General features: G+C 71.2%; 96 protein-coding genes and 2 pseudogenes (1 of these 98 running past the window's edge). 50 read left to right on the top strand and 48 right to left on the bottom strand.

The window, feature by feature from the left end; translation table 11 throughout:
* Both IPI43_30570 and IPI43_30565 read left to right on the top strand, forming a co-directional pair.
* On the top strand, positions 1–476 hold the 3' portion of the coding sequence (locus IPI43_30570) for a hypothetical protein (GenBank protein ID MBK7778405.1). The gene continues 163 nt to the left of window position 1, outside the view; the window shows 476 of its 639 coding nt (coding positions 164–639); its start codon lies off the left edge, out of view; its stop codon occupies positions 474–476.
* Positions 473–946: a hypothetical protein gene (locus IPI43_30565; protein MBK7778404.1), complete on the top strand. Its 474-nt coding sequence runs from the start codon at positions 473–475 to the stop codon at positions 944–946. Before IPI43_30570 ends, IPI43_30565 begins: the two co-directional genes overlap by 4 nt.
* A gap of 230 nt (positions 947–1,176) precedes the next feature.
* On the opposite strand, the gene IPI43_30560 is transcribed toward IPI43_30565, so the two are convergent.
* Entirely contained in the window at positions 1,177–2,688 is a 1,512-nt protein-coding gene (locus IPI43_30560; GenBank protein ID MBK7778403.1) for an MFS transporter, read from the bottom strand.
* A 133-nt stretch (positions 2,689–2,821) separates the two neighbouring features.
* Between IPI43_30560 and IPI43_30555 the strand changes: the two genes are divergently transcribed.
* The 3 genes from IPI43_30555 (at position 2,822) to IPI43_30545 (ending at position 6,903) form a co-directional block, all read left to right on the top strand.
* On the top strand, positions 2,822–3,721 hold the full coding sequence (locus IPI43_30555; protein MBK7778402.1) for a LysR family transcriptional regulator: 900 nt from the start codon (positions 2,822–2,824) through the stop codon (positions 3,719–3,721).
* Positions 3,718–5,052: an MATE family efflux transporter gene (locus IPI43_30550; protein MBK7778401.1), complete on the top strand. Its 1,335-nt coding sequence runs from the start codon at positions 3,718–3,720 to the stop codon at positions 5,050–5,052. Before IPI43_30555 ends, IPI43_30550 begins: the two co-directional genes overlap by 4 nt.
* Positions 5,053–6,027: 975 nt before the next feature.
* Positions 6,028–6,903, top strand: a complete 876-nt coding sequence (locus IPI43_30545; GenBank protein ID MBK7778400.1) for a formylglycine-generating enzyme family protein — start codon at positions 6,028–6,030, stop codon at positions 6,901–6,903.
* Here the strand turns inward: IPI43_30545 and IPI43_30540 are convergent.
* From IPI43_30540 to IPI43_30505, 8 genes are read right to left on the bottom strand one after another with little or no spacing between them, the layout of a single operon-like run.
* A complete protein-coding gene (locus tag IPI43_30540) occupies positions 6,860–8,485 on the bottom strand; it encodes a hypothetical protein (protein MBK7778399.1) in 1,626 nt (541 codons plus the stop codon). The genes IPI43_30545 and IPI43_30540 overlap by 44 nt on opposite strands.
* A gap of 42 nt (positions 8,486–8,527) precedes the next feature.
* Positions 8,528–9,268, bottom strand: coding sequence for a hypothetical protein (locus tag IPI43_30535; protein MBK7778398.1), 741 nt, complete (start codon positions 9,266–9,268; stop codon positions 8,528–8,530).
* 34 nt (positions 9,269–9,302) lie between these two features.
* The gene (locus tag IPI43_30530; protein ID MBK7778397.1) at positions 9,303–11,159 is read right to left on the bottom strand and encodes an MFS transporter; all 1,857 of its coding nucleotides are present in this window, start codon (positions 11,157–11,159) and stop codon (positions 9,303–9,305) included.
* Positions 11,156–11,923, bottom strand: coding sequence for an HAD family hydrolase (locus IPI43_30525; GenBank protein ID MBK7778396.1), 768 nt, complete (start codon positions 11,921–11,923; stop codon positions 11,156–11,158). The genes IPI43_30530 and IPI43_30525 overlap by 4 nt, the downstream gene beginning before the upstream one ends.
* A gap of 48 nt (positions 11,924–11,971) precedes the next feature.
* Positions 11,972–12,610: a cob(I)yrinic acid a,c-diamide adenosyltransferase gene (cobO, locus tag IPI43_30520; GenBank protein ID MBK7778395.1), complete on the bottom strand. Its 639-nt coding sequence runs from the start codon at positions 12,608–12,610 to the stop codon at positions 11,972–11,974.
* Positions 12,607–14,085, bottom strand: a complete 1,479-nt coding sequence (locus IPI43_30515; protein MBK7778394.1) for a cobyric acid synthase — start codon at positions 14,083–14,085, stop codon at positions 12,607–12,609. Before IPI43_30515 ends, cobO begins: the two co-directional genes overlap by 4 nt.
* Before the next feature lie 33 nt (positions 14,086–14,118).
* Positions 14,119–14,625 (bottom strand): hypothetical protein, encoded by a 507-nt coding sequence (locus IPI43_30510; protein MBK7778393.1) that lies wholly within the window; start codon positions 14,623–14,625, stop codon positions 14,119–14,121.
* A gap of 40 nt (positions 14,626–14,665) precedes the next feature.
* Positions 14,666–15,139, bottom strand: a complete 474-nt coding sequence (locus IPI43_30505; GenBank protein ID MBK7778392.1) for a hypothetical protein — start codon at positions 15,137–15,139, stop codon at positions 14,666–14,668.
* A gap of 50 nt (positions 15,140–15,189) precedes the next feature.
* On the opposite strand from IPI43_30505, the gene IPI43_30500 reads away from it, so the two are divergent.
* Both IPI43_30500 and IPI43_30495 read left to right on the top strand, forming a co-directional pair.
* Positions 15,190–15,396 (top strand): hypothetical protein, encoded by a 207-nt coding sequence (locus IPI43_30500; protein ID MBK7778391.1) that lies wholly within the window; start codon positions 15,190–15,192, stop codon positions 15,394–15,396.
* Between the two features lie 57 nt (positions 15,397–15,453).
* Positions 15,454–18,150: a hypothetical protein gene (locus tag IPI43_30495; GenBank protein MBK7778390.1), complete on the top strand. Its 2,697-nt coding sequence runs from the start codon at positions 15,454–15,456 to the stop codon at positions 18,148–18,150.
* Between the two features lie 26 nt (positions 18,151–18,176).
* Here IPI43_30495 and IPI43_30490 read toward each other — a convergent pair whose 3' ends face one another.
* The 5 genes from IPI43_30490 to IPI43_30470 form a co-directional block, all read right to left on the bottom strand.
* Positions 18,177–18,647: a hypothetical protein gene (locus IPI43_30490; GenBank protein MBK7778389.1), complete on the bottom strand. Its 471-nt coding sequence runs from the start codon at positions 18,645–18,647 to the stop codon at positions 18,177–18,179.
* A 16-nt stretch (positions 18,648–18,663) separates the two neighbouring features.
* The gene (locus tag IPI43_30485) at positions 18,664–19,710 is read right to left on the bottom strand and encodes a collagen-like protein (protein ID MBK7778388.1); all 1,047 of its coding nucleotides are present in this window, start codon (positions 19,708–19,710) and stop codon (positions 18,664–18,666) included.
* Positions 19,707–20,108, bottom strand: coding sequence for a hypothetical protein (locus IPI43_30480; protein ID MBK7778387.1), 402 nt, complete (start codon positions 20,106–20,108; stop codon positions 19,707–19,709). The genes IPI43_30485 and IPI43_30480 overlap by 4 nt, the downstream gene beginning before the upstream one ends.
* A gap of 92 nt (positions 20,109–20,200) precedes the next feature.
* Positions 20,201–21,601, bottom strand: a complete 1,401-nt coding sequence (locus tag IPI43_30475) for a collagen-like protein (protein ID MBK7778386.1) — start codon at positions 21,599–21,601, stop codon at positions 20,201–20,203.
* Positions 21,602–22,091: 490 nt separating this feature from the next.
* The gene (locus tag IPI43_30470; GenBank protein MBK7778385.1) at positions 22,092–22,973 is read right to left on the bottom strand and encodes a hypothetical protein; all 882 of its coding nucleotides are present in this window, start codon (positions 22,971–22,973) and stop codon (positions 22,092–22,094) included.
* 343 nt (positions 22,974–23,316) lie between these two features.
* On the opposite strand from IPI43_30470, the gene murA reads away from it, so the two are divergent.
* The 13 genes from murA to IPI43_30405 all read left to right on the top strand — a co-directional run bounded on the left by murA (position 23,317) and on the right by IPI43_30405 (position 40,894).
* Positions 23,317–24,582 (top strand): UDP-N-acetylglucosamine 1-carboxyvinyltransferase, encoded by a 1,266-nt coding sequence (gene murA, locus IPI43_30465; protein MBK7778384.1) that lies wholly within the window; start codon positions 23,317–23,319, stop codon positions 24,580–24,582.
* 1 nt (position 24,583) lies between these two features.
* Positions 24,584–25,240, top strand: a complete 657-nt coding sequence (locus IPI43_30460; GenBank protein MBK7778383.1) for an ATP phosphoribosyltransferase — start codon at positions 24,584–24,586, stop codon at positions 25,238–25,240.
* The gene (locus IPI43_30455) at positions 25,240–25,809 is read left to right on the top strand and encodes a cytochrome c (protein ID MBK7778382.1); all 570 of its coding nucleotides are present in this window, start codon (positions 25,240–25,242) and stop codon (positions 25,807–25,809) included. Before IPI43_30460 ends, IPI43_30455 begins: the two co-directional genes overlap by 1 nt.
* A 54-nt stretch (positions 25,810–25,863) precedes the next feature.
* Positions 25,864–27,594 (top strand): hypothetical protein, encoded by a 1,731-nt coding sequence (locus IPI43_30450; protein MBK7778381.1) that lies wholly within the window; start codon positions 25,864–25,866, stop codon positions 27,592–27,594.
* Entirely contained in the window at positions 27,591–28,616 is a 1,026-nt protein-coding gene (locus IPI43_30445) for an AAA family ATPase (GenBank protein ID MBK7778380.1), read from the top strand. The genes IPI43_30450 and IPI43_30445 overlap by 4 nt, the downstream gene beginning before the upstream one ends.
* Positions 28,613–30,628 (top strand): hypothetical protein, encoded by a 2,016-nt coding sequence (locus IPI43_30440; GenBank protein ID MBK7778379.1) that lies wholly within the window; start codon positions 28,613–28,615, stop codon positions 30,626–30,628. Before IPI43_30445 ends, IPI43_30440 begins: the two co-directional genes overlap by 4 nt.
* Positions 30,625–31,581 carry an ABC transporter ATP-binding protein gene (locus IPI43_30435; GenBank protein MBK7778378.1) on the top strand — a complete coding sequence of 319 codons (957 nt, stop codon included), beginning with the start codon at positions 30,625–30,627 and terminating at the stop codon, positions 31,579–31,581. Before IPI43_30440 ends, IPI43_30435 begins: the two co-directional genes overlap by 4 nt.
* Positions 31,578–33,251 (top strand): ABC transporter permease subunit, encoded by a 1,674-nt coding sequence (locus IPI43_30430; GenBank protein ID MBK7778377.1) that lies wholly within the window; start codon positions 31,578–31,580, stop codon positions 33,249–33,251. The genes IPI43_30435 and IPI43_30430 overlap by 4 nt, the downstream gene beginning before the upstream one ends.
* Positions 33,248–34,126, top strand: a complete 879-nt coding sequence (locus IPI43_30425) for a DUF58 domain-containing protein (GenBank protein ID MBK7778376.1) — start codon at positions 33,248–33,250, stop codon at positions 34,124–34,126. Before IPI43_30430 ends, IPI43_30425 begins: the two co-directional genes overlap by 4 nt.
* A complete protein-coding gene (locus tag IPI43_30420) occupies positions 34,123–36,123 on the top strand; it encodes a VWA domain-containing protein (GenBank protein MBK7778375.1) in 2,001 nt (666 codons plus the stop codon). The genes IPI43_30425 and IPI43_30420 overlap by 4 nt, the downstream gene beginning before the upstream one ends.
* Positions 36,124–36,686: 563 nt before the next feature.
* Entirely contained in the window at positions 36,687–39,017 is a 2,331-nt protein-coding gene (locus IPI43_30415) for a VWA domain-containing protein (protein MBK7778374.1), read from the top strand.
* Positions 39,018–39,194: 177 nt separating this feature from the next.
* Complete coding sequence (locus IPI43_30410) at positions 39,195–40,238, top strand: serine/threonine protein kinase (GenBank protein ID MBK7778373.1); 1,044 nt, start codon at positions 39,195–39,197, stop codon at positions 40,236–40,238.
* Positions 40,239–40,459: 221 nt separating this feature from the next.
* Positions 40,460–40,894: a DUF4399 domain-containing protein gene (locus IPI43_30405; protein MBK7778372.1), complete on the top strand. Its 435-nt coding sequence runs from the start codon at positions 40,460–40,462 to the stop codon at positions 40,892–40,894.
* 423 nt (positions 40,895–41,317) lie between these two features.
* On the opposite strand, the gene pyk is transcribed toward IPI43_30405, so the two are convergent.
* Complete coding sequence (gene pyk, locus IPI43_30400; GenBank protein MBK7778371.1) at positions 41,318–42,745, bottom strand: pyruvate kinase; 1,428 nt, start codon at positions 42,743–42,745, stop codon at positions 41,318–41,320.
* Positions 42,746–42,783: 38 nt separating this feature from the next.
* A complete protein-coding gene (locus tag IPI43_30395) occupies positions 42,784–43,380 on the bottom strand; it encodes a TetR/AcrR family transcriptional regulator (protein MBK7778370.1) in 597 nt (198 codons plus the stop codon).
* 126 nt (positions 43,381–43,506) lie between these two features.
* Between IPI43_30395 and IPI43_30390 the strand changes: the two genes are divergently transcribed.
* From IPI43_30390 to IPI43_30375, 4 genes are all read left to right on the top strand, one after another.
* Positions 43,507–44,517 (top strand): SDR family NAD(P)-dependent oxidoreductase, encoded by a 1,011-nt coding sequence (locus tag IPI43_30390; GenBank protein ID MBK7778369.1) that lies wholly within the window; start codon positions 43,507–43,509, stop codon positions 44,515–44,517.
* Entirely contained in the window at positions 44,517–45,389 is an 873-nt protein-coding gene (locus IPI43_30385) for a TIGR03619 family F420-dependent LLM class oxidoreductase (protein MBK7778368.1), read from the top strand. Before IPI43_30390 ends, IPI43_30385 begins: the two co-directional genes overlap by 1 nt.
* A 2,407-nt stretch (positions 45,390–47,796) precedes the next feature.
* Positions 47,797–48,777 (top strand): hypothetical protein, encoded by a 981-nt coding sequence (locus tag IPI43_30380; GenBank protein ID MBK7778367.1) that lies wholly within the window; start codon positions 47,797–47,799, stop codon positions 48,775–48,777.
* The gene (locus IPI43_30375; GenBank protein ID MBK7778366.1) at positions 48,774–49,178 is read left to right on the top strand and encodes a hypothetical protein; all 405 of its coding nucleotides are present in this window, start codon (positions 48,774–48,776) and stop codon (positions 49,176–49,178) included. The genes IPI43_30380 and IPI43_30375 overlap by 4 nt, the downstream gene beginning before the upstream one ends.
* A gap of 25 nt (positions 49,179–49,203) precedes the next feature.
* On the opposite strand, the gene IPI43_30370 is transcribed toward IPI43_30375, so the two are convergent.
* From IPI43_30370 to IPI43_30350, 5 genes are all read right to left on the bottom strand, one after another.
* Positions 49,204–49,527, bottom strand: a complete 324-nt coding sequence (locus IPI43_30370) for a hypothetical protein (GenBank protein ID MBK7778365.1) — start codon at positions 49,525–49,527, stop codon at positions 49,204–49,206.
* A 241-nt stretch (positions 49,528–49,768) separates the two neighbouring features.
* Positions 49,769–50,368 carry a hypothetical protein gene (locus IPI43_30365; protein ID MBK7778364.1) on the bottom strand — a complete coding sequence of 200 codons (600 nt, stop codon included), beginning with the start codon at positions 50,366–50,368 and terminating at the stop codon, positions 49,769–49,771.
* Between the two features lie 298 nt (positions 50,369–50,666).
* Positions 50,667–51,152 carry a hypothetical protein gene (locus IPI43_30360; protein ID MBK7778363.1) on the bottom strand — a complete coding sequence of 162 codons (486 nt, stop codon included), beginning with the start codon at positions 51,150–51,152 and terminating at the stop codon, positions 50,667–50,669.
* A gap of 82 nt (positions 51,153–51,234) precedes the next feature.
* On the bottom strand, positions 51,235–51,678 hold the full coding sequence (locus IPI43_30355) for an HAD family hydrolase (protein ID MBK7778362.1): 444 nt from the start codon (positions 51,676–51,678) through the stop codon (positions 51,235–51,237).
* A gap of 1,414 nt (positions 51,679–53,092) precedes the next feature.
* Complete coding sequence (locus IPI43_30350; protein MBK7778361.1) at positions 53,093–53,794, bottom strand: dual specificity protein phosphatase family protein; 702 nt, start codon at positions 53,792–53,794, stop codon at positions 53,093–53,095.
* A 487-nt stretch (positions 53,795–54,281) separates the two neighbouring features.
* On the opposite strand from IPI43_30350, the gene IPI43_30345 reads away from it, so the two are divergent.
* Positions 54,282–55,223, top strand: coding sequence for a DUF1990 family protein (locus IPI43_30345; protein MBK7778360.1), 942 nt, complete (start codon positions 54,282–54,284; stop codon positions 55,221–55,223).
* A gap of 2 nt (positions 55,224–55,225) precedes the next feature.
* Here the strand turns inward: IPI43_30345 and IPI43_30340 are convergent, their stop codons facing one another.
* A complete protein-coding gene (locus IPI43_30340; protein MBK7778359.1) occupies positions 55,226–56,086 on the bottom strand; it encodes an SMI1/KNR4 family protein in 861 nt (286 codons plus the stop codon).
* Positions 56,087–56,496: 410 nt separating this feature from the next.
* On the opposite strand from IPI43_30340, the gene IPI43_30335 reads away from it, so the two are divergent.
* Complete coding sequence (locus IPI43_30335) at positions 56,497–57,321, top strand: thioesterase family protein (protein MBK7778358.1); 825 nt, start codon at positions 56,497–56,499, stop codon at positions 57,319–57,321.
* Between the two features lie 52 nt (positions 57,322–57,373).
* Here IPI43_30335 and IPI43_30330 read toward each other — a convergent pair whose 3' ends face one another.
* The 6 genes and pseudogenes from IPI43_30330 to IPI43_30305 all read right to left on the bottom strand — a co-directional run bounded on the left by IPI43_30330 (position 57,374) and on the right by IPI43_30305 (position 62,757).
* Positions 57,374–58,492, bottom strand: a complete 1,119-nt coding sequence (locus IPI43_30330; GenBank protein MBK7778357.1) for a cytochrome P450 — start codon at positions 58,490–58,492, stop codon at positions 57,374–57,376.
* Positions 58,493–58,660: 168 nt separating this feature from the next.
* Positions 58,661–58,912 carry a helix-turn-helix transcriptional regulator gene (locus IPI43_30325; GenBank protein ID MBK7778356.1) on the bottom strand — a complete coding sequence of 84 codons (252 nt, stop codon included), beginning with the start codon at positions 58,910–58,912 and terminating at the stop codon, positions 58,661–58,663.
* A gap of 263 nt (positions 58,913–59,175) precedes the next feature.
* Positions 59,176–59,811, bottom strand: a pseudogene (locus IPI43_30320) (AraC family transcriptional regulator ligand-binding domain-containing protein).
* A 317-nt stretch (positions 59,812–60,128) separates the two neighbouring features.
* Positions 60,129–60,409, bottom strand: a pseudogene (locus IPI43_30315) (pyrimidine/purine nucleoside phosphorylase).
* A gap of 42 nt (positions 60,410–60,451) precedes the next feature.
* Entirely contained in the window at positions 60,452–61,219 is a 768-nt protein-coding gene (locus IPI43_30310) for a DUF2914 domain-containing protein (protein MBK7778355.1), read from the bottom strand.
* Positions 61,216–62,757 carry an ABC transporter permease gene (locus IPI43_30305; GenBank protein MBK7778354.1) on the bottom strand — a complete coding sequence of 514 codons (1,542 nt, stop codon included), beginning with the start codon at positions 62,755–62,757 and terminating at the stop codon, positions 61,216–61,218. The genes IPI43_30310 and IPI43_30305 overlap by 4 nt, the downstream gene beginning before the upstream one ends.
* 110 nt (positions 62,758–62,867) lie before the next feature.
* Here IPI43_30305 and IPI43_30300 point away from each other — a divergent pair, with 110 nt between their 5' ends.
* Together IPI43_30300 and IPI43_30295 are read left to right on the top strand one after the other, a co-directional pair.
* Positions 62,868–64,475: a hypothetical protein gene (locus IPI43_30300; GenBank protein ID MBK7778353.1), complete on the top strand. Its 1,608-nt coding sequence runs from the start codon at positions 62,868–62,870 to the stop codon at positions 64,473–64,475.
* The gene (locus tag IPI43_30295) at positions 64,472–64,951 is read left to right on the top strand and encodes a hypothetical protein (GenBank protein MBK7778352.1); all 480 of its coding nucleotides are present in this window, start codon (positions 64,472–64,474) and stop codon (positions 64,949–64,951) included. The genes IPI43_30300 and IPI43_30295 overlap by 4 nt, the downstream gene beginning before the upstream one ends.
* Here IPI43_30295 and IPI43_30290 read toward each other — a convergent pair.
* From IPI43_30290 to IPI43_30260, 7 genes are all read right to left on the bottom strand, one after another.
* Positions 64,935–66,359, bottom strand: coding sequence for a protein kinase (locus tag IPI43_30290; protein ID MBK7778351.1), 1,425 nt, complete (start codon positions 66,357–66,359; stop codon positions 64,935–64,937). The genes IPI43_30295 and IPI43_30290 overlap by 17 nt on opposite strands.
* 219 nt (positions 66,360–66,578) lie before the next feature.
* Positions 66,579–68,099: a cryptochrome/photolyase family protein gene (locus IPI43_30285; protein ID MBK7778350.1), complete on the bottom strand. Its 1,521-nt coding sequence runs from the start codon at positions 68,097–68,099 to the stop codon at positions 66,579–66,581.
* Between the two features lie 115 nt (positions 68,100–68,214).
* Complete coding sequence (locus IPI43_30280) at positions 68,215–70,173, bottom strand: hypothetical protein (protein MBK7778349.1); 1,959 nt, start codon at positions 70,171–70,173, stop codon at positions 68,215–68,217.
* Positions 70,174–70,349: 176 nt separating this feature from the next.
* Positions 70,350–71,501 (bottom strand): sigma-70 family RNA polymerase sigma factor, encoded by a 1,152-nt coding sequence (locus tag IPI43_30275; protein MBK7778348.1) that lies wholly within the window; start codon positions 71,499–71,501, stop codon positions 70,350–70,352.
* Positions 71,502–71,506: 5 nt separating this feature from the next.
* Positions 71,507–72,811, bottom strand: a complete 1,305-nt coding sequence (locus IPI43_30270; protein ID MBK7778347.1) for a hypothetical protein — start codon at positions 72,809–72,811, stop codon at positions 71,507–71,509.
* Between the two features lie 13 nt (positions 72,812–72,824).
* A complete protein-coding gene (locus IPI43_30265) occupies positions 72,825–72,962 on the bottom strand; it encodes a hypothetical protein (protein MBK7778346.1) in 138 nt (45 codons plus the stop codon).
* A gap of 65 nt (positions 72,963–73,027) precedes the next feature.
* Positions 73,028–73,420, bottom strand: a complete 393-nt coding sequence (locus IPI43_30260) for a hypothetical protein (GenBank protein ID MBK7778345.1) — start codon at positions 73,418–73,420, stop codon at positions 73,028–73,030.
* A 750-nt stretch (positions 73,421–74,170) separates the two neighbouring features.
* Between IPI43_30260 and IPI43_30255 the strand changes: the two genes are divergently transcribed.
* From IPI43_30255 to IPI43_30240, 4 genes are all read left to right on the top strand, one after another.
* Positions 74,171–74,524, top strand: coding sequence for a YtxH domain-containing protein (locus IPI43_30255; GenBank protein MBK7778344.1), 354 nt, complete (start codon positions 74,171–74,173; stop codon positions 74,522–74,524).
* 98 nt (positions 74,525–74,622) lie between these two features.
* A complete protein-coding gene (locus IPI43_30250; protein ID MBK7778343.1) occupies positions 74,623–75,897 on the top strand; it encodes a hypothetical protein in 1,275 nt (424 codons plus the stop codon).
* A gap of 68 nt (positions 75,898–75,965) precedes the next feature.
* A complete protein-coding gene (locus tag IPI43_30245; GenBank protein MBK7778342.1) occupies positions 75,966–77,696 on the top strand; it encodes an alkaline phosphatase family protein in 1,731 nt (576 codons plus the stop codon).
* A 43-nt stretch (positions 77,697–77,739) separates the two neighbouring features.
* Entirely contained in the window at positions 77,740–78,882 is a 1,143-nt protein-coding gene (locus IPI43_30240; GenBank protein ID MBK7778341.1) for a glycosyltransferase family 4 protein, read from the top strand.
* Between the two features lie 18 nt (positions 78,883–78,900).
* Here IPI43_30240 and IPI43_30235 read toward each other — a convergent pair whose 3' ends face one another.
* The 8 genes from IPI43_30235 to IPI43_30200 form a co-directional block, all read right to left on the bottom strand.
* Complete coding sequence (locus tag IPI43_30235) at positions 78,901–79,116, bottom strand: hypothetical protein (GenBank protein MBK7778340.1); 216 nt, start codon at positions 79,114–79,116, stop codon at positions 78,901–78,903.
* Positions 79,103–81,064, bottom strand: coding sequence for a TonB-dependent receptor (locus tag IPI43_30230; protein MBK7778339.1), 1,962 nt, complete (start codon positions 81,062–81,064; stop codon positions 79,103–79,105). Before IPI43_30230 ends, IPI43_30235 begins: the two co-directional genes overlap by 14 nt.
* Before the next feature lie 297 nt (positions 81,065–81,361).
* Entirely contained in the window at positions 81,362–81,931 is a 570-nt protein-coding gene (locus IPI43_30225) for a YfiR family protein (protein ID MBK7778338.1), read from the bottom strand.
* A 147-nt stretch (positions 81,932–82,078) separates the two neighbouring features.
* A complete protein-coding gene (locus IPI43_30220) occupies positions 82,079–82,633 on the bottom strand; it encodes a hypothetical protein (protein MBK7778337.1) in 555 nt (184 codons plus the stop codon).
* Positions 82,634–82,682: 49 nt separating this feature from the next.
* A complete protein-coding gene (locus IPI43_30215) occupies positions 82,683–84,959 on the bottom strand; it encodes a PQQ-binding-like beta-propeller repeat protein (GenBank protein ID MBK7778336.1) in 2,277 nt (758 codons plus the stop codon).
* Positions 84,960–85,076: 117 nt separating this feature from the next.
* Positions 85,077–85,943, bottom strand: coding sequence for a carbon-nitrogen hydrolase family protein (locus IPI43_30210; protein ID MBK7778335.1), 867 nt, complete (start codon positions 85,941–85,943; stop codon positions 85,077–85,079).
* Positions 85,940–87,478 carry a mechanosensitive ion channel family protein gene (locus IPI43_30205; protein MBK7778334.1) on the bottom strand — a complete coding sequence of 513 codons (1,539 nt, stop codon included), beginning with the start codon at positions 87,476–87,478 and terminating at the stop codon, positions 85,940–85,942. The genes IPI43_30210 and IPI43_30205 overlap by 4 nt, the downstream gene beginning before the upstream one ends.
* Before the next feature lie 42 nt (positions 87,479–87,520).
* Positions 87,521–88,021: a hypothetical protein gene (locus IPI43_30200; GenBank protein ID MBK7778333.1), complete on the bottom strand. Its 501-nt coding sequence runs from the start codon at positions 88,019–88,021 to the stop codon at positions 87,521–87,523.
* Positions 88,022–88,085: 64 nt separating this feature from the next.
* Here IPI43_30200 and nadA point away from each other — a divergent pair, with 64 nt between their 5' ends.
* Both nadA and dnaJ read left to right on the top strand, forming a co-directional pair.
* The gene (nadA, locus tag IPI43_30195) at positions 88,086–89,549 is read left to right on the top strand and encodes a quinolinate synthase NadA (GenBank protein ID MBK7778332.1); all 1,464 of its coding nucleotides are present in this window, start codon (positions 88,086–88,088) and stop codon (positions 89,547–89,549) included.
* Between the two features lie 36 nt (positions 89,550–89,585).
* Complete coding sequence (gene dnaJ / locus IPI43_30190; GenBank protein MBK7778331.1) at positions 89,586–90,656, top strand: molecular chaperone DnaJ; 1,071 nt, start codon at positions 89,586–89,588, stop codon at positions 90,654–90,656.
* Between the two features lie 374 nt (positions 90,657–91,030).
* On the opposite strand, the gene IPI43_30185 is transcribed toward dnaJ, so the two are convergent.
* Entirely contained in the window at positions 91,031–93,271 is a 2,241-nt protein-coding gene (locus IPI43_30185; protein ID MBK7778330.1) for a transglycosylase SLT domain-containing protein, read from the bottom strand.
* A gap of 205 nt (positions 93,272–93,476) precedes the next feature.
* Between IPI43_30185 and IPI43_30180 the strand changes: the two genes are divergently transcribed.
* The 7 genes from IPI43_30180 to IPI43_30150 are packed head-to-tail and all read left to right on the top strand — an operon-like array spanning position 93,477 to position 99,618.
* A complete protein-coding gene (locus tag IPI43_30180) occupies positions 93,477–94,508 on the top strand; it encodes a hypothetical protein (protein ID MBK7778329.1) in 1,032 nt (343 codons plus the stop codon).
* Positions 94,505–96,841 carry a hypothetical protein gene (locus tag IPI43_30175; GenBank protein MBK7778328.1) on the top strand — a complete coding sequence of 779 codons (2,337 nt, stop codon included), beginning with the start codon at positions 94,505–94,507 and terminating at the stop codon, positions 96,839–96,841. Before IPI43_30180 ends, IPI43_30175 begins: the two co-directional genes overlap by 4 nt.
* Positions 96,838–97,272 (top strand): DUF192 domain-containing protein, encoded by a 435-nt coding sequence (locus IPI43_30170; protein MBK7778327.1) that lies wholly within the window; start codon positions 96,838–96,840, stop codon positions 97,270–97,272. Before IPI43_30175 ends, IPI43_30170 begins: the two co-directional genes overlap by 4 nt.
* On the top strand, positions 97,269–97,778 hold the full coding sequence (locus tag IPI43_30165; GenBank protein MBK7778326.1) for a hypothetical protein: 510 nt from the start codon (positions 97,269–97,271) through the stop codon (positions 97,776–97,778). Before IPI43_30170 ends, IPI43_30165 begins: the two co-directional genes overlap by 4 nt.
* A 6-nt stretch (positions 97,779–97,784) precedes the next feature.
* A complete protein-coding gene (locus IPI43_30160; protein ID MBK7778325.1) occupies positions 97,785–98,831 on the top strand; it encodes a hypothetical protein in 1,047 nt (348 codons plus the stop codon).
* Positions 98,832–98,839: 8 nt separating this feature from the next.
* Positions 98,840–99,439 (top strand): hypothetical protein, encoded by a 600-nt coding sequence (locus IPI43_30155; protein ID MBK7778324.1) that lies wholly within the window; start codon positions 98,840–98,842, stop codon positions 99,437–99,439.
* 2 nt (positions 99,440–99,441) lie between these two features.
* A complete protein-coding gene (locus IPI43_30150; protein MBK7778323.1) occupies positions 99,442–99,618 on the top strand; it encodes a hypothetical protein in 177 nt (58 codons plus the stop codon).
* Positions 99,619–99,658: 40 nt separating this feature from the next.
* Here IPI43_30150 and IPI43_30145 read toward each other — a convergent pair whose 3' ends face one another.
* The 4 genes from IPI43_30145 to IPI43_30130 form a co-directional block, all read right to left on the bottom strand.
* Entirely contained in the window at positions 99,659–101,953 is a 2,295-nt protein-coding gene (locus IPI43_30145; protein ID MBK7778322.1) for a protein kinase, read from the bottom strand.
* The gene (locus tag IPI43_30140; protein ID MBK7778321.1) at positions 101,842–102,864 is read right to left on the bottom strand and encodes a hypothetical protein; all 1,023 of its coding nucleotides are present in this window, start codon (positions 102,862–102,864) and stop codon (positions 101,842–101,844) included. The genes IPI43_30145 and IPI43_30140 overlap by 112 nt, the downstream gene beginning before the upstream one ends.
* A gap of 423 nt (positions 102,865–103,287) precedes the next feature.
* Entirely contained in the window at positions 103,288–104,487 is a 1,200-nt protein-coding gene (locus IPI43_30135; GenBank protein ID MBK7778320.1) for a radical SAM protein, read from the bottom strand.
* A gap of 61 nt (positions 104,488–104,548) precedes the next feature.
* The gene (locus tag IPI43_30130; GenBank protein ID MBK7778319.1) at positions 104,549–105,871 is read right to left on the bottom strand and encodes a hypothetical protein; all 1,323 of its coding nucleotides are present in this window, start codon (positions 105,869–105,871) and stop codon (positions 104,549–104,551) included.
* 665 nt (positions 105,872–106,536) lie between these two features.
* Between IPI43_30130 and IPI43_30125 the strand changes: the two genes are divergently transcribed.
* The 9 genes from IPI43_30125 (at position 106,537) to IPI43_30085 (ending at position 115,227) form a co-directional block, all read left to right on the top strand.
* Entirely contained in the window at positions 106,537–107,034 is a 498-nt protein-coding gene (locus IPI43_30125; protein MBK7778318.1) for a hypothetical protein, read from the top strand.
* Positions 107,031–107,468, top strand: a complete 438-nt coding sequence (gene hxsD / locus IPI43_30120; GenBank protein MBK7778317.1) for a His-Xaa-Ser system protein HxsD — start codon at positions 107,031–107,033, stop codon at positions 107,466–107,468. Before IPI43_30125 ends, hxsD begins: the two co-directional genes overlap by 4 nt.
* Complete coding sequence (locus IPI43_30115) at positions 107,458–107,700, top strand: hypothetical protein (protein ID MBK7778316.1); 243 nt, start codon at positions 107,458–107,460, stop codon at positions 107,698–107,700. The genes hxsD and IPI43_30115 overlap by 11 nt, the downstream gene beginning before the upstream one ends.
* Before the next feature lie 9 nt (positions 107,701–107,709).
* Entirely contained in the window at positions 107,710–109,212 is a 1,503-nt protein-coding gene (gene hxsB / locus IPI43_30110) for a His-Xaa-Ser system radical SAM maturase HxsB (GenBank protein MBK7778315.1), read from the top strand.
* Between the two features lie 8 nt (positions 109,213–109,220).
* Positions 109,221–109,556 carry a hypothetical protein gene (locus tag IPI43_30105; GenBank protein MBK7778314.1) on the top strand — a complete coding sequence of 112 codons (336 nt, stop codon included), beginning with the start codon at positions 109,221–109,223 and terminating at the stop codon, positions 109,554–109,556.
* Positions 109,553–110,527, top strand: coding sequence for a radical SAM protein (locus IPI43_30100; protein MBK7778313.1), 975 nt, complete (start codon positions 109,553–109,555; stop codon positions 110,525–110,527). The genes IPI43_30105 and IPI43_30100 overlap by 4 nt, the downstream gene beginning before the upstream one ends.
* A 9-nt stretch (positions 110,528–110,536) precedes the next feature.
* Positions 110,537–111,568 carry a radical SAM protein gene (locus tag IPI43_30095; protein MBK7778312.1) on the top strand — a complete coding sequence of 344 codons (1,032 nt, stop codon included), beginning with the start codon at positions 110,537–110,539 and terminating at the stop codon, positions 111,566–111,568.
* Entirely contained in the window at positions 111,565–112,746 is a 1,182-nt protein-coding gene (locus tag IPI43_30090) for a radical SAM protein (protein ID MBK7778311.1), read from the top strand. The genes IPI43_30095 and IPI43_30090 overlap by 4 nt, the downstream gene beginning before the upstream one ends.
* 129 nt (positions 112,747–112,875) lie before the next feature.
* Positions 112,876–115,227, top strand: coding sequence for a L,D-transpeptidase (locus tag IPI43_30085; GenBank protein ID MBK7778310.1), 2,352 nt, complete (start codon positions 112,876–112,878; stop codon positions 115,225–115,227).
* Positions 115,228–115,343 lie beyond the last annotated feature (116 nt).

The raw sequence follows: 115,343 nt of genomic DNA, 5'->3' as shown, positions 1-115,343 counted from the left end.
CCGAGACGCCCGACGACATGGGGGCGGACGCCGGGACGCCCGACGACGTGGGCGTGGACGCGGGGCCCGAGACCGACCAGGGCTTCGACGCGGGCCTCGCTCCGCTGGGGGCGTCGTGCTCCGATGGCGGCGAGTGCGACAGCGGCTTCTGCGCGGACGGCGTGTGCTGTGACGGAGCCTGCGACGGCGGGTGCGAGCGGTGCAGCGTGAGCGGCGCCTGCTTCATCGAGGGCGGAGGCAGCGGGGTGGTGGAGTGCCGCGCGAGCGCGGGGGTGTGCGACGTGGCCGAGTTCTGCGACGGCACGGACCCCGAGTGCCCTCCCGATGAGTTCACCGTGGAGGGACCATGTGCCTGCCCTTCGCCTGCTCCGGCGCGGGACCGGCGTGTCCCACCAGCTGCAGCAGCCAGGCGGAGTGCGGCAGCGGTACCACCTGCGTGGGTGGGAGCTGCATCGACGCGCGCGTCGTCTTCGTGAGCAGCGTGGCGACCAACGGCAACCTGGGTGGCATCGCGGGTGCTGACGCGTTCTGTCAGGGGCTGGCCGACAACGCGGGGCTCGGCCGCACGTTCCGCGCGTGGATCTCGCTGACCACCAACGCGGCCTCGTCGCGCATCACGCCCGCCACGGTTCCCTACGTGATGCTGGTGGCGGGACAGCCCGCCGTGGTGGTGGCCGACAACTGGGCCGACTTCACGGACGGAACGCTGGACACCGCCATCGTTCGCACCGAGACCGGCGACTTCGTGACGCAGGACTTCGCTTGGACCAACACCCTCACCGCTGGAAATGCGCCGCACGACGTGGCCACCTGCGAGGGGTGGACGGCGAGCGACAGCGGCGAGATCGGCATCGTGGGTATGACCACGGGCGTCGACAGCACCTGGTCGTTCGCGCTGAACCGCGCCTGCGACTCGCAGTACTCGGTCTACTGCGTGGAGGAGTAGACTCGCGGGCTCACGATGCAGCCCACACCCAACAAGCTCCCGCTCACGCCCACCGCTCGCACGGCGGTCATGTTCCTGGCTCTCGGCTTGTTCGTGGGCTGCTGCAGCTGCCTGGGGCGGGGGTTCACGATCTTCAACTGGCTGACCTGGCCGCACATGCAGGCGGTCTACGTGGGCAGCGCGGGGACCAGCTCCAGCCGCTCGGGCGGGGCCGTCAGCTGCGAGCGCCGCTACCAGCAGCTCGGCGCCACGGACGGACGCACGTGGTCGCAGAGCGCGCCGTGCTTCGTGCTCATCGGTCCGCGGGCCGATGAAGGGGAGGTGGTCTCTCTCGCCATCCAGCCCAACGGTGGGCCGCAATGCGTGTCCGCCACCGAGGCCTTCGGGATGGGCTTCCTCGACCTGTTCGGGGTGCTGCTGCTCCTGGCCCTCCGAACAGGCCCAGCGGTGCTGCTCACGCTGCTGCGCCGCGGGACGCTGCGCGGGCCGCCGTCCTCATAGCGCGACGGTGAGGCCTGGCTGCGCGCCAACAGCGCCACACCGATGGCGCCCAGCACGGCCGCCAGCGCGAACGTGACGTGCATGCCCCGGGCAACGGCCTCTGGGGAGGCTGAGGTCACGTCGCTCGCGCCGGTGGCGGCCGCGAACACGGCGCCCATGGCGGACGCGCCCGTGATCAGGCCGAGGTTGCGCGACAGGCCGAGGGCTCCCGAGATGACACCCCGCTGCTGCGGTGCGGCGTCCCGCATGATCGCGGCGTTGTTCGCGGCCTGGAAGAGCGCGTAGTGCGCGGTGATGACGGCGATGGGCACCACGTAGCCCAGCACGTGCAGCGCAGCGGGCAGCACGGCCAGCGCGAGCGCTCCCGCGGTGACACCCATGAGGCCGGCTGCCGCGCTGCGCTGCGCCCCATAGCGGTCCACCCAGCGCCCCGCAGGCACACCCGTGAGCGCGGCCACGGCGGGCCCCACCGACATCACCAGCCCCACGTCCCGCGTGCCGAGCGCGAGCGCGATGGACAGGTAGAACGGCCCCACGATCATGGTGGCCATCAGCACCGCAGAGACCAGCAGGTTGGCTACCAGACTGGCGCGGAGGCGCGGGTCGCGGAACGAGGCCAGCATCCCCAGCACGTTGAATCGCACGCGCGCCTCGCTGGGCCTGGTCGGGTCCACCGGCAAGTAGCGCTGCACCAGCAGCAGGGCGGCCGCGCCGAGCGGGAGGTTCAGCAAGAAGATGGCGCGCCAGCCGGCCAGGTCGATGAGCAGGCCGCCGAGCGATGGGCCGAGCGCGGTCCCGATGGCCGAGGTGGTGCCGAGCCAGCCCATGGCGCGCCCCGTCTCGGTCTTGGGGACGAGCTCGGTCACGAACGCGACCGTCAGCGCCATCATGACGGCGGCCCCGAGGCCCTGCAGCACGCGCGCCGCGACGAGGACCGCGAGGGTGGGCGCGAGCCCGGCCAGCACCGACGCGGCCGTGAACAGCAGGAGGCCTGCGCGCAGGAGCCGCTTGCGGCCCAGCATGTCGCCCAGCCGCCCGGCCACCAGCAGCGAGCCGGTGATGGCGAACAGGTAGGCGAGCACCACCCACTGCACGGCGCCGAACGACGACGCGAGCTCCTGCACCAGCGTGGGCAGCGCCACGTTGGCGATGCTGGTGCCCAACGACGACAGCAACATGGAGAGCGCGAGGCCCAGCAGGGCGAAGCGGTTGGGGGTGGGCGAGGGGGGTGGTGTTGGCATGGTCTTCGGCGCCTCTCGGGGGGTGATGAGAGAAACCTAGACCCCCGCATGGCATGGCGGAACGCGCACGGGATGCACTCGACACGTGCGTTTGACGCCATGTCACCACTGCGCGGTGTGGTAGCCTCCGGGGGTGTCGCGACCGGATCTCAACCTGCTCACCACGCTCGACGTCCTGCTCACCGAGGGCAGCGTGGCGCGCGCGGCGGCGCGGCTGCAGCTCAGCCCGTCGGCCATGAGTCGCACGCTGGCGCGGCTGCGCGAGACCACCGGTGACCCGCTCTTGGTGCGCGCAGGTCGAGGCCTGGTGCCCACGCCGCGTGCGCGTGAGCTGCGCGAGCAGGTGGGCGCGGTGGTGCAGGCCGCCGAGGCGCTGCTGGTTCCGGCCGAGGCCATCCAGCCCGCGCAGCTTGACCGCATGTTCACGCTGCGCAGCGCCGAGGGCTTCGTGGAGACGTTTGGTCCCAGGCTCATCGAGCGCGTGGGCAGGGAGGCCCCGCGTGTGCGGCTGTGCTTTCTGCAGAAGCCGGACAAGGACAGCACCCCGCTGCGCAACGAGGCGGTGGATCTCGAGACGGGCGTGGTGGTCAAGACGACCGGGCCCGAGGTGCGCGCCCAGGCGCTGTTCCGCGACCGCTTCATCGGCGTGGTGCGCGCCGGGCACCCGCTGGCCAAGGGCAGGGTGACCGCGTCTCGCTACACACGCGGCCGGCACGTGGCGGTGTCACGCCAGGGCAGGGCAACGGGCATCGTGGACGACGCGCTGCTCGCACACGGGCTCGAGCGCGACTCCGTGGCCATCGTGGGCGGCTTCGCCACGGCCATCGCCTTGGCGCGGTCGTCGGACCTGATCGCCACGGTGCCCGAGCGCCACACCGAGGGCCTGCGCGTGGGCATGCACGCCTTCCGGCTGCCCTTTCCCATGGCCGACATCACGGTCTCGCTGCTGTGGCACCCGCGCATGGACGCGGACCCGGGGCATCGCTGGCTGCGCGGCATCGTTCGGGACGTCTGCGGCGCGCGCCTGCCATGAGCGCCGACCTGCCGACCCGTCGAGACGTCCTCGCGCTCGCGTGGCCCGTGGTGCTGGCCAACATCGCCTCGCCGCTCCTGGGGCTGGTGGACACGGCGGTCATCGGGAACACCGGGGCGGTGCACGCGCTCGGCGCCATCGCGCTCGGGGCGCTGCTCTTCAACTTCGTGTTCTGGAGCTTTGGCTTCCTGCGCATGGGCACCACCGGGTTCACGGCACAGGCGCTCGGCGCGGGAGACCACGCGGAGGTGCGCGCGGCGTTGGCTCGGGCGCTGGCGCTCGCGGTGGTCCTCGGCGTTGCGCTGCTGGCGCTGCAGTGGCCCATCGGCCAGCTCGCGTGGCGCCTGTTCGACGCCAGCCCCCAGGTGGAGGCGTCCGCGGCGCAGTACTTCGCGGTGCGCATCTGGGGGGCCCCGGCGGCGCTCTCGCTCTTCGCGGTGATGGGGCACCTGATCGGCAGCGGGCAGACGCGCACGCTGCTCGCGCTCCAGGTGCTCATGAACGGGGTCAACGCGGGGCTGAGCGTGCTCTTCGCAGGGGCGCTGGGCTGGGGCGTGGCCGGCATCGCGCTCGGCACGGTGCTGGCCGAGTGGGTGACCCTCGGCGTGGCCCTCACGGTGGTGTTGAGGCGGCTCGCCCGCGAGCGGGTGGATGGCGAGGCTTTCTTGCCCATGGCGCGCGTGACCGACCGGCGCCGCTTGGCCGAGACGCTGCGCGCCAACGGCGACATCTTGATCCGGACGTTCACGCTTCTGCTGGGGTTCGCGTGGTTCACCAACCAGGGCGCTGCGTTCGGCGACACCACGCTCGCGGCCAACCACATTCTGCTGCAGCTCATCAGCTTCAGCGCGTTCTTCCTGGACGGCTTCGCGTTCGTGGCCGAGTCCTTCGTGGGGCGCGCCATCGGCAGTGCTCGGCGCGACCTGTTCGTTCACGCGGTCCGCCGCACCAGTGAGCTGGCGCTCGTCACGGCGCTGGGGCTCGCCATCGCGGTCGCCTTCGGGGGCGGTCACGTGATCCGTGCGCTGACGGACTTGCCCAGCGTGCGTGAGCAGGCGCAGGTCTTCCTGCCGTGGTGCGTGGCCTACGTGCTGCTCTCGGTGGCGGCCTTCCAGCTGGACGGTGTGTTCATCGGGGCCACCGCCACGCGCGACATGCGCAACGCCGCGCTGGTGTCGGCTGCGGCGTTCATCGCGGGGGGAACCGTGCTGGTGCACCTCTTGGGCAACCACGGCCTGTGGCTGGCCTTCGTGGGCTACGTGGTGGTGCGCGCGCTCACGCTGCTGGTGCGGTACCCGGCGGTGCGTCGCCGGGCAGCGCTCGCCGGTTGAGGCGGATGCCAGAAGGGACCAAGAGGAAGGAAAGGCCGCCCCCCCCCCCAAAACCCAACAACCCCCCCCCCCCCCCCCCCCCCCCCCCCCCCCCCCCCCGGCAACCACCAACACCCGGCCCCCGCCCCCCCGCCCCCCCCCCCCGCGCCCGCAAAACCCCCCCCCCCCCGGCGCCGCCCCCCCCCCCCCCCCCCCCCCGGCCCCCCGCCCCCCCCCCCCCCCCCCCCCCGCCCCGCCGCCAACCCCGCGCGAGCCCTTCGTGGGGGCCCGGGGGCCCGCCGGGTGCGGGGGCCCGGCCGGCGGCGCCGAGGGGCCCCGAGGGCCGACCAGCAGCCCGGGAGCCGGTCCGGCCCGGGGAAGCCTCCGTCCGCGCGCCTTTTGCCCGTGTTTGCTCCCACCCGGGGCAAAAGCCGGCAGGCCGGGGGGAGGGAGGAGGGGGGGGGCCCCCCCCCCCTGCCCCCCCCCCTCGACGGGAAGGCGGCGGCCCGCCCCGCCCCCGGGGCGTGCGGGAGACCGCCGCCGCCCGGAGGAGCAGCCGCCGGTGCCTTGCCTGGGGCCCGCCCCCCCCCCCCCCCCCCCCCCCCCCCGCGGCCCCGGGCCGCCGGGGCCGCCGGGCCGGCCGCCCGGCCCGGCGGCCCGGCCGGCCGGGGCCGCCGCCGGGGCCCCCCCCGGCTCCCCCCTGCGGAGCCGCTTCTTTGGGGTTGTTTCTCCCGCGACGCGGGGTTGGCCTCTGGGGGCCCCGGGCGGGCCGGCCCCGCGGCGGCGGCCCCGCCCCCCGCCGCCCCCCAGCCCGCACCCCCCCACCGGGTCCCGCCACCCCCACCAGCCCCCTCCTGGGTCCGCCGCCGTTGCTTAAAAGGACGGCCGCGCTGCCGAGGTTCGGGGCGCGACAGACGGCCCGCCTCAGCTATGGTGTGCCCCGTCATGCTCCACCGCCGCGCTCCCTCTCGCTCGCGTCTCTGGCTAGCTTTTCGTGTGGGCGTCTGCCTCACGGTGCTGGCCGTCATCGGCTCGGCGCTGGCCCCCGAGACGCGCGGACAAGCAGCATTCACTCCGCGCCCTTGCGCCAGCGCTCCCGCCGGCATGTCTTGCGTCACCGGCGCGTCGTTCGTGATGGGCGTGGACACCGACGACCACGTCTGCGATCAGCCGGGCAACTCGGACCGCGCGCCTACCACCACGCCGGCGCATCGCGTGGAGGTGAGCACGTTCTTCATGGACACCACCGAGGTGACCAACGGCGCCTACCAAGCGTGCGTGCGCGCTGGTGACTGCCCGCGGGACGGCCCCCGCTACCGCGACTTCTCGGCGCCCACGCAGGCCATCACGGGGGTGAGCTGGTTCAGCGCGCGGGCGTTCTGTGCGGCGCAGGGCAAGCGCCTGCCCACCGAGGCGGAGTGGGAGCTGGCGGCGCGCGGCCCGCAGAGCGAGACGCACCCGTGGGGCAACCAAGAGGCCGACTGCACGCTGGCCATCATCCGTGACGGGACGGGCCGCTCTTGCGGGCGCCGTCAGCGCAGCAGCCGCCCCACGTCGGGCCGCGTAAACGAAGTGGGCGCGCGCCCCGCCGGCCGCTACGGCCTCTACGACATGGCGGGCAACGCCGAAGAGTGGGTGGCCGACTGGTGGTCACCCACATACGCGGCGTGCGGCGCCGCGTGCCAGGGCCGCGACCCGAAGGGCCCGTGCGCCGGCGCCGACGAGTGCCCCGGCCACAACCGCCGCGTGGTGCGCGGAGGCTCGTGGTACTGGCCGGCGTCGCACGCCACGGGCTACCACCGGCGCCGTCACATGCCGGACAACCGGCTCATTCATCACTTCGGGTTTCGCTGCGCCAAGGACCTGCCCTGAGGGAGTCGCGCCTACCAGGGAGGTCCTGCGGGCGCGGGACACGCGCACGATCGGCCCGCCCTCCCCCCCCCCCCCCCCCCCCCCCCCCCCCCCCCCCCCCCCCGCCCCCCCCGGCCCCCCGCCCCCCCCCCCCCCCCCCCCCCCCCCCCCCCCCGGGCCGCCCCCCCCCCCCCCCCCCGGCCGCCCCCCGCCGCGGGGCCCGCCCCGCGCCCGGGGGCCGCGAGCCTGGGCCCATTCGCCCCCGCCGCGGCGCCCCCCCGCTCCCCCCGACCCCCGCCCGGGCCGTGGCTGCCACTGCGGGTGCAGCCACGGGCGCTGCGGGCGGGGTCCACAGCGCGGCCAGCGGGTGGCCCTCGGGCACTGGTGCGATGGTGGGCGTGGGGCCGCTCGGCTCGCCGATGATCTCGGACAGGCCGAAGAGGTTGGTGGCGCTGCGCTCACGCACCAGCAGGGTGCGCACGCTGTCGATGGACGAGCGCTGCATCATGCGGATGGCGTGCGGCCCGCTCTCGATGCTGTAGTGGTAGTTGGGCTCGCCGTCGGGGTGCGGCAGGTTCGAGTGGAACGTGCGCAGCAGCACCGAGCGGTCGTCGAACGGCTGCGCCATGATGTTGCGGCGGTAGGTGGGCCCGAACTCGAAGTAGGTCTCGGCGTTGGACACGTAGAGCAGGCGCACGGGCAGGTTGGCGCGGCGCGCGGCCAGCGCCAGGTCCAGCATGGCCAGGTCGGCGGTGAGGTCGCCGCGAATGGGGAACACGCGCCCCTCGGCCACCAAGCCGCGCACGAACTCGTACTGCGCCGCGTCGGTGATGTAGGTGGGCACGCCGCGCTCGGTGTAGCGCCGCCGAATCATGCGCATGGACTCGAACAGGTGGCGCCCCGCGTTGCGGGCCGTGCGGGCCAGCGAGTCCACGTCGGGCGAGCTCGCGTAGTGCGCGCGCACCAGCGCCTCCAGCGCGTCCACGTTCGCCTCGTCGAAGGCAGCCATGAAGGCCTCGGGCGTGGCGTGCGCCAGGAACACGGCGGCCACCACGCGGTGTGTCGCGGTGATCTCGCCGTCGAAGTCGAGCGGCACCAGGATCTCGGGGCGCGCCCAGCCGGCCAGCAGGTAGAGCTGGTCGCTGCCCACGCCGGACATCACGCCGCCCAGGTTGGCCACGCGCTCACGGTAGACCCAGTGGGAGAGCTCGTTGGTGCGGTAGTAGTGGCTCGAGCGAATGATGGCGCGCGGGGCCGGGTCCGGGCGCATGGCCTCGAAGTGGGCGCGCACCTCGGGCGCGAGCGGACCGTGCGCGCGGGCCACAGCGGGGGCGGCGGGGGCCTCGGCGGCGGCGGCGCCACCATCGACCGCTTCGGCGGCGGGCTCCACGGCAGCGGCGGCAGGCGCGGGGTCAGCCGCGGTGGGGTCCGGGGTGTCGGCTCCCTCGGCGACGGCTGGCACGCTCGGCGTGCTGGGGACTGCCCCTCCGCTCGGGCCCTCGGGGCTGCCGGCTTCGGACGAGCCGCAGGCTTGTGCCAAGGGCGAAAACGAGATCAGGAGGAGGCTGAGGAGAGCCCGCCGAAGGCCCTGCGCGGTGAACATGGGCGGGAGTGTAGCTATCCGGCCGAGAGAGGACAGTCGGCGCTAGGCCTCGCCCTCGCGTGCCTCCCGTGCAGGCGCTTCATGCCCCCTCTCCGCCGACTCGGCCGCCGTGTCGCTCGCGGCCTCCACCTCCACGCGCACGCGCGAGCCGCTCGTCGCCTCCAGCCGGTGCTGCGCCGCCACGTCCAGGAGCGCCGCGAACGTGCCGCTGTGCTTGGCGCGACCCTCGCGCGCGCGCTTGGCGGTGAGCTTGCGCATCCCGAGGCCCGCGCCGAGCATGAGCGTGGGCACCACCCACAGCGCGTGCAGCGGCGAGCCGATGCCGTTGTGCGCCATGTCCAGGATGATGCCGATGGCCGGCAGCCCACCGAAGAGCCCGCCCAGCCACGCCCCCGACAGCGTACTGGCGCGCAGCATGGTGAGGTCCGTGCTCAGCTTCAGGTGGGTCGTGTCGCCCTCGCACGTGAGCGAGAACGTGGGGCCCACGCCCGCGCGCACCGTGCCTTTGAGCGTGCTGCCCACCTGCGCAACGTCCACCGCCAGCCGCTCCTTCAGCAGCGCGGCGACGGCCTCGTAGCCCTGCTCGGTCAGCCGGTACGGGAGCACGTGCTCCTCCTCGAACACCAGCGGCTCGCCCACCAGCTTGTCGGGCCCAGCCGCTCCCGCTGCGCTCCCGGGCGCCTCGCCGCGCAGCCGCGCCACCTGCTCGTTGGCCGTGGCCAGCTCGCCTTCCAGCTTCTCCACCTGCGCGCGCAGCGTCTCGGTCTCGTCGCGGTACGTCACGGGGGGATTGGTACCACGAACCGCTAGTGCCCGGTCAGACTTGTGGTTGGATGGAGTCTGAGGGCGCAGCGGCGCGCGCGCCCGGCTTGGCGTTCCAGATGCGCAGGCACAGCACGAAGCCCAGCACCGCGAACGGCAGCAGGAACCACGGCCAGTAGGACCAGCTCTCGCTCGTGAGGTAGCCGAGGCACACCGACTGCAGCGCGGTGCCCAGGTACACGAAGCCGTCGATGACGCCCACCGCCGTGGCCGCGCCCTTGCGCCCGCCGAAGTCCATGGTGGCCGTGCCGGACAAGAGGCCGTGCGTGCCGATCACGCAGAGGCTCATCATGAACACTAGGCCGCCCAGCCAGAAGGGGCTCATGGGCAGCTCGGGGCGCGCGCTCAAGAGGCGGAGGTCACCGGCGCGCTGCGCGGGGCGCGGGTCCGGCAGCTGCAGCGAGAGCTCGGCACCGTCACGCAGCACGCGCGCGGGGATGGGGCGCTCGGCCGCGAGCGAGGCGTTGGGCACGCCGCCGCTGGTGCGGCACTCGCAGCGCTCGGCGTCCCACGCGCTGTCGCGGCACACGGGCTCCCAGCAGGCCACCGCCGCGCGCACGTCGGACCATGCTTGCAGCTCGCTCACGCCGGCGATGGCCAGCACGCGGTCTCCCGCGCGCAGCCCCGAGTCTTCGTCCGCGCTGGCCACGAGCGTGTCCGGCACCGCGAGCGCGAAGGCCATGGCCAGCGTGAGCAGCGCGAGCAGGGCGTACAGCCCCGCGGCGGCCGGCCCGCGTCGGCTCTGGAAGAACAGGTCCGACACCCAGCCCGCCACGTTGCCGCCCAGCACGCCGGCGATCATCAAGAGCCCGCCCCAGCCCGCCTGCACGAAGGGCGCCAAGAACGCGAGCCCCGCCAGGGTGGCGTACATGCCGCGCCGGCCGCTCGCCGCGCGCGCCGCGAGGGCACCCGAGATGGCCGCGGCCACGAAGCAGGCCAGCACCCAGCGCAGGTCGGTCCACTCGCCGAAGCGCAGCGTGTGCGTGGGCGGCAGCACCCAGATCTCGCCCACGTAGATGGGGAACCAGTGCATCACGCCGTTGCGCACCACGCCCGTGCACAGCTCGATGAAGGCCACCGTCAGCAAGATGGGGTTGGTGAGGATGCGGCGGAAGAGCTGCATGGTGGGCACGGGCAGGTCGTCGTCGCCGCTCGAGGCGTCGCCCGTGTCGAAGTCCGCGTGGCCCGCTTGGCCCGGGCGGTCGCGCAGCAGGAACAGCTCACCCAAGAAGGCGAGGGCCAGCAGCACGCCCGGCACCGCGAAGACCACCCACGCGCGCTCGGCCGTGGTGGACCCGGGCTGCGCCACCTCCACCAGGTCCAGCAGCCAGCCGTTCACGGTGAACGCCAGGAAGATGCCGCTCGAGATCATGGTCCCGAAGATGCCCGAGAAGCCGCCGCGCTCGCTCACGTGGAACCAGTGCGCGTTGACCTTCACGATGGAGACCGCGCCGTAGCTCTGGAAGTACATGTTCACGGCGTAGAGCGCGCTGAACACCAGCCGCAGCGGGGCCTCGGTGGGCGCCGCGCTGCTGAGCACGTGGTGCAGGTAGAGCCCCATCGCTGCGTTGGACACGCACGATCCGGCGAGCCCGATCAGCATGCCGCGCCGGCCTCCCACGCGGTCCACCAGCGGCCCGTTCACCAGGAACGCGAACGCGTAGGTCACGGTGCCTGCGCCGAAGATGAGCCCGAAGTCCTCCTTGGTCATGAGCTGACCGAGGTTGGTCTTGGCCACCGTCAGGTTGTAGCGGCCCATGTAGAGCAGCGCGTAGGCGAGGCCCAGCGGGAACCAGTTGAAGAAGCGCCGGCGCCGGAACGCCGCGCTGTGCACCGGCGGCGCGTGGCTCACACGAAGCCCTCGAAGTGCCGCACCATGCTCACGCCGGGCAGCAGCGGCGGCGGGTTGGGGACGCACTGCGTGTCCAGCCACACCACGTCGGCCTCGGGCAGCAGCTGCGCCGCCGTGTTGCAGTTGGCCGGCTCGTTGTCGAAGAACGCCACGGGCGTGCCCAGGCGCGCGAGCGAGGGCAGCACCCCGCGTTTGAACTCCTCGTCGCCCATCTTCACGTGCGGCTTCAGGATCACCTGCGTGCCCGCCACCGCGATGGGGAAGCGCTCGTCGCGCAGCTTCTTCACCGTGCCGCTCAGCATGCCCGGCAGGTCGCGCCCGGTGAGGTACACCAGGTTCGCGCCTGCGTCGTAGCAAGCCTGCGCATAGGCCACGGCGCCCGGCGAGGGCACGTCGTGGCGGATGTAGCGGTCCTTGAAGAAGCGCGCCCACCAGAACGAGCTGATGCGCTTGACCGCGCGCGGGTCCACCACGCCCACGCGCTCCACCGCGTCGGACACCAGGTAGCGCATGTCGTCCAGCTGCAGCTTGGTGAGGGCGTCGCGCAGCGGCTGCTCCGCGTCGGGCAGGCTCTCCGTGAACTCCCGCAGGATGGCCAGCGTGCGCGGCCGGTTGTCGAACAGGGTGGCGTCGAGGTCGAACACCACCACGGGAGCACCGGGGCCGGTGTGTTGCCGAACGCGCTCGAGCACGCGCTGCAGCGGCGCGGGGTCGTGCGGCAGGCTGGGGGGCTCGCTGTCGGGGCTGGTCCTGGGCGCGCTCACAGCGGCTTGTCTACCACAGCCCGCGTGACGTCCGGGTGAAATGCCGTTTCAGAACTCGATGCCGCGCATGGCCTTCACGCCCGCGTCGTAGGCGTGCTTCACCTTCACGAACTCGGTCACCGTGTCGGCCACCTCGATGAGCTCGGCCTTGGCGTCGCGCCCCGTGATGCACAGGTGCAGGTCGCGCGGCTTGTTGCGCACGGCTTCCACCACGGGCTCGATGGGCAGGTAGTCGTAGCGCAGGATGATGTTCAGCTCGTCCATGACGATGAGGTGGTACTTGGGGTCGGGCCCGCGGCTGGCCTCGATGGCGTCCACGCACACCTGCCAGCCCGCCTTGGCGGAGGCCACGTCCGCTGCGCGGTCCTGCGTGTTCCAGGTGAAGCCATCGCCCACGATGAAGTGGTCCACGCCCGGCAGGGTCTTGAGCAGCGCGCCCTCGCCCGTCTTCCACGAGCCCTTGGTGAACTGCACCACGCACACCCGGAAGCCGTTGCCCGCCGCGCGCAGGGCGAGGCCGAAGGCCGCCGTGCTCTTGCCCTTGCCGTCGCCCGTGTGCACCAGCGTGAGCCCGCGGCGCTCGGTCTTGCTGGCCACCTCGGCGTCTTGCTTGCGCTTCAGCTCGGCCATCTTCGCGTTGTGCTCGGCGTTGCGCTCTTCTTCGGTCTTCTCGGTGGTGTCGCTCATGGCCTCGGCACCATCGCACGCACGCGGTCCATGTCGAGCGCGGCGCTCACGTGGTCGGCCAGCGCGTCGTACATGGCCTCGCGAGGCGTGTTCGGTGGCGCTCCCGACACCGTCGCCGCTTGCCACGGCCCGCCCGGACGCAGCCACCGCAGCAGCGCGTGGCGTGTGCCCGCGTGGTCCAACAGCCCGTGCACCATGCTGCCCAGCACGCTGCCCGCCTGCGCCCCGTCGGGCTCGCCACCGTCCAGCACCAGCGCGGGCAGCACGCCCTCACGCGCCGGCCGCACGCGCCCGTGGTGCATCAGGTAGCCCCCGAGCGGGCCCGCCCCCAGCAGCGGGTGACGGCCCACCCCGGACACCCGCGAAACGCGCTTCTCGTGCTCGAAGTGCACCGTGATGGGCAAGAGCCCGAGCCCTGGCGTGACGCCCGGCGCGCCCTCCACGCCCTGCTCGTCATGGATGCTCTCGGCCAGCGCCTGACAGCCACCGCACAGTCCCAGAATGGGCTCGCCGCGCGCCGCGCGCTCGCGCAGCGCCGCGTCGAAGCCGTGCTCGCGCAGCCATGCGAGATCCGAGCGTGTGGCGCGGCTGCCCGCCAGGATCACCAGGTCGGCGCCGTGCACCTCGCGCGCGTTGTCGATGTAGCGCAGCACCACGCCCGGCTCGTCGGCCAGCGCCCGCAGCTCGTCGAAGTTGGACAACGCGGGCGTGCGCGGCACCGCGATCTCGACCTGATGCCGCCCCGCGCGTGGCACGCTCCCCGCCTGCCCCAGGCTCGCGCCGTCTTCTTCGGGCAGCCCGTGCCCGGCCAGGAATGGCACCACGCCCAGCAGCGGCAGCCCGCTGCGCTGCGTGAGCTCTGCGTTCGCGGGCGCGAGGCCGGCCGGGTCACCGCGAAACTTGTTGATGACGAAGCCACGCACGAAGCGCCGGTCGCTCTCGGACAGCACGCCCACGGTTCCGAGGAGCGACGCGTACACGCCGCCCCGGTCGATGTCGCCCACCAGCAGCACCGCCGCGTCGCACAGCTCGGCCACGTGCATGTTGGCCAGGTCCCACGCGCGCAGGTTGATCTCCGCGCAGCTGCCCGCGCCCTCTGCGATCACCAGGTCGTGCTCGCTGCGGAGCGTGCGGAGCGATTCGGCAATCAGCGCTGCGTGCGCCTCGTGCTCGCCGCGCACGCGCCGGTAGTCGTAGCGCCCCGCCGCGTGCCCGCCCACGATGAGCTGCGCCTCGCCCCCCGGCATGGGCTTCACCAGCAGCGGGTTCATCAACGCGGTGGGCACCACACCGGCGGCCTCCGCCTGAAAGCCCTGCGCCGAGCCGATCTCCTCGCCGGCCGGCGTGACGTAGGCGTTGAGCGACATGTTCTGCGCCTTGAACGGGGCCACGCGCCGCCCCTCCCGCGCGAAGGCACGGCACAGGGCCGTGACCAGCAGGCTCTTGCCCACGTCGGAGGCGGTCCCTTGGAGCATCAACACGGGGGCGAGGCGCGGCACGGCGGCAGCCTACAACGCGCGCGCCCGGTCTCGCACCCACACGGCCAGCGCCGCCACGAGGAGGAGCGCTGCGACCAGCCGCCAGTTCGCCAGCATGGCGCGGTGCCCTTGCTGGTGAACGCGAGGGAAGGGCTCGAACACCATGAACGTCACGAACTGCTCGGCGGAGTTGGCCGGGTACGAGACATGGAGGACGGGCGTTGCGTCGCGCAGCAGCACCGTCTCGCCGCTCGGGGTCTCGTACGTGGCCGCAATGTCGATGAGCGTGCCCTGGTTGTCGCCCTCGTGCACCGGCGTGGCGTCCACGCGCGTCCCGAACAGCAACAGCAACGCGAAGCTCCCCACCAGCGCGCTCAGCCCCAGCAGCGTGAGCCCCGACGCGACCGTCACGCGGCGCGCGCGTGCTCGGCGATGGATCCACACCGTGAGCGCGGTCCACGCGACCAGCAGCACCAACACCGCCGGGGCAGCCACCCACTTGGGCACGGGATCCACCAGCCACGCAGAGAAGGGCACGGACGCAGCGTACACGGCGCAGCCCGCGCACGACGGCGCATCACGGGCGCGGCGCGGACCAGGCCTCGATGGCGCCCGCCAGCCCACGTGCCCACGCGTCGTCCCGGTTCGAGCGCTTGGCCAGGATCTGCGCCCCACCCAGGATGTCGTTGGCGAACTCGCGCTGACGGCGCAGCGGCGAGAGCAGCATGAGGCCCGCCACGAACGCGCGCGCGGCGCTCACCCAGAAGCCCTCGCCGGGCAGCACCACCACGGCGCCCAGCAGGTGGTCCTCCACCGACTTGGTGGCCTCGCTGGCCTTCTTCTGGAACGCGCGGTCGGGCAGCGAGAGCATGGGCACCGCCAGATTGAACGCCCAGATGCCCGCGGGGTGGCGCAGCTTCAGCGTCGCGTTGGCGGCCATGGTCGCGTCCAGCGCCGCCACGTCCACTGGGCCGTGGAAGAACATCACGTGCACGTCATCGATGACGCACTGCCGCAAGCTGGGCGATGACTGGAGTTCTTGGACCACCACACGGGAAACGTACCACAGTATTGCAATCCCTCCTTATATGTATCCCAGGCGTGACGAGCGCCGTGAACAAGGGGCACGCTTCCTCCATGCGAGCGCGGCCGAGTCTGCGGGTGCGGTTGGGTGTCCTCTTCGCGCTGTGCTTCGGGTGCGCGAGCAGCACCCCGTCCGGGCCAGCCACCGCGGCTGCCCTGGTGCCGCTCGGCGCGGCCGCGAGTATGACGGACCCGCAGCTGCTGCAGCGCTTCTTCGGGCTCTGAGCGCAGGGCGTTGGCTGCGCTGGACGCGGACTCCGGATCGCGCGCACGCTTGCGCCCATGCGACAGCGTCCGAGCGTGTGGGTGGGTTGGGGTGTCCTCTTTGCGCTGCACGGTGCTGGGTGCGCGAGCAGCACGCCGCCACCGGCCGTGCCGGATCCGCAGCAGGAGGCTCAGGCCCCCGGGAGCTACTTGGTGAGCCAGGAGCTGCCCGCGCCCCAGCAGCGCGCGGCCGGCCCGGAGTCACCGGGCACGCCCGTCTTCTTGGCGGGGCACGACGCGTACCTCTTGCCGCCCGACATCTCGCCCGACGGGCAGCGCGTGCTCGTGGCCAGCAACGACGGCGCCGTGAGCGTGCTGGACTTGGCCAACGGAACCACGCGTGCCTCCCGGCGCGTGTGGGCCAGCCCTGCGCGCGGAGGCATCATGGATGCGCGCTTCGACGCTACGGGCACGCGCGTGCTGCTCACCGGCGACGGCCCGCCCTATGCGGACACGCTGTTCGTGTGGGACCTGCTGACCGACACGCTGGTGCCTGGGCAGGCGATGGGCACGCGCAGTGTCTCGCGGGCCACCTTCACGAGCGATGGCGCGTTCGTGGTGGCCACCGCGGGCGGGCTGTTGGAAGTACGCGACGCCGGCACGTTGGTCACGCGGCGCTCGTTGCTGCCGCGCGACGCGGGTGGGCAGCCGCTGCTGCCGGACTACGTGTGGGTGAGCCCCACCAGCACGCGCATGATCGCGGTGCGCGGCGTGTCCCTCGACTTCGACCGCGACCGGGCCGGCCGGGCGCTGCGCAACCCGCTCCGCTCGCTGCATCTGTACGACGCCGAGGGGGCGCTGGTGGCCGAGCTGCGCCCGGACGAGAGCGCACCGCCCGAAGACGAGCAAGTGGAGGAGGAGACGGAGCGCCGCGCGCCCGGGTTTCGCAGCTTCGGCTTTCGGCCCGGTGGCGGCCAGCTCGCCACGGTCACCGCTGCGGGCGTGCTTCAACTGCGGCACCCCGAGACCGGAACGCCGCTGCACGACGTGGCGCTGCCCGGCCGCGCGGTGGAGGCCTTCTGGACGCGCGGGGGCGAGCTCTTGTTGGTGCTCGATGGCGAGAATGACAACCACGTGCACTTCGTGGATCCCGCCAGCGGCGCGCGCGTGGCCAGCGTCACCATGAGCACCCCGCAGGCGTGGCCGTTCGACTCCATGCGGCAGGCCGATGGTAGCCTGCTCGTGTTCAGCGAGCGCGAGCTGGACGCGTTCTCGGGCACCGGCGAGCCGCAGCCGCACCCGCTCACGCCCTTCCGGGACATCACCGACGGCGGCGGCTGGACCGTGCGCGTCAGCGCGAATGGCGCGCGTGCGGTGGTGGTGCAGGAGCCCGTGATCCACACGCTGGACCTCGAGCGCGGCGTGACGCTGGCGCGGCGCGCGGTGACCACGGGGCCGCGCAGCGTGTGGGGCGCTGTGTTCGTGCCGGGCGGGGTGCTCATGACCACGCGCGAGAGCGGCGTGCTCTTCCGCGCCAACAGCGCCACGCGGGTGTACTGCGCCAGCGCGGGGGCCCGGCTTCGGGGGGAGGGCGCGAGCCTGCGCGTGGTGGGCGCGCGGGGCGTGTGTGGCCTCGATGACGCCGCCGCTCCCGCCACGGCGGAGGCCGAGCTCGGCTTGCGCATGTTGGTGCTGGCCGAGAGCGCCGATCGCACTACCCGCGTGGTGCTTGGCGATGCCGAGGTCACGGTGCAGGACGTTCGCACAGGGCGTGTGCGCATGCGTGTGCCCGCCGCCGATCGGTCCACGCCCGAGTGTCCCGAGTGCAACGTGCAGTACACGCTGTCGCCCGATGGCGCGCTCCTCGCGGTCTTCGACACCAGCGTGCCGCTCGCGGTCTTCGACACCCGCACGGGGCGACGCCTGGCGCGCCTCGAGAAGCCCGGACGCAGCGCGTCGTGGGTGGAGTGGAGCGCGGAGGGCAACGCGTTCGCGGTGCAGTGGAACCCCCTCTACGACGCCCAGGCTGCGGCCAATGGCGAGTCCCCCACCGCCGCGTTGGCGGCCTACGACCGCCGCGGGCGCGAGCTGCTCATGCTGCAGGGCAACCCCGAAGACCACACCGGCGGCATGGGTGCGGTGTTCACGTCCACTCATGCGGCGCTCTTCATCGGGTCACGCGCAAGCGTGGTGGAGCTGCGCCGCCGCACCGTCACCGCGCTCACGCTGTCTGGCGAGGGGCTCGTGGCCGACTGGCTGGGCACCACCCTGCGCCTCACCGTGACCACGGAGGAGGGCACCGAGCAGCTGCTCTTCGCCCCGGGCGCCACCACGCCCCACTTCCAGCACGAAGGCGCCGGTACCTTCACCGCCGACGCTCGCTTTGTGTTCCGCTGCCGTGAAGGCGAGCTCGAGCGCCTGAGCGTTGCAGACCTGACCCGCACCTCGTTCGGCCCGTGCATCGACACCGCGCTCTTCCCCAGCGACGACGCGCGCTTCGTGGCCATGCCCCAGGGCGACCACCTGCGCGTGGTGCGCGACGACGGAGTGTCCATCCGCTTGGCCGCGCTGAGTGACGACACCACCGTGACCGCCTTCGCCGTTGAGGAGGCCACCGGCCGCTTCACCACGCTCGGGACGCCCCTCGAGAACGAGCGCTACCGCTACCGGCAAGCCGGCCCGGCGATCAGCGCGCCGTTGGTGCGCGCGAGCGCAGCAGCAGGGCAGGTGGACGCGCAGCTGCTCGAGCGGTTCTTTGGAGCGGCGGCGCGCTGAGCGGGGTGCGCGTTGGATGGCGCGGCTCAGGGAAACGTCATCGCGATGTCCGCGCTGACCGCGACACCCGGCGGAGGGATCTGGACGGGCGCTGTCTCGCGCTGCAGGCAGTCGGCGATTTCGGTGCGGGTTTCACCGGGCGTGTCGATGATGGACCGAATGACCTGCCGACCGCGGGGATCCACCGTGACGTCGTACCGAAAGACGGCAGGACTCGGGTCCATGCCAGCGCGCACCGGCTCATCCCAACACCGGCGCTGCACGGCGGGCTTCTGGGCGGCGAAGAACGCCGCAATCTCAGCACGCCCCGCCGCGCGGGCCAGCTGGGGGTCGGGACGTTCCGCTGCCGGCTCCGGCAACGCGCCAGCCGTGGCCGGCGCCTCGAGCTCCGCCGCGCGCGGAGGAACAGGAGCGTCGCGCAGGCCCATGTAGAGCCCTGTCCCGATGAACAGTCCGGCCAACGCTATCCACGGGCCGAGGCGGGAGTTCTGGGGCACGGGTGACTCCAGCCAGTCAGTTGTGCACCATCACCCACCCGTGGACGCGAGTCGCATAGATGCCTGCCCCCACGGTGCGTGCGCACAAACCAACCGAGTACGTGCCGGCCGGGAGTGCGCCCGAGGCTGTCGCCACGTCATAGCTCACCGTCACATGGCTCCCCGTGGTGGTGGTGAGGCTTTCGGAGTTGTCGAGCGACGTGACGTCGGTTGACCCCTGCGGGCGGTAGCAAATCGAGTAGTGGAATGTGGTCCCCTCGGTAAGAAGGACGGCTGTGGACATGGACGCGGTCAGTCTCTGACCGCTCGCGATGGTGACGCTTGCTGCCGACGGCCAGAGATAGAGACTGTCGCTGAAGTATAGGCCCGACCACGCGCTCACGCCGATCCTGGCGACCGCCACGATGCCGTCTTCGCCTTGCGGTCCCTGCGCACCAGGCGGGCCCTCAGCGCCAGGAGCACCGCTGGCACCGGGCGGGCCCTGAGCGCCAGGCGCCCCATTGGCACCAGGCTGGCCCGGAGCGCCGGGAGCACCGGGAGCACCGGGAGCACCGGGTGGGCCCTGAGCGCCAGGTGGGCCCACCAGCCCGGTCGCGTCGCCCACCCAAAGTCCGTTCTCGTCGATCACCAGGGCCCCGTTGACCGAGATCGAAGTGGGGTGGATGTCGCCCACCGCGTCTTCGGCGGTCCCCGCGTGCAGCGCATAGGGCACGCTGACCAGGGTCTCGCGGGGGGTCATCTCGGAGTCGCTACCGACGCGCACGCCCAGGTACATGGGGCCACCGTCGAAGAGGGCGGCGGGGTCGATGGGGGAGAGCTCCCCCAACACGACGGAGAAGACACCCTGGTCGGGCGTGACGGTGTGGGTCTCGCTCCACACGGCGTTGGTGTCGGTGGGCGTGGCGTAGAGCGAGAACACCATCGGTACGGCGGTGTTCACCGGGTCGCCGTTGGCGTCGAACAGCACGCCCTGCTCCATGAGCAGCGCAGGCGCTTGAGCGTCTACCGCGCGCGGCACAAGGGTGGCAGCAGCCAGCAGCAGGGTGGCGAGTACGTTCCTCATGGGCGAGATCCTCCAGTGACGTGTGTGCCGCGCGAGTAACTCGGCGAAGAACCCTGGCTGCCGCGTCCGTTCATCCGGACCATGCGGAAGCTCTCACTGCGCGAGACCGTGGCGCCCGCGGTGTTCTGGTGAGTGACGCGGAACCCGAGCAAGCCCTGGTCGGCCACGTCCTGGTCCGTCGCGCCCTGATCCGTGGCGCCCAGGTCGGCGCCTTGGTCGCTGGGGCGTCCCTGGTCGGGACTGACACCAAGGTCCACGCCGTGGTCGATGCCCGCATCCACACGCGTGTTCCCGGACGAGCCACAGCCGCATGCGGTCACCGCGAGCGCGAGGCTCACGAACGAGACCGCTCCGTTTGTTCCGCGGTTTTCTCCGCGCCGTCCCGTCCACCTGCTCATGATGCGCACTCTAAGCATGGAACCCGATGTGGGGCAATCGGGTTCGCCGGGCTCACGGCGTCGCGGAGGGTGGCACAGCCCGGCCGACCCGATCAGTTGTGAAGCATCACCCACCCGTTCGCGCGATACCCCGTGACTCCGGGTCCCGAGGTGTTACCGCAGAGGCCCACCGAGTAGGTCCCAGCGGCGAGTTCGCCCAGTGCAGAAGTCCCGGCGAAGCTCAGCGTCACGTGATAGTTTCCCGGGAACTGTATGTAGGTGTCTGAGCTTCCGAGTTGGGCAATCACGCCAGAGGGCTCGGCGCGGTAGCAGACCGAGTAGTACATCCATCCACCGCCCTGCGTGAAGGCGGCAGTCGAGACCGAGGCGGTGAGTCGCTGACCACTTGCGATCGAAACGGAGACCGTCGGTCCCCAAAACGCGAGAGTCGTGCTGGTGAAGGGGACCGACCACAAGTTGCCAGCGATGCGGGCGACTGCGACGATGCCATCATCGCCTTGTGGGCCCTGCATACCGGGGAGGCCCTGCGCGCCCGGAGCCCCGTCAGCACCAGGCGGGCCCAGCGCGCCAGGCGCACCGCTGGCACCGGGCGGGCCTTGAACGCCAGGAGCACCGTTGGCACCGGGCAGGCCTTGAACGCCGGGAGCTCCGTTGGCGCCAGGAGCCCCGTCAGCGCCGGGCGGGCCCTGCGCGCCGGGCGGGCCCTGCGCGCCGGGCGGGCCCTGAGCGCCGGGAGCTCCGTTGGCACCAGGAGCCCCGTCAGCCCCAGGAGGGCCCTGCGCACCTGGAGCTCCGTTCGCACCCGGAGGGCCCTGCGCGCCGGGTGCCCCGTCAGCACCGGGGGGGCCCTGCGCGCCGGGGGGGCCCTGAGCGCCCGGAGAACCGTCAGCGCCTGGAGCGCCCTGAATGCCTGGCGCCCCATCGGCACCGGGGGGGCCCTGAGCACCAGGAGCCCCGTCAGCACCTGGAGCGCCCTGCATGCCTGGCGCCCCATCGGCACCGGGCGGTCCGACGAGCCCGGTGGAGTCGCCCACCCAGCGTCCGGTCGCGTCGATGACCAGCGCTCCGTTCACCGAGACCGAAGTGGGGTGAATGTCGCCGACCACGTCTTCGGCGGTGCCGGCGTGCAGCGCATAGGGCACGCTGACGAGGGTCTCGCGCGGGGTCATCTCGGAGTCGCTACCGACACGCACGCCCAGGTACATGGGGCCACCGTCGAAGAGGGCGGCGGGGTCGATGGGGGAGAGCTCTCCTAGCACGACGGAGAAGACGCCCTGGTCGGGCGTGACGGTGTGGGTCTCGCTCCACACGGCGTTGGTGTCGGTGGGCGTGGCGTAGAGCGAGAACACCATGGGCACGGCGGTGGTCACTGGGTCGCCGTTGGCGTCGAACAGCACGCCCTGCTCCACCAGAAGCGCAGGCACTTGAGCGTCTGTCGTACGAGGCGCAAGGGTGAAAGCCGCCATCAATAGGATGGAGAGTGCATGCTTCATGGCCGTCGTCCTCCGGTAACGTGTGTACTGCGCGAATAGCTGCTTGAAGAGCCCTGGCCGCTGCGGCCGTGCATCCGAACCATGCGGAAGCTCTCACTGCGCGAGACGGTGGCGCCCGCCGTGTTCTGGTGAGCTATGTGGAACCCGTGCACGGCCTGATCGACCAAATCCTGGTCTGGGTTCACGCTCTGATCCGCTGCGCCCAGGTCTGGGCCAGACCCCTGGTCGGCGTCGCCGCCTTGGTCGCGGGGGCGCCCTTGATCGGGACTCACACCCAGGTCCACGCCGTGGTCGGTTCCCGCGTCGACGATCGTGTTCCTCGATGGGCCACAGCCGCATGCGGTCACCGCGAGCACAACACCCACCACCGACATCACCCCGCCCCGTTCGCGGTGCGCTCCGCGCCTTCCCATCGACCTGCTCATCCTGCGCAAAGTACTCGCTGGGTTCGAAGACAAGCAACGGGGTACGCACCGCTCTTTCGGCCGTCCTACGCGTCCCCCTCCAGGCGCAGCACGGCCACCGCCGCATACGCCAGCAACTCGCGCGACCAGGCCTGCTCCACGAGACGCTCCGCGAGCGCGGACGGTGACGCACTCCTGGCGGCCTCCTTCGCCGCCGCCTGCACCGCGCCCGCATCCCCTCGGTGCAGCGACCAGTTCATCACGACGAGCGTGTCGCTGGGCTCCCACGTGAACGCCGCAAACGACGGCGTCATGCTGCGTTCGCCCGGAAGCCCAATCGTCCGCGCGATGACCGCAGGAATGATGGCGGGGTCCACCTCTCTGTCCGGACTCTCCGCCCGGAAATGCTCGAGCAGCGTGTGCGGCCGCGTGGCGCCGACCACCTCACCTCGCCGCACCAACACCGCGACATCGCCGCCAATCCAGGCCGCCTGCCACCCGAGCTCGGTGCCCACCAACACGAGGAGGCACCCAGTCGGCGCATCCTCCGCGTCCCACATGGCATCCGGACAGAGCGACGGCGCCGTCTCGGCGAACCGGCGCGCCACGCCGCGAAACGCCTCTTCGAGTCGCGCAGCCACCTCTCCGCACGTGCCCGCCCACTCCGCTTCGAAGAGGTCGAGCAACAGCCGCGAACCCGCCGGCCAGCACGACGAGAACCCGCCCTCGGAGGCGTTCGCCATCAGCACCACCGTCACCGCCCCCTCTTCCAACACGCGGACCAAGTCGGACTCCTGCCCCACCAGCCGGGGCGGCCCCCAACGAAACGCAGTCGCACTCCGGATCTCCAACGCCACACGCGAACCGTAGGCTGTCGACGATCCGGCCTCAAGCCCCTCGTCCGCACAGCACCCGTCGCCGTCGCCGTCGCCGACAAGGCTCACGACCACGACCACGACCACGTCCACGATGAACGTGAGGCACTGCCCGCGCCCCCCTCACTCCGTCGAGCCCCTCGCGAGCGAAGGGGCCCCAACCGTCCCACCCGGGGCTCATGCGCGCTTCGACGGACGCCGCCATGGAGGGCGAGGGGCGTCCTGTTCAGCGGGGCTTGATGGGCCCCAGAAAGCAAACGCAGCGCAGCGAAGTGCCGCTTTCAGGGACGTATCAGAGCGAGCGCCAGCGCGAGCGCACCCGCAGAACAGGATGCCCCTCGCCCTCCGATCGATCACGCCCCCCAGAACGCCCACATCCACCCACCAGCAGGAGGAAAGCTTGCGGTCCCCGAAGCCGTGGCGTAAGCACCCCCCCGTGGACAACATCCGCATTGTCGGTGGCGCGCGGCTCTCGGGCACGGTGCAGATCAGCGGCGCGAAAAACGCGGCGCTCCCCATTCTCTGCACGGCGCTGCTGGCGGACGGAGAGCACGTGTTCCGCAACGTGCCGGACCTGCGCGACGTGCACTCCATGTGCGCGCTGCTCCGCCAGCTGGGTCAGGACGCCCGCTTCGAGGACGGGCGGGTCATCGTGAACGCCACGCCCGTGGTGGACCCCACGGCGCCCTACGAGCAGGTCAAGAAGATGCGCGCCTCGGTGCTGGTGCTGGGCCCGCTGGTGGCGCGCTACGGCCGCGCCAGCGTGTCCTTGCCCGGCGGCTGCGCCATTGGCGCTCGGCCCATCGACCAGCACCTCAAGGGCCTCGAGGCCATGGGGGCCACCATCACGCTGTCGCACGGCTACGTGCACGTGGAGGTGCCGAGCGGCCGCCTGCGGGGCGCCGAGATCTACTTGGACATGCCCACCGTCACGGGCACCGAGAACCTGATGAGCGCCGCCGTGCTGGCCTCGGGCCGCACCACCCTGGTGAACGCCGCGCGCGAGCCGGAAGTGGAAGAGCTGGCGCGCGTGCTCAACAAGATGGGCGCCAGCATCGAGGGCGCCGGCACCGACGCCATCGTCATCGAGGGGCGCGAGAGCCTGTCGCCGGTGGACCACGCCATCATGCCGGACCGCATCGAGGCCGGGACGTACATGGTGGCGGCCGCGGCCACCTACGGCGACGTGCTGGTGGAGGGCGCCTCGCTCGAGGACCTCGAGGCGCTGGCCGCCAAGATGCGCCGCGCTGGCGTCAACATCGAGCGCGAGGGCACGGGCATTCGCGTGGTGGCCAACGGGCCGCTGCGCTCGGCCGACATCACCACGGCCCCGCACCCCGGCTTCCCCACGGACATGCAGGCACAGTTCATGGTGCTCATGTGCCGCGCGCAGGGGCGCAGTCAGGTTACGGAGACCATCTTCGAGAACCGCTTCATGCACGTCCCGGAGCTCAACCGCATGGGCGCCATGATCGACGTGCACGGCCGCACCGCCACGGTGGACGGCGTGCCACGTTTGAGCGGCGCCGATGTCATGGCCACCGACCTGCGCGCCAGCGCCAGCTTGGTCATCGCGGGGCTCATCGCCGAGGGCACCACCATGGTGCGGCGCGTCTATCACCTGGACCGCGGCTACGAGCACATCGAGCGCAAGCTGGCCAAGCTGGGCGCCACCATCGAGCGCGTGCAGGGAGACTCCTGACGTGGGTCGCAACCAGCGCTCGCCCGAAGACAGCCTGATCATCGCCGTGCCCAAGGGGCGCGTGCTGCAGCAGCTCATCCCGCGCTTTCAGCGTGCCGGCATCGACACGCGCGCGCTCACCGAGGACACGCGCCAGCTCATCCGGCGCGACACCAAGCGCGGTGTCAGCTTCCTGTTGTTGAAGCCCGACGACGTGCCCACCTACGTGGAGTACGGCGCCGCCGACGTGGGCGTGGTGGGGCGCGACGTGCTGCTGGAGCGCGAGTACGACCTGTACGCGCCCATCGATCTCGGCATCGGGCGCTGCAACATGATGGTGTGCGGTGTGCCGGGCAGCTATCCGGTGGCGGGTCGCGGCGGGCGCACGCTGCGCGTGGGCACCAAGTTCCCCAACATCGCCACGCGCCACTTCCGGCAGAAGGGCCTCCCCGTAGAGACCATCTTCCTGCAGGGCAGCGTGGAATTGGCACCGCTCACGGGCCTGGCCGACGTCATCGTGGACCTCGTGGAGACGGGTGAGACGCTCAAGCAGAACGGCCTCGCGCCGCTCGAGCTGGTGGTGGAGGTGTCGTCCGTGGTGGTGGCCAACCGCGCGGGCTTCAAGCTCAAGCGCGAGCTCATTGCGCCGCTGCTGGCCGCGCTGAAGGACTCCGAGTGATGGCGCTGCGCAAGCTCGACGGTGTGTGGGTGACGGTGGCGCTGCTCCTCGCGCTGGGCTGCGACCGCGCGCCCACGGCCACCGAGACGTGGACTCCGGCGGACCACGCGCACCCGCCCGACTCGGTGCCGGGTGGCGCAGAGGGGGCTCAGGTGCCCGCGGCCCCCGTGGATGACGGCCTCACCCCCGAGCAGCGCACGGCGCGCACGGTGTACCTGGTGGCCTGCGCGGGCTGCCATGGCGCAGAGGGCCGCGGCGACGGTCCGGATCGCGCGCCCATCATGCGGCTCCCCAACTTCCAGAGCGCTCAGTGGCAGGCCACCCTGAGCGACGACCAGCTGGTCTCCATCATCACCCTCGGGCGCGGCATGATGCCGGCGTTCGGGGAGCGCGTCCCCCCCGAGGGCGTCCGCGGGCTGGTGGCGCACCTGCGCAGCATGGCTCCGCCCGAGCCGGTGGAGGCCCCCGCGGCTGGGCCCGACGGTGGCGTGCTGGAGGACGGCGGGGCGACCGCGGCTCCCTCGCCCCACGGGACTCTTTCGGGCAATGGGGAAGGTGTGGTCGAATAGGGACGTTCTTGGAGTGCAGCCAAGCCTTTTGGCGCACTCTGGGTCGCGTATCCGATGGACCAGCTCCCCCACCTGCTCGTTGCCGTGCAGCGCGCCGTCCGGCTCCGGACCTTCGTGCGCACCTTCGCCACGTGGGTGATCGTGGTGGGCACGCTCAGCGTGCTGCTGGCGCTCGCGCTGCCCGCCGTGCCCCGCTGGCACGCCCTGGTGGGGCTGGGTGTGGCCCTGCTGGCTGCGCTCGGGCGCGCGCTCACGCGGCATGATGCCCCGCTCGATCTGGTGACCTACGTGGACCAGCGGCTGGACGCCGGCTTTGCGCTGGTCTCGAGCTTCGAGGGCGGCGCCCATGTGCACACGCAGCAGCAAGCCCAGGCGGCGCTGCACGGCAAGACCGCGCGCGACGTGCGGCCCCGCGTGCTGAACGGTGAGTGGCTGGGCATCGCGTTCTATGCCGCCGCGCTGCTGGCCGTGTACGGCGTGCCGCTGCCGCCGCCCGTGCGCCGCCCGCCCGGGGCCGAGAGCGTCACGCTGGCCATCGCGCCGGCGCTCACGCGTGTGGCCGAGCTGCCGCGCCAGGCACGGGACGAGGCGCAGCGCGCGCAGCTGGAACGGGCCGCCCAGGACGCCGAGGCGCTGCGGCAGCGCTTCTCAGAAGGCATGCCACGGCGCGAGGCGCTGGACGGCCTGCACCGCGTGCGCGAAGAGGTGGCCCAGGCGCGCCGCGCGGACACGCCTTCGCAACAGCGCGCGCGCGAGGCCGCCACGGATGCGCTGGCGGGGGAACGCGAGATGGCGCGGGCCGTGGCCGAGCGCGACCTCGAGTCCTTGTCGCGGGCCGTGCAGCGCGCGGCGGGGCGGCGCGAGGCGGCGGACCGCGAGCGCGCACGCCAGGCGCTCACGCAGGCAGCCGAGGCGGCCCGCGCGGCGGGCGACAACGAGCTGGCCGATGGCCTCTTGCGGCAGCGCGACACGCTGGACCGGCGTAGCCAGCAGGCGGCCCTGGCGCGTCAGCTGGCCGAGGCCATGCCCGAGACGCAGCGCGCCGCGCTGGACCGGACGCTGGAGCGCCTGGCGCGCGACGGCGACGCGGAAGGCCTGAACCAGGCCATGGTGGACGCCATGGCCGAGGCCTGGCGGCGCCTCACGCCCGAGGAGCGGCAGCGGCTGGGCAACGCGCTGGCCGACGCGCAGGCCGCCGAGAACGACCAAGCGGCGGCCGAGGCTGCCGATGCCGCGAGCCCTCCCACGGCCGACGAAATGGAGCAGCAGCTGCGCGACGCGCTGGCGGCGCTCGATGACCTGCAGCGCCAAGTGGGCGGCAGCGGGGACGGCTCACCGCCGCAGCCGGGCGGCATGACGCAGGGCGGCCGCGGTGGTGGCATCCCGGTGGCCCGTCAGGGTCAGGGTCAGGGTCAAGGCCAGGGTCAGGGGCAAGGCCAAGGTCAGGGCCAGGGCCAAGGACAGGGAAGCGGCCAAGGGCAGGGGAGCGGCTCCGGCACCGGCGGCGCTGGGCAAGGCGGTGGCCAGGGCCCCGAGGGCGGCCAGACCGATGTCTTGGACGCCGACTCCCCCCTGCTGGGTCGTGTGCGCCCCACGCGCCGCGCCGGCTCGCCATCGCGCTCCTGGGTGGAGTGGGTGGACCCGCAGGGCAGCGGCGCTCCGGCAGGCGAAGTGGTCGGCTCTGGCACGGCGGTGGCCGGCAGCGGCGGGCAAGGGGTGGAGCGCGCCCCCATCCCGCGCGAGTATCGAGAGCACGTGCGCGAGTTCTTTGGAGGTGACGAATGAGCGAGCCAATGCAGCCCCACCCGGACGCGCTCGTCCGCTTCGGGGAAGACGTCGCGCGCCTGCGGGACGCGGTGGCCAAGGTGATCGTGGGCCAGGACGGTGTGGTCGAGGAGGTGCTGATCTGCCTCTTCGCGGGCGGGCACGTGCTGCTCGAGGGCGCACCGGGCCTCGGCAAGACGCTGCTGGTGCGCACGCTGGCGGAGGCCATGTCGCTGCACTTCTCGCGCATCCAGTTCACGCCCGACCTCATGCCGGCCGACATCGTGGGCACGCAGATGGTGGTGGAGGACGAGCACGGCCGGAAGCGCTTCGAGCTGCAGCGCGGGCCCATCTTCGGGCAGCTGGTGCTGGCCGACGAGATCAACCGCGCCACCCCCAAGACGCAGAGCGCCCTGCTCGAGGCCATGGCCGAGCAGAGCGTGACCATCGCCGGCAAGCGGCACGCGCTGCAGGCCCCGTTCTTCGTGCTCGCCACCGAGAACCCCATCGAGATGGAGGGCACCTATCCGCTGCCCGAGGCGCAGCTCGACCGCTTCCTGTTCAAGGTGCTGGTCCCCAACCCCGACGAAGACACGCTGGTGGCCATCCTGCACCGCACCACGGGCCTGGTGAGCGAGACGGTCCCCGTGGTGCTGGACGCCGCGCGCATCCTCGAGCAGCGCGAGCTGGTGCGCAGCGTGCAGGTGGCCTCGCCCATCGCGCGCTACGTGGCCCGCTTCGTGCGCATGTCGGACCCCACCTGTGATGCGGCCGCCAGCGCGGCTCGCTCGTGGCTGCGCTATGGCGCGGGGGTGCGTGGCGCGCAGAGCGTGCTCCTGGCCGCCAAGGTGGTGGCCCTCATGAACGGGCGCGCGCACGTGTCGCTGCCCGACGTGCAGCGGGTGCTCCTGCCGGCGCTGCGGCACCGCTTGATCCCCAACTTCGAGGCCGACGCGGACGGGGTGAGCACGGACAAGATCCTCGCGAAGCTGATCGAAGAGGTGCCCACCGCCTCCGACGCGGTCGCCGGGATCGCAGGATGAGGGGTCGCCCGCTCGCGCTCCTTTCGCTGTGCCTGATGCTGAGCCCCGCGCTGGCGCTCGCCCAGCCGCCGGACGGGAATGCCGCTCCGCCGCGCAGCGAGGTCACGCTGGAGGCGGCGCCGCTGTTCGCGTCGGAGTCCATGGGCACGGCGGGGACCATCGCGCTGCGCGTGTCGCTCACCAACCACACGGGCCGGGACCTCAGCGGCGAGCTGCTGATCCAGCCCGAGGGCTGGCGCGACCGCGACCTGCCACAGCGCGTGCGCGTGGACGTGCCAGCGCGTCAGCAGCGAGACGTGCGGGTGTCGCTGCAGGTGGGCCCCGCCGCCGAGCGCGTCGTCCTGACGTATGCCCCTGCCGGCATCCCGCTGCAGCGCGCGAGCGTGGCGCTCACCATGCGGAGCGGCGTGGGCCTGGTGGTGCTGGCCAACCCGCCGCGCATGCGCGGCCACCTCTTTGCCGTGTCCAGCGGCACCCTCGGCAGTCCCGCGCTCTACGGCGGCGACCTCATCCTGGCCGAGACATCGTTCGCGCCGGAGAGCGGCGACCCGCTGGTGCCCGACGACGTGGCGGGGTGGTCCAACTACCCGATGGTGTTCGCGGCCGTGGCCGACGCCGAGAAGCTGGAGGGCGCGGCGCGGCGTGCGCTGGTGGGACACATCCAGGCGGGGGGCCGCGTGGTGCTAGTGCCGCGGCGCCCGGAAGACTGCGACGCGCCCATCGTGCGCGAGCTGCTGGGGCAGGTGACCTGCACCGCGCTCGATGAGCTGGAGGTGCTCGCGGGGCTCACACAGAACTCGTGGCAACGCGCGCGGCGCTTTCACACCACGGGCGACACCAGCATCCAGATCGAACCGTTTGGTGTGTCGCGCCCGCTCGGCTTCGGGACCGCGTTCCTCCTGGGCTGGGACGCGAACGCCGCCGACGCCGACCCCAGCGCCACGCAGGACCTGCTGCGGGCGCTTCTGCAGCACCACGCGCGTACCATGCGGGCTCAGCACGCGCTCGGCGGAGTGCCCGAGGACCCCGCGTCGCTGCGCACGGCGCTGGACCCCAACGAGTCGTTCCGTCCGGCGCTCGGCATCGTGGCCATCTTGCTGCTGCTCTACGTGCTGGCCGTGGGCCCTCTCAACTTTCGCTACGTGGAGCGTCAGGGGCGCCCCACCGTGGCGCTGCTCACCACGCCGCTCATCGCGCTCGGGTGCCTGCTGCTGATGGCCAGCGCGGCCTACCTCAGCAAGGGCGTGAGCATGCGCGCGCGCGTCATCGACGTGCTGGAGCTGCCGAGCGGCGACACGCGCGGCGTTCGGACGCGCTACGTGAGCTACTACCTCACGCGGCCGCGCACCTTCGACGCGGTCCCGGAGGCCGGCGTGCGCGCCATGCTGCTCGAGCCGGACAGCGCTGGCCGCGGCGTGGTGGCCGAGGTGCAGCAGGGAGGCCTGGCGCTCACGGGGCTGCGCGGTGGCTTGTGGGAGACCATCGTCACGCAGGAGCAGTCGCTGCTGGACACGGGCGGCGCGCTGCGCGTGGACATTCGCCACGACAGCCTCACCCAGGTCACGGTGGTCAACGCCGGGCGTCAGCGCCTGATGGGAGCCATCTACGTGAGCGCGGCGGGCGACGTGTACGTGCTGGGTGACTTGGCCCCCGGAGAGCAGCGCGCGCAGCCCACCAGCGTGCTGGCCATGCTGCCCGAGTGGGAGCTGCGCATGGGGCGTGGCAGCTCACCCGAGGTGGAGGCCACGGCGCTGGCCATGGGCATGCCGGTGGATGCCACGCTGGCGCTGCGCGCCGCCATGTCGGTCATGCGCGCCGATGCCTCGCGCGAGGGCGTCTGGGCTCGCGTGGAAGGCAACGGCGACGGGGCGAGCTCCGACGGCTTCGAGCTCGAGTGGGAGCGGCGCTTCGTGTTCGTGGCAGCGCGACGCAACGCGAACCTACCCCTCGGCATCCCGCAGCCGTTGCCCGAGGTCGTCGCGCCACCCACCGAAGGGCAGGTGACCCCATGAGCATCGTCCGCGTGGAGCACGTCTCGCACTTCTTCGGCAAGCTGCAGGTCTTGAACGACGTGTCGTTCAGCGTGGGCGCCAACGAGGTCATGGGCTTCATCGGCCCCAACGGAGCCGGCAAGACCACCACCTTGCGCATGCTGGCCACGCTGCTCGAGCCGCACTACGGGCGCGTCGTGATCGACGGCGTGGACGTGCTGGACGACCCGGCCGCGGTGCGCCGCAAGATCGGCTTCATGCCCGACGGCTTCGGTGTGTACGAGCGCACCACCGTCAGCGAGTACCTCGAGTTCTTCGCCTCGGCCTATGGGCTGCCGCGCGACGCCCGCACGCGCACCATGGACGCCGTCATGGAGCTGACCGACCTCGGGAAGCTGCGCGACCGCATGGTGTCCAGCCTGAGCAAGGGCATGAAGCAGCGGCTGTGCATCGCGCGCACGCTGCTGAACGACCCGAAGGTGCTCATCTTCGACGAGCCGGCCAACGGCCTCGACCCGCGCGCGCGCATCGAGATGCGGGACCTCATCGCGCAGCTGCGCACCATGGGCAAGACGGTCATCCTGTCCAGCCACATCCTCACCGAGCTGAGCGACATGGTGACTTCGGTGGTGGTGCTCGAAGCCGGCCGCGTACGGGCCGCCGGGCCCATCGGCGCGGTGGCGTCGCTCGACCGGCAAGCCCAGCCCCAGCGCGTGTTGCGCATGCGCTTCCTGCGCAGCGGCGCGGCGCTCGACCCCGAGGTGGCCAACGTGCTGCGCGCGGTGCCGGGCGTGAGCGCCATCGACCGCAGCCCGGACGGCGACATGCGCGTGGCCTACCTGGGCGACGAAGGGGTGGTGGCCGACGTGGTGGACGCCGCCGTGGGCGCGGGCCTGCGCGTGGTGCGCGTGGAGCCCGAGCGCGACGACCTCGAGCAGCTCTTCCTCGAAGTCACCCGGGGGGAGCTGCAATGAAGCGACTCGGCGAGCGCGTGCGGGCTGCCTTCGACGACCCGAACCCCATCCTGGTGAAGGAGCTGCGCGGCATCTTCCGCACCAAGCTCTACATCCGCTTCCTGTACCTGAGCACCTTCGCCATCAGCGCCATGGTGCTGTTGATCGGCGCCACCGTGGTGGACGGGAGCATCTCGCCCGCCAACGCCGGTCGCGTCATCTTCCAGGTGTTCTTCTCGCTGGCCCTCGGCGTGCTCAGCATCGTGGGCCCGGTCTACGGGGCCACCACCATCACCAGCGAGCGCGAGGCCGCCACCTACGAGTCGCTGCTGCTCACCGGCATGGACGCGGCGCGCATCGTGCTGGGCAAGTTCGCGGCGGCCTATGCCTCGCTCGCGCTCGTGCTCATCGCGCTCGCGCCCATCGCGGGCGTGGTGTTCCTGTTCGGCGGCGTGGCCCCCTCGTACGTGCTGGTGGCGTTCGGTGGCGTGCTGGTGGCGCTGCTGCCCGCGGTGGCCTTTGGTGTGGCGGTCTCCGCGCACGTGCCCACCTCGCGCCTGGCCATCTTGGTGTCCATCGCCACCTGGCCCGTGCTGGTGTTCTTCGGGTCCATCTTCTTCACCGTCTTCGGCGCCGAGATGCAGCACGACTGGGAGCTCACGCAGGTGGGCCCCTTCTGGTTCGCCGAGGCGCTGGTGGAGCGATTCACGTCGCTGGACACGCTCTTCGCCGTGGGCATCCTGCCGCTCTACCTCATCGGCACCACCGTATGGTTCTGCCTCGCCGCCGCCATCGCGGGCGTGCGGCCCGCCGCCGAGGACCGCGGGACGCCGCTCAAGGTGTGGGCGCTCGGCTCGGTGGTGGGGCCCGTGGCGCTCACGTGCGTGGCCACTGCGCTCAGCAACAGCACGGCTGCCCCCGAGGTGTTCGCCGTCATCCTGGGCATGTTCTTCTGCACGCTCTACCTGTACGCGAACGTGTTCGTGAACGAGCCGCCGCTGCCGCCGCGCATGCTGCGCGAGCAGGGCGGCCTGCTGCGCCGCACGGTGCGCAGCGTGTTCGGCGCCGGGGCAAGGCCCACCATGCGCTTCAGCGTCTGGTTCATGACCGGCTTCATGCTGCTCATGCTGGCGGCCTTCGCGATCACCGACACCCTGGTGCACGGCGGCAGCCCCGACGAGGTGCTGGGCTTCCTGCTGGTCGGCCTGGCCATGCTGGCGTTCGGGGTGTTCCTGGTCAGCCTGGGCACGCTGGTGCGCATCCGCACCCGCAGCGGCGTGGCCGCGCGCGCCGTGCTGTTCGGCACCGTGGCCGCGCTGGTGGTGCTGCCCAGCATGACCGCGCTCATCCTGGACGCGCGCGCGCTCGACGACCTGGACCGCAACCTCCCGCTGGTGCTCTCGCTGTCGCCCATCGCCCCGCTGGCTGGCGTGGTGATGGTGGCCGAGCGGCACTTCAACGACGTGTGGATGGTGCTGCCGTTCGGCGTGTTCTACAGCGTGCTCGGCCTGGTGCTCTACGCCAACGCGTCGCGGCGCATCCGCGCCATCATCACGCAGGTGGACGAGTCCCGGGCCGCGCTGCTGAAGCGGGTGGGTGAGGCAGCCCCCGCGCCGCCGGCCGCGCCCGTCACCGCGGCCCTCGAGCCCGCCGAGACTGCGGAGGTCCCCGCGGAAGGTGACGCCACGTGAGCGAGCCCGAGAGCGCGCTCTTGGACCCCGCGTTCCTGGCGCGCCTCGGGAAGCTGCGCCTGCTGGTGGGGCGGCGCTACGCGGGCAGCGCCGGTGGCAGCCGCGTCTCCGTGCGGCGTGGGTCCTCGGTGGAGTTCGCCGACCACCGGCCCTATGCGCCGGGCGACGACATCCGGCGCATCGACTGGAACGCCTACGCGCGCCTCGAGGAGCTGGTGCTGCGGCTCTACGCGGCCGAGGAGGACGTCAACGTCTACCTCCTGTTGGACACCTCGGCGTCGCTCTCGGTGGGGACGCCGTCCAAGCTGGAGGTGGCCCGCCGGGTGGCCGCGTCGCTCGGCTACCTGGGCCTGCTGGGCAGCGAGCGCGTGGCGGTGCAGCCCTACGCGGGGTCGCTCGGCCGGCCGCTCGAGGCCATGCGGGGCCGCGCCAAGGTGGGCGCGCTCATGCGCTACCTGGTGGCCCTCGAGCCCTCCGGTGAGACCGACCTGAGCCGCGCGGTGGAGAGCTTCCTCGCGCGGCGCCCGCGCCCTGGGCTGGTGGTGCTGCTGAGCGACCTCCTGGACCGTGGCGGCTACCAGCGCCCCATCGACCGCCTGCTGGCCGCGCGCTTCGAGGTGGTGGTGTTCCACGTGCTGGACCGCGAGGAGCTGGACCCAACGCTGGGCGGTGACCTCACGCTGGTGGACGCCGAGAGCGACGCGGAGGTCAACGTCACGCTGGACGCGCGCGCGCTGCGTGCCTACCGCGGCCGCATGGACGCCTTCCTCGCGGGGGCGCGCGACTACTGCCGCAAGCGTGGCGTGCGCTACGTGCTGGTGCCCGACGAGCACTTCGAAGACGCGCTCCTGCGCTACTTGAGGAGCGCCCCGTGAGCTTCACGGCGCCGCTCCAGCTGGCCTGGCTCGGGCTGCTGGTGCCCCTGGTGGTGCTCTACATCTTGCGTCGCCGCCGTGAGCGCAGGCGCGTTGGCTCCACGCTGCTGTGGGAGTCCGCGCTGCGCGACCTGCGCGCGGAGAGCCCGTTCCGCCGGCTGGTGCCGCACCTCTCACTCTTGCTGCAGGCGCTCATCATCATCCTCGGCGCGCTCGCGCTCGCGCGCCCTTCGGGGGCGGCGCGGCTGCCCGAAGGCGCCCAGCTGGCCATCGTGGTGGACACGTCGCTCAGCATGGGCGCGCCGCCAGATGGGCAGGGCGCGCGGCAGGCGCCCATCGAGCGCGCGCGCCGTTACCTGCTGCAGCGCGCGGGCAGCCTGCCCACCGGCGCGCGCGTGCTGGTGGTGGCGGCGGGCACCTCTCCCGCGCTGCTCTCGCCGCTCACGGCCGACCGCGCCACGCTCACGCGCGCGGCAGACGCGCTGGCCGTGACGTGCCCCGTGGCGGATCTGGCCTCCGCCATCGACCTCGCCGCCGAGCGCCTGGTGGGTGCGCCGGCGGGCAGCGAGATCGTGCTGCTCTCCGACCTGGCGCGTGACGTGGACTTCGACGGTCGCGGCTTGCCGGTGCCGCTCCGCGCGCCAGCGATGGTCGCCACCGACGGGAGCGAGCGCCGCGAGAACAGCGGCTTCGTGGCGGCCGACGCGCGCCCCGACCCGAGCTCGGACGAGCCCGACCGGGTGGAGGTCTTCGCCAGCGTGGCACACTACGGCGACGCGCCGCGCGAGCTGTACGTCACCGCATCGGCGCTCTACGAGGCGGACCTCACCAGCGGCCACGGGCTCGAAGCGTTGCCCCTCTTGGCGTCGCAGCGCGTGGTGGTCGCGCCCGACAGCCCAACCCAGCTGGTGCTGCGCGCCAACCTCCCGCCCGACGCCGCGGGCCGCGCGCCCTTCGTGCTGCTGCGCCTCTCGGCGGCAGACGGCGACGCGGGCACCACCGCCGGAGGCCAAGCACGAGACGCGCTCGCCGCGGACGACCTGGTGGTGCTGCCCAGCCCGGGTCGCCAGCGGCTGCCGGTGTTCATGGTGGGCGACGTGCCCAGCTCGGTGTCGCGCGTGCTCGAGACCGACGAGAACGTGGAGCTGTTCCGCACCACCCTCGCGCGGCTCGCTGCGCAGGGCGCCGATGCGCCGCACCTCGACGGCCTGGTGGTCTACGGCGGCGAGCTGCCCGCGGAGCCGCCTGGTGGCGCCACGCTGGTAGTGCGCCCCAGCGGCGACGCGGTCTTCGGGGCGCCCCTCGGACCGCGCGTGGAGTCCGCCCTGGTGACACGCTGGCAGGAGGACGACCCGCTGCTGCGCTTCGTGACGCTCGCGGACATCGAGCTGGCCGACGTGCGGCCGCTGGGCAGCGACGTGCGCGCGCTGGTCAGCACGGCGCGCGGCGTGGCCATCGGCGTGCTGCCACGCGTGGACGGCGACATCACCATCGTGTCCGCGGACACCGACCGCGGCCCGTGGGCGCGCACGCCGGGCTTCGTCATCTTCTTCCGCAACCTGCTGGAACAGGCGCGCACGCAGCGGGCCGCGGGCGGCATCGCCACGGGCGAGGTGGGCGAGGCGCTGCGCGTCGTGGCGCGCGACGGCGAGCCGGTTTCGGTGCTCACCCCAGAGGGGCGCACGCTCGAGGCCACGTCGCACGCCGGCGTGGCCCTGGTGCCCGTGCCGCCGGTGTCGGGGGCGTTCGTGGTGCGGTTGGGCGACCACGCCCAGGTGGGCCTGCGCCACGTGCTGCGCGCCGAGGCCAGCGACCTGCGGCAGCGTGCGCGCGTCGGCGGCCCCGCCGAGAGCCACGGTGCCGCCCCCGAAGGCACGAGCGCCAGCCGCCCCGACACCGTGGCCGTGGACAGCGCGCTCTACCCGTTCTTCGCGCTCGCCCTCCTGTTGGTGTGCGCGCTCGAGGTGGCCTGGGCCACGCGCAAGGAGGCGGCGTGAGCCCGTCATGATGCGCTTCGCCCAGCCATGGCTGCTGGCCTTCGGGGTGCCGCTGGTGCTCTTCGTGCTGCTGCGCCTGCGCCGCCTGCCGCCGTCGCTCGTGGGGGGGCGGCGCCGCTTCGTGCAGGCCTGCCTGGCCCTCGGTGCGCTCGCGGGGCTGATGGCGGCGGCGGGCCTCGAGCTGGGCCACCCTGTCGACCGCATGGCCGTGGTGTTCGTGGTGGACCGCTCGCGCTCCGTGGTCGCGCCCGGCGATCCTTCCGCCGACTCGCTGGACGCCGTGCGCGCGGCGCTCGGCACGCTGGCCCAGGACGACGCGGCAGGCGTGGTGGTGTTCGCGAGCCGCGCCGCCACCGAGCGCCTGCCCTCGGCGCCGCGGGACCTCGGGCCCACTACCGTCTCGCTTCCGCGCGAAGGCACCGACATCGAGGCCGGCCTGCGGCGTGGGCTGGCCGACCTGCCCGATGGCTACGTGGGGCGCCTGGTGCTGCTGAGCGACGGGAACGCCACGCACGGGGACGCGCTCGCGGCGGCGGCGGCGGCGGCGGCGCGCGGGAGTCACGGTGGACGTGCTGCCCATCGAGCGCGAGCCGGGCCTCGACATCGCCATCGAGAGCGTGCGCGCGCCCACGCAGGTGGCAGGCGAGGAGCCCGTGGAGGTGCGCATCGTCACGCGCGCCACGCGGGCCACACAGGCGCGCGTCATCATCGACCGCGACGGCTCGCCGCTGGCCCAAGCGGACATCGAGCTGCCCGCAGGCGAAGACGTCTTCGTGTTCCGCGACCGCGCGCCCGGGCCCGGGCTGCACCACTACGAGGTGTCGCTCGTGCCGCGCGACGCGGGCGACGACGTGGCCACCCTCAACAACCAGGGCGGCGCCTTCACGCGCGTGGTGGGGCCTGCGCGGGCGCTCATCGTGGCCGGCGAGACGGCGCACTCGGACGCCCTGGCGCAGGCCACGCGCGCGGGCGGGCTCGACACCACCGTGGTCGGCACGGCCAGCATCCCCACCACGCTCGGTGAGCTCGGCGCCTATGACGTGGTGCTGCTGTCGGACGTGAACGCGCGCGCGCTCTCCGAGGCCCAAATGCAGGCGCTCGCCGCCTATGTGCGCGACTTCGGCGGTGGCCTCGTGATGCTGGGCGCGCACGACGCCTTCGGGCTCGGCGGCTACGCCTACACCGAGGTGGAGGAGGTGCTGCCCGCCACCTTCGACTTGCGCCGGCGGCGTGACCGGCTCTCGCTCGCCATGGTCATCGCCATCGACAACAGCGGCTCCATGAGCGTGGAGGTCAGCCCCGGCCGCACCAAGCTGGACCTCGCCAACGAAGCCGCCGCGCGCTCGGCGCTGCTGCTGAGCGTCAACGACCGCGTGGGCGTGATGCACGTGGACACCGCGGTGCACTGGACCCAGCCCATGATCCGCGTGCAGGAGCCCGAGGCCATCGCGGCGGCGGTGCGCCGGGCCAGCCCCGGTGGCGGTGGCATCTACGTGGACATCACGCTCGAGGCCTCCTATGCCGCGCTGCAGGCCGAGAGCACGCAGCTGCGCCACCTCCTGCTCTTCAGCGACGGTGACGACTCCGAGGAGATGACCCGCGCGGCCGCGCTGGTGCGCGCTGCCGGCACCGCCGAGGGGGGCGAGATCACCACGTCCATCGTGTCCATGGGCAACGGTATCCACACGGCCGAGCTCGAGCGCTTGAGCACGCTCGGGGGAGGGCGCTTCTACATCGTCGAAGACATGACCGAGCTGCCGCGCATCTTCACGCAGGAGACCATCGAGGCCAGCCGCTCGGCGCTGCGTCGCGAGCCCACGCCCGTGAGCCTGGGCGAGCGCGGGGCGCCCACCGAGGGCATCGACTTCGGCACCGCGCCGGCGCTGCTGGGGTACTCGCTGGTCAACGCACGGCCCGAGGCGTCGGTGCTGCTGATCGCGGGGGAGAGCGACCCGCTGCTGGCCACCTGGCAGCGCGGGCTCGGGCGCGCGGCGGTGTTCACCACCGACAGCGGCGCGCGCTACGCCGCCCCTTGGCTGGGCTGGTCGGGGTACGCGCCGCTCATGGCGCAGCTCGCGCGGGACGTCGCCCGCCCACGCCAAGACCAGCACGCGCGCGTGCAGCTGTCGCTCGAGGGCGGCGAGGGGCGCGTGGTGGTCGAGGCGCTCGACGCGGAGGGGCGCTACCGCAACCACCTGAACCTGCGCGCGCACGTGGCCGGCCCGCACGGGCAGAGCGAGGCGCTCACGCTGCGGCAGACCGGGCCGGGCCGCTACGAGGCCACCTTCACGCCCGGCGCGCCGGGCCCGTACCTGGCCACCACGTCGGCGGACGATCGCTTGCTGGGCACGTCGGGTGCGGTGCTCACGGCGGCGGACGAGCTGCGTGGCGTGGGCACGCAGCGCGCGCTGCTGGCCCAGATCGCGGCGCTCACCGGCGGGCGCGTGCGCACGGACCTCGCCGAGGCGCTGCGTGAGCGGCCCGCGCCCCGCGTGGCCTACGACCCGCTCTGGGAGTGGGCGCTGCGCCTCGCGCTGCTGGCGCTGCTGTTGAGCGTGGCCGGGCGCCGCTTGGTGCTCCCGCGCTGGCGCCGGGTGCGTGCCCCGGCGCAGGGCAGCCTGGTCCCCGCGGGGGCCAGCGCTGCCGAGCAGCTGGCCCTGCGCAAGAGCCACCAGCGCAGCGTGGCGGCCGAGGCCGGTGCCGCCGATGCGCTTCCGGCCGAGCTGCTGGCTGCCATGCGCGCGCAGCCCACCGCCGCGGCGAGCACGCCCGCTCCGCAGCAACCCACACCGCCCGCACCGCCCGCAGCGCCACCCGCTCCAGAGCCCGCCGAGTCGTCTCTGGCGGAGCGCCTGTTGGCCAAGAAGCGCGACGGCGGCGGACCGCGTCCGTAGGCTACGCCCGTCGCAAGATTGGGATGGAGGCCTCGCTTCGTGAAAGCCTGCGGCGCTGGTCATGTTATCGGCGACCCCGTGTATACGGTTTTTCTGTTGAGATTCCGTGACGAAACTTGACCTGAGTGTCCCCAGATGGGATGGCCTGGTCCTTGCTTAGGCACTCGATGCCAACCGATGACTGACCGTCCCACCCTTGTAGTTTGCCAAGCCTGCGGCGCCGAGCGCGACACCCGCGGCGGCTCATGTGCATGCGGTCTGCGGTCGTCGTACCCGCCCGCCGCCAGCTCCGAGCCCCCGCCCGCCGGTGGCCCCGATCGCTACGCGCTCACGGAGCAGCTCGGCCGCGGCGCGATGGGCGTGGTCTACCGGGCCACCGAGCTGCACTCGGGGCGCGCCGTCGCGCTGAAGATCCTGCACCGCAAGTTCCTGCCCGGCTCCGTGGAGCGCGTGCGCTTCCTGCGCGAGGCCCAGGCGCTCGCCTCGGTGAGCCACCCCAACATCGTCCGCGTGTTCGACATGGGCTTCGACGCCGTGGGTCATCCGTTCGTCGTCATGGAGCTCTTGCCCGGTCAGACCCTGGCGCACCTCATCGAGCGTGGCCCCGTGGACGTGCGCGTCGCGGTGGGCGTCACCATCGGCCTGCTCTCGGCGCTCGCGGCGGTGCACGACGCTGGCATCGTCCATCGCGACATCAAGCCCGGCAACATCATGGTCGCCCGTGTGGGCGGCGAGGTCATGGTCAAGCTGGTGGACTTCGGCTTGTCGCGCCGCTTCGGTGAAGACGACCGCGTCACCGCGTCGGGCGTGGCGCTCGGCACGCCGCCGTACATGTCGCCCGAGCAGATCATGGGCGAGCGCGTGGGGCCCAGCTCCGACGTCTACTCCGTGGGCTGCACGCTCTTCGAGCTGCTCACGGGCCGGCCGCCCTACGACATGCGCGACTCGAAGAACGTGGCCGCGCTCTTCCGGCGCATCATCGAGGAGCCACCGCCGCTCGTCTCCGAGCTGCGCCCCGACGTCCCGGCCGAGCTGGGCATGGTGGTCAGCCGCGCGCTGCATCGCGATCGCAACGTGCGCTACCCCGACTGCGACACCATGCGGTACGCGCTCATCGACGCCCTGGGCGACCAGCGTGGGTCGGGCGTACCCGGCGCCATCACGGGCCTGGTGCTGGACGACGCCAGCAGCACGGGCGAGCGCAGCCGCGACGCCTCCTGACCGTAACGCGGCGCGCCGAAACGCGTCATACTCCGAGCACTTCGAACCCCCTGACGCTCTGGAGTCGCACCGTGTCCCTCTCGATTCTCCGCTCTCGGTCCCCTCGTCTCCTGCGTGCCCCGCTCGGCGCCTTCTTGCTGCTCGCGTTCGTCGCGGGCTGCGGAAACGCCAACGACGAGGCCGCAGCCCACGCGGCCCACGGTGAGGGTGTCCCGGCGCCCATGCCGGTCATCCCCGACACCGCGCGCGTCTTCTTCGTGACGCCCAGCGACGGGGCCACCGTGGTGGGGCCCATCTCCGACGGCAAGGTCACGGTCCACGTCCAGATGGGCGTCGAGGGTCTCACCGTCATGCCCGCCGGCACGCTCGCCGATGGCGGTGGCCACCACCACATCATCGTCGATGGCGACCCGGTGCCGCGCGGCACAGCGGTGCCGGCCGACGCGCAGCACATCCACTACGGTCTCGGTCAGACCGAGGCCGACCTGCAGCTCGAGCCCGGCCCGCACACGCTGCGCCTCCAGTTCGCCGACGGCGCCCACCGCTCGTACGGCAGCCAGGTGCACACGCTCATCCACGTGAACGTCGCGCGCGCGGACACGGGTGCTCCGGCCCCCGCGCCCGAGGCGCCAGCGGCAGAGGCTCCCACCGAGTAGTTGTGGTCTGGGTGGGCCGAGGTGCCCTCCTGAAAGGGCACCCACGGCTTGATTCTGAGGATTCAACACAAGTCTTGGCAGGCCCTGGCCAGCTTGAATCGGGCCTGTTTCAAGGGACATTGGCCCCTGGGCGTAAAGCCCGGCCAGCATCAGGCCCGGCGGCGGACTCCAGCCCCCTACCAGGGCCCGGACTGTGCAGTTCCAAGCAGGGGACGATTGATCGAGGCGCGGATCACGTTCTAGGCACATCCGACCTTGACACGCAGTCCGCCCGGAGGGCGGACTTCCGCATTCGACCAGGCCCGGATGCTGCCCCGGACTTCAGTCAGGGTGCCCATAGTGCTGCTCAGCAGCGGCCCCCAGCCAGATGTGTCGAATCAGGGGCTAACGCTCGAGCCGGGGGCAGCAGACCACGCCCCCGCCTCAGGCGTCGCGCACCTGGATGCTCGTCACCAGCTCTCCGCTGCTCGTGCGCACGTCGCTCACCACCACGAACTTGGCGCCGTCGGCCACGGGCACCTGCTCGCGGATGCGCGCCAGCGCGGCGTCGATGGTCTTCTGCGGGTCGTTCGACAGGCGCATCCGGAAGGGCACCACCCCGCGCAGCAGCGCGAGCTTGCGGCGGCTCGTGCTCATGTTCGTGAACGCGTAGATGGGCGTTCGCATGGGGCGATAGCTGGACACCAGCTGGCCGAACAGCCCGCGCCGCGTGACCACGATGATGCCCGCCGCGTGCATGGAGTCCGCCAGGCGGCACGCGCTCTGCGCGATGTGCTCGCGCTGCGTGGTGGTCGGCGGCCGCAGTGTGTAGAAGCCCAGGCTCGGCTCGCGCTCGATGCGCCGCGCGATGCGGTCCAGGATCTCCACGCAGCGGTCGGGGTACGCGCCGGTGGCCGTCTCGCCGCTGAGCATGATGGCGTCGGCCTGCTCGGTGATCGCGTTGGCCACGTCGGTCACCTCGGCGCGCGTGGGCATCGGGTTCTCGATCATGGACTCGAGCAAGTGCGTGGCCACGATGGACGGCTTGCCCGCGATGGCGCACTTCCGAACGATCATGCGCTGGATGACCGGCAGCTCCTCGAGGTCCACCTCCACACCGAGATCACCGCGCGCCACCATGATGCCGTCGGCCACCGCCAGGATCGCGTCGAAGTTGTCCACGCCCTCGCGGTTCTCGATCTTGGCGATGAGCTTCTGGTGGCCGCCCGCCTTCTCGATGAGCGCGCGCACCTCGAGGATGTCCTCGGGCCCGCGCACGAACGACAGCGCGATGAAGTCGAGGTCCTGCTCGATGGCGAACTGGATGTCCGTGCGGTCCTTCTTGGTGATGGACGGCAGGTTCACGTGCACGCCCGGCAGGTTCACGTGCTTGCGCGAGCCCAGCTTGCCGCCGTCACGCACGCGGCACTTCAGCCGGTGGTCCTCCACGGCCAGCACCTCCAGGTTGATGAGCCCGTTGTCCACGGTGACGATGTCGCCGCGCTTCAGGTCGCGCACCAGGTCCTGGTAGTTCACGTGCACGGTGTGCGCCTCGGCGTCGCCGGCCAGCACCGAGAAGTAGAAGACGTCGCCCTTCTTGAGGTCGATGGACTCGCTCAGCTCACCCGTGCGGATCTCGGGCCCCTGCAGGTCCATCAAGAGCGCCACCGGGTTGCCCAGCTTCTTGTTGAGGCTCTTGAGGTTGCGGATGGTCTTGAGGTGCGCCGGATGATCACCGTGCGACATGTTCAGGCGCGCTACGTCCATGCCGGCCTCCAACAGCCCGCGCAGGCCCTCGGAGGACCAGGTGGCGGGGCCGATGGTGCAGATGATCTTGGTGAGGCGTCGCTCGGGGCTGCGTGGAGGGGCCATGCGGCGAGCCTAGCAGGCTGGCGATTCGCCCGTGAACTTCAGGGCGTCGGGACGCCCCACAGCGCGTGCACCCACGTGCCCAGCACCACCATCAGCGCTTCACTGGGAGGTGCTCCCGCGCGCTCGTGCAAGGGCGCTAGCGTCACCAGACCCGACAGCATGGCGTGCACCGCGATGACCAAGGCCTGCGGTGTTACCGTGCGCTCGGCGATCGTGGCGGAGGGCGTAAGCTCCGCAGCGCGCGCGAGCAGCGGCCCATACCAGCGCTCCACGATGACCTCGAGCTCGGGGCCACGCGCCAGCGCAGCGTGCTGCACCAGGCGCGCCAGGTTGGGGCGCGCAAAGTACAGACCCACCACCGCCGCGAGGTTGCGCGTGGCCTCCGCGTGGTCGGTGGGGCGCACCAGCAGCGCGCTCATGGCCTCGGTGTGCGGCAAGAGCAGGCGCTCCAGCACGGCGGTGTACATGTCCTGCTTGCTGGGGAAGTGCTTGTAGAGGCTGGGCGTGCGGATGCCCACCCGGTCCGCGATGGCGCTCAGGCTGGCGGCCTCGTAGCCCACCTGCGCGAACGTGTCCTCGGCGGCGTCCAGGATGCGCTCGCGGGTCGACAGGGCAGGGGTGGGCTCTTTGGGCATCGGGGATCCTCGCCTGCTCACCCGCCCTTGATCTCCGGCGCGGGCTGGGCTACTCAGTGGTGGCTAACGGCTACTAGCTAATAGCCAAGCTAGCGCCGCCCGCCTCCGAACGCAACCGAGAGCCCCATGCAGCAACGCCACGACAACCCCGTCTCCGCCATCTGGACCGCCATCCGCGAGAACCTGGGCCGCAAGAACGCGAAGAACCTCATCCCCGGCGCGCTGCCCAGCGACCGGCTCGAGGGGCGCACGGTGATGGTGACCGGCAGCAACTCGGGCCTGGGCAAGGCCGTGGCGGTGGAGCTGGCCTCGCGCGGCGCCCGCGTGATCATGCCGTGCCGCGGTGGCATCCCCGAGGCCGGCCAGGAGGTGCGCGCGCGCAGCGGCAACCCCCAGATCGAGATGATCTCGGTGGACCTCTCGGACCTCGCGAGCGTGCACAAGCTGTGCGACACGCTGCGCGACCGCGGCGAGCGCATCGACATCTTGGTGAGCAACGCCGGCGTGGTGCCCAAAGAGGGCCGCAAGTCCGCGCAGGGCTTCGAGCTGATGGTGGCCGTGAACTGCCTGGCGCCCACGGTGCTGGTGGACCGCCTGCTGCGCGACGGAGTGATCCCCAACGACACGCACGCCAACAACGGGCCCGCCAAGGGTCAGCCGCGCTCGCGCATCGTGTTCGTGTCGAGCGAGGCGCACCGCACCGCGACGGCGCTGGACCTGCCGGGCCTCGCGCGCTTCGAGGACTTCGGCATCCGCGACGCCATGCGCTACTACGGGCGCAGCAAGCTGTGCCTCAGCACCTACGCGGTGGAGCTGTCGCGCCGCTTGAAGAAGTCGGACGGGACGCCCGACGTGGCGGTGCATCACCTGTGCCCCGGGCCGGTGGACACCAACATGGCGCGTGACGCACCCAACTGGGCGAAGCCCCTGCTCAAGGCGGTCATGGGCGTGGCGTTCAACTCGCCCGAAGTCGCGGCGGAGCCCGTGACGTACCTGGCGGTGGCCAAGGGCATCGAGGGGCGCACCGGCATGTACCTGCACATGCGCGCCGAGAAGCCCTGCAGCGAGCTGGCGCTCGAGCCCGCCGCTGGCAAGGCGCTGTGGGACGCCACGCGCGAGATGGGGGCGCGGGTCTGATGCGCTTCTCCTACGCCGAGTCCATGTGCGACCCCAGCTTCTACATGCCGCTCGCCAAGGCGGCCGAAGAAGCGGGCTACACGTCGGTCACCATCCCCGACAGCATCTGCTACCCCGAGGACTCCGAGTCGAAGTACCCGTACAACGGCACCGGGGACCGCGCGTTCCTGTCGGACAAGCCGTTCATCGAGCCCTTCTCGCTCATCCCCGCGCTGGGCGCCGTGACGTCTACCATCCGCTTCACCACCTTCGTCGTGAAGCTGCCCATCCGCTCGCCGGTGCTCGTGGCCAAGTCGGTCAGCTCGGTGGCGGTGCTCACCAACGACCGCTTCGGCTTCGGCGTGGGCCTGAGCCCCTGGCCCGAGGACTTCGAGGTCACCTTCACGGAGTGGAAGACCCGCGGCAAGCGCATGGACGAGATGATCGCCATCATCCGCGGGCTCCTGCGCGGCGAGTTCTTCGCCTACGAAGGCCAGCACTACACGCTGCCCAGCATCAAGATTTGCCCCGCGCCGAAGAAGCCGGTGCCCATCCTGATCGGCGGCCACGCCGAAGCGGCATTGAAGCGCGCGGCCTACCTCGGCGACGGCTGGATGTTCGCGGGCGGGGCGCCCGAAGAGCTCTCGCGCTGCCTCGACCGGCTCGCCGTGCTGCGCCGTGAAGCGGGCCGCGAGAACGAGCCCTTCGAGATCCACGCGGGCTCCATGGACGCGTTCAAGCTGGACGGCGTGAAGCGTTTGGAGGACCAGGGCATCACGGACGTGATCGTGGGGTTCCGCAACGCGTACGACAACGCGCCGGACATCCAGCCGCTGGACGTGAAGATCGGCGCGCTGCGGAAGTACGCGGACAAGATCATCTCCAAGCTGTGATCGGATTGGTTCCGAGGTGGTACACCCTAGCTGATGCGCACAGGCCCTCCCGCCGGTCCAGACCTCGCGCTCCTCAAGAGTGAGCAGCGCCCGCGGACAGGGCCTGGATCCTCACCCGGGGCGCGTCGCCGCGGCGGTTAGGGTGTCCCCCACGGGTGTGGGAGGCCGACGTCCAGACCATCCAGGAGCCCCGCTACCACGCCAAGCCCCCGCAGGGCGGCCGTGCGGGCACGCGACGGGGCCGGCCAGCAGCGGCCGGGCTCCCCGCCCGTGCGTCTCGACACCTGCGGCCGGGCGCTTCGCGGTCGAGGTCAGGCTCGCCGTCACGTCGTCATCGAGGGCGTGCCGGTTCGCGCGCGAGGCTCACCGCGTCTGGCGTCGCTCCGCGCGTCGGGCTGCGACATGGACGCGGTGCCCGCCGTCGAAGAACGGTGCTGGCGCAGCGCGGCGCTCTTCGCGCCGCCGGCGTTTGCGCCCGAAGTGCGCCTCGGAACGCTGTACGGGGCGGGCTTCGCGGCCGGTGATGTCGGTGCTGCGGGGCGCGGGCTGCCAGCGGACCGGCGGCCCCTACGGCGGCACGTTCTGGACGGCGTTCGACGACCTCGACCCACGCACGGGGACGCAGTCGGCGGACGTCTCGACCCCGCGAAAGCTCGGCGCGGCCGGTCACCGAGTCGATCCGGCGCGCCTCGCCAGAGCAAGCGGTGCACTGGGCCCCGCACAGCGCGTCGAAATTCCCGGTGGGTCGGTCTCCTGCGGCCGTAGGACGTCGCCGAGTTCGTTGCGCACAAGCGTCCGCGGGCAACGAAAGTGGACGGTGCGGATCACCACTCCGTCATCGCCGCTCCGCTCCACCGGCTCCGCGCCCGTCCCGCGGTCTCGACGTCGCGCAGCGACCGGAAGACTGTGGATGGCGCGCAGGGGTCGCCTCAAGTGATCGGGATTCCCAAGCGAGGTCGAGCACCACGACGCTGGAGAGTTCAGGGCTCGTCACGATCCGGATGGCCTCGGCGTCATCGAGCTGGTTCTTGCGAACGTCGAGCGTGACCAGCGCGTTCAGGGAGCAGCGCGCGGGCCCAGCCCAGGCTGTCAGGCGTGCCGTGCGAGCTCTTCACCCGTGGTGGCGGATGGGCGCGAGCGATGGCAACACGCGCGCGGCCTGCGCGAGTTGCTCCGCGTTGACCTCCACGTACTCCACGAAGCCTGCATGGTACTCGATGGGGTTCACCGGGCGGACGATCGGCGCCGCCCACTCCGAAACCGCGCCGGTGCGCCAGAAGCTTCGCGCGCAGTGGCGGCCTGGGAGCGGCGGCTCGTTCGCGCACGCGGCGTCGCGCATGGCGAGCTGGCAGTCGATCCAGCCTCGGCGCGCTCGGCATCGCTCGCACGCACCGCGTCGGCGTAGGCGCGACGCGGTGATGGATCGGCGGGCGAAGCAATCACGTTGGCGAGCAGGCGCGCGAGATCGGTCATGGCTTGGTTCCTGGGGGAGCAGCAGGGGCGGGAACTGGGAGACACCGAATAGTGAAGGTCGCCCAGCGGACCTGTCGAGGTGCTCACCTCCGACCCCGACATGGCTCTTGCGCTAGACTTGCGGGGGTACTCCCCACGCCACGCGTCCCGAGCCTCCGTCCAGGACAGCCATGAACCGTCGACCTCCACACGCCCGCATAGTATCCTCGCTCCCGTCTCTTTCTCGTGCCTCATGTTCGCGGCGTCGGCACGCACGTCCTCGCGCTACGCCGCGGAGTTTCGAATCGTGCACGTGCGGGCCACGGACTCCGTCGCCACGCAGCTCGCCACACACGCGTGCGTGGTCTGTCAGCCACCGTCGCCTCAGGGTTCCGTCTTCGTCAGAGCGACCCGGACGTTCCCAGTCCGCCATCGATGGCGTCGTCCCGCAGGACGACTCTGGCTCGATGCGCTGAGCCTCGCTTCGAGTCGCCAGCCAGGAGGCGCCGGAGTTTCTGCAGGAGTGCGTGGCCGACTTCGGCTGCGTTCGATACTCGTATGCCGAGCAGCGCGAGATCCTCCCGAGCATCTTGACCGTGGCGGCGGCCCATGGTGCGCCCATGCTGGCGGATGGGTCGCCCATTCGGTGTGACGATCCCATCGTCGACGCCACGCAGGGTCGCCGGCATGACGACTCGGCTGTCGGCCACTCAGCACGTCTACGAGAACTACCTGGGCCAGACGACGGGACTCGCCATGCTGAATCCCGGTTACAACCGCAACGCCGACGACTTGCCAACCTGACCTGTCCGACGAGATGTCCGTCGCCCTGATCGACTACGTCTTCGAGCAGAAGCTGTTCGTGGTCTTCCTCATCAACGGCTGCATCGACGGCAACCCGAGAGAGGGCTCTTGTCCAGCATCGTGAACGAGCGGGTGGGAGACCCCGCTGCCGGTGTACGGCTACAACGACTCCTGGCTGGTTCAGGGCTACCTCTACGAGGCCCAGACCCGTTGCCTCCCGAGCGCGAACATGGGGGCGATCCCGACGCGCACCTCCAACCTGTCTTTCTTCGGGAGCCGTCGCCCGCCGATCCGACGCGCGGCTGAGCTTCCGCACAATGCACCGCAGGCTGTCTCCTATGATCCCACCAAGGTCTACGTGGCCTTCGTCGTCGGAGATGGTGACAACGTCCGGTACATCATGTCGACCCGGCGAGACTGGATGGAGGAGCGACTCGACCGGTGCGCCGGCGCAAGCCCGGCGTGCCCACCCCTCACCTGGACGATCTCGCCCCACCTTCCCGAGCTCGCCCCCGACGTACTCGAGTGGTACTACGAAGCGGCGGAGTCCACGGGCTCGGACTACTTCGCGCTGCCGCCCAGCGGACACCTCTACGCGTATCCAGGGGTCCATGCCGCCCGAGCAGCAGGAGCAGTCGTCGCCAACACCGAGAGCGTCGCAGAGCTCCTGGGGACACGCAGCGTCGTGCACTGGGAGTGGTTCACCAACTGGAGGGGGGCCCTCAGCGGCTTCCTCCCGCGATACGCGCACGAGGGCGGACAGATTCAGGGGGTCTTCCCGGTCAACGTGCCATACCTGGTCGATATGTTCGCTGCGTGGCCGGCCGAGCAGCAGTACGAGCGCATCACCGGCTCCGACGGCTCGGCCGTGGTGATCTTCCGCTCGCGTTCATGGCGCGGCGTGGACGACAGGGACTCCTTCCACCCCGGCTCAGGCCATGTCCGAGCGCCTCGCCGCGCTCCCCCCCGGCTCGGTCACGTGGGTCTACATGACCAGCGACGGTGGTCTCACGCTCGAAAACTCGTACACCGCGCTCACGCAGATCCTGCCATCCAACGTGGTGCTCGTCTCCGCCGACGCGGCGGCGCAGCTCGCGGTCGCCGCCAGCGCGCCGTAGCTGCGGAACGTTGATCGCCGAGAACGAGATGCAGGAACAAACCATCGAGTACGACGAGGGCAAGGTCACCTTGAGCATGCCCCAGCCCGGAATCTTCGCGAGCGAAGTCATCGGCTACATGCGCGTCGAAGAAGCGCGCGCGTTCATCGCCTATGGCGACCAAATCATCAACCAGCACGGAAAGCTCCGCGGCTTTCACGATTGGACGGCCGTGATGGGGTACACCAACGAGTGCCACCTCGTGACGACCGGATGGTCGATGCGCAGGCTTGCGCAGCTCGAAGAGGTCCATATCGCGCTCCACTCGCCCCTGGTCCGCGCGGCGGTGGCGGTGGCCAACATCGGGCTCCGAGGGCGCATCACGATGCATCACTCGGTGGAGTCGCTGTTGGCGGCCCGCGCCGCGGCCCGCTGACCGGTGACGTGACGCAGGCAGGCTGTCAGTCGATCGGCTCGAGGTCCGCGCCGTAGTACGCGCCACGGTGCAGGTCGGTGCAGCCCTGCGTCACGGCCCGGATGTGCTCAGCCACATCGCTGCGTGCGGCCTCACAAGCGGCGGACTCGCGCGGCTCGAAGGTCGTGTCATGGGCCTCCTCCAAGCGGTAGGCGCGGCCCTCCACGATCACGCGGTAGGTGCAGAGCAGGTAGCTGGCCCCGTGGGACTCCGCGACCCACTGCTCGTAGTGCTCGGGCGACAGCGCGTCGACGGCGGCTCGGGTGGCTGGTGTGGACCGGTAGCCGCGGAAAGCCTCGGAGGAGAGCACCGCGTCGACGCGGACGTCGCACGCTGGTTCCGCCCGCCCGGCGGGGTCTCGGCCTCGGCCGCGGGCGACTGCGGCTCCACCGTAGTCGGCTCCGTCGTGGCTGGCACGCAGCTCGGGGCGCACCCGAGCAGGGCGACCAGCACCCACCCCGCGCGCCACGGCCCGCGCTGCGCCCGCGCTTTGAACGTGTGCTCGCTGAGCAGTGGTTGGATGTCGAACAAGGGCATGCCCCTACGGCCCATCAAAAGTGACGCTGAGCGTGGCGGCACCGGTCGGCCTCCGCGTTGCTCCAGCGGATCTTCTGGGAGCTGCTCGGCGCGAGGCGCGGCGATGCGAGCGACAGCACCTGCATTGCCGAGCTGGACGCGGGCACGGTGACGACCACGCTGGCTCCCGGCGCGAGCGTCGAGAGGTCCCCGGCGCAGCCCTGCGGCGTGCAGACCTGCACCTCGTAGGGGCAGTAGGCCACGCCGGTGTTCTCGACGGTGACGGCCAGGTCACCGGTGCCGAGCCGAGTCACGGTGGTCGCGGTGAACTTGTAGCCCATGAGCTGCGAGGCCGTGAGCAGGGCTGCGCGGCCGATGCTGCCGTCGTAGGCGTTCGAGCCCAACATGTAGTCGAGACCCAGGCGCGCGGCCTGCGCCCCGAGACCTTCGCCGTTGCCGCAGTCGTGCGGCGGCATGGCCCAGGAGCCGTTGCTGTTGCACCCGCTCCAGAAGGCCTCGCCTCCCCACCCGTGTCGCCGGTGGAGGGAGAGCTGCCTGGCCGGCGCGGCCTCTTGCCGCCAGTTGCCCGGGCTGTCGTGGTTGGCCTCGAGCAGCGTGTCGTCGAAGAAGCCCACGCGCGCCGTGTCGAGGACGCGTCCGCCGACCCGAAGAAGCCGTGGCTCTGCGCGGCGTCGAGCGACACGGAGCAGAGCAGGTCCGACGAGCCGGTCCCGAAGCCGTCCAGGTAGTGCTCGATCATGGTCTTCTGGAAGGCGTCCGACGGGAAGCTCGCGGCCGTGTACGGGCCTCCATCGAGGTGGTGCTCGCCCCACAAGCCCACGAGGCCCATCTGGATGTAGGCCACCCGCTGGTCATCACGGTAGCGCACGGCGAACGCATCGATGAACTGCAGGATGCAGCTCTGCACGGCGGTCAGGTCCCAGCGCGGGTTCTCGTACGTGTCGCCGTCGTAGCTGAAGTTGCTGGTGGCCAGGTCCGAGGGGCGTAGCTCCCGGCGCCGTAGCCCGGTCCGATGACGACGGGGCGCAGGATGGCTTGATGCCCGCGCGCCGCCACGTTCACGAGGAAGGCGTCCACCTGCGTCCAGTCGGGCGCAGCGGAGCACGTGGCATACACATCCGACAGCCCGATGAACGCCCACTCCATGGCGAGCACGTCGGCGTTCTCGGTCGTCTCCCACGCGACCCCGCCGGTGAAGGGGTTCACGAAGCCGTGGTCCTCGAACGTGAAGACGCGCGTGTTCGGGCCAGCGTCCGTGACCGTCCCCGTGTCGGTGTTCGTGCCGCCGTCGTCTGTGTGCCGGTGCCCCGGTCCACAGCCCACCGCGAGGAAGACGACGAGCAGTAGATTCGCGGTAAGGGGGATGCGCGTGGAGGCATGGTGGTGTCGAGGCGTCACGCAAGACAGCGTAGCACCCGTGGCCGCGCCCTCCGACGAAGGAGACCGCCATGCCCCACCGAGAACTCACCGCGCGGTGGCTTCAGCCGTGCTCGGCCAACCACGCGGGCAGCTCGGCCGCGCTCTCGAGGCGATGGCTCGCGGGCACGATGCGCTCCCACGCGACGGCTCCCTCGGGTCCGGTAGCCACGGCCACGAACACCACCCCAGCCGAGGAGGCGGCGAGCTGGTCGTCCACCCGGTCGCCCACGTAGAGGCTCTGCTCGGGGCGCGCGCCGGCCTGCCAGACCGGCTCGAAGCAGCGCGGGTCGGGCTTGGTCACGGGCTGGTCCTCGAAGGCGAAGATGCCGTGAAAGTGCTCGGCGGCGAGCCCCGCCTGCTGCATGCGCAGGGAGAGGAGCCTGCGTGAGCGCTTGGTGACGATCCAAAGTCGGTGTCCGCGCTCGCGCAGCTGCCCGAGCGAATCCAGCACCCCCGTGACGGGCGGGTACACATACTCGTGCGTCAGTTCCGCGTAGCGCGCCACGGAACGGGTCGAGGTCCGTGTCGGGCCACATGCGCTCGAGCGTGCGCTCCCACGTGTTCAGGTACACCACGCCAGCTCGTCGCGTGAGGGCACGCGCATGCGAAGCTCCTCCGCCACGCGCTGGTGGCCGCCACATAGGGTGCGAAGGAGTCGATCGGCGTGTCGTCCAGATCGAAGATGAGGTCTGGGTAGCGCATTGCCGAGCCGTAGCAGGCCGTGCTCGGGGCGCCACAAGCCGATGTGGGCCGACACCGATGCGATGGCCCGCGCTCTCTGCAGGCGACGTGGCGGAGTGTTCGCTGTCGCACTTCCGCACGAAGGCGTGCTCGTCTCGACGCCGTGAGGGCGGCGCGGCGGGCAGGCTGGGGCCACTAGAACATCACTGGTCGTGTCCGACCGTCCGCTTCACTGCCCAGGCCTCCACCGACGAGTCGAAGCGGGCCGGGCCGGCCGTTCTCCTCCCAGCAGATACCCGACTCGGGCAGCAGCCAGCGGTCGTCCGTGCGGTGAAGGCCCGCTTCGCCGTCGCGTTGGAGCGTCGCGCGGCGCCGGCGCCGGTACCACCGGTCGACCGCCGCAGCGATGAGCAGGGAGCACGCAGACCGTGACGACCGCGACCACAACGTGGGGTTCCGGGTCTCCATCCGATGTGATGGTCCGTAGGAGAAAGACTACAGCAGTGGCTGCCGATGCGGCGCCGAGCAGCGGGCCCCAAAGTCCCGCGCGTGAGGCGGTGGGTGATGTGCCTCAGTTCGTGCTTCTCGAGGACGCTCAAGAGGCGCGCCCGTCGCGGCGGGGTCCTCGCAGACCCGCCCGGGACGCGGGCCGTGATGGTCATGTCGCCGCCCACGAACTCCTTCACGAGCGCGCCGTCCACCTCCGGAGGAGTAGGCCGGTCTCGGGGTGTACGACCAAACGATGGGTGCGCGCTTCTTCGATGACGCGAGCGGACAGGAGTCGTCCGGTCGTTCGGTCGTTCGCGCCGCCCGGTGTCGAGCGGAACCCGGGCGCGGTTGCCGCTCCTACGAAGACCTCGACCTCACTGTCCGGCTGGATTCCGCGTAGGTGCTGGAGGCGCTTGAGCCCGAGTGCAGCGGCCCGGCGCCGAGGACCGGGCCCCAATCCATGCGAGCAAGGCGTATGCAATGAGCCGCGTCGAGTCCAACACGACAGCGACCGCGGTCAGGATGCTGGGCCCAGCCACCAGCACGAGGCCCACGAGAGCGAGGGCCGGGCTGCGGCGCTTGTGCGCTTGCGCCCGCGCGTAGCGGGCTTCGCCGATGGGTTCACGCTCCATGGAGCGGAACACGCCCATCCATCGGTCGGTCATGCTCCCGTCGGTGTCCGTCATCCTGCTGTGGAGCGTAGCACTGGCGCGCAGTCGGGACTCGCGGTGGTTCCGTCGCCCCGTTCGTCAGTCGCGAACGCCCTGGACGACGCGGGGTATCTCACCGCCGAAGATCGCCCGAATGGCCGTCGGAGCATGGTGGTGGTGCCGCTCCAACATGTCCTGAATGACGTCGACCTCCGCGGGGACGCAGCACACTTCACGGAGGTAGCGCGCCAGCGACGATGGCACCCCAGGGGGCCGCGCGTCCGGGCGCAGCGTGTGCTCGAGGGCCTGGAGCTGAGAGGCGAAGCCGATGTTCGGGAGGACCGCAGGCCGCTTCGTCCGAACGTGCGTGACGGCGTCGAAGAAGCTACGGCGCTGGCTACGCATGTGCAGGGCGGTGGCGAGGGTGCCGGAGCGGCTGACTCCCGCCTGGCAGTGAACGAGCAGGCGCGCCCCCGGCGTGCTCTCCACCACAGAGGCAAAGTCGAAGAACGCCGGGAACACCGCAGCGATGTCTTCGTGCATGCCGTCGTGCATCGGCAGGAAGAGCACGTGGAAGTGCTCGCTCAGGAACGCCACCTGGGCGCGCTCGTCCTCGCGCAGGCAGCTGACGACGTGCGTGATCCCCGCCGCCTCGAGCTGCGGCACGCGCTCTGGCGTCGGGCACGACCCCACGTACACGGACTCGTCGATGAGGTGGAACGGCTCTCCGCGCATGTCGATGGAGAAGTCGACATCGAGACCGACCAAGGCGAGGAGGCGGTTGGTGAGGCGGTCGAACATGGTCCATCCACAGAGTAGTGGACCTCCGGACGGTAAGCGTCAGGATGTGTCCCATGTTCCACCTCGCGCCGCCGAGCGACGAGCGAGTCCTTGCGCTGCTCCGCGCTCGCGGCGACCAGCCGTTCACCTACCGTGACGTGGGCCTGACGCGCACACCGCTGTCGCTCGCGCCGGCGGGCTTCGTGCTGGACCGCTACGGTGCTGAGCTCGGGCGGGGGCGTGACGTGTTCGAGCGTGCGTGCGCTGCGCTTGCCAAGGTGGACAACTACCCGCCCTCCTTCACGCGTGTCGTGCGCGCTCCCGGCGAGCTCGCGCCGGGCTCCCTGTTCGCGACCGTCGCGCGACACCTGGGCTTCGCCTCGGTGCACCCCTGTCGCGTGATCTACGTGGCGCGAGAGCCCAGCAGCTTTGCCTTCGGCTTCGGCACGTTGCCCGGACACGCCGAGAGCGGGAGGAGAGCTTCCGGGTCACGCTCGACGACGACGCGGTGCGCTACGACGTACAGGCCTTCTCGCGCCCGCACGGGGTGCTCTCACGCCTCGGTGCACCGGTTGCGCGTAGCTATCAGCTGCGCTTCCAGCGCGACCCTCGCGCGCATGCGCGCCCTGGTGCGCTAGCCTCACTGGCTCCCGGAGCGACCGCCCGTGAGGCGTGCTCGACGACGCCATCACCGGCCCAGCTTGACCTCGGCCTTCGCGAGTCCAAGAGTCTTCATGTGGGCCGTCATGCGTCGGCCCCAGCGCGGGTCGTCGACCTCGACGCACTCGCCGCCGCCCGGCACGCCGAACGCCTCGGCGCGATCGGGCCTGCACTGCGACGCGAGGAAGACGTCGAAGCCGGGAGACCACAACCTGATGTGCGAGTAGCCCGGGCTCTCGAGGTAGGCCTGGAGGACCGGGAACTCTCCGCCCGCATCCTGTGCTCCGAGGTAGAGCACCTCGAGCTTGTTCCCCGCCTCCTCCCGCAACGCGAGGCACGGGGCCTCGAACCTGGGCTTTGCGAGTCCGACCAGGTACGCCGCGAGGTCTCCGAAGCGCTCCGCGGCGTGTTCCTGCAATGTGGTGACCCGCCATGCCTCGTCGGTCGCGAAGTCGACACCCTCGATGTCGCTACCGAGCGAGAGCCACGTCTTCATGCTGGGCGGCAACGCGCGTCCCGCGAGCTCGAGATCGGCGATCCGCGACGCCGGCAGCGGCTTCGGCTTTCTCTGCGTTCTCTTGGGCCAGAACGTCGCCTTCGGATCGGCGGCGATCACCTTCATCACGGCCTGGACCAGTGCTGGACCTTCGATAGCGTCTGCCGAGCTCTTCTTCTTCGCTGCCATGGGCACCTCCTGCGAATCATGGATCATTTCAGTGGCGTGGGCGGAGGGTCTACTTCACGCCGCGTGAACTCCTCCCCGATGCTTCGAGTGTTCACGAACCCCTGAGTTCACGCCTTCACACGAACCCATCGCGCTGCGGCGTGCTCGAACAACTCGACGCCATCGCCCACGCGACGTGCTCTCGTGTACGGACCACCGGGGTACAGCTCACGTTGCATGCGCGTGAGCAGCGCGCGCTGTTGCGAAGCGCTCGTTGTGTCGAGTCGGGTTCTCAGCGCACGCAGCGCAGAGGCGCTCTCATCGACACGCTCGCCGTTGTCGTCGGCATCGTTGAACAGCACGATGGCTTCGTCGACCAGCGCCCACGCCTGCTCTCCCGTGATCGCCGGCGAGGACTCCAACGCTTTCTGGTACCAGACGTTCAACAGATGCGCGGTGCGTTCGAGAAACGCCACGAAGTCTCGCGCATCGCCTTGCGACAACGGCTTCTCCGAGTAGGTGCGCACGGTCTCGGGTCGCGTGCCCAACGCACCCTTTCGTGTCGTCGGTCGCGCAAGCAGCACGTACGCAATGCCAGGACCACCGCCGATCACGAACGCCGTCTGGACTTCTCGATTGGTCTTGTTACCGCGCCAAGAACGAAACTGCGCTGCGAACTCCTCACCTTCGTCGGACGCAAACTCATCGCACGAGAACAACCGCGCAGTCCGTGATGTGGGGAAACCCTGCCAGCCATCGTGCAGCGTGAGGAATGCTCTGTAGGCCGCGGGAAGCGCGCCGTGCACGGACTCGAGGCGCGCGATTGCCTCGTGCGAAGCCGGCTCACCGAGCCGCGAGATGACGGCGTCGTCGCGAGGATCCTCCGGCGCGCTGGTGAGACCGCGCAGTGCACGGTCGCGAGTCTCGATCAGCGCAAGGAGTCGCTGCAGTTCCGTGTGCATCGACGGCTGATGGTACTGCATCGACACGGTAGGCTCTGCACTATAGGGACGGGGTTTCGTCGATGTGCCACTGGAGGCACGCCCGGATGTCTAGGCCGAAGCGCTGGCCCATGCGGGCGGCCCAAAGTGCGTTGCGGCTTGGAGGGGGTGGCGCAGAGGAAGCAGGGCCACACCACATCAACGACAGTCAACTCGGGCGCGGTCCCGGCGGAGCACTACTCCGTGCAGAAGCGGCCGGACTACGCCGCCTACCAACGCAGGACGAACATGTTCTTTCCCGGCCCTCCGAGGCGCTGATGCGCGATGGGGGAGCGCTGCGCTGCGCCGAGCGCGGGTCGCGTGCCCTCTCGTGGGGAGCAGTGGTGGGAATCGAGCGACCGGCTTCGCTGCCGCAGCTTGGCGTTCGCTCAGGGCCTTGTAGTCTACGCGCTTCGCCCATGTCCACGACCGAGCCCGCGCACGTCCCCACGTTTCGACGCCACCACGGCGCCTTCATGCCGCTCGCCCCCGCGCGCAGCGGTTGGGACCCTGGTCTGTGCAACGGAAGCGCCGCAGCAGCGCTGCTCGCTCTCCTGCTCGAGGACGCGCTGCGGCGCCCAGGGTTCCATGTGGCGCGCCTGACCATCGACCTGCTCAAGCCCATCCCCTTCGGCACGCTGGACGGACGCGCACTGGTAAGGCGCGAAGGCGGTCGCCTCCGCCAGGGAGAGGCCGAACTCTCGTGGCAGGGCGCCGTAGTGGCCCGCGCGAGTGGGCTGTTCCTGGCTGGCTCGGAGGGGCCTGGCAGCGTGCATGGACCCGCGCCGTTGCCTCCTGCGGGAGAGGCCGAGTCGAGCGGCATGTTCCGCGCGTCGAAGGAGCCGGGGCGTCATCCATCGTTCGAGCACTTTTGCGATCTGCGCTGGGTCACCGCGCGGGACGCGCCCCAACCCGCTCTGTGGGTCACCCCTCCGTCGGTCTTCGTCGAGGACGAGCCGTGCTCGGACCTCGTGCGCTGCGTGGCTGCGGCCGATCTGATGGCGGGCCTGGCCGAGCTGACCCGAAGCCACTGCACGCCCGCATCGCCCGTCGCCATCAACGCCGACCTCAACCTCACGTTCAGCGGGGAGCCGCGCGGCCAGGCGTTTGGTCTCCGCCTGACGCACCTCGCCGCCGAGGCCGGCGTCGGACTCGCACACGCGGAGCTGTTCGACGCGGACGGGTTCCGCGGCACGGTGGCGCAGTGCCGCGTGGGCAACACACCCAAGTCGCGCACGCCCTGATGTGCGCTGCGCGGGCTGGGCGTCGACCGACACGCGCCCAGCCTTCGCGGCGTCAGCGCGCGCGCAGCGGGGCATCCTCCCGGAACACCACCTTGCACTGCAGCCCCCTTGATCGTGATGTCCTCGGTGGGCGCGCACGCATGAACGCCCACACGGACGGCAGGAAGCGCAGGCTCTCCTTCATGACCTGCGTCACGTAGGGCATGTGCTCGAGGTGCTCCACGTTGACCGGCTGATCGCCGCACACCGTCTTCACCTCTTGGTACAGCTTCTCGGCCACCTCGGGGTACTTGGCCAGCAGGTACCAGGCCCACGTCATGGCGTGCGCGGTGGTCTCGTGGCCGGCGAAGATCAGCGTCATGCCGTTGTCGCGCAGCTGCTCCTCGCTGAGGCCGCCCTCCTTGTCGCGCGCGAAGATGAGGTGGGACAGCAGGTCGCCCGCGTCCGTGCCCTCGCAGCGGCGGTCCGCGATGAGGCGGCTTGAGCACGCCCTCGATGGCCTCGATGGCGTCGATCTTCCGGCGGTTCGACTTGCTGGGCCACCAACGCGGCGTGGGCAGCGGCAGGTTGATGTGCTCCACCAGGATCTCGCTGATGTCGTGCATCGCGTTGTAGACGGTGTCCGCCGAGCTATCCATGTCGGCCGCGAAGAGCGTGCGGCCCAGGGATGCGGATGGCCAGCCCGTTGATCTCGTGGCGCATGTCGCGCGCCTCGCCGTTGGCGAAGCCCTTCAGCATCTGCTGCGCGTACTCCACCATGACCGGGCCGTAGGCCTCCACGCGGTGGCGATGGAAGCCGGGCTTGATCAGGTCGTGCTGACGCTTCCACACCTCGCCGTCGGCCGTGAGGATGCCGTCGCCCAGGAACAGCTTCCAGATGCGCTTGGCCAGCGCGGGCGTCACGAACGTCTGGGCCTGGCGGACGTTGATCCCGTGGATGATCCCGGTCACGCACGAAGTACCAGTCCATGAGGCTGATGTTGGTCTTCACCACGTCGCCGTAGTCCCGGTGGATGTCCTGGACGAAGCCCAGCTGATCCTTCTGGAACTCGATGGTGGAGCCGATCACCGGGCGGCCCTTGCGAACCGGGATGGGCCGGTTCGGGAAGGCGCCTTCGGCGGAGGAGGCAGCGTGGCTGGGGAGGGGCGACTGGGCGGACTGCACGTGCATGTCCAGAAGGTGCCAGACTCGTGGCAGAACACGCGCACCGGACCGGCCACTTCGCCGTACCCAGCCGGTCAGGTCATCATTTTCCGAGCTTCAAAACAACGGGGAAACGTGGATTCTAGGATTGCGCGGGATCAAACCGAGCGCCACACCCAGCCGGCCACGTCGCGTTCAGCGCGGGTTGCCGTACTCCGTGGGCGCCACGCCCGTCCAGCGCCGGAACGCGCGGCGGAACGCCCCCGCGCCGCTGAAGCCCAGCACGTAGGCGATCTCGTCGAGCGAGCGCTGGCCTTCTTCCAGCAGGGCCAGGGCACGCTCGTGGCGCACCTCGTCCAGCAGCTCGCGCGGGCTGGTGCCTTCGGAGCGCAGCTTGCGGCGCAGCGTGCGCTCGGTGACGCGCAGCGCCTCGGCCAGCTCCAGCACGGTGGGCTCGTGGCCTTCGAGGTGCCGCGACAGATAGTGCCGGCGCGGTCGCGCACGCGCGTGGTGGTGACAATCTGGCGGGCTTGCTCGTCGGCCTCTGCGCCAGCAGCCGCCCCAGGTGAGGGTCCGCGCCCGCGATGGGCGTGTCGATGCGTGCGGGAAACACCATGCGCACGGCACCACACCGAAGCGCACCGGCGCGCTAAGCAGCTCGGCCATGGCGTCGCCAAGGCGCGGCCACCGGTGCGCCAGGATGATCCGGTGGGCGGCGGCGCCTCCGGCGTCAGCCAGCGGCCGAGAGCGATCACGATGGCCACCAGGTACTCGGCGAACGCGGGGGGGCCCACCGGCTCGCCGTCGAGCACGAAGTCCACGTAGGACTGCTCCGTCTCGCTGACCAGCATGTTCACTTCCAGGCCGGACATGATGATGGGGATGTACGGGCGCACGAACTGGTAGCCGTCGCGCAACGTGGCCTGCGTCCCCATCAAGTAGAACCCCAGCGGGAACGACTCGCGGTCCAAGCCCAGCGCGGCCCGGAGCGGAAAGCTCGGGTCCCCCGTGGCGTCGATGCCTGCCTGCCGCAGGTCGAGCCAAGCATCCACCGCGAGCCGCCCGCCGAACGAGCGCAGCTCGTCATGATCGAGGTGCAGCCGCTTGAGGAGCGACTGGACGTCGTGACCGTCACGCTTCAGCTGAACGAGCAGAGGCAGCGCGAGGCGACCGGAGAGCGTGCGCACGGCGGGCAGGGTAACACAGAGGCCGAGGCGGAGACCGAGACCGAGACCGAGTCGGAGTCGGAGTCGGAGTCGGAGTCCGAGACGGAGTCGGAGTCCGAGACGGAGACCGAGTCGGGGACCGAGACAGAGTCCGAGACGGAGACCGAGGTCCAGTCGCAGTCCACCTCCCCAGTCCGAGCCGGATTCCGACCACGCGCCCGGCCACCTCGCCGCTTGGGTATGCGTTTCGTCCTCGGTGGCACTCCCACCTCAGCAGCGGTACCCGTGTCTTTCGCGCCAAGTCACGCGAGCATTTCGGCGGTCTCGGCCTCGGCCTCGGACTCGGCCTCGGCCTCCGCCTCCGCCTCCGCCTCGGACTCGGCCTCCGCCTCGGTCTCCGTCTTGGACTCGGTCTTGGACTCGGTCTTGGACTCGGTCCTCGGTCTTGGACTCGGCCTCGGCCTCCGCCTCGGACTCCGCCTCGGTCTCGGCGCTCCTCAGAGGAATTCGCAGAGGTACGCGCTCGGGGCGGTGGCGCGAACGTCGAAGCCGCTCTTGCCGGCGACTTCGAAGTAGGTGCCGGCGGGGTAGAGCACGAAGGCCTCGGTGCCGTCGAGGCGGACTTCGAGCGCGCCGCCGATCACGGTCATGCGCTCGGGGGCGTCGGTGCCGAAGTGGTAGGAGCCGGGGCGATGACGCCGACCGTCTGGCGACGGCCCAGGCGCTCGAAGCCGACACTCTGGACCTGACCCTCGAAGTAGCTGTTGTGCTGAAGCATGGGCGCAGGGTTAGCAGCGCCTTGGCGGGTGCGCGAGTCGACCTACTCGGCCGCGGGCTCGGCGGCCGGGGACGGCTCGGCGCCCGGGGTGATCCAGAAGCGCTGGGTGGCCAGCACGCGTTGACGCTCGTCCATGATCTCGCACACCCACTCGCCCACGGCGCGGCGGGTGTTGCTGCGGGCGCGGGTGCGGTAGCGCGGGGAGGGCGGGATGGTCAGCGACACGCCGCCGCCGCGCTGCTGGACCGAGGCGGGGCGGAAGCCCACGAACAGCTGGATGTCCTCGCCGGTCTCGTTGCGCACCTCGAGGAACACGTGCATCGGGCCCGAGTCGCGGCGGAAGCTGCTGGACACCATGACGGGCTCGCGGTCCACCACGTCTTCGGCGAGCGAGAAGCGCAAGACGCGGAAGTTCGGGATGACGTCGGGGTGGATGACGGGGCGCACGTACACGTCGGCGCTGCCCGTCGCGCCCACCTCGGCTGCCTCGGCGGGGGCTTCTGGCTCCGCTTCCAGTGCGGCGAGTGGGCCGGCGTCCACCAGGCCGGCGGCCACCTCGGCGGCGATGGTATCCGCCGCGGCCTCCTCGCGCGCCGCGCGCTCCTGCTCAGCGGCCGCAGCGCGCTCTTCCCGTGCTGACTCGTCGCTCGCCCGCCGGTCTTCACGAGATGGCTCGGCGGGGGCGGGGTGCTCCTCGGCCGCGGTCTCGTCCACCGGATCGCAGCCCAGGAGCGTGGCGCTCACCAGCACCAGCGTGAGGGCCGCTCGCGGCCGCGTCGTTCGCGCGTATGGGAGAACAGCAGACGTCATTCGTGTCTCAGCCCTTCGACGGGGAGCATGCGCGCGGCCCACCAGCTGGGGGCCAGCGTGCTCAGCATGCAGATGGAGAGCGCGATGACCGCCGTCAGCGCGAACTCGCTCGCCGTGATCACCACGGGGAGGTGGTCGATGAGGTAGACGCGCGGGTCCAGCGCGAAGCGGAACGTGGACAGGTACCCCACGATGGCGCCACCCAGCGCGAGCCCGGCCAGTGTGCCCACCAGCCCGATGACGGTGCCCTGCACCATGAACACGGCCAGCACGGTGCCGTCGCTGGCCCCCATGGCCTTCAGGATGGCGATCTCACGCTTCTTCTCGATGACGATCATGATCAGCGTGGCGATGACGTTGAAGGCCGCCACCCAGATGATGGTGGCGATGACCAGGCTCAGCATGATCTTCTGGAGCTCGAGGGCCGTGAACAGCGGGCGGTTGAGCTCGGCCCAGTCCATGGTGTGGAAGGGCCCCTCCATCACGCGTTCGAGCCGGCGTGCCACGTCCACGCTCTGCTCGAGATCGTTCAGGCGCATCTCCACGCCGGTCACCGAGTCGCCCTGTCCCAGGAAGGCCTGCACCTCGAAGAGGTCCGCGTACACCAGGCGGCTGTCGTACTCCTGGAACCCGGCGCGGAAGATGGCGATGACCCGGAAGGGGCGACTCTGCGGCGTGCGCGCCTCGCCCGAGCCGGACCACGACGACACCGCGCTGCCGCTCAGCGGCGAGATGAGCTGCACGCGGTCGCCGAGCTCGATGCCCATGGTCTCGGCCAGCGTGGCGCCGATGATCAGCCCGGGGAGCGGGCCCGTCACGTCGTCATCCCCCAGGTCGTCGTCCGCCACGCTGAGGAGGTCGCTGTCGTCCTCGGGCAGCGCCAAGTCTCCGTCGTCGAGTCCGTTGAGCAGGGCCTCCACGTCACTCGGGCTGGCCACGCGTCCGGGCGTGCTGGGGCTCGGCGGTGAGAGCGGCTCGCTCTCTTCATCCTCCAAGGCCTCCGGGTCGTCTTCCTGGGCAGGCGCGGCGCCCGTGTCGTTGGGGGTCATCAGTGCGCGCCAGTAGGGCATGTCCGGGTTGCGCAGGTCTTCCGGGCGCAGCGGCGGCGCGGCGTTGGGCAGGCGCAGCCCGTCGAGCGTGCCCGCGATGATCTGGCTCGGCAGGTCCAGCACGGTGACCATGGCCTCGGGGTCCACGCCCTTCACCAGCACGGTGGACAGCCGGTCGCCCTTGGCCAGCATCATCTGGTTGATGAGGAAGGGGCCCACGCCCACGACCTCGGGCTCCTCCTGGCAGCGCTCGATGACCTCGCGGTACTCGTGGAAGTCGAGGCCGTACTTCAGCACCAGCACGTGCGCGTTGACCCCCAGCACCTTGTCGCGGAACTGCTGCTGGAAGCCGCTGGTGATGCTGAGCACGGCCAAGAGCGCCGCCACGCCCAGCGCCACACCCGCGATGCTGATGGTGGTGATCAGCGAGATCGTCGCGCGCTTCTTCGAGCGCAGGTAGCGGACGCCGATTTCGAGGCTGTAGGCCATGCAGCCCGACGCCTTATCACGCTCGCTGCGCCACGGCACACCGCATAGCCGGCATTCGGTGGCCCTGCTACCTTGGCGGCCAGATGCGTCGCGCCCCCGTCCTGTCCCGAATGCTCTCGCTGGGCGTGCTCGCGCTCCTGCCGGCGTGCACGGGATGCGCCTCCGGGACGGTGCCCGAGGACGCGGGCTCGTCGGACGCGGATAGCACGCCCCAAGAGGTGGAGCTGCGCTTCACCGATACCAGCGCGCTTCAGCTCACGCCGCGCGAGAACGTCACCGTGGAGCTGCAGGTCATGCGAGCCGGCGAGCCCGCGCCCGGCATCACGGTGCGCCTCGGGCTCGAAGGTGACGCCCACGACGCCTCGCTCATGGAGGTCAGCCTGCTGAGCGGTGCGGACGGGTCGGTGCGCACCACGCTGCGGGGGTCCAGCATCCCGGCCACGTTCCGCCTGCGAGCCACCGCCAGCGCTGCGGCGCCCGCGTTCTTGGCGGTGGGCGTCAGCGCCACGGGCTTCGGAAACGTGCTGGCCGGCGTGGAAGACCTGAGCGCCACGGGCCCCGCGCGCTTGCGCGTGGAGGCGTACTCGGCGGCCGGTTGTGATCACCCCTCCGTCGCCGAGGGGCGCTTCGGTCGGGCCATCACCTTGCTTTCGGGCGAGAGCTCCGCCCGCTTCCTGGGCCTGCCCGCAGGCACCGGCTACGCCATTGTAGCGCGGGGCGAGAGCGCGAGCGGCGCCGAGCTGGCCTTCGGCTGCGTGGACGACGTGCAGGTGGCCAGCGACGCCGAGGCGATGGTCACGGTGCGCCTCGGCGCGCGCGTGCAGGTCATCGCGGGGCAATACGACGCCGAGTTCAACGTGCCCGCGGCAGCCCTCGTCAGCCTGCTCGCGGCAGGGCGTGACGCCACCGTGGCCCAGCAGCTGCCCGCGGGCGACGCGGCGTTCTTGCTGGACGCGCTCGAAGCGCACCTCACCGGCGTGGGTGACACCGACGCGCTGCTGGCGCTCGCTGCGCTACAGGTCGCGCGCACCACCGGGCTCGAAGCCGCGTTCGCGCAGCACCTCGTGGACGAGGGCGCCGGGCCCAGCGTGGCCCTCGGGAGCGCGCTCTCGTTCGTGTCGAGCCAGGTCGGGCTCACCCTCGCGGGCGCGCTCACCATCGAAGCCAACGGCGACACGTCGTTCACGTCTTCTTCGCTCGTGTTGGCGGGTCCCATGGGCGGCTACGCGGGCTTGCCGGCCGCCGACGGAGCGCTGCCTGCCCTCAGCTTCGTCACCGAGCTCGACCTCGTGGGGGCGGTCGTCATGTTCGACCCGGTGGTCATCTCCCTCCCGCTCGGCGCCAACCTCGAGGCCATCGTCGCCGACGCGGTCGCGCTCTCGGCGCTCGGGTCGTGGGGAGCCCTCTCCGGGGCCGGGAGCGCCGCGGGCTTCTCCAACCCAGCCGTGAACGGAGTGTGCGACGAGGTCTGCCGCGCCACCGTGTTCGCCAGCGCCGCGAGCGCCCTGCGCGATGCGTGGTTCGACACGCTGGGCCGCGACACCAGCAGCGTGACCCTGACGCTCAGCGGCGGTGCGGTGGCGTCCGATCCCGACGGCGACTTTCGCGCGAACGCGCTCGACGCCGAGCTGGGGGGCGATGCCGTGGTGGGCGTCACCACGCTGCCCATCGTGGGCACCCTGAGCGCCACGCGCAGCGCCGCCCCGGTGCTGCCTTGAAGTATCCGCTGGCCGCGCTCGAAGAGCTGCGCGAGCGGGAGCGCGATGACGCCGCCCGCCTGCTGGCCGATGCGCTCTCCACCGTGGCCCAGTGCACCGCGCAGGCGGATGCCGCCGCAGAGGCACACCAGGCCGCGCTCGACGCGCTGGCAGCACAGCAGGTGCTGGACGGGTCCGGGGTGGGCACGGGTGTGAGCCCGCGAGCGCTCGGGGGCGCCGACCTCCAGCTGCGCGTGGCCTATCGCCAGCGTCTGGCTGCAGAGCGCGACGCGCGCGCCACCGAGCTGGCCGCGGCTCGGCAGTGTGTGGCCGAGGCGCAGGTCGCGGCCGAGTGCGCGCGTGAAGCGCTGGCCGCCGCGCGCGCCCAGCACCGGGCCGTCACGCTGCACCACGATGCGCATCGGGCCACTCAGCGGGCCGCAGCGCAGGCGCGCGAAGACGAAGCCCTCGAAGAGGCCGTCAGAAGTCGCGCTTGATGGGCGACGGGTTCTCGCCCCTCGGCATGCGCCCGCGTCTCCGCGACAGCGCCACCGCCACTTCACCGGCCTCTGTGGGGGTCAGCGTGCGCACCTCCGGCACGTGACCCGGGGCCGAGAACTGAAGCGTGAGCGGCCGCCCAGCGGGGACCTGCAGCGTGGCGGGCACGGGCCCAGGCTCGGCGCCATCCACGGCCACGCGCGCTTCGGGCGGCTGCACCGTGAGCACCAGCGTCACCTCTCGAGCGGTGCTGGGGGGCGCGTCCAGGTCGGTGCGCAGCGCGCTGGTGAGCGAGGGCTCCGTAGAGGCAGGGGCAGGGCGTTCGGGGGGCGTGGCGCTCGCCACCGGTTCGCCGGCCTGCACGTCGGTGCGGTCCATGGCGAGCAGCACCGTGGCGCCCACCAGGACCACGCCCAGCAGCGCAGCCAGCACCGCCCACGGCGCGCGTCCCGCAACGGGCGCCTTCGGCTCTTTGGCAGCGGCGGGCTCGGGCCGCTCCACCAGCGCCGACGTCGCGTCTCGCACCGCGTCCCGCAGCGCCAGCATGCTGGGGAAGCGCTCTTCGGGCTCCTTCGCCAGCGCCCGCGCCACCACGTCCGACAGCTCCGCCGGGATGCCTGGCGCGTGCGCGCTGAGCGGCGGCGCGGGCTCGTTACCGTGCTTCCAGATGAGCTGGAATGCGTTGTGTCCCTCGAACGGCGGGCGCCCCGCGAGCATCTCGAACAGCATGACCCCCGCGGCGTACACGTCCGCGCGCTCGTCGATGTGCAGCGACCCGCGCGCCTGCTCGGGCGACAGGTAGCGCGGGGTGCCCAGCAGCTGCCCCGTGGTGGTCACGCCCGCCGCTTGCCCCTCGCCGCCGCTCTCGGCGCCGGCGTGCTTCAGCTTGGCGATGCCATAGTCCAGCACCTTCGCGTGGGTCGCGCCGCGCACCTGCGTGAGGAACACGTTTCCGGGCTTGAGGTCCCGGTGCAGGATGCCCGCCGCGTGCGTGGCCGCCACCGCCTCGCACACCTGCCCCAGGATGGCGCTGGCCTCGAGGATGGGCAGCGGCCCACGCGTGAGGCGCTCGGCCAGGCTCTCGCCGCGCAGCAGCTCCATCACGAGCACCATGTAGGGCCCATCGGTGACGAAGTTCACCACGTCCACGATGTGCGGGTGCTCGATCTGGCTGGCAGCGCGCGCCTCGGCGAAGAAGCGGCTGACCGCGTCGCGCCGCGTCTTCTGGCTGGTATCCAACACCTTCAGCGCGAAGTGCCGGCCCAGCAGCGTGTGCTCGGCCTCGTAGACCTGACCCATGCCCCCGGCGCCGATGCGCCGCAGCACGCGGTACGAGCCCCCGAGCGTCTGCCCGAGCAGGCGCGCGTCCATCGCGCTCGCGCCGTCGTCCATCGCGATGTCGATCACGTGCGCAGCCTACCAGGGTCGCCGCGTGTGTGCATGAACGCGGCCCGGGCGAGCGTGAGCGCCGAGGTGGCTCTCATAGATCTCGCCAGGGGCCGATTCGCTTTGCTGCAAGGCGCAATGGGCACCCCCGGCTGGAAGCCGGGGGTGCCCAATTACCCCGCTCCCGGCCTCGACGGATGGCTGACCATCGATCGGGGATGCCTGCCTGCGCTGCTCGCGTTACGAAGGCGTGCCGTCGGGCGTGAGCACACCGCCCTGCGCGAGCGTCTCGCTCACCCAGTCGAACACCCGCCCATCGCGGGCGCGCTCCTCCGGCGCACGCTTCTCGAGCGACCGTAGGGGCATGGCCATGCGCATGTTCCCGCTCAGCTGCGCCTCGTGGCGCCCCAAGAACGCCCAGTAGAGGCGCGTGATGGGGCACGTGCTCTTGGGGTCGAAGCCACATCCGCCGCAGTAGTCGCTCATGCGGTGGATGTACGCCGAGCCCGCCACGTAGGGCTTGGTGGTCATCAAGTCGCCCGCGCCGAACGTGGCCATGGCCAGCACGTTGGGCTCCACCACCCAGTCGTAGGCGTCCACGTAGGCGAACCAGAACCAGTCCGTGAGCGCGCGCGGCGACACGTCCAGCAGCGTGGCCAGGTTGCCCAGCACCATCAGCCGCGTGATGTGGTGCGAGTACCCCTCGCGGAACACGTCGGCCACCACGTGGTCGAGGCAGCCGAGGCCCGACGGCTTGCCCCAGTACGCCTGCGGGAGCGAGCGCTTCGCGCCCAGGAACGAGGGCGCCGCGTCTGGCTCCGGGCCCCACGGCAGCTTGCGGAAGCCGTCGGTCGCGAGGTGCACGTGGCGCACGAACTCGCGCCAGCCCAGCACCTGCCGCACGAAGCCCTCGCGGCTCTGCAGCGGGAGGTCGGCCGCCAGTACATCGGCCACGACGCGCGTGGGCAGCAGCCGGTGCAGGTTGAGCAGGGCCGAGATGCGCGTGTGGAACAGCCCCGAAGACGCACGGCTCATGGCGTCTTCGTACGGGCCGAAGTGCGGCAGGCAAGCGTCGAGCGCCCAGCGCCAGGTGGCCTCGGCGTCCGCCAGCGTGGCCGGGAGCATGCTCAGATCCAACTCGCCGGGGTGAGACGCGTAGTTTCGCTCCACCAGTCGGCCCACTTCATCCGTGACCGCATCCGGCGCGAAGCGCAGCGGCGCGGGCGCGCTCGGGGTGCCGCGCCAGGCCTTGCGGTTCTCGGCATCGAAGCTGAGCTTCCCGCCCACGGGCTTGCCGCGCTCCATCAAGATGCCCGTGTCCTTCCGCACCAGTCGGTAGAACGCATCCATGCGGTAGGGCGGCGCACCGCCGGTGGCGCGCCTGAACTGCTCCTGGGTGGTGAGCCAGCCGGTGTGCGGGCGCACGCTCAGCGCCGTGCCGAGCAGCGGCCGCAGCTCCTCGCGCAGCTCGCGCTCGGCCGGCTCGTGCACCACCAGGGGCCCGAGCTCCCTGGCAGCCTGTTCGAGCGCCCCGCGGTAGCCACCGGCGCCCGCCACCACGTGCCGCACGTCCACCCCGCGCGCGGCCTGCTCGAGCGCGAAGTGGCGCAGGTTCGCCAGCACCAGGGCCAGCTTCTGCTTGTGGTAGGGGCGCCGCCCGGCCTTCTCGGGGCTCTCCACCAGCACGATGCCCAGCTCCTCGGGCGGCAGCGTAGCCAGCGCGCCGAGGCCGTCGTGCAGCTGGTCGTAGGGCACGTACACCCAGGTGCGTGTCTTGCTCCGAGGACCGTGCAGCCGCTCCTTTAAGGCTCGTCGGAACTCGCTGCCTGGCTGCTCCATGGCGTCCGTCTACAGCCCCAGCCACAGCCCGTCCAGCCTAGAGCAGGCCTACCCACCGCTGCCTCACGACCTCGTTCGGGCGCGCCTCGAGCGAGCGTTGGTAGTAGCCGCGTGCCGCTCGCACGTCGGCATCCTGCTCGGCCACGCGACCGCGGTTGTAGAGACAGGCTCCGCGTGCCCGCAGGCCGCGTGCGTCCTGGGCTCGCTCCAGCACCTCGAGAGCCGCGTCGATGGTGGCGCGCGCGGTGTCGAAGTCACCCGCGCCGAACGCGCGCCAGCCCTCCGCGCACTGTGCGGCCGCCGCCTGCGCTTCCGCTTCCGTGGCGGGGGTCGCGGGGGTGGCGGGTGCTGTTCCTGTGTCCGACGTGGTCGATGGCGCCGCTGGCAGTGGGAAGCGCGCGTGGCCGCCGCAGACCCAGAGGTTCAGGGTGCTGCCGCTCACTTCGAGCGTGGGCGGGCTCGAGATCAACTCGGCTCCTGACGGAGCGCGCCGCCAGTCGATGGTCGCGGTCACCCGCAGGATGCGGCCCTCCACCTCACGCAAGACCGTGTGAACGAGCTCCGCATCCGTGAGCCCGCAGTCTTGGAAGTTCTCTTCGTCCAGACAGACCTGCTCGGAGATCTCGACGCTCAAGCCGGCGTCGAGGGGCTGCGCGGCCACGAGCTCCCAGCGACCGAGCGCACTATTCTCCTCGGTGCCATCCGACAGCTGCGCGAGCTCGGGAATCCGGGCATAGAGTCCACCGGCCTGCGCCACCACCAGCGTGAGCTCGCCCTCGAGGCTCTGCGCCAGCCAGGGCCCGTCCGCGGGGCAGTCGGGCGAGCCGTACCCCACCTCGGCCGACTCACAGAGGCTCCCGCGGGTGTGGGGCGTGTCGTCGCGCGGGGCGGCGAGAAGCGCCTCGTAGAGTGCTTCCAGACTCACCGGCTCTGAGAGCGACGCCCAGTGCGCGTCGATCCGGCACCAATGTGGAATCGGACCCTCCGGAAGGGGCGCGTCGGCAGGCACGCTGCCCAGCGCAGGCAGCGTGATCTCCGTGGCTACCAGCACGCCCTCGGGTGTGGGGTTCGCCGACCACTCGAGCACGCGGCCATCACGCGCGATCGCGGTGGGCGGTCCGAAGCTCTCGATGGCGAGCTGGGCGATGTCCGTGGAAGGCTCGAGGCGCTGCCGCGCACCATCGGGGGCGAGCATCACGAGCCTTCCCTCCGGCATCAGCGCCACGAGCGAGCCCGAGATCCGCATCGCCGTCGCGCCGCGCGCAGCGTCCATCACCTCGTCGCGGGGGTACGCTCCGGTGACGCGACAGCGCACCTCACCCGCGACGTTCTGCACGCACGCCGCAGAAGGGCCCGTTACCACGTTGGCGACATCTTGGAGCTCGTGCAGTGGAATCGTGGCGCCGTCGTAGCCCCACGTCATCGCGCGGCTGCCCGTCAGCAGCGCGAACTCGCTGCCATCGGCGACGCGCAGCGCACGCACATCACGCAGGGTGGTCTCGATGAGCGCGAAGCTGCTCTCGTCGCTCCCCGGGGGAAGGACTGGCCGGTGACGACGGCCCCAGCAGCTCACGCGCCCTTCTCGGCGGATCGCGCAGAAGCCCGTGCCGGCAGGCGCCAGGGCCGTGGCATCGGTGAGTCCCGTCACGGACACCAAACCACGCCGCTCGGAGCTGTCGCCCGCGCCGAGCGAGCCGTAGCGGTTCGAGCCCCAACACACCACGCCACCGGTGCGTCGCACGGCACACGCGGTGCCGACGCCCGCCGCGATGGCCACCGCGTCGTCGAGGCCTCCCACTTCCACCGCACCCGCCACCGCGTTGGTGTGCCCCAGCCCGAGCTGTCCTTCGTTGTTGATGCCCCAGCAGGCGACGCGCCCTCCCCGACGCAGCACACACGCGAAGCCGAGCCCGCGAGCGACGGCGACGGGGTCGCCTGGGCTCTCCACGCGCGCTGGCGTGGCCGGGGCCGTCGTGGGCGCTTCAACTTCGGCCACGGCTGGCGCAGGGGACGCCGTGGGAGCGGCTTCGGTAGGGGCGCTCTCACCACCGCAGGCAACCAGCAACAGCGCAAATACCAGTACACGCGCGACGAGGACCATCACGTGAGTGTGCCCGCGTCGCCGCCCAGCGAAACAACCAATTCTCGCACGCAGCGGCCCAAGAGCCCAAGCTACGGAGCGGGGCGCGCGCTCAGCTGCGCCGCGATCACGTTGCGCTCTCGGCGCAGCTGGCCGCGCGGAAAGCGTGCGTCGTAGGCGTCCAGTAGCTGGCGCGCCTCATCCGGTGACGCGCCGGCGAGCGCCCGCGCCCGCGCCAGCAGTTGAGTCTCTTCGAGCAGCGCGGCGGGCGCGGAGTCATGCGTGGCCTGGCCCGGCGTCACAGGCGTGGGCTCCGGTACTGTGGGAGTGACCGTCGTTGCGCGTTCCTGCGGGCGTTCCGCACGTGCGCGTACCGCTGGTCGCTCGGCTGGGCTCGGCTCCACCACGCCTGCGCTCGGAGCCGCGCTGCTGCCATGTGGCGCCGTGCCGGGCTCAGCCGGCGCTCTCACCGCGGCGCTGACGGGACCGGCCAGAGGTTGGGCCCCCCTCGTGGCCACCCGGTCGGGCCGCGTTGCAGGAGGCTCACCAGGGGCGTGAGAGGTCGCTGCCACCGTGACCAGCACCAGCGCCACGGCCACGGCAGAGACCGTCGCGGCTGCGGCCGTGGGCGGCATGCCCAGCGCGCTCGCCAGCGCGGCCAGCAGCGCCGCGCACCGCCCGCGCACGAAGCTCCGGCGCACGAAGCGCCCCAGCCGATGGGTGCCCAGCCGCAGCCGTGAGTGTGCTGTGTCTAGCGCGCAGCCCAGCGCCTCGGCTACGTCGCCCATGGGCCAGCCCTCGAGGCGGTAGAGCACGATGACGTCGCGCTGCTCCGCCGGCAGCTCGTCGAGCGCGCGATGGATCAGCGACCTGGCCTCCGCGCGCTCCACCTCACGTTCCTGAGGGGCAGGGACACTCGCCTCTGCGGGCTCGCCGAGCGCGCGCTCGCGGCGCCAGCGCTTCTTGCGCTGCTCCCGCGCGATGTTGACCGCGATACCGTAGAGCCAGCCTCGCTCCGAGCGCCCTACGTCGAAGCGCTCGGCGCCCCGAACGGCCGCGAGGAACACGTCCTGGATGCCATCGTCGAGCTCGCTTCCCACCACCCCCAGGCGTGTGAGCGACCGCCGAACGAACGGAGCGTGCCGGCGCACGAACGCGTCGTCGACCAGCAGACCACCCCCCGACGCGCTCTCGCACGTCGGGGGGTCCAGCTCGTCTGCGCTGCCACCGCGGTCCGTGTACACCGGCGCTAGCCCTCGAAGCCGTAGAGGACGTGCACGCGCGACTCGGTCTCTCCTTCGCGCGGACGGGTCGAGAGCACCAGGTCGAGGGCGCCGTCACCGTCTAGGTCGCCGAGGGCGGCACCGCCCTCCGTGAAGAACGGCAGCATGGGTGGCGGGGCGCTCGCGTTCGCTTCCGGGGTGTACAGGAGCGTGGCGGACAGCACTTCGAAGAGCTCGATGACCGCCACTGCACTCTCTCGAAGAATGAAGAGCGCGTCGCCGTTGTCGATCGCCTGGCCCGGGGCGAGCAGCGTCGTTTGCGGCCCGCCTCCGTCCATGGGCCATGGCGTCGAATAGGACCCCGGCCCGGAGCCGATCATGGGCGTTGGCGCACGCCCTGGTCCGCCCGGGAGGATGACCATGAACTGGCGGACTGCGGTCAAGATCAGGTCGGGCGCCGCTCCATCCAGAAAGGTCCCTACCGTCGCCCGAAGGTCCCCGTCCACCAGCATGCCGAGGAAGTAGCTATCCGCTCCCCTCACGGGGGCCGGCAGCGCGATCGCGACCGTCCCGACGTCGCCCAACGCGACGTCTTCGGCCAGGGGGCCATAGAAGATCCCGATGCCGTACTCGGCCCAGTTCTCCGTCGACAGCACGGAGCCCATGGGAGCCTTGACGTACAGGACCGCGACGTCGGCGTTCCCGTCACCGTCCTGGTCGAACACCGCGCGCGGCACGATGCTGCCACGCTCGCCGAGGGTGAGCGTGGCGCGGACGTCCCCGGTGCCCATGCTCTGAACGAAGATGGCGGAGTTGGCGTCCGCCAGTTCCATCGGCGCCAGGCTCAGGTACTCGTCGCCTGCCGCGCCGTCGAGATCGCGCGGGGGAAGGCCCACCCTCAGGGGCAGCTCAGCGCCCAACGCGTAGCTCGGGGTTCGGGTGCCCACGACCGCGAGGTCCGCGGGTGACGCCGGACGAGGCCCGCCCGAGACCACGTAGACCGAGCCTTCGCTCCCGAGCGGGAAGCTGCCGCTCTCGACGTGCGGCTGGCGCACCACGTCGTGGCTCGACTCCACACCCGCATGCACCACCAGCTCGGCCGCCCCGTCGCCGTCCAGGTCCTCGCCCATCACGCTAGCGATGAACTCTCCGTCGCGCGCCGTGAGGACCACGTCGGCATCGGTGGGTGAGCCTTGCTCCCGGAGGCCGGCGCGGTCGCCGTAGTAGATGCGCACCGCGGGAGGGTCGCCCACGAACCCGCCCACCGCTCCCCGCGTCTGGCCTTCGTTCGTCCACACCACCAGGTCGAGGCCATCCCACAGATCCGCCACCCGCGCCCGTAGCTCAGCCCGCGATGATGGACTGCTTCCCCTCGGTATCGAGGCGGCCCGAGGCGCCGATATCGGACTCGGCGACGCAGCCTCCCATGGAGAGGCTCGCTCCGAGGAGCGTGATGAGTGACTGGTGTTTTCGTGCTGACATGACGAGGTTCCTTTCGTTGGCTCTCGTCTTCACTTGGCGCTCGCACGAGACGTCGTCAGTTTTTCTCACGGGGCACCGCCGATTCGCACCAGCACGGCCAGCTCCGCGCGAACACCGACGAGTGGCACGCGGAACGCCTCCTGGGCGCCCGCGAACTGGCTGAAGCGGTAGGCCGTGCGCGTGAACGCCACGTCCACGACCAGCGCGGGCACGAGCTGGATGAAGCGCCCGGCGTTCACGCGCGCTTCGACGCCGAGGCCCGCACGAACATGGGCGTCGCGCACGGCCTGGTTCTCCTCGAGCAGCCCCGTGGTTTGCCCCCGCAGCTGGCCGATGGTGGCTGCCGCGCAGGGACCCAGCGCCAGCGGCCCAAAGCGCCCGAAGGCGTAGCAGGCTCGCGCGTCCACGCCGAGCGCGCGCAGCGCGAAGCGCCCCTCTGCGACTGCGAGGCTCTCCACCCACGAACACGCGGGCGCTCACGCTCAGGCGTGCGCGGGCCCACTGCAGCGAGAGGGCAACGTCCGGATAGGGTGACGGCAAGCTCCGAAAGCGCGCTCCCGCGCTCGCGCCCACGGACCAAGGCCGGCGGCCCTCTCGAGCGGCGTTCACCTGCTGCTGCAGGCTGGCCGAGTCCAACATCAGCACCGAGACCAAGACGATGGCGTCGTCCAGGTCTTGGCAACGCAGCGCCCGCGTCACGAGCTCGCGTTCATCCAGTGGCGCCCCCGCCGGGTCGCGGACCTCCACGTGCATCCGGTATTCATCGTCCACCCGCGCGATGGACACCCGAAGGACGAGGTCGTCATCGATAGGAGACGTCGCAGCGCGCCGCACGCGCTCGAGCAGCAAGCGTGACGAGATGCACTGCTCGACGTTCACCTCGGTCGACACCTCCGCTCGCTGTGCGTGCGCCGATCGCGGGAGGACCAACACCATCAGACACGAGAGCAGCCACAGTCCGAGACCGCGCGCAGGACCGTCGGAGTCGTGATTCATCGCTGTGTGGTGCTCATGGACGGTGTTCGACGCGAAGCGCTGGCGGTCGGCGCGCGTGAAGCCCCTCCCGGCTTCCTCAGGGTTGCACGCGAGAGCGCCAGAATCACGTCATTCGCAGGTGGACCTCACTCATTCTGAGTGGCCTGCGGCCGGAAAGTGCCAAAAACAAGGCGCAATGCGCTTGGCGCGGATGGTGCAGAGCTGCCGGCATCATGACCACTCGCATCGAAGACACTCTCGCCGCCGCCACCACCGCCTTCCGCTTCGTCCAGGAGCACTGGCCCATGGCGACCCGAACCAGCCCGCTCCTCTTCGCCGTCATCGCCGGAGCTGGCGTTGCGGTGGGGATCGGCGCAGGCCTCTTGTTCGCACCCCAAACGGGGAGCGAGTTCCGCGCGAGCTTGCTCGAGAAGACGCAAGGCTACGCCGGCGCCCTCCGCACGCGCGTCGAGGGCGTGGTCGAAGCGGCCGAAGAGGAGGTGTCCTCGAAGACGGACGTCGCCACTCGCCGCAACGGCGCGTCCGCACCGCGACGCAGCTCGGGGAAGCAGTCCGCGCGCGCTTGAACCGCTGAGGCCGCCACGCCATCGCGGCGTGCGGCGGAGGCACGGAGGGGCCTCGCCCTCCTGGAGCCGCTGGGCGCGCTCGGGTACTGTCCCCCGGAATGCCTGACAACGCCTGGCTCACCTCCCTGCTCGCAGTTGCGCTCTCGGTGGCTTGCGCAGGCCGCGCCCCGGCCATCCCGGAGGCCTATGGGGAGCCGCCGCCCGTGCCTGACGACGAGGCGGGGGGAGAGGCCATCGACCTCACCGCCGTGGTCTGGCCCGAGACCCCCGAGCCCCTACCGACCGACGTGCCCTGGTGGACGAACGACTTCGTGCACCGCGGACAGACGCAGCGGCATCACCCCGAGTTCTCGGACGCCTGGACGGCCTACTCCCAGCTCTCCGCAGCCTCACGGCCCGGCACGGTGTCCCCCACCGTCATGTACTGCCGGGTGTCGCTCGACCGCAGCGGGGATGACCCGCGCCCAGCGTTCCGCAGCGCGACGCGCGCTCAGGCGGATCTCGGCATGATGGTGCGCGTGGGCACGAGCGTGGAGTACGTCGCGCGCGGCGCGAACAACGCGCCCACGGTCTACTTTGGCGTGCCCCTCACGGCACTCGCCGTGGGAGACATGGTCACCATTCGCGTCGTGGACCGCGACTTCATCGCGCACGACGCATTGGGCAGCCTACAAGCGACCTACGATGGCAGCCTGCCCCTCACGATGAGCAGCGGGCCGCTGTCCGCCGAGTGCGTGGCCGAGGACAGCGCCACCGTCCAGGCCCGAGGGCGCGTCGCGCTCGAGGCTGCCGACTACGAGATCGCACGCCTGCTGGCACAGCCCGAGCCCGCTCTGGACCCGGTTCCGCGCGTCGATCATGCGCCGTACACGCGGGCACGGCAGGCTGTCGCCCACGCGGCGGACTGGCTCACCTACAGCCACCCCGACGTGCAGCTCCGGCGCGCGCGCCTCGACGCGCTGCTGACCGCGCACGAGCAGCGTGTGGGCGCGGCGTTCGACGCGCTGGTGGCGGACCTGCGGCTGCGTGCCGAGGCGCGCCTGCCGTCCGGCGCGTCGGTGCGGGTCGTGGAGGTCACCTGCGCCGCCCGTCCAGCGTCCATGCTCACGTGCCGCGCGGTGGTCGCGATGGCGTCTGGAAGCGTGACCGCACTCCGCGGTCGCGCATTCACACGGGAGAGCGACAGCCGAGTCGCTTACGGTGCCTCGGTCGCCTCTCCTCCAGGAGCAGCCGAGCGCTTCGTCGAGCTCGACCTGGCACCGCTCGACGCGTACGCGCTCCGAGGGCCCGCCGCGGTCATCCTCGAGCTGAGCGAGGGTGCTTCGGGGCCCTTCGTGTACTTGCTGCTCCCGCCCGTCACGCGCGCGCCCTGACGGCTCTGCGGCTTTCGCTTCGCCCCAGGGAATCTGCGCCGTCATACTCCGCGTTCACCCGGAACCCCATGAGCGCTCGTCACCTGATCGTCGGCTTCGACGGCTTCGATCTCGCCATCGTCCGACAGCTGGGCCCCGCCGTGCTGCCCAACGTGCACGGCGTGATGGCGCGTGGTGCGTTCTCGGCTCAGCGCAGCGTTCTGCCACCGGCCACGCTGCCCAACTGGACCACGTTCTTGACCGGGGTGGATCCGGGGCGGCACGGCGTCTTCGACTTCACCACGCGGCATGGCTACGACGTGCGCTTCTCCGGTGGGTCGGTGCGCGAGGCGCCCAGCGTGGTGAGCCGGCTGGACGCGCTCGGGCTGCGTTGCGCGTGCCTGTTCTTCCCGGCCACCTATCCGCCCGAGCGGCTCTCCAACGGCGTGTTCGTGAGCGGCTGGGATGCTCCCGTGGCGTTCGAGGCGGACGCGTCGTTCGTGTGGCCACCGGCCATGCACGCGAGCTTGGTGAAGCGCTTCGGCGCGCAGCGCTTCGACGACGTGGACGAGTTCGATGCCGACCGACCGGGCTGGCACACGGAGCTGCCGGACGCGCTGGCGGCGCGGGTCAGCCGCAAGAGCGCGCTCGCCACGTGGCTGCTGGCGGGCGAGCGCTGGGATGCGTTCGCCATCTACTTCGGCGAGAGCGACACCGCCGCGCACTATCTCTACGGGCTTCACGACGCGCGCTCTCCGCGGCACCCCAGCGACCACCCTGCGGCGGCGCGTCGGCCCAGCGGGCTCGCACACGTGTACATGGCGCTCGACCGCGCGCTCGGCGAGCTGCTGGTCGCCGCCGGCGGGGACGCGGGCGCACATCAGGTCGAGCTCACCATCGTGAGCGACCACGGCTCGGGCGGCAGCTCGGACAGCGTGCTCTACCTGAACCGCGCATTGGCCGAGGCCGGCCTGCTCACCTTCCACGAGTCACCCGTGGTCATGGACGTGGCGAAGCGCGTGAAGGAGCTGGCGCTCACCAAGCTGCCTCCCGTGCTGCGCGAGCGGCTGTTCGGGCTGCTGGGCACGGCGCTCCCCAGCGCCCTCGAGTCCCGCGCGCGCTTCGGGGCCATCGACTTCACCCGCACGCAGTGCTTCAGCGACGAGCTCAACTACATGCCGGCCGTGCACCTGAACCTGGCCGGGCGCGAGCCCGAGGGCGTGGTGCAGCCCCGTGACATCCCGCAGGTGCGCGCACGGCTCACGGCGGCGCTGCTGAGCCTGCGTGACCCGCTCACGGGCGCGCCGGTGGTGGCTGCCGTGCACCGGCGTGAAGACCTGTTCGAAGGCCCCTTCGTTCCGCGCGCGCCGGACCTGCTGCTGGAGCTGCACCTCGACCGTGGCTACAGCTACAACCTCATGCCCTCGGGCAGCGCGCCGCCGGGCACGGGCTGCTTCCGGCGCCTGGCCCCCGATGAGTGGCTGGGCCGCAAGGGGCGCAGCCTGCCAGGCAGTCACCGCGCGAACGGCTTCTTCGCGGCGGCCGGTCCGCGCGTGAGCGCCGTGGGCCAGATCGACACGCACATCGCCGACGCCACCGCCACGTGGCTCTCGCGCATGGACATCGCGGTGCCGCCCGAGTTCGCGGGGCGCGTGCTGTACGAGGTGCTGCGTGAAGTGGCCGAAGGGGTGGGGGGCTTCGACAGCAGCTCGCCGCAGCGGCTCCCGGACGCCGCGCACACGGGCCGCTCGGGCCTGCGGGACGCCGCCGACGAAGCGCGCATCGAGGCCCGTTTGCGCGCGCTGGGTTATGTCGATTGATGCGTCACGCGGCCTTGGCCCGAGCACGCTGCACGTGGCCTGCATGCCGTTCCCCACGCCGCAGGGGACGCAGGCCATCGTGGGAATGATGGTGCGCGCGCTGCGTCAGCAGGGGCACCAGGCCCACCTGCTCACCTACGCGCACGGGCAGCCGGACCCGCACACCGCCATGGACGTCGAGCCGCGCCGCCTGCCCGACTGGCCGCGCGTGCGCGCCACGCGGAGTGGGCCGTCACTCGGCAAGTTGGCTCTCGACCTGCGCATGGTGGCCGCGCTGCGCGCCGAGCGAGCACGCACGGGGGCACGGCTGCTGGTGGCTCACAACGTGGAGGCGGCCTGGGCCTGCGCGGCAGCGGGCGTCGCGCCCTTCGTCTACTTCGCCCACACCTCCATGCGTGAGGAGCTCCCCTACTACCTTCCGCGCAGCATGCACCCGCTCTCGCGCGCGGCCGGCGACGCGCTCGACCGGGGTGCCTGCATCCGGGCGGCGTCGGTCTTCGCGCTCACGCCGGCGCTCGCCATGCGGCTCTCTCCGCTCCACCCGCGCGTGGAGCGGGTGCTCCCGCCCTTCGAGATGCCGGCACACGCGCCGCCCTCGCGCACCGCGGCGCGCATGCGGGTGGGCCTGCCGCAGGGCGCGCCCATCGCGCTCTACGCCGGCAACCTCGATGCGTATCAGGGCATCGATCTCTTGCTCGGCGCTCTCGAGCGTGCGCCCGCCGAGTGGTACCTGCTGGTGGCCACCGCCTCTGCGCCGGCGCCGCTGCGGGCCCTCGCTGCGACGCACGGCGTGGCACACCGCGTGGTGTTCGCACCGCTCGGCACCGAGCACGACCGCGCCGTCGCGCATGCCGCCGCGGACGTGGCGCTGGTGCCGCGCCTGGCGTCCGGGGGGCTGCCCATCAAGCTGCTGGAAGCGCTGGCGCGGGGCGTGCCGGCGGTGGCCAACCAGCGGGCCCTCGCGGGGCTCCCCCTCGCGGACGAAGCCCACATGCTCACCGTCGTGGACGACGACTCGCCCGAGGCGCTGGCGCACGGCATGGAGCGGCTCCGGGCGCGTCTCGCGGGGCTCACCCCCGCGCATGGCGGGGAGGCCGCGCTGGCCGCCGCAGGCATCACCGCGGCCGCGTTCGTCCCCACGTTTCAGCAAGCCTCTGCGCGCGCGCTCGACGGGGTGAACCCGTGAGCCGCAGCGGAGCCCGCGTCACGGCCCAGTGTCTTCACCGCCGTCGCTCGTGACCCCAGCGTCCTCGGGCACCCCAGCGTCGCCGCACTCGTCGGGGAAGCGCTCGGCTGCGCGATCGATGGCCTCGCAGTCGAATGGCGGCGGCGCAGAGGATTCGCCAGGCCAGCAGCCCGATAGCACGGACACGTGAAGCGCGAGCAGCGCGACGCAGAGGCGACGGTCACGGGAGGTCATAGTGCACCCCGATGAAGGCGAAGAGCCGCTGGTTGGGTTGGAAGGCGCGTGTGTTCCCCGGGTCATCGGTAGTGGGGCCCGGTGTGAACACATACGGCTGCAGGCGGCTCAACGAGGCGTTCACGAACGCGCTCCAGTGCAGCCCGGGGAGGGCGCGGAACGGACCGCTCGCGGTCAGGCGCAGCTCACCGAGGGCGCCCGCCGAGGCCCCGCGGGGGAAGTAGCCCTCGTCGGTGTCGAGCGCGGCCGGGCGCGCGGAGCTGAAGCGCGCGGCGAGTCCCACGGTGGGGCCCTGCTCACCGAAGCGATATGCGACGCGGGCGTTGCCGTAGAAGGTGGGCATGATCGGCAGCGCTCCTGCGCCGCGCAGTTCGTTGAAGGCCAGCGTCAGGTTCATGGCGAGGTCCAGCCCCTCCACTAGCTCGCTGCGCGCGGAGAGCGTCCCGCCCACAGCACGGATGACATCGCTATTGGCCCACACCGATATGCCATCCGGGTCCACGTTGGGTACCAGCTGGTCGCGCAGCAGCGCTTCGTCCACCTCGGCCTGCGTGGCGTAGCGCAGCACGAGCAGGTCCTCGTAGATGGACCCGAAGGCACGCAGCGAGAACGAGCCCCGGGCGAAGCGCTGCGCAAACTCCACGTCTGCGGTGCGCACCGTCTCGGCGCTCAGCCGGTCGGGCTGGATCACGTAGGTGGGGTCGCTGTCGTTCAGCTCCTGGGCGCTCGGCGCCCGGAAGGCCTCCGAATACCCAACGCGCAGCGTGCTGCGGTCCGTGGGCGAGAAGATCAGGGCCGCCCGCGGTGACAGGCGCACGCCGAAGAGGGAGTCCGCGTCGAAGCGCGCCCCCACGTTGGCTGCCACCCGCTCGTGCAAGCGCAGCACCTGCTGCACGAACAGCGCGCCGATGACGCTCTTGGATTGCCAGTAGGGCAGCCGCACGGTGAAGGGCCCGTCGCCCGTGACGTAGTCGGTGTAGTCCGCGGGCCGGGCGGCGCCGTAGCGGAAGCGCAGGTCTCCGCCCACGGTGGTCACGAAGCGCCCATCCAGCTTCCAGTCGATGTCGAGCTGCTCCTCCACGCCCACCCACGTGGATGCGTTGCGCCGGCGGAAGTTGCAGCCGTCCACCTGCTGGCCCGGCAGACACCAGTACGACAGGGTCCAGCGCGAGCGCTCGTCCGTGCGCATGTGGTCTGCGTAGAGCCGCGAGACCAGCGTGACCTCGGGGGTCAGGTTCGCGTCGTGGCGCAGCTCGCCACGCACCGTGGTGGACCGCTCGCCGGTGCCGGGCTCGTCGAACGTGCCCACCACCGGCAGGCTCCGCCGATAGGAGCTGCCCTGCAGCCAGAGCCGTGCGTCGCCGAGGCGGGCGCTCAGGTACGCCATGGGCGTGCGCATGCGTGAACGGCCGATGCCACCCCAACCTGGCTCGCCCGGGCGCACCTCATAGGGGCCGGTCTGGTAGGCCATGCGGAAGGTGGAGCCGATCTCCTGCTGCCACTCGCCGTGCACCACCACCTCGGCTGGGAGGCCCCACAGCGTGCCGCTGCGCGCGAAGCCCGCGCCCAGGCGGTAGCGTCCGCCATACCTGTCCCCGTCACCGCCCAGCGACAGCGACGAGTTGACGCCCAGCGGCGCGATCAGGGTGCCCTCTGCGACCGCGCGGGCGGTCCCGTACTCGCGCGCCCGCAAGGTGACCACGTTGATCACCGCCATCATGGCATTCGAGCCATACGAGACCGAACCGGGCCCCAGCATCACCTCGATGTGGCCAATCAGCTCGAGCGGAAGCCCCAGCGCCACGTCCAGGCGCGTCTCGCCGGTGCTCTGCGAGTTGGTCACGTGCCCGTCGATCAGCACCAGCACGTGGCGGTTGCGGTCGCGTAGCAAGACGCCCTGGAAACCGGTGTCGACGCCGGTGTTGTAGTCGCCCCCCGAGTCCGCCACGAAGCTGCCGAGGCCAGGAAGCCGAGCGCCTCGTCCAGCGAGCGCATGCCGTAGCGCCGGGCGTGGCGCCGTCGATGATCTGCACGGTCGCGGGGGCCGTGCTGGAGCGCTCCGCAGACCGAGAGGCCGTGGTGACGACCTCTTCCCCCAGCAGCGACTCCAGGTCGCCGAGGTCCGCCGGCTCAGCCTCGTCGCCCTCGGGCTCGGCTTGCGCGAGCGCCACGCGTGGCAGCGCGAGCAAGAGCGTGAGCAGGCCGAGGGTGACAGCCAGGCCGCGGGGCACGGGGCGCAGCGCGCTCATTGGATCACCCTCGCGAGTCTCAGCAGCTGCGATGAGAAGACCACACCCTGACGCCGTGCTTGCGGCAGGTTCACCACCAGGGTGGGGCGTGCGGCCACCAGCTCGAACGAGAGCACGATGCCGCGCTCGGCGTCCGACCCCACGGCGCTCACCGTCATGACGGGCGCCCCCACCAGCGCGCTCGCGATGCCTCCCGCTTGGTCCCCGAGTCCCGGGGTCAGGTAGGCAATCGCAGCTTCGTTCGAGTCGACCGCCGCGCGCAGGGTGGCCGCGTTCGAGTAGCTGTGCTGCACCGTGCGAACACGTCGGCCGCCGAGCGTGGCGTTGCGTCGGATGCCAGCCTCGATCTGGCCAGCCGCGCGGACGGACTCCGTGTGACCCCGGCGGACCACGATCAGCACCACGGCCTCCGCGTTCGGCTGGCTCGCATAACGTTGCTCGTACGCCGCCACACGCCCGAGCAGGTCCACCTGCAGCGAGATGGGCACGCTCACGTCGTCGGCGCGCACGAGCCCGGCACCGGGCCACGCCAACGCGCACGCGGCGCTGAGGGTCAAGAGGACCACGGAGCGCAGCGTTGGTCGCGGAGGTTGGCGCTCGGAACCCATGGCTGGTCCCACGAGAGTGCCACACTAAGGAGGGGGCTGACCATGCGTTGCAGACAGAAAACTCCTCCGGTGACGGATGAGTGGCGAGCGTGGCGGCCAGGACGCCTAGAAGCGGTGGCTCATCCACGTCGTGTACACGAAGTGGGCGAGCTGCGCGTACCCGAGGCAAGGGTCGCTGCTCGCGATCATGCGCTCCCCGTTCTCGCGCAGCCACAGCGAGGGGCCCTCGTCGTTGTACTCGGGCGAGTCGATACGGAAGAGCGGCTCGTTGGGGAAGCGCGCGAGAGGCTCACAGCGGGGCATGCGCGACAGCGCGGCGATGCGTGCCGCGTAGGCTTGCCGCTGCTCACCCGTGAGGTCGATGCGCTGCGTGACGCGGAGGGCGCGTGACTCGTCGGCCCGGACGCCCGAGATGTAGGTGCCGGTGTCGCTCGAGAGGACGCGCACGTCCAAGTGCTCGTGCCCGCGCTCCGTGTCGAAGAAGACCACCACGTGGAGGTCAGGGGGCAGGGTGGTCGGTGTCACGTCGCTGGCCTCCGTCTGGGGGGTGCCTTCGCTCGCGGCGGGGGTGGCGGCGGGGTTGGTGGTGCTGCTACCGGGCGAGCTGCACGCCGCCAGCAACGCGCACGCGGGAGCCAGCAGGCCTAGGTAGCCCTTCATTCGGGCAGGGCGGGAAGCGTGCTGGCGGCCATCGTGGGTGCCGTTCACGTCAACTCCGCACGAGCTCGAGGTGCGGCACCGGCGCGTGCGCGTTCACGTGCCCGCTCTCTTCGGCCACGAACACCCAGCCGCGCTCGTCCACACGGATCCAGTCGGGCACCAGCTCACAGCGCAGGCCCTCGCCGATGCGCGAGCCGTCGTGCGGCCGCAGCACGTGCACCGTGGAGGACGGCACGAACAGCGCCCCACCACGCAGCACGGGCTCGAGGCGGCGTGGCACGTCGTCGGCGCCCGGCTCGGCCAGCGACGCCGACCAGCGCGTGGCACCGGTGGCGATCTCCACCGCCGAGAGCCGCCCCTCGGGGCTGTTGCACACCAACAGGTCGTCCACGATCAGGGTGGCGGCGCCCACCCCCAGGCCCGGGTCGGCGATGTCCCAGCGCACCTCGTCACGGTCGCAGCGGTAGGCGATGGCGCGCCGTCCGCCGTCTCGGGTCACCGCCACGGCCACCCCATCACGGTCGGCCACGGGCGTGGCCAGCGGGGCACCGTCCAGCGTGGAGGTGAAGTGCGCCTTGCCGCTGTAGAGGTCCACCACGTGCAGCGAGCCGTGGCGTGCCCCGAGGGCGCCGGCCGCCAGCACCACGCGGTCGCCCACCACCACGGGCGCCGTGGCCAGGCGCTCCTTGGTGGCGTAGCACCACAGCTCGTCACCGGTGCTGGTGTCCACGGCGTGCAGCGTGCCTTCGGGCGTGGTCATGAGCAGCACGCGTCCCACGCGCTTCAGCTGGAGCCCGCTCGCGCTGCGGCTGGTGAAGCGCCAGCGCGGCTGGCCGGTGCGCAGGTCGAGCGCCACCACGCGCTGGCCGCCCTCCATGAGCGCCACCATCGGTGGGACGCCGTTCCCGCCCAGCAGCATTCCCGGTTGCGGGGTGCCGGCGCGCGCGTCCACGCGGGCGGTGGCAAAGGGCTCGCCGTCGGATACGTCGCACAGCTCCACGCGGCCGTCGGCCGAGGTGCGCACCAGCGTGGTGCCCGCCATGAAGGCGCTGGTGTCCACGCCCGCGCGCACCCACAGCACCTCGCCGCGCTCGCGCCCGATGGCCACCGTGTGGCGCGCCGTGGCCATCACCAGGCGGTCGCCGCACAGGAACGTACTCCCGGCGTCGAGGCCATCCACGGCCACCCGCCAGCGCTCGCCGAAGCGTAGCGTCCGAACCGGAGCCACGGACGCCTTCGGCTCTTCGCGCTGGGTGCGCTCGGAGGTCCCCTCCGCCTGGGCGATGTGCCGCACGCGCTCGGGGTCGTGGTTCACGAAGCCGCGCTGTGACTCTCGCTCCCGCACGGCCCGCCGCAGCGTGCGGACTTCATCGCGCAGCGCCCGCACGCGCAGGTTGCGGCCCTGTGACCGGTCCGCCGCGATCATGGCGCGCACCAGGTCGGCCGCGAGGCGCAGGATCGGCTCGGCCGTCTCGCCCAGCTGGAGCGCCTGCGCCGTCACCGGCTCACCCGCCTCGCCGGTGAGCGAGAGCGAGATCTGGCGCGCAGCGTCGAGCCGCACCCCCACCTGGAAGTGACCGGTGCGCAGTCGCACGTGCGTGGGGCGGCCCGAGTCCCAGGCGTCCACCAGCACACGCACCGCCACGATCAGGCGCTGCACCACCAGCAGGACCGGCCCCTGCACCAGCGGCACACGGCGCCCGCGCAGGTAGGCCCACAGCGTGCCCTGGAAGAACATCGCGTGGATGTCGGCGCGCGCGGAGCGGGTGGTCAGCGCCTCGTCACTCGACGGCAGCCGCACCTCGTAACCGAACGCGAGCGCTACGCCCTCCTCGGGGGCACGCGTCTCGCCGCCGCGCTGACGCACCGCGGGCGGGGTGGCGTCCACCGGCACCAGCCGCTGCGCAGCTAGCTGGTCCGCCAGCTGCTGGTGGATCTCGCGGCGCGCACCGTCGAGCTCGAGGGCCTCGGCCAGCAGCGTTTCGCGGCAGGCCGAGAGCACGCGCAGCAGGCCGACGGGGCGCTCGAGGCAGTACAGCTCCGGCACGCTCTCGGTGCCGTAGTCGCTCACGAACACGCGCTCGCCGCGCCGCACCATCGCAAGCTCACGGGCGCTCTCGGCCAGCGGCAGCAGCACCTTGCGCTCCGAGGCTCGCGCCAGCAGCAGGCACGCTCCCGCCAGCTCCGAGACCGGTGGGAGCTCCTGCTGCCCCTCGGCGCCCAGCAGCAACGCGGCAAGGCGTCGCCGCGCGTCGCGGGCCTGGGGAGAGGAGGGAGCAAAGGGGAGGGCGGCGGGGCGCGGCGGCAGGTCGAGGTTCAGCGTCATGCTCGTTCGGGCCCCAGCGAGAGTGGGGCACGCACGAATGGTAGGAGGCCCAACCACTCCGGATCCAAAAAACGGGGGATCGCGAAAAGTTGACCAGACCTCCTAAAACCTAGTGCCTCACCCCTGTGAAGAGGTGCCCGCGCGACGCGTGACCTCGGGGCGCCGATGACGCAGGCTCGGCAGCTGCGCGCGGATCTTCTCCACCACGTCGGGGCGCACCGTGGCCACCGCCGCTCCCTCGCCCTCGCCGCACTGCGCCAGCACGGTGCCCCACGGGTCCACGATCATGGCGTGTCCGTACGACGCTCGCCGCCCGAAGTGTGTGCCGGTCTGCGCGGCGGCCAGCACGTAGCACTGCTGCTCGATGGCGCGCGCGCGCAGCAACACGTGCCAGTGGTCCTTGCCGGTGGTCAGCGTGAACGCCGCGGGCACCGCCAGCGCGATGGCGCCCTGGTCCACGAGCGCGCGGTACAGCTCGGGGAAGCGCAGGTCGTAGCAGATGGAGAGGCCCAGCTTGCCGAAGGGCGTGTCCGTGACCACCAGCTCGTTGCCCGGCTCGATGGTGTCGCTCTCCATCACTCGGGTGCCGTCTTCGAGGTCCACGTCGAACAGGTGCACCTTGCGGTAGGCGGCGCGTACGGTGCCATCGGGTCCGAGGTGTAGGCAGGTGTTGAACACGTGGCTGCGTGTGCTGCCGCGCTCCCAGAAGCCACCGAACACCACATCACAGGAGAGCGAGCGAGCCAGCTCCGCGCAACGACGGAAGATGGGGCCATCGCCACCCAGCGTCTCGGCGAGATCGAGCTTGCCCTGCTCGGGGCCCAAGAACGAGAAGCACTCGGGCACCAGAATGAGCTCGGCGCCCTCGGCGGCAGCCTGCCGCACGGTGCGCTCCACGGCGGCGAGGTTCTGGTCCACGTCGTCGCGCGAGGTGATCTGCACGACACCCACGCGGGTGTCTCTTCCAATCGGTCGCTGTGTCATGAGTTGCCGCCTTCCGAGTCGGACGACCCGAGCGAGAAGAAGCTCTTGATGCGGGTGAGCAGCATGCCACTCGTGCGCCCCTGCGCGCCTTCGTGGACCGAGCGGTCGGCCGAGGCCTCCTCGCCCAGCTCGAGCGCGCGGGCCGCCAGCACGTCGCTGATGGTCTCGGCCAGCTTCGGCGAGCTGTCCAAGATGGGCCGGAACGCCTCCTTGTCGATGACCAGCAGCTCGGTTTCGTCGATGGCGTCCACGCTGGCTTTGCGCTGCTCGCCGGTCATCAGCGACATCTCGCCGAAGAACTGGTTGGGGCCCAGCTGGGCCACCTCCACCTCACCGCGCTTGCTGCTCTTGACCATCACCCGGACCCGCCCGCTGCGAATGATGAAGAGCTCGTGGCCCACCTCGCCTTCGCAGATGATGCGCTCGCCCTTGGCGAACAGCTGGCTGCGCGCGCCCTCCACGAGGCGCACCTTGGCGTCGTCCGGCAGCGCGGCCAGGAAGTCCACGTGGTTCAGCGTCTCGAGGCGCTCCCCCGCGCGCACCGCCTCCTGGCGGGCGATGGTGTCGCGGTTGACCTCGTGCACGTGCAGCGTGCGCCGTGGCATGGGCACGTTGGTGCCCGCGCGCTGGAGGGCGTACCAGATGCGGTCACGCACCGCGCTGGCAATCACCTCGCGCAGCGCGAAGTCGGTGATGAAGTAGAGCACCTCGTAGACCACGCCGCGCTCGTCGAACTCACGCGTCAGCACCACGGGCTCGGGGGTGGGCAGCACGCCGCGCACGCTTCCCACCGCGGCGATGACCACGCGGTGGACGCGTTCGGGGGGCAGCTCGGCCGGCGCCGCCAGCCGCACGGAGCGCCGCACCACCTTGCTGGGCCGGCTGTAGTTCTGCAGCAGCGCCTTGGCCAGCGTGGTGTTGGGCACCGTCATCTCCACCCGCTCGATGGACATCAGGCGCACGGCGCGCCAGTTCATCTCCACCACGCAGCCGATGTGCAGCTCCTCGCTGTCGTAGCTGATGAAGTCACCCACCTCGAAGGGCGCCTGCATTTGCATGGCCAAGCCGGAGAACAGGTTCCCGAGCGTGTCCTGCAGCGCGAAGCCGATGACCGCCGTGAGCAGCGCCGAGGCACCCAGCAGCGAGCCGATCTCCACGCCTACGGCGCGCAGCACCACCGTCAGCGCGGCCGCGAAGAACAGCCCCTGCACCAGGTCTCCGATGATGCGCGGGGCCTCGCGCGACATCGAGCGCACCACGATACCGTGGTAGAGCAGCAGGAACGTGGTGCGCGCCAGCGACAGCATCAGGAAGAACAGCCCGATGGTGCCGAAGGCGTCGTGCACCACGTGCTCGGGGCTGGTGATGACGTGCACCACGGCGGACAGCCCGAACAGCGCCAGCATGGCGGTGGGCATGCGAGCGCGGTAGCGCTGCTCCTTGGGCAGCACCACGAAGCACAGCAGGGTGAAGACCGCCGCCACCAGCGCGGCCGCACCGCCGAAGGTGGCGAGTTGCTCAAGGACCCTGGGCATGCGCCGCGGAGGATAGCAGCGCTCCCGCTTTGCCGCTCGGTGTCAGTCGCCCGCGAGGTCTTCCGCCGTCACACCCTCGCCGGTCTTCAGCCACATGGCCGCTTGGTCGCTGCGGTACACCACCGTGCTGCCCTGCGTGAACTCGAAGTCGTAACGGCAGAAGGCGCGCGCCTCGCCGCGCCGCACGCGCGTGGCCGTGCAGCTCAGCGTGAGCGGCGTGCCCATGTGGCCGAGAGCCAGGAAGCGCGCCTCGTAGATGCGCCCGCCGTAGCCAATCCAGCCCTCCGCGTGGCGCAGCCCCAGCACGTGGTAGGCGTGCACGAAGCCCATCATGCCCGTCATGTGCACCATGAGCCCGCCGCTCACGTGCTGCGGGTGACGCACCGGGTGGGCGCGCTGCTCACGGGTCAGCGGGAGCTCCGCGTGCGCCGGCATGCGGGCCACCACGCGCCCGGCGTCCCGGTCGATGGAGAGAATGTCGTCGAGGAGCAGCCCGCCCGGCCCGTAGGGGCAGTCGGCCACGAAAGCAGGGTCGAGAGCCATCGGCGGGAAGATGGCACCCTGCCGGGGGTGACGCACGCAGCGCCGCGCGTATAGTTCGGGTCTGATGACCACGCCCACGAAGCAGCCTTTCCCCTCCCTCAAGATCACGGCCCAGGCGCTCGAGCCCCAGGGCGCGTTCGCGGAGGCCCAGGCCATGTACCTCTCGCCGGACATGGCGCTGGTGTCCGAGCTGGACGCGCTGCTTCACGAAAAGAACGTGGGCATCGTGGCGCACTTCTACATGGACCCGGAGCTGCAGGGCGTGCTGGCGCGCTGCACCTGGCCGCACATCCACGTCAGCGACTCGCTGCTCATGGCGGACAGCGCCATCACCATGGCCGAGGCCGGGGTCACGTCGGTCATCGTGCTGGGCGTGGACTTCATGAGCGAGAACGTGCGCGCCATGCTGGACGCGGCCGGGCACAAGCCGATCCCAGTCTATCGCGTCACGGCGCCCGCCATCGGCTGCTCGCTGGCGGAGTCGGCCGAGACCCCGGCCTACGGTGCGTACCTCAGCGAGGCCGCCCAGTTCGAGCGCGCGCTGCACATCGTCTACATCAACACCAGCCTGGTCACCAAGGCCAAGGCCCACGCGCTGGTGCCCACGCTCACCTGCACCAGCTCCAACGTGGTGCGCAGCGTGCTGCAAGCCGCAGCGCAGGTGCCCGACATCCACATCTTCTTCGGGCCCGACACGTACATGGGCCACAACCTGGCGCACCTCTTCCGCTCGCTCGGCGAGATGGACGCGGCCAAGGTCGCGGCGGTCCACCCGGCCCACACGCCCGAGAGCGTGCGGTCGCTCTCCCAGCGCTTCCACTACTTCGAGCAGGGAACCTGCATCGTGCACCACATGTTCGGGGCCGAGGTGGTGCAGCAGGTGGAGCAGAGCTACCCGGACGCCTACGTCACGGCGCACCTCGAGGTGCCCGGCGAGATGTTCGCGCTCGGCCTCGAGCGTCAGCGGCGCGGGGCCGGCGTGGTGGGCTCCACCTCGGACATCCTCACCTTCATCGAGAAGGCGCTGCGCTCCGTCATCGACGCGGGCGGCAGCGAGCCGCAGACCCTGCAGTTCGTGCTGGGCACCGAGGCCGGCATGATCACGCCCATCGTGCGCAACGTGCAGCGCGTGCTGAGCGCGGCGCAGCGGGCGGGCGGGCCGGAGCTGGCCGCCGAGATCGTGTTCCCCGTGTCCAGCCAGGCCATCGCGGAGGTCCCTGATTCGGGCCTCACGGTGGTGCCCGGCGTGGCGGCGGGCGAGGGCTGCTCCACGGCGGGTGGCTGCGCCACGTGTCCCTACATGAAGATGAACTCGCTCACGGCGCTGTTCTCCCTCACGCGGCGCCTGGGCCACGGGTCCGCCGGGCTCGAGGACTTCTTCCCGCGGCTCTACAGCGAGACCATCCGCGGGCGCACCACGGCCGAGCTGGGCGGCGAGCCCATCCTCCACATGCGCGCGTTCCAGCGCACGGGGGTGCTGCCCGAGGCGCTCGTGGCCGATATTTTGGGGCGACACGCGGCCGCTTGACCGACCCCCAGGGCGACTTATCTTGCGCGCCGCTCCATGTCCAAACGCGATTATTACGAAGTCCTCGGGGTCGAGAAGGACGCTGACGCGTCGACGCTGAAGAAGGCGTACCGGAAGCTGGCACTCCAGTTCCACCCCGATCGCAACCCGGACGACCCCACCGCCGAGGACAAGTTCAAGGAGGCCAGCGAGGCCTACGGCGTGCTGAACGACGCGGAGAAGCGCGCGGTCTACGACCGCTTCGGGCACGCCGGCCTCGAGGGTCGCGGCGGCGGCGCGGGCTTCCAGGACATGGGCGACATCTTCAGCTCGTTCCAAGACATCTTCGGCGACTTGTTCGGCGGGGGCGGGGGCTTCGGCGGCGGCCGGCGCCAGAACCCCAACGGGCCCACGCGCGGCTCGGACCTCAGCATGCAGATTGGCCTCACGCTGGAAGAGGCGGCCTTCGGTGTGCAGCGCGACCTGGACCTGAAGCACCCCACGCCATGCGGTGCCTGCGAAGGGCGGGGCGGCGAGGTCAGCACCTGCACCGCATGCAGCGGCCGCGGCCAAGTGGGCCAGAAGCGTGGCGCCTTCGTCTTCTCCACCACGTGCCCCACGTGTCGTGGCACCGGCCAGAAGGTCGTGAAGGCCTGCGAGAAGTGCAAGGGCCGCGGGTCCGAAGAGCTGGAGCGCAAGGTCCGCATCTCCGTCCCGGCGGGCGTGGACTCGGGCCAGACGCTGCGCCTCACCAACCAGGGCCAGGCGGGCACGCGTGGCGGCCCGGCGGGGCATCTGCACGTCACCGTGGTGGTGGAGCAGCACGAGCGCTTCCAGCGCGACGGATACGACCTGGTGCACGAGCTCCACATCTCGTTCCCGGAGGCGGCCCTCGGCACCGACGTGGAGGTGCCTGCGCTCAAGACGGGTGAGCCCCCGGTGAAGGTGAAGATCCCGAAGGGCACCCAGCCCGGTGACGCGCGCGTCGTGCGCGGAGCGGGCATCCCGCGGCTGGACGGTCGTGGTCGCGGCGACCTGATCAACGTCATCCAGGTAGACGTGCCCAAGGAGCTGTCGTCCAAGGCCAAGAAGCTCATCGAGGAGCTGGGCAAGGCCCTCGAGAGCTGAGCGCGCGGACGTATCCCTGGTCGATGGCGAGCCACGCTTCGAGACCGGGAGCCGAGTCATTGGGCACCCATGGCTGAAGCAGGGCAGCCCGGCCTGGCACCTGAAAGTCCCCCTTCGGCGGACTAATGGTGGAAGTTCGGCGTCGTCCGCCTGCCGGTCTGGGCTTCCTGGCGCGCCTCCTCGTGCTGCTCGGTCCCCGCTTCCACCGCCAGCCGCAGCATTGTGATCCGCATGGCTCGGTCTCGGGCTTGCTGCCCTGATGGACTTGTCCCCTGGCGGCGATGGTGCCGGCAGGGCGGCAGGCTGCCCGGAGTCGAGCCAGCTGTGACCATGGGCCGAACGCCTGCGTTAGACGCTCACGTACGCCGTCGCCGTCACCGCTTCAGCGGTGGGTGCCCATGGTGCCTTGCGGCAAGACGAATCGGCCTCCCGGCAAGCTGTGTGGAGCGCTCAGCCCGGCGGCGGGATGGTGTCGGGCATCGCCGGCAGGCTCCCCGAGTCGAGCCAGCTGTACACCCCGTAGGACTGCAGCACGCGGCGCGTGCGCGCAGCCAGCGGTCGGAGCCCGCTTCCCTGGCCTGCGCGTTGTACGCCGCGGGCACCACGGCCACGTTGCCCGGGTAGCGGTCCAGCAGGAAGCGCATGAAGCGGGTGCCGATGCGCAGGTTGGTCTCCGGGTCGCGCAGCGTGCGCGCGTTCACCGTGAGGCCCAGCGGCGCGCCGTGGCGCTGCGCGGTGGGCAGGATGACCTGCACCAGGCCATAGGCGTTGGCCCAGCTCACGGCGCCCGGGTTGAACGAGCTCTCCTCGCGCGCGATGGCCCGCACGAACGCGGCGGGCAGCTGCTCGCGAGCAGCGCTCTCTTCGATCAGGGGCGCGAAGGCAGCGGGGTAGGCCAGGCGCCAGAGGGCGCGCCCATGACCCACGGGGGCGATGCGCCGCATGGCCGTGCTGTGCTCGCGGATCAGCTGCATGGCGCCCGTGCGGTCGCCCGCCTGCTCGTAGAGCGCCGCCGTCACCCACAGCAGCTCGTCTTGGGCGTCGCCCGCCGTGACTGCCAGCGCGTCCAGCGCCCAGCGCGCGCGCGACGTGTCGCCCACCCGGAACAGCGCGATCGCCGCGCGGAAGCCCTCGCTCTGGTGCAGGGGGTGCGCGGGGAAGCGCAGCACGGGCTCGGGGCCGGTGTGCCGCATGGGCGCGAGCGTGCTCTCGAGGTCGCTCGGCGAGAGGGCACCCAGGCGCGTGGCCGCCAGCTGCGCGTGGTAGCTCAGCGGCCACTCGCGGATGACGCGCGCGTAGGCCGCGATGGCGTCGCTGCGCAGCTCGAGGTCGTGCAGCGTGCGCGCCAGCCAGTAGGCCGAGCGCCCCTCCATGCCCTCGCTGTCGGCCGTGCCGGTGGGGCCTGCGAGGGCCGCGTCCAGGTGCTGCCGTGCGGCGGCGAAGTCGCGGCGTGCACGCGCCTCGAGGGCCAGCTCCACCAGCGCGCGCTCCACCATGTCACCGCTCGGGTAGCGCGTGGGCAGCTCGCTCATGCGGGCGCGGAAGGCCTCGGGGCGACCCTCCTCGAGGTCCAGCACCGCCGCGCGGTAGCGGGCGTCGTCGGCCAAGCGATGCGTCGGCGCCTGGCGCTCGAGCGCCTCGAACTGCGCGATGGCGGCGGCGGGATCGCCCAGCGATGTGTAGCCCCGGCCGGCCTCGTAGCGCGCCCAGGCCACGTGCTCGGGGGTGGTGCAGTGCTCGCCCACCCACACCAAGTGCGTCACGGCCGGGCGCCGGTCACGCGCGCGCAGCAGCGCCTTGCCCGCCTCGAGCCGCGCCTCGCAGCGCACGGCACCCTCGCTCCCGGGCTCGTCTGCGATGGCTTCGAACTGGCGCGCAGCCTCCTCGAAGCGCAGCGCGCGGGCCTGTGCAGCGGCCTCCTGCAGGCGATCGGTCAGCGGCATGGGCGTCAGCCGTGTGCGCTCCTCGTCGGGCAGCGTCGCGAGGATGCTGGTCACGCGCGCCAGGCACGAGGCGGCCAGCGGGGTGCCCGCCGAGCGCGTGGCGACGCGCCGCAAGATGGCGATGGCCTCGGCCTTGCTGGCCACGTCGTCGCGCGCGGCCAGCAGGTTCACCAGCGGCATGCCGGCGCTGATGGCGGCCACGTCGTCCGGCGTGGCGGCCACGATGGCGCGGTAGCGCGCGATGGCCTCGTCGTTCCGACCGAGCGCGACCAGCGCGCGGGCCTCCGTCATGCGAGCGGTCCACGCGCCGCCCCAGTCGCCACGCAGCGATGCCGTGAGGTGAACCGCGCGCGCCGGATCCGTGGCCAGCACGCTCTCCGCCAGCTGGAGCGAGGCATAGGGCGCCAGCGGGTGACCAGACGTCGACAGGGCGGCCAGGTGCGTGGTGCGACCCGCGCCGTCCCCCAGGCCCTCGCAGGCCACCGCGGCCAGCCAGCGCAGCTCGGCAGCCTCGTCCGGATCGGTGGTGAGGCGGAGCGTGGTCTCGGCCAGCTGTCGGGCGCCGGCGTGGTCCCCGGCAGCGAGCGCAGCGCGCACGTGCGCCACCACGGAGCCGGCAGCAGGGACGGCGCGCCCGGGGGAGAAGTCCCGAGCGGGCGGCACGCGAGTCACGGCGGGGGCTTCTGGCAGGGGCTCCGCGCGCAGCGGCGGGTTCAACCCGAGCCCGGACGTAGCGGCTACCGTCGCCCCAAAGAGCCAGCCGAGCGTAGTGCGTCGCCGAGAAACCATCTCCACAAGCTAGTCAACCTAGAAAAAAGCGCAAAAAGTCGGCTCTCATGGGCTGGAACCGGGGGCCCCCACTCGGTACCTTCCCGGCGTGACCACCCCCACGCGCCCACGCGCCCGGCTCGCGCCCCCACTCACCCTCACCCTGGTCGTCTTGGTCCTCCACCTCGTGCTCGTGGCCTGCGGCGGCCCCTCCCGGGACGCTGGCTGGCAGCTCGAGCCCGGCAGCGAGGGCTTCGGCTGGTGGCTGAGTGTCTGGGCCCCCAGCGAAGGGCCGCGTTACCTCGTGGGGGGCGTGGAGGACCAAGGCGGCATTCTGACCCATACCGGCGATGGCTTCTCGCTCGTGGCGGGGGTGCCGGACGTCCCCCTGCTGAACTGGATCCACGGCTTCTCGGCCAGCGACATCTTCGTGGTGGGCAACGGCGGCACGGTGCTGCACTTCGACGGCGCGGCCTGGACGCAGCAGCCCACCCCCACCAGCGAGGCCTTGTGGGGCGTCTGGGGCGCCGCGCCCAACGACGTCTGGGCGGTGGGCGGCCGTGGCAACACCAGCTCGGTCGCCACCCTGCTGCACTATGACGGCGACGCCTGGGAGAGCGTCACGCTGCCCGAGTTCCAGCGCCCCAACGTCACGGCCCTCTTCAAGATCTGGGGCACCGCCGCGGACAACATCTACGCCGTGGGCCGCAGCGGCGTGATTCTGCACTACCAGGGCGAGAGCTGGGTGGAGGAGGCGTCCGGCACCGGCGACGACCTGATCGCCCTCTATGGCACGAGCGCGAGCGAGATCGTCGCGGTCGGCGGCCGCTCCAACGGGCGCGTCGCCATCTGGAACGGGGAGACGTGGCGCGCCGAGTCGCTCGCGCCGCTGCCGGGGCTCAACGGGGTGTTCATGCGTACGCCCGGGGTGGCGCACGTGGTGGGCGTCGAGGGCACCATCGCGCGCTTGGACCTCGTGGCGGGCACGTTCCGGGAAGAGGTCCCGGCCACCGCGCTCGACTTCCACGCCATCTTCGGCGACTCGACGGGCGTGCTCACGGCGGTGGGCGGCAACTTCACCGCCGCACCAGGCGAAGAGGAAGGCATCGCCTTCGTGCGCAACCTCGCGGTGGACGAGTGAGTCTCGCTCCGCAACGAAGGCTCCTGGCGAGCGTCGTCGCGGCGCTCGTGGGACTGGTGGGCTGTGCGTCGGAGCCTCTGCCCGTGGCGCCCGGCATCTTCGCGCCCCTCGGGGACGTCATGCCGCGCGCCACCGACGCCCAGCGCGCCGAGTTCGTGCGAGGACGTGAGGTGGCGCTCCGCAGCGTGCCCATCTCGGGGGGCCTCGGGCCGCCCTTCAACGCCACCACGTGCCTGGCCTGCCACGAGAAGCCCGTCGCGGGTGGGGGCGCCGCGCACTACCGCGACTTCCTGATCGTGGCCTACCGTGATCCGGACGGCAGCTACATCCCGCGTGGCGTGAACAGCAGCGGGGTGCAGGCGCAGTTCCTCACGGGCATGCGCGGCCGTGTCGCCGAGGAGGCCTTCGTCAACCTGGGCGCCAACCGCAGCCCCATCCCGTTCTTCGGGGTGGGCGCGCTCGCCGAGGTGAGCGACGAAGAGATCCTGCGCCGCGCCGACCCTGCAGACGCCGACGGCGACGGCATCAGCGGGCGCCCCAACTTCGACCGCGGCTTCGTGGGGCGCTTCGGCCGCAAGGCGCAGAGCGTGGACCTCGAGGTCTTCATCCGCGGTCCCCTGTTCAACCACTTGGGTGTCACCAGCCAGCCGCTCTCCAACGTGGCGCGCCTGAACCTGCCGGTGCCCAGCGGCATCGAGGGGGCGCCGGCGTCGCGGCGGGCCGGACCCAGCGTGGCGGGTGCCCAGGCTGCGCAGGCGGGCGCGCCGGACGAGCCCACCTTCGACGCGGACCCCACGCCCGATCCCGAGCTGAGCGAGCCGGACCTCTACGCGTTGATCTCGTTTGCCATGCTGCTGGCTGCACCCCAGCCCGACGTCCCCACGCCCACCACCGAGCGTGGCGAGCAGCACTTCGAGGACACCGGCTGTGCCTCCTGTCACACACCCGCTCTGGTTGGGCCCCACGGCCGCGTGCCGGCCTACACGGACCTCTTGCTGCACGACATGGGGCCCGAGCTGGCCGATGGGATCGAGCAGGGCGTGGCCACGGGCGCGGAGTTCCGCACGCAGCCTCTGTGGGGCGTGGTCGCGGTGTCGCCCTACTTGCACGATGGTCGCGCCACCACCCTCGACGAGGCCATCCGACTGCACGGCGGCGAGGCCAGCAGCGCGCGTGACGCGTACATGGCCTTGGGTGTCATCGGGCAAGAAGAGCTGCTCGCGTTCCTGGCGTCGCTCGGGGGCCGCACGCAACGCACGGACGGGCTGCTGCCACCCGCTGCGCCCCTGCTCGCCGAAGGTCTGCTCGGCGCTCCGCGCGCGGGCCTCGCGGACGTCGAGCGGCAGCAGTTCACGCGTGGGCGTGCCGTGTTCGACCGCGACATGGGCCGCGACGTGGGGCTCGGCCCGCGCTTCAACGGCGACTCCTGCCGCGCGTGTCACTTCCAGCCCGCCATCGGCGGCGCGGGCCCGCTGGACGTGGACGTCATCCGGCACGGCACCCTCGCGGCAGGCGTGTTCAGCGCTCCGAGCACCGGCACGGTGCTGCACCGACACGACACGGCGGGGGTGCGTCCCGCGCCCGAGGCGGGCGTGAACTTCTTCGAGCCACGCCAGACCCCCGCGCTCTTCGGCCTGGGGCTGGTGGACCGCATTCCGGAGGCCACGCTGCTGGCGCTGGCGGACCCCGCCGACGCGGACATGAACGGCATCTCGGGGCGCGCACACGTGCTGCCCAACGGGCGCGTGGGTCGGTTCGGCTGGAAGGCCGAGGTGCCCAGCCTGGCGGAGTTCACGCGCGACGCGCTGAGCGTGGAGCTGGGCCTCACCGTGCCGCCGCAAGACGGCCTGACCTTCGGCGCCGCCACCGACGCCGACCTGTTCGCCGACCCCGAGATCGGCAGCGTGGACATGGAGGACCTCGTGGCCTTCGTGGCGGGGCTCGCGGCGCCCGCTCGTCAGCGCCGCGACGCCGCGCTCGAGGACGTGGGCGAGGGCCTCTTCACGGACGTGGGCTGCGCGGGCTGTCACGTGCCCTCGCTCATGACGGCCGACGGCCTCGAGGTGCGCGCCTACTCCGACTTCTTGCTGCACGACGTGGCGCTCCCGCTCGCCGGGGGCGTGGCCCAAGGCGACGCCACCCTGCGCGAGTTCCGCACGGCGCCGCTCTGGGGCGTGAGCGCGAGCGCGCCCTACATGCACCATGGCCGGTCGGAGACGCTGCTCGACGCCATTGGGGCTCACTCGTCGGAGGCCGACGCCGCGCGCCTCGCCTTCCTGGCGCTCACCCCCGGTGAGCAGAACGCGCTGCTCCAGTTCCTGGCTTCGCTGTGAGCACGCGTGCGCGGGCTCTCTTCGTTCTCTCGGCTGCCCTGCCGTTGCTGAGTGGCGCTTGTGCCGATGTTCCCTTGGTGGAGGTGCGTGGCCCCGATGGCACCCTGCGCCTGCGTGTGGAAGCCGACTTCGCCCGCACCGCCGACGCGCGGCGCGAGGGCCTGGCGGGCCGCGACGGCCTCGACGAGGGGCGCGGTCTCTTGCTGGTCTTCCCCACCGAGGGCGAGGTCTGCATCGAGAACACCCCCGTGGGCTTCGCCATCGACGCGCTCTTCGCCAACGCCGCGGGCCAGATCGTGGCCATCGAGCGCGGCATCCCGGCCGGCGACGCGACCTCCCGCTGCCACCAGCCCGTGGCGCAGGTGCTGGAGCTCGGGGGCGGGGTCGCCCTTTCGGTGCAGGTGGGAGACGTGCTAGAGCAGGCCCCATGATCTTGCACCGCGCGGCCCGAGTCTCCGGCACCCAGCTCACGTCCACGGTGGGGCGCCTGGTGCTGGCACTCGCGTTGGCGGGCCTGCTGCTCGCATGCGGCAAGTCCAACAACACCTTCACGCCCTGTGTGGCCACACCGGACTGCGGGGGCGGGCGCCAGTGCTTCGAGCTCAGCACGGGGGCCGGCGTGTGCCTCGACACCTGCCCGGTCGGCCAGGCGCTGTGCGAGGAGGCCCAAGCGTGTGTACCCACCACGGAAGTGGGCACGGAGTGGGTCTGCCTGCCCGGCGGCAGCGTGGCCATCAACGGTCTGTGCGCCCGCAGCGTGGACTGCGACCTGGGTGGTGTGTGCGTGACCGAGGCCGCGTTCAACGTGTGCCGCCGCGCGTGTGACCCACGGGTCCCCATCTGTCCGGCCGGCACCACGTGCAGCGCCTGGACCGCCGAGCGGGGCTACTGCGCGCCCATCGTCGTGCCCGCCGACATGGGCATGAGCGGGGGCTGACCGGGGGTGTCGGAGGCGCCGCACAGCGCCGCGGGCGTGTACCGCTGTCCGCGCTGCGAGCGCTACCTCGCCGAGGCCGAGCTCATCTTGGTCCCGGCACCCGAGCCGTACCCGCCCATGCAGGCTTGCCCCGAGTGCCGTCGCGCGGTCGTGTTCGAGGCCTCGCGTGTCACGCGGCCGTTCGCGCGGCAGCTGCTCGGGGTGTTCCGCTACCCGCTCGATGCCGAGAGCGCCCCCTATTGGATCGGCGTCGCGCTCGTGTGCGGCGTGCTCTCGTGGGCCAGCGCGCTCGGGAAGCTGTTCGGGCTGTGCATCTTCGTCGGCTACCTCTTCACCGTCATCCGCAGCTCGGCCAGCGGCGCCACGCAGCCCCCCATGGCCGCGGACTTCCTCGAGGTGATGGACCTGCTCCGCCCCCTTCTGCAGAGCGCGGTCGCCGTGGTCGTGGTGTCGGTGCCCGCCATCCTGGTCGCCTACTTCGGTGAGGGGCTCGAGGCGCAGCTGCTCGCGGGCGGGCTGTTCCTCTTCGGGCTCCTCTGGCTGCCGCTGGCCCTCATCGCGGCCGCGCACGCGGACAGCGTCTTCGACGCCTTCAACCCGCTCACCACCGTGCGGCTCTTCCAGCGCCTCCCCGTGGCCTATGCCCAGGTGCTGCTGGCGTTGCTCGCGCTCGCGCTGCTGGCGAGCGTCAGCGCCTTCGTGGTGGTGCCCGTTGCGGATCTGGTTCGCGGCGTGCTGCCGCCCCTCGGCTACATCCTGGGCTATCTGCACCCGCTCTACTTCGGCATGCTCGCGGCGCGCGTGTTGGGGCTGTTCGTGTTCGAGCGCGCCGGCGCTGCTCCCCGCTCGGCGTGTAAATCGCAACGGTCCTGTGGCCCCCCGTGGGGGGGCCGGATCACCAGGCTCGCATGGCCAGGGCGGGGCCCGAAGGAATCTCTTCCCCTCCACTCCCCGTTGTCACTATCATCTACCGCATGGTCGACACCCAGGCTGCTTTGGACGCTGCGCGGAGCTACCTCCGCGCCCACCCGGAAGAACTCGGTCGCGCAGTAAAGAGCGCTTTGGGGCTGCGCGTCGGCGTGCCGCTCGTGGCGCTGCGCTGGCTCGTGAAGCAAGCGGAACGCGAGGGCAAGCTCGAGGACATCAAGCTCGACGCGGTGCCCCCGGGGCTGCAGTTCGGGGCCAGCATCGACCTCATGCAGACGCCCATTCGAGCCTCGGCCACGCTCTACATCGACAAGGTCATCTTCTCGGACGAAGAGCTCACCGTGGCACTGCGTGTCGAGAACATCTCGCTCAAGGTCACGGGGCCCAGCAAGTCCCCCGTGGGTGCGCTCATCCAGAGCGGCGCGTTGGACCTCTCCAACCCCGGCACGCTCCTGGCGTACATGCCGGAGCGCCCGCCCATCATCGCGGAGGCCAACGGCAACCGCCTGGTGCTGGACCTCATGCGCGACCCCAAGCTGGGCAAGAACCCGCTGGTGCGGCGCGCCGTCGCCATCCTCACGTCGTTCGTCACGCTGCACTCCGTGGAGACCGACCCGGGTCACGTGGACGTGGCGTTCCGCGCGCTGCCCACGGGCATCCGCGGCGCGGTCACCTCCGTGCGGCGCAACCTCGTGCTGCCGGCGTTCGGTCGGCTCCTGCCCCGAGGGCGCTGAACGTGGCTCGCTGTCGCGAGTGCGGTGAAGACGTCGACGAGCTGCTCACCATCAAGGTGGACGGCAAGGCCAAGAAGGCCTGCGAAGAGTGCGTGGACCGCTTGCGGGAAGCGCACGAGATCGCCGAGCTGAGCGAGGGCGCCGTGCAAGACATGATGGGCTTCAAGGGGCGCCGCTGAGCGTCCGCGTGGCGCCCCACGTCGCCGGGCTTCCGGAGCGTCAGGCGCCCGGAGCGGGCTCAGCGGGCATGGGCGGCGGCGCAGCTTGTGGCGTCACCCCCTCCTCCGTGGCCGCGCTGGACTCGCGGGCCGTGGCGCGCGCTCGCGCCTCGCGCCGCAGCGTGCGCAGCTCGTCTTCGGCGGCCTGCAGCGCGTCGATGGCGCGCTGACGGTCGGCGTTCAGGCGCACCTGCTCCGTGTGCAGGCGCGCGATGCTGCCTGCCAGCGCGTCGGCGCGTGCTCGCTCCGAGGCCACCAGCGCTGCGCTCGTCTCGGCGCTGGCTCGCGCGGCACCCTCCGCGCCGCGGCTATCGCGGAGCGCTCGGCGCGTCTCGTCCAGCACGCCCTGCTGCGCCAGGAGCTCCTGTCGCCGCTCGTCCAGGCGCTGGCCCAGCGTGGTCAGCTGTTGTTGTGTGGCTAGCAGCTCGCGCTCGAGCGTGGCGGCTCGCAGCCGGCGCTCTTCGAGTGAGGCGGTCAGCGCTTCGGTGCCCACGCGCAGATCCGTGACCGTGCTGGTCAACGCGGCCACGCGCGACTCGCTGTCGATGAGCCGGTGGCTGTGCGCGGCCAGGCTGGCTTGCAGCTCCTGGCGCGAGAACGCGCCTTCCTGCACGCGTCCGCGCAGCTGCTCCACGTGCGCCTGCGTGTCCACCAGGTTGCCGCGCAGCTGCTCGGCGGCCTGCTGCGCGCGGTGGATCTCCATGGCCCGCGCCAGCTCGCCCTGGCGTACGTGCTCGTAGGTGGCGCCCGCGGCCAGCAGGACCATGAGCGAGAGGGGCAGGGCGATGGCCGCCGCTCGCCGACGCCGTGCGCGGCGCTCCTCTGGCAGCGTCAGCACGGCCAGCTGCTCGGCCAGCTCGGCGGCGCTCGGGCGCTCGTCGGCGTCGTGGGCCAGCCAGCGCGTGAACGCCGGCTCGAGGAAGCGCAGCTGCGGGTTGCGGGGCAGGGCGGGCACGGCGCGCGCGCGTGCCTCGATGAACGTCTCCACCGCGTTGCTCGGCACGTCCTCCTGGGTGCTGGGCTCGAGCGCGTTGCGCAGCGCGAGCGCCAGCGCGAACACGTCGGCGGCGTGTCCCACGGGGGGCTTGTGGTCCACCGACGCGAACTGGCAGGCCACCTCCGGAGCGAAGTACGTGGGGGTCCCCGCGAACACCATCTCGGCGTCCTCGGCGGCCACGCCCAGGTCCAGCAACACGGGCAGTGGCGCGCTGTCGCCCGGCAGCGCGGCCAGGAAGATGTTCTCGGGCTTGATGTCCTGGTGCCGAATGCCGCGCGCGTGCATGGACGCGAGCGCCCGCGCCAGCGGTTCGAAGATGGCGCGTGCCTCGTGCCGTGTGAGCGGCTCGCGCTCGATGCGGTCCTCGAGGGTCTCGCCTTCGTACCATGGCATCACGAACCACAGCCGCCCCTCGTGCCAGCCGTGGTCCTTGAACTGCACGATGGACGGGTGGAACACCGACGCGATCAGGCGCAGCTCACGCAGCGCGCGCTCGCGCTCGTCTTCGGAGGGCGAGGGCTGGTGCAGGATCTTGAGCGCCACCACGTGCCCGCGCACCTCGGTGTCGCGCGCCCGGTACACGTCGCCGAAGGCGCCGCTGCCCACGCGCGCTTCGATGGCGTAGCGCCCGGCGATCACCCGCCCCACCAGCTGAGCCGGGGGAGCACCGAGCGCTGCGGGATCCACCCGCGGCGTGCTCAGCAGCTCGGACGTCGCGGTGGCGTCTCCGCACTCCAGCTGCAGCGCGAAGGCGTGCAGCAGCAGCGTCTCGAGCGACGCGTGACGCAGGCTGGCGCTGGCCACCCGGGCGCGAGCCAGGCGCAGGGCGTCGGCTAGGCGCGCTTCGATGTCGGCCAGCGGCCGCTCCAGCACGCACGCCATCTCCGTCGGCTGCAGCTCGCGGGCGAAGTGCAGCTCCAGCAGCTCGCTGTCTTCGGACGGCAGCGCGCGCAACGCGTTCAGCGCCTGAGCCTGCTCGGGGTCCCCCTCGCGGTAGGGCATGCGTGCGAGCGTGTCGCGCTCCACCCCCTCGCGCAGCAGGTCGTCGGCCACCCCACGGGCCAGCCGGTAGAGCTGCGCTCGGATGCCCGGCGGCGCCAGGAGCGCCTCGCTTCGCGCGGAGGCCACCAGGATGCGCAGACGGGTCAGCGCCCGCAGGCCCGCCGCCTCGCTGCGCAGCCGCAGCGTCAGGTATTGCTGCAGCGCGCCCGCATAGTGCTGCAGCGCACGCCCATGCAACACGTCCACGACCGTCTGCTGACGGCGGGTGGCGATGGTCTCTGCCGCGCGTTGCAGCACGGCCGAGGGGAGGGGCGCTCGCTCGGCGCGCGCGACCAGCGGTATGGGCAGGGTAGACACGGCCCGCTCAGCATCGCGCTGATGTGGGTCTCTGGTCTACATTTCGGCAGACGGGCCCTGGGCCCTGGCCGCGTACGCTGGGCCTCCACAGGGGGGCGAGGCAGGACCACTGTCCTCATGCGGCTGCGCGCGCCCCACCTCGGTCCATTCCCCAGCCGGAAAGCGCAGGCCTGGTTGGTGGCCAGCACGGCCTCACGCCGAGTCTGAAAGGGCCCCGTCTCCGCGATGGGATGCCCCGCGTCGGCGAGGCCACGGTGCAGGCGCGCCACGGGCACGAACGCGTGGGCGGCGAGGAGCACACCCATGAGCGGCCGAAGGTCGTCCCGCACGGGCGATGTCGTCCACTCGGAGCGTCCGTTGATGAGCACTGCATCCTGCCACAGGAGCGCGTTGAGCTTGCCGTGCTGTGTCTCGTGCACGATGGCCTCGGCGAGCGTCAGTGGGTCCGGGTGCAGCGTCATGTAGATGAGGCCCGGCGCCTCGGTGTACGACGCGGAGAGGTGACGCTGGTCGTGGTAGCCCACGGGCACCACGCGCCGCAGGGTGTGGGTGAGCTCGGCGTAGAGCGTCGGCAGCCCCACCTCGATCAAGCTCAGCGCCTGGTTCAGCGCGCCGCACCACTCGTCCAGGCTGCGCCCGGCCAGGTCCGTGGCGTTGCCGTGCTTGCCCGGGTGCTCCAGTGACCAAGCGGATTGGTGTCCCGGAGGACAGTCCCGCGCGCCAGCCGCTCCTTCTCGGGCCGTGGCCCTCGGGGCAGAGCGTAGCGCGGCCTGACCGCCTTCCAGCTCAGCCGAGTCCGGCGGGTCGAGGCACAGGCCGCGGTGGGGGGCCAGCGGCCCCCGCCTGGCCAAGTAACGGCGCCCAGCACGCGGTAGCGCAGCGGCACCGCAGGCCACACCGCCGCTTGGTCCAGCGCTATCAGCAGCGACGGAACCGCCACGTCGAGGCACGCCTCGATGGGATGGGCGCCAGAGCGGGCGCTCAGGAGCAGCGGCAAGACATCAGGGGTCCCGATGGCCGCGATCAGCCTCTCGCCATCCGACTGGATCAGGGGCTCGAGACCTTCACGCAGCCGCACGAGACCACGCCGCGCAGACTCCCCGGTCTGGGCGCGAGGGGGCTGCAGCAGCGTGCGGAGCGCGTGCAGGCGCGTCTTGCGCAGGATGCGCTCGAACTCGCGGATGTCGGCGGCGTCGTCCGGCACCACCAGGAAGCGGTCGGATGTGCGTGGTGGTGTCGGGGTCATGGCCAACGCGCGATCTGCCACGTCACGCTCAGCTGTCGATCACGGGCAGCTGCGTGCGGACGTGCTCCACCGCGACGCCGGTCTTGGCGGCCTTCTTCTCGGCCACCCGCAGGCCCTTCTCGAAGGCCCGCAGGCTCTCTTCGGTGACGACCCCCACGGGCGGGGCCTCGGGCCGCATGTAGTGCGGAGGCATCTCGTCGTGGGGATCGGGCGCGGGCGTCGCGCGCAGCTCGGCGAGGCGCTCCTCGAAGTCGGCCTGCCAAGCCTCGTAGTCGCGGAACGCGTAGCTTGGGTCGCTCGGGTCGGTGATGACCTGCTCCACGATGGGGCGCATGGGCACCTGCAGCGCGTGCAGCTCCGCGGGGTCGTACGCGGCGCCGCGCTCGAACAGGCCACCGCAGATGTTGCGCACCGAGCACTCGTGGCAGGTGGCCGCATACACGTGCTCGAAGCTCTGCTGGCGCACGGTCTGCTTCGCGTCGAGGAAGTGCACCAACCGCTCCTCGCCCTTCACGATCTTCCGCGTCTCGGTGCTGGCCCATGCGAACTCGGGCATGTAGCAGAGCGGCACGCGCTCGACGCGGAACGTGCGCCCGCTCAGGTGCAGCAACCGCAGAGCCCGGTAGAGGGACGCGCGCAGGTCCGTCATGCGGTGCAGGTACAGGTCCTGGTTCACCTCGGCGCGCCCCATGGAGGGATCCAGGTTGTTCCAGACGAAGTGCCGGACGCCCGGGTGGTGCTCGATGAGGTACGCCACCGTCTCGTCCAGGTGGTCTGCGTTCAGCTTGTTGATGACGCAGTTGACGTTGACCGGGATGCCATGCCGCAGCGCCTGCTCGATGGCCCCGAAGGCCTTGTCGAGCGTGCCGGGCATCCCGCGCAGCGTCTCTTCCACGTCGGGCCGCACCGAGTAGATGGAGACGTGCACGAGGTCCAGCCCCGCGTCCGAGCGGGCGGCAAAGTCGGGGTCCGCCATGCGCGACCCGTTGGTGATCATGCGGACGTGCAGCCCCTGCGACTTGGCGTAGCGCACCACCTCCGGCAGCTCGGGATGCAGCGAGGGCTCGCCGCCCGTGAGCACCACGCCGTAGTAGTCCCGCCCCACGAGGTCGTCCACGAGCGCCCGCAGCGACTCCTGGGTGTGGACGTAGGCAGAGGTGGGGTTACTGCAGAACCCACAGAAGTGGTTGCAGTGGCGCACGACCTGGATGTACCCGATGTTCGCCATGGGTCTTCAGCCTACCGGGAGGGTCACGTGTTTGCCGCCTGTGCGCGACGGCGCGCCTTCTTCAGGAGCTGCTGCTCGGCGATGACCGCCAGCGGGTCGGGGGCGCGCCATCGGGCTGCGCGAAGCCGGGCAGGCTGGGGGCGACCCCGAGAGCCGGCGCTCCCTGCGCCAGGCGCGGCGGTGGCTCGGGGTAGCGCTCGAGCGCGTGCACTTCGGCGCGGGCGGCGAGCTCGCCCTCGACCAGCGGCTGCAGTGTGGCGAGCCCGGCGTAGCGCACGTAGTTGATGTGCGCGCCATGGCAGCGCGACTCCACGCGGCAGCTGCGGCACCGCAGCGACTTGGCCGCGTATCGCTCTTCCACGTGGTACTCCGCGACCTCCCGGATGCTCAGGCGGCCGGACTCGGCTTCGAACAAGTGGGCGGCCAGGATGAGCGGTGGGTCCGTGACGCGCAGACCGGGCGCGAGGCATGCGGGCACACCGCTGATGCTCAGCTCGGCCGACCGCGTGGCCAGCTCCGTGAGGAACCCTCGCAAGTCTTCGATGTCGGCCGTGCGCGCCTTGGTCACGTGCTCGTAGGAAGGCTGGTGCAGGTGCACGCGAGCCTGGTGCGCGGCCAGCGCGGGCCCGCTCGCGAGCAGCGTCTGGGCCAGCGGCTTGGTCAACTCCACCACCACGCGGACCGGCGAGCTCTCTGACCCTTCGGGCAGCCACGCGGCGATCTGCTCGGGCCTCGTGGCGACCAGCGTCAGCTCCACACCCAGGGCTTCCCAGTCGGCCAGCGGCTCTTTGCTGTCGGTCCGCACATGGAGGCCGAGGCCCGGGCGGACGCGCTGCGCGGCGGCAGCCACACTCTCCACCTCCACCCCGAGCTGTGTGCAGCCGAAGGGCAACGCGTCGAGCGTGGTGGGCTCCGTGCCCACCCACCACACGTCCCAGGAGGCTTCGATCTGGCGCTGCACCACCTCGTCCACGGTGTTGCACAGCGGCTCGATGAAGCAGTGTTGGCAGCGCTCGGGGTCGCGGCAGTCCAGCTTCTCCCCCGTGTCCAGGTACCGACGCACCTGGTGTCGACGCCCGTTGATCTCGTCCAGCATCTTGTGCGGGTCCTGGATGAGATCTTCGAGGCCCTCGAGGAAAGGGACGGGGAAGCGGTTGGTCCACACCACGAAGCGCGGGTGGCGGTTGAGCCGGAAGACCTTGTGCAGCGTGGGGAGGTGCTCGATGGGGTCGTAGAAGAGGTCCGCGCGGTTGTCGTAGGCGGCCGCCTGCGGGATGACGTGCAGCAGGTCGAACTCGGTGACGCCGAGCTGGATGCAGAGCTCCACCAGCTTGTCCAGCTCGCCCACGTTCTGCTTGTTGATGCAGACGTCCACGTTGACCACCGGGCGCCCGTCGCGGACCGACCTGGCGATGGCCTTGGTGATGCGCCGAAACGCGCCCTTGGTCTGCGTCAGGTGGTCGTGCAGCTGCGCCGTGTGCCCGTGGATGGAGTAGGTGATCTCGCCGAGGCCGCGGCCAACGAGGCCTCCAGGAAGGCTGGATCCGCGACCCGGAAGCCGTTGGTGACGGTCTGCACGCGGTCGTAGCCGAGCTCCTTGGCGTAGGCAATGAAGTCGATGAACTTGGGGTGCAGGCTGGCCTCGCCCCCGAGATGATGACCTTCTCGGCCCCGAGCACCTCAATCCCGCGCCGCAGCTCCGCTCGCACGTCCTCCTCGGGGACGAACACGTTCCGGGGGGTGTCCATGTCGAGGCAGAAGAGGCACCGACTGTTGCAGGCCGGCACCGCACGCACCCAGTGCTTCGGACGGTTGCGACCTGTTCGCGCGACATCTCGTCCGCGCGGCGATCGTGGGGTCTGGGGAGCATCACCGACGACTCAGCAAGCCGCCGTTGTCCGGGCACGCCCCGCATGATTGCGCAAACCTCGATACTTTCCTGCGCGTTTCCGTATCGTATCGTGGCGGTGTCTCGCCGCCCCCCCCCCGGCGCCCCCCGGCCCCGGCCCCCTGAATGAGAGGTCGATGATGACGACTCGGCGAGATTGGATGACTCAAACTAGCGTTGCCGCCGTTGGGGCAGCGCTCGGGCTGCGCGTGCTGAGCGAAGCGGGTGCGCCGGGGACGGCCGCCACCGCCAAGCGGTCCGAGGCGCGTACTCTCGCCACCGTGCAGGGACCAGCTCCCTGGGCGCTCATCGCGCCGCTGCAGGTGGGCTCCAGCATCGGGAACGGCTGGCGCATCGAGTCGCTCTCCGACGTCCGCATGGGGGCTTCGGTCCTCAGCGTGCGCCACGAGTCCGGCGTCCAGACCGACGTCCACATCTGCCTTCGTCAGGGACAGGCCACCGGCGTCGCGGCCAGCCGCCACTTCGACTTCGTTCTCATGAACGAGGCCAACGGCGAGCGTCAGACCAACGAGGCGCTCGGGGTGGCCCTCATCACCATGGCGCGCCGCGCCGAGCTCAACGAGCAGGAGCTGTCGCGAGTCGGCTTCATGCGCCACGCCGACCGTCTCTCTCAGTTCGGATGGGAACAGATCGCGTGACGGAATCCACGGGGACGCAGGCACAGTTCGAGTTCGACACGGCGCCGCGTCAAGTTAGCTTTGAAATCGATGAGAGCGTCTATCCGCCCGATGCTGTGTTCGGGGCGGCCTACCTCTTCATCGATCGCTGTTACGTCTTCCTTACCCGTCCTGGTGACCAACGCCTCGGCGTTCGGCTGCGCACGCGCGGCGAGGCCACCGAAGACCAGCTGGTGGACCTGGCTGGCGAGTTCGCGAACGAGCTGTTGAATCAGGTGCTGCGGCACCGCATCGGGGTCTCCACGGCGCGCATCCGCGAGTACTACATGGCTCGCGCCTTCCACTCCGCAGGGCAGAGCACGCTCGACAGCCTCCTGGCCGAGCTCGACGACGAGGAACTCGCCGAGGACAAGCTCGAGGTCGAGGTTCCATGGGAGAAGGCCGATGCCTCCTGACACCGAGGTTCAGTTCTCTTCGGACCTCTACGTGATGGCAGCCATCACCGAGTCGGCGCGGGCCTTCGGTGAGTTGGCCAAGGTGAGCGTCACCGTCCCCGCTCCCGGTAGCGGCACGGTCATCGTCCGCTTCGCGGACATTCAACCCGACGTGGCGGACGCCATCGCGGATGAATTCTGCAATCACGTGCTCGCAGGCACCATCGAGCACCGGCGTCTCGCCGCGGTCTGAACCCCATTCATGCGCCACACACTCTCACTTCCCGTCGTTCAGTCGAACCCGAGCGCCCTCGCGTACTTCCGCTTCGGCGAGGTCGCTGGCCGCATGCTCCTCACCAACGACGCGGGTCAATGGCACTTCCTGACCAAGGATGACTTCACGCTGTTCGTCGTCGGCTCGTTGTCCTCGGGGCACCCTCAGTACGAGGCGCTCGTCGAGAAGGGCTTCGTCCGCGATGGCATGAACATCGAGGCGCTGGCTCAGCGCGTGGGCCGCAAGAAGCACTTCGTAGGCGTGGGTCCGCACCTCCACATCTGCATCACCACGCTGCGCTGCAACCAGAGCTGCCAGTACTGCCACGCGTCGCGCACGGACATGGACGAGGTCAGCACCGACATGACCATGGAGACGGCCAAGCAGGTCGTCGATCAGGCCATGCAGAGCAGCTCGAAGTACATCAACTTCGAGTTCCAAGGCGGTGAGCCCACCGTCAACATGCCGATCATCAAGTTCATCGTCGAGTACAGCCGCGAGAAGAACAAGTACGAGGGCAAGATCCTCGATCATGCGCTGGTCACCAACATGACCTACATGACCGAGGAGAACGCGGAGTGGCTCATCGACAACGGCGTGCTCATCTGCACCAGCCTCGATGGCCCCGAAGAGGTCCACAACTACAACCGCCGCTGGAAGACGGGCACCAACGCCTACGAACACGTCATCCGCTGGATGGACTACTTCAACCGGCGCTACATCGAGAAGGGTCTCGATCCCAACTTGTTCCACGTGGACGCGCTCATGACCACGACGCGCGCCTCCACCGAGCACTGGAAGGAGATCGTCGACCTCTACGTGGAGCGCGGCCTGCGCTCCATCCACCTGCGCCCGCTCAACCCGTACGGCTTCGCGGTCGGTACGTGGAAGGCCATCGGCTACACGTCCGAGGAGTACCTCGACTTCTACGCGAAGACGCTCGACTACATCATCGAGCTGAACAAGCAGGGCGTCGAGATCTGCGAGGGCACGGCGTCCACGTTCCTCATGAAGATGCTGACGCCGGACGACCCCAACTTCGTGGACATCCGGTCGCCTTGTGGCGCCGGCACCGGCCAGGTTGCCTACAACTACGATGGCAAGATCTTCACGTGCGACGAAGGTCGCATGGTGTCGGCCATGGGCAACGACGTGTTCCAGATCGGGACGCTGGGTGAGACCACCTACACCGACATGATCCAGCACCCCACGGTGAAGGCGATGGCCGTCGCGTCGCTGCAGGACACCCTGCCCAGCTGTGACACCTGCTGGAACAAGCCCTTCTGCGGCGTGTGCCCCATGCACAACTACATGCAGAGCGGCGACATCTTTGGCCAGCGTCCACGCTCGCCAAAATGCAAAGAGCACTATACAATCTCATCGTTGCTCTTCGAGAAGCTGGTCAACGACAGAGACGGCCAGATCGAGAAGATTTTCCGGCGTTGGACGATGCGGCGTCCACGCGAAGACGCCCAATCGTGCAGAGTCTGAGGTAAGCCATGGCTGAAAACCCCGAGAACAAGAATGATAAGCGTCAACTTCCGTTGACGCGCTCCGAGACGGCTCCTCAGCGCGGTCGCGGCGCTGCCCCGTCCAGTCCGTTCCCGGTCGCCAAGCGCGATCCGGCAGCGTTCCTCCAGCCCCGGGAGTGGGCCAGCGTCGATGCGCCTGCGCGCGACGCCGACCTCCTGCTCGAAGCCGACCGTCTGATGGACGACCCGGCCAACGAGGGTCTGCTCCTCGCGCAGCACTGTAGCCATGCATCGCACGGCTCGCACGGCTCGCACGGCTCGCACGGCTCGCACGGTTCGCACGGCTCTCACGGCCAGTGGTGAGCAGCCTGGTCCTCACGGTCACCCGTGAGTGCAACCTGCGCTGCAGCTACTGTCCGACCGCCAAGGACGGATGGCCGTCGCTCTCTGTGCAAGACGCAGAGGCGGCGGTCGACTTGTTTGCGCGGCGGTACGGCGGCGGAGACGTGAAGCTCTTTGGCGGGGAGCCGCTCTTGGTCCCCGAGGTCGTGCGCGGAGCCATGGAAGCCGCGCGGAACAGGCCCGAGATCCGCCGTGTCTACTTGTCCACCAACGGACTCGGCCTCGACTCCGCGTGGCTCGACTACCTCAGCCACTACCCCAAGGGGGTGCTCACGATCAGCATGGACGGTCTGCCCGAAGACCACCGTCGCCTGCGTCGAGCGCTCCCACAGGCGGGCGACAGCTACGCTCACGTGGTGAGCCTCATGCCTGCGCTGCGACGCGTGCCGCGCGTGGTGGTCACCCAGACCATCGCGCCGTCCACCGCCAAGCGCGCGCACCAGAACTTTCGCCACTTGCGCGAGCTGGGGTTCTGGCGCTTCAACTTCCTCCCCGGCTACTACATCCCCTGGAAGGCCGAGCAGCTGCTGCACCTTCGCGCCGCCTTCGACAGCATCGGCCGAGACGTGCGGGAGGCCTGGGCGAAGGACGAGCCGCTCTATGTGCGGAACCTCTTCACCTACGTGCCCACCACCTTCTTCAACACGGGGCTGGTGGTGGACTCGGACCGCACCATTCATCCCTCCAACGTGGGGTTGAGCGGCGCGCTCGAGGGCTTGCTCGAAGAGACGCGCATCGGGTCTCTGGATGACCCACCCACCCCCGAAGCGCTTGCGGCCAAGGCCGAAGAGGTCAACGCGCTGCTCGAGCGCGCGCTCCCCCCCGACGTCATGCGCGCGACACGCCTCGCCGATCAAGAGTTGTCACGTCTCTGCCGCGGCTTGTATCCTTCCTATCTGGCCAAGCGCGCGAGCAAGCGCAGCGTGGCCTAGGGTTCTTCCATGACCTCCCTGCCCGTGCTCTCGTCCCACGCACCGTCCGAAGCCGACACCTCCGCGAACGCTGACGGCTTGGCGGAGCTGCACGACACCCCGTGGATTGGGCCCAACGGGAAGCGCACCGAGTGGCTGGAGCTGCACCTCACCTACACGTGCCCGGAGCGCTGTGTCTTCTGCTCGGAAGAGCACCGCATGCAGCGCTACAAGAAGTTCCCGGTCACTTGGGGCCGAGTGGCCACGGTCCTGCGCCAGAACGCCGAGCGCGGCGTGAAGCGCGTTCATCTCACGGGCGGCGAGCCCACCATCCATCCCGACTTCGTCCGCACGCTGCAGCTGGCCAAGAAGCTGGGCATGCGCACCTCGGTCGGCACCATCGGTACCATGCTGGCGCGGCCGGACTTCGCGGATCGCGCGGTGCCCTTCTTGGACGAGGCGCTGTTCTCCATGCACGGTCCAGACGCCGAGACCCACGACGCCATGACGCGCCGGGAAGGCAGCTTCGTGCAGGTCACGGGGGCGCTCGCGCAGGCGCAGCGCGTCAACCCGGACTTCAACGGCTACATCAACAGCGTCATCACGCGCGCCAACGTGGAGCGGCTCCCCGACACCGTGCGCAAGGCCCGTGACCTGGGTGCCAAGCTGCTGGTGGTGTCCAACCTCACGCCCGAGGGCCTGGGCTTCGATGACTACGAGCGCCTCACGGTGCGCCTCGAGCAGCTCGCGGAGATCCTGCCCACCATCCCCGAGGTCGCGGGGGACATGACCATTCGCTTCTTCGGCGTGCCGATGTGCCTGCTGGGGCCGCACCGCATGCTCTCGAACGACCTCCACTGGGATCCGCGTGTCACGGTGGAGTGGGGCGACTTGCCCGGCAAAGTGGCGTTCCAGGGGTTCTACAATTGGACCCCCGACCGCAAGCGCGTGCGCGCCGCCGAGTGTCAGGGCTGCGCCTGGAACACCGTGTGTATGGGCGTCTACGATCGCTACGCCGAGGTCTTCCCCACCACTGCCCTGCGCCCGGAGCGAGTCGCGTGAGCCTGTCCAATCCCGTTCCCGTCCCCCGTGCGGGCAATCAGCCTGTCAGCCCCTTCCGCGATCCGCGGCGCAACGTCGAGATCAACATCGGCAAGACGTGCAACAACAAGTGCGTCTTCTGCTTGGACGGGATGCCCACCAAGGAGGACAAGGCCTTCATGCCGTTCGAGGAGATGGTGACCGAGCTCAACCGCTATCGCGCGGAAGGCCACCTCTCCGTCGGCTTCTTGGGCGGCGAACCCACCACCTATCCCTGGATCGTCGAGTCGGTGGCCCTCGCCAAGCAGCTGGGGTTCACGCGCATCGCCCTGGCCACCAACGCCATGATGCTGCGGCGCGAGCCTTTCCTCGACAAGCTGCTGGACGCAGGCCTCACGCGCACCACCATCTCCATGCACGGGCACACCGCCGAGCTGGAAGACAAGCTCACCATGGTGCCCGGGGGCTTCGAGAAGAAGTGCACCGCCATCCGCAACCTGCTCGCTCGCAAGCGCGCGGGGGCCCTCGCGGACGGCGTCTCGGTGAACATCGTGCTGAACGGATGGAACTACCGGGCCCTGCCCAAGATGCTCAAGTTCTTCTACGAGACCATGGGGCTCGACGACGTGCGGGTGAATTTCGTGCGGCCGGAGGGCTACGCCGAGGGCAACCCCGACCTGACGCCCGCGTACTCGGACGTCATCCCCATCCTCACGAAGGCCATCCTGCTGAACGAGTTCCACTTCAAGAAGACGTTCACGTTCGGCGGCATCCCCATGTGCGTGCTGCCCGAAGAGCTGCTGCGCAGCCGGCGGCTCCTGACCAAGTACTGCGGCGACATCTATCGCGACCTGAGCACGGACTGCTCTATCCGCGCGGGCAGCGCCGTGGGGCTGGTGCCCGAGAACGCGGGCGTGTCCATCATCGACAGCGGCCGTGCACGCTTCAACTGGCAGGACCGCAAGCGCGCCGACCTCAAGCATCAGGCCGAGAGCTGCCAGCGCTGCTCCATGACCGACGTCTGCGAGGGCGTCTGGGCCGGGTACACCGAGATCTACGGCTTCTCCGAGTTCGCTCCGCTCGAGTGGGAGGAAGGTGCGGTCGTCCGCGGGGCTCCCAGGCCCGTGGCGGCGCCCGTTGGCACGGCACTCGAGACCAAGAAGCGCTTTCCGCGCCGGCTGACGGTGCTCCAGGGCTGAGAGCCCGCACCGTGTCCTTGCTGACACGGTCGAAGCTCCCGCGACCCCACAGTGCTTCGGCGCGGGGCCGAATTCGACCGCGATCTCGGGCTTTCCGCTGTGGGCTCGAAACTTGCGGATGGGGTCGGCATGGCCCATCTAGTGTGCGTGCTGAACCCCCTCCGTAAGCTGACCCGCGCCGTGCTCGTCATGGCGCCTCTGGCGCTGGCCCTGGCCGCGTGGGGGTGTGACGACCCCGTTGCCCCGCCGCAGTCACCCACTCCGCCCGTGGCCCAGCCGACCGAGCCCGTGGCGGAAGCGCCCAGCGAGCCAGCGCCGCCGGCGCCCCTGCGGCAGCCGGTGCCGGTGTGGATCGAAGGCAGCCGGCAAGAGCCGGTGGAGCTCTCGGATGCACCTGGCCAGGGCTACTTGGTGTTGGACCTGGGCGATGACTGGACGCCCTACCTCTTCACCGAGGCGAGCGCGCCCGGCGAGACGCCGATCCCGAACGCGTACCGCGCCACGTACCTGGCGCTTGCGCGCGGCGAGCACCCCGACGACCACCACGGGCGCCGCGCCCAGCGCGACAAGTACCTGGAGCTCTACGGCATCCCGCCCACCCTCGGGCTGCTGCGCCAGCGCAACGTCGCCACGCGCGCGCTCGCCTGCGTGGCGGACATCGAGTACGAGGCGCTGCGCACGTTCGACGGCTTCATCGCCTACGACAGCAACTCCGCGGCGCGCACGGAGGCCCGTCGGCACACCGCGCTCGAGAACGAGCTCACCGCGCTCGCCCGTCAGGGGGGTGGCACGCTCGAGTCGCTGGACCCCAGCGCGCTCAGCGGGGCCGACCGGCGACGACTGACCGAGTACCGCGAGCGTCACGCCAAGTTCTTGGTCATCGACGCCGTGCAGCGCCGCCTCGAGTGCGAAGGGCACTTCGTGGGGAAGGGCACCTTCATCCGCGGCGCCATGGACTGGGTGACCCATGAGGCGCTCGCCGAGTTCGAGCGGCGCCACCGTATCTACGGCTGGGGCTTCATCGGGCGCGAGACGCTGGACGCGCTGCGCAAGACGCCGCTCGAGAACGAGCGCGACGCCGTCCTGCGCGTGCTGACCGAGCGAGCCGTGCACGCGGCGGGCATCCTCGAGGACGGCAGCACCGCCGAGGCGCACCCCTCGGAGACGCGCTACGTGGGTGCCGACGGCCAGCGCCACACGGTCCGGAACCTGGTCGCGGAGCTCGAGGCGCGCATCGTCGAGTCGTTCGGGCTCGCCACCGCCGAGGACGTGGGCGTGTGGCTCGAGAGCCTGGGCGAGCTCGGCGGACACGTGCCCGTGGCGTTCCCGGCCATCGAGCTGCCCGAGTACTACTCGAACGACATCGAGCTCTCGGTGGAGGTGGACCGCGGCGACATCTGGTACGAGTTTCCGTACGACGCCGAGGGGAACGAGCGCGCCCAGCCCGTGTCGCGCCGTCCGCACACCACGGTCTACGCCACCTACCGTGGCCAGCGCATCGCGCTCGCGCGCTACGGCACCACGGTGGGCGGCTGGCGCAGCGACAACGTGGGCGGGCGGCTGATGTGGCGCTACAAGAACTCGCCCGCAGGCCCGCGCGTGTGGAGTCGCATCATCGCTTCGCCGGTCTGGCTGCCGCCGGACTCGTCGCCGCCGCGTGGGCTGCTCACGCCTGCCGGAGGTGGGCGCCTCGAGGTGAACTACGACGAGACCGGCCCGAGCTACGCCTCCGCCTACGGCCTCGTGGCGGCGTATCACCAGCTCTACTCCGAGGGCGAAGAGGGGGACGTGCGCCTGGGTGGCGACCAGGGCATCCGGATGCACGGCTCGGTGGACTACATGAGCATCATGCGGCGCCACAGCCACGGGTGTCACCGCCTCCACAACCACATCGCGGTGCGCCTGATGTCCTTCGTGCTGCGCCACCGCCCACACACCCGGCGCGGCCAGCAGGTGCTCGGGTTCCGGCGCAACATCGAGCACGACGGCCGCAGCTATCCCATGGCCATCGACGCGGGTGGCTACGTCTTCCGGCTCGAGCGGCCGCTGCCCGTGACGGTGCTCGAGGGACGCATCCTCGGTGCTCAGCTGACGCCCATCGAGCACGAGATCCCGAAGTACGACCCCGAGATCGGTGCGTACGTGATGCCCGATGGCCAGTGGGTCACCGTGGATCGCCACGGCAACATCACGCCTCGCGAGATGCCCGTGCCGCTCGAGGGCACCGTGCCCACGGGCGAAGAGGGGGTGACCGGTGGTCCTTCGGTGGGCCCCGCGGGAGCCGACGAAGCCGCCGAGGGACTCATCTCGGGCGAGGACGACCAGACGCGCGCGCCTGCCCCGGCACCCCGCCCCGCCACACCCGCCACCACTCCGCCGACCCGGCCCGCCGCGCCGGCGCCTGGGGCCCCGGCCGCAGCAGCCCCACGCCCCAGCGCAGCACCCGCTCTCACCACCACCACCCCACCCCGAGCGCCATGAACACCCACCCCGAGTTCGGCACACGCGTACGCTTCGACCTGGCGCAGGGCAGGGAGGATGGCGCCCGCTACCGTGTCACCGTGTACGCCCCCAGCGGAACGTTCGAGACGGCTGCC

This window comes from Sandaracinaceae bacterium, assembly GCA_016706685.1.
GTDB lineage: Bacteria > Myxococcota_A > Polyangia > Polyangiales > Houyiibacteriaceae > JADJJE01.
Note: the sequence above shows the minus strand (reverse complement) of the source record. Positions and strands in the feature narration are given on the sequence as shown.

Bases quoted from the DNA above. Each gene is read 5' to 3' on its own strand.
- IPI43_30560 (MBK7778403.1), bottom strand. From the start codon at position 2,688: ATGCCAACACCACCCCCCTCGCCCACCCCCAACCGCTTCGCCCTGCTG.
- IPI43_30550 (MBK7778401.1), top strand. From the start codon at position 3,718: ATGAGCGCCGACCTGCCGACCCGTCGAGACGTCCTCGCGCTCGCGTGG.
- IPI43_30540 (MBK7778399.1), bottom strand. From the start codon at position 8,485: ATGTTCACCGCGCAGGGCCTTCGGCGGGCTCTCCTCAGCCTCCTCCTG.
- cobO (MBK7778395.1), bottom strand. From the start codon at position 12,610: ATGAGCGACACCACCGAGAAGACCGAAGAAGAGCGCAACGCCGAGCAC.
- IPI43_30515 (MBK7778394.1), bottom strand. From the start codon at position 14,085: ATGCTCCAAGGGACCGCCTCCGACGTGGGCAAGAGCCTGCTGGTCACG.
- IPI43_30495 (MBK7778390.1), top strand. From the start codon at position 15,454: ATGCGACAGCGTCCGAGCGTGTGGGTGGGTTGGGGTGTCCTCTTTGCG.
- IPI43_30485 (MBK7778388.1), bottom strand. From the start codon at position 19,710: ATGAGGAACGTACTCGCCACCCTGCTGCTGGCTGCTGCCACCCTTGTG.
- IPI43_30480 (MBK7778387.1), bottom strand. From the start codon at position 20,108: ATGAGCAGGTGGACGGGACGGCGCGGAGAAAACCGCGGAACAAACGGA.
- IPI43_30475 (MBK7778386.1), bottom strand. From the start codon at position 21,601: ATGAAGCATGCACTCTCCATCCTATTGATGGCGGCTTTCACCCTTGCG.
- IPI43_30455 (MBK7778382.1), top strand. From the start codon at position 25,240: ATGGCGCTGCGCAAGCTCGACGGTGTGTGGGTGACGGTGGCGCTGCTC.
- IPI43_30450 (MBK7778381.1), top strand. From the start codon at position 25,864: ATGGACCAGCTCCCCCACCTGCTCGTTGCCGTGCAGCGCGCCGTCCGG.
- IPI43_30445 (MBK7778380.1), top strand. From the start codon at position 27,591: ATGAGCGAGCCAATGCAGCCCCACCCGGACGCGCTCGTCCGCTTCGGG.
- IPI43_30440 (MBK7778379.1), top strand. From the start codon at position 28,613: ATGAGGGGTCGCCCGCTCGCGCTCCTTTCGCTGTGCCTGATGCTGAGC.
- IPI43_30435 (MBK7778378.1), top strand. From the start codon at position 30,625: ATGAGCATCGTCCGCGTGGAGCACGTCTCGCACTTCTTCGGCAAGCTG.
- IPI43_30430 (MBK7778377.1), top strand. From the start codon at position 31,578: ATGAAGCGACTCGGCGAGCGCGTGCGGGCTGCCTTCGACGACCCGAAC.
- IPI43_30410 (MBK7778373.1), top strand. From the start codon at position 39,195: ATGACTGACCGTCCCACCCTTGTAGTTTGCCAAGCCTGCGGCGCCGAG.
- IPI43_30405 (MBK7778372.1), top strand. From the start codon at position 40,460: ATGCCGGTCATCCCCGACACCGCGCGCGTCTTCTTCGTGACGCCCAGC.
- pyk (MBK7778371.1), bottom strand. From the start codon at position 42,745: ATGGCCCCTCCACGCAGCCCCGAGCGACGCCTCACCAAGATCATCTGC.
- IPI43_30395 (MBK7778370.1), bottom strand. From the start codon at position 43,380: ATGCCCAAAGAGCCCACCCCTGCCCTGTCGACCCGCGAGCGCATCCTG.
- IPI43_30390 (MBK7778369.1), top strand. From the start codon at position 43,507: ATGCAGCAACGCCACGACAACCCCGTCTCCGCCATCTGGACCGCCATC.
- IPI43_30385 (MBK7778368.1), top strand. From the start codon at position 44,517: ATGCGCTTCTCCTACGCCGAGTCCATGTGCGACCCCAGCTTCTACATG.
- IPI43_30350 (MBK7778361.1), bottom strand. From the start codon at position 53,794: ATGTTCGACCGCCTCACCAACCGCCTCCTCGCCTTGGTCGGTCTCGAT.
- IPI43_30335 (MBK7778358.1), top strand. From the start codon at position 56,497: ATGTCCACGACCGAGCCCGCGCACGTCCCCACGTTTCGACGCCACCAC.
- IPI43_30330 (MBK7778357.1), bottom strand. From the start codon at position 58,492: ATGCACGTGCAGTCCGCCCAGTCGCCCCTCCCCAGCCACGCTGCCTCC.
- IPI43_30310 (MBK7778355.1), bottom strand. From the start codon at position 61,219: ATGACGTCTGCTGTTCTCCCATACGCGCGAACGACGCGGCCGCGAGCG.
- IPI43_30305 (MBK7778354.1), bottom strand. From the start codon at position 62,757: ATGGCCTACAGCCTCGAAATCGGCGTCCGCTACCTGCGCTCGAAGAAG.
- IPI43_30300 (MBK7778353.1), top strand. From the start codon at position 62,868: ATGCTCTCGCTGGGCGTGCTCGCGCTCCTGCCGGCGTGCACGGGATGC.
- IPI43_30265 (MBK7778346.1), bottom strand. From the start codon at position 72,962: ATGTCAGCACGAAAACACCAGTCACTCATCACGCTCCTCGGAGCGAGC.
- IPI43_30255 (MBK7778344.1), top strand. From the start codon at position 74,171: ATGACCACTCGCATCGAAGACACTCTCGCCGCCGCCACCACCGCCTTC.
- IPI43_30250 (MBK7778343.1), top strand. From the start codon at position 74,623: ATGCCTGACAACGCCTGGCTCACCTCCCTGCTCGCAGTTGCGCTCTCG.
- IPI43_30245 (MBK7778342.1), top strand. From the start codon at position 75,966: ATGAGCGCTCGTCACCTGATCGTCGGCTTCGACGGCTTCGATCTCGCC.
- IPI43_30240 (MBK7778341.1), top strand. From the start codon at position 77,740: ATGCCGTTCCCCACGCCGCAGGGGACGCAGGCCATCGTGGGAATGATG.
- IPI43_30235 (MBK7778340.1), bottom strand. From the start codon at position 79,116: ATGACCTCCCGTGACCGTCGCCTCTGCGTCGCGCTGCTCGCGCTTCAC.
- IPI43_30220 (MBK7778337.1), bottom strand. From the start codon at position 82,633: ATGAAGGGCTACCTAGGCCTGCTGGCTCCCGCGTGCGCGTTGCTGGCG.
- IPI43_30215 (MBK7778336.1), bottom strand. From the start codon at position 84,959: ATGACGCTGAACCTCGACCTGCCGCCGCGCCCCGCCGCCCTCCCCTTT.
- IPI43_30210 (MBK7778335.1), bottom strand. From the start codon at position 85,943: ATGACACAGCGACCGATTGGAAGAGACACCCGCGTGGGTGTCGTGCAG.
- IPI43_30205 (MBK7778334.1), bottom strand. From the start codon at position 87,478: ATGCCCAGGGTCCTTGAGCAACTCGCCACCTTCGGCGGTGCGGCCGCG.
- IPI43_30200 (MBK7778333.1), bottom strand. From the start codon at position 88,021: ATGGCTCTCGACCCTGCTTTCGTGGCCGACTGCCCCTACGGGCCGGGC.
- nadA (MBK7778332.1), top strand. From the start codon at position 88,086: ATGACCACGCCCACGAAGCAGCCTTTCCCCTCCCTCAAGATCACGGCC.
- dnaJ (MBK7778331.1), top strand. From the start codon at position 89,586: ATGTCCAAACGCGATTATTACGAAGTCCTCGGGGTCGAGAAGGACGCT.
- IPI43_30165 (MBK7778326.1), top strand. From the start codon at position 97,269: ATGATCTTGCACCGCGCGGCCCGAGTCTCCGGCACCCAGCTCACGTCC.
- IPI43_30135 (MBK7778320.1), bottom strand. From the start codon at position 104,487: ATGGCGAACATCGGGTACATCCAGGTCGTGCGCCACTGCAACCACTTC.
- IPI43_30125 (MBK7778318.1), top strand. From the start codon at position 106,537: ATGACTCAAACTAGCGTTGCCGCCGTTGGGGCAGCGCTCGGGCTGCGC.
- IPI43_30115 (MBK7778316.1), top strand. From the start codon at position 107,458: ATGCCTCCTGACACCGAGGTTCAGTTCTCTTCGGACCTCTACGTGATG.
- hxsB (MBK7778315.1), top strand. From the start codon at position 107,710: ATGCGCCACACACTCTCACTTCCCGTCGTTCAGTCGAACCCGAGCGCC.
- IPI43_30105 (MBK7778314.1), top strand. From the start codon at position 109,221: ATGGCTGAAAACCCCGAGAACAAGAATGATAAGCGTCAACTTCCGTTG.
- IPI43_30095 (MBK7778312.1), top strand. From the start codon at position 110,537: ATGACCTCCCTGCCCGTGCTCTCGTCCCACGCACCGTCCGAAGCCGAC.
- IPI43_30085 (MBK7778310.1), top strand. From the start codon at position 112,876: ATGGCCCATCTAGTGTGCGTGCTGAACCCCCTCCGTAAGCTGACCCGC.